Genomic DNA, 115,343 nt, shown 5'->3' with positions numbered 1-115,343 from the left:
TTTTCTTTACCATCTTTAATACCTGTGATGTACGTGCCAATACACGTCATACCGCTGTAGCCTTCTGCCAACGAGCCTGGATTAGGTAACACAGCTTTTAAGAACTCAAGCGGTACAATTTGCTGACCTTGGAATTCTACTGGCTCAATGCTAGTCATGCCAATGCCTTCAAGTACACGAAGGTGGTTAAGGTATGCATCGCCAAATGTCATCCAGAAACGTGCGCGTTTTAGCGTAGGGAAATGTTTAACCAGCGACTCAAGCTCTTCGTGGAACATGAGGTATGACGCACGGACACCGATGTTCTGGTAGTCCAAATCTTCACGTACGCTTAATGGATCCGTTTCTTTCCACTCACCGTTTTCCCAGAAGCGACCACGCTGCGTGATCTCGCGAATATTGATTTCTGGGTTGAAGTTAGTTGCAAATGCTTGACCGTGGTCACCACCGTTACAATCAACGATATCCAAGTAATGAATTTCATCGAAATAATGCTTTGCTGCATAGGCGGTATAAACGTTAGTTACGCCTGGATCGAAGCCACTACCAAGTAGTGCCATGATTCCTGCATCTTTAAACTTGTTTTGGTAAGCCCATTGCCACGAATACTCGAATTTAGCTTCGTCTTTTGGCTCGTAGTTTGCGGTATCTAGGTAATCAGTATTTGTTGCCAAGCACGCGTCCATGATCGGAAGATCTTGATACGGTAGCGCAAGATTAATGACAAGATCAGGTTTCACTTCATTGATAAGTGCTTCAACTTCTTTTGCGTTGTCTGCATCAAGGGCAAATACACCCTTAACACGATCTTCGCCCACTTCTTTTTGAAGCGCTTCGCATTTTGATACCGTGCGGCTTGCAAGATAGATTTCGTCGAAGTGCTGTGGCAAACGTGCACACTTTTTAACAGTTACTGACGCAACACCGCCAGCACCAATAATTAAAACGCGAGACATATAAACTGATCCCTAATTTTGCTAATGAAATTTGGGCTGAATGCTAGCAGACCAATCTAATTTGGCAAGCAAAGTCAGCACGCGAGAGTACAAAAAATTTTAATCGTTACAAGCGACAAAAGGTTACTCCTTCACCCTACTATCTGGTGACAGCATCAATAGGAGGTGAAATAACCACCTTACCATCAACCTTATAGTAAGGGTACAGCAACAATCGCTCTTCTTGATTTGGCGTGGCCGTAGCCACCGCAATGGCATCAAGGGTTTTGCTATCTTGGGTGTTAACCGTTGCGGCATACACTAGCACGCTGTAGCTGTTACTATCAGTAGTGGCATCAATGATCCGCCACTGCAATTGTTCAATTAACTGTGACTCGCGCTTTCTTGTGTTGGATTCATCACTGAACACACAGCCTATTCGGCCATTGTCGTAAATTGCTGCGAAGGGATAGAAAACATCACACACGGGTAACATGTGTTCACATAACGCTAGCGCTCTAGCAACTAATTCGCTTATGGGTTTGGGCAATGTAACTGGTCGGTCGATCATAATGTCATTCCTGTAAGTTAGCCTTGCTGTACAACATTTATGATTTTGTTACGCGAATACAGCGCAGATTGATCTTTACGGTACGCTTTTTGTTCATTTACAAAAAGGCCAGCCCGTTCTACTCACAGTAGTTTATTAATTGCGTTCACGACAGTTAAATGCCCGATTAATTGAGATAGCGCATAAAAATTTAAAAAAAAAGCTCAGTGATTTAGCATTGAGATAGTGGCTTAACCTACGATCTTGCGCCTTGCAAACCACCAGTGTGCAGCACAATTATGTTGGACCCCTTTGGGAAGTAGCCCTCTTTCAGCAGTTGTTTCAAAGCCCAAAACAACTTTCCTGAGTAAACAGGCTCTATAGTGAAGGGCATAGTGGTATTGAACTCATCGCAGAAAATACGCAATTCGCTGGGAACTTTGGCATACCCGCCCAAATGAAAACGATGATCTATCGACCAAGCTGAACATTTATCGCTGATAAATTGAGATACCAATGACTCCAAATAATTATCACCCTTTAGTACACCAATGCCTAACGCCTGTTGGGTATTCGATAGTTTGTTTATGATGCCGGCTAAGGTGGCGCCGCTGGCAACGGGGGCCATTATTACGTCAAAAGGTATGGCTATTTCATCAACCATCTCACCAATACCATGTAGTGCCGACTGCTGGCTTCCACCCTCTGGAATAATCAAGGCATTGTTATACCTCTGTTGTAATTGCGATATGTAGTCAGGGTCATTACGTTTTTGATAGGTAATACGGTCGACATACTCAATATCAACATTCCAATTCATCAAATCATTAATCATAGGGGAGGGCGATGCGCTGTAATTACCTCGGACGATTGCGGTTAGCGGTATACCAAGCTGGTAGCTCGCATAGCCTAAGGCATGTAAGTGGTTGGAGAATCCACCGCCAAAGCTCACCATAGCGTTCGGTTTTGTGCTTTTAAGGGTATAGGCCAATTTGCGCCATTTATTTCCTGACATAATTGGGTGAATCATGTCATCTCGCTTTACCCATATCGTCACTTCGTTCGCCCCTGTCCAAGAAGGTGAAAACGGCATTAACGAGGAGGGGAGCGCAAGGCTCGCTTCAAGTTCAGAAAGCTTATTCAATAGTCCAAAACCGTAGTTTGATCAAAGTCGAGTGCACCGAAGTATAACCATTATGTGATGTAAACAAAATCGAACTACTAAAGGTTTCCTATGCGGTACATCGGCGCGCTTTTACCTTATCAATTAAACTCAAAAGCTGGCTTAAACATCAATAGCACATTACTTCGTGTGCTTGCTGTTATGGGTGTTTTGAGTTGCATGGCAGTGACAGACAAATCAATGGCACAAGATACCCTACCTGAAGAAATTCAAGATAATGTCCCCAATGCTGCGCTTGTGGGAGAGGATATGTTCACTTACTACTTTTGGGATGTGTATTTAGCCTCTTTGTACGCACCAAACGGACGCTATAACACTGAAGATGCCTTTGCCCTTCGGCTAAAGTATCAGCGAGATCTTGAAGGCAAAAAAATAGCACAACGGTCTATTGATGAGATGAAAAAGCAAAGCTCACTTTCACAAGAACAAGTTAAAGCATGGCTAAGTAAAATGGAATCCATATTTCCTGATGTCAGCGACGGCGATGTATTAACGGGAGTGGCAACGAAAAATGGGACTAGCGTCTTTTATTTTAATGGGGAAAAAGTAGACAGCGTCGAAGATGCAGATTTTACCACCCGGTTTTTTAATATTTGGTTAGGTGAAAGCACATCAGAACCCAAATTTAGAAAAGCGCTGTTAGGGGAAAGCTAAATGAAACTTTTCAAAAAAATTGCAGTGAGTGCACTTGGTGCGGGATTGTTTTTGGGGGCGTTAACAGGTTGTTCTGTCTCAGTAGATGGGAACGACTACAAAGCCGTGAGCCCAGTGTTTGATATAGAACAATTTTTCGACGGTGATGTTAAGGCATGGGGTATTGTACAAAATCGCTCTGGTGAAGTGGTACAGCGTTTCATTGTTGATATTAATGGTCGCATTGACGGTGACACATTAACCCTCGATGAGACGTTTACTTATGGTGTTGGAGAAGGCCCCACATCGCGAACTTGGACCATAGTGAAGCAAGCAGACAACAGTTATATTGGGCGCGCAAGCGATATTGAGGGACCAGCTAAAGGAACGGCGTTTGGCAATGCATTTAATTTCCATTACGAAATGGATTTACCTGTAGACGACACTACGTATTCGGTTACCTTTGATGACTGGTTTTGGGCATTCGACGACAGCACAATGATGAATCGTTCATACATTCGTAAGTTTGGTATCGTCATGGCTGAAGTCACTATTTTTATGCAAAAACAGCCTTAATGCTTGAAGCTAAATACCACGCCTAGTCCGCGGCCTTGCATTAGCGGGTCGTGGACAAACCAAAGTTTACCGTCGTGTAGTTTCACAATAGCGGAAACCAGTGACAAACCGAGTCCGTTACCTTTGCTGGTTCGACTCGATTCCGCACGATAAAAGCGGCGCTCCAAGCTTTCTATTTCTTGTTCTTTTACACCTATGCCGCAGTCATTGACTGACAACACAATGCGCCCGTTAGTGTCGCTCAACGACACCTCAACACGTCCCCCGCTAGGTGAATATTTAATGGCGTTATCAAGTACATTAGCGACAGCCTGAAACATCAAGTTTGGATCTGCATTCATCAACACAGGCTGTAGCGATGAATGCAGACTTATTTCTCGTTCTTCCGCTAGCGGGTGATAAAGGTCGACAACATCGTCGATAATGTCGCGAAGCCCAGTAGGGCAAAATCCCTCTTTTTTACTGGTTGTTTCTAGACCGCTAATTCGCAATAAACTGTTAAACATGTTTAGCAGATTGTCTGCCTCTTGTGTCGTTTCTTCGCGAAGGTTATCGTCCTCTATCTTTTCAAGAGTGTTGCGCAGTCGGGCAAGAGGGGTGCGTAAGTCATGTGCAATACTGTCAGTCACCGATTTGATGTTATTCACTGAGTTTTCGATGGTGTCTAACATTTGGTTAAAAACAAAAGAAAGACTGCTTAAGTCATCCCAGCTGCTATCAATTTCAAGCCGCTCTTCAAGGCTCCCTGTCTTAATTATCTTGTCAGCGGTTTGTGACATGCGATTTATTCGATTGACGACGTAAACGGCAATGGCGAAGCTTAAAACGCTCAACAAGCACAAGAGAATAACAATAATCCAACTAAAGGTTTTGCCAAACCATTGGGCGCTATAAAGGTCATCGATACCGCGCCCCACGTGCAATACATAATCGCCAAGTTCAACTTGTTTTAACAATGCCTGATGAAGCGTTTTGGGCTCTTGCTCACCCTTGTAGGTAACAATCAATTCAGCCGTGTTGTAGTTATCAAAAAGGTGTCTTGTAGTAATAACGGGAATGCTTGTTAGGTTACCGGCGACCACTTGACCATTTCGACTGATAACAAGAAATGTGCGAGCAGCTTCGTATTGTGATAAACCGGACTGATAGGGCGAAGAAACGGTAAAGCTGCCACTGTTTACTACCTCGATTACGGCATCAATACCCAGCTTTTTATAAAGCGTTGTTATCGCGTCGGCCTTGGCGTTTATCGCAGCATTAGACTCTGTAATAAAAACATCGCTGCTGGTCAAACGCCAGAAATAAATAATAAGAACAATGGCAATACTTGCCAGTGTAGTAAGCAGCGCGCCTACACGAAAACTAGAGCTTCGCGTAAAGTCGCGAATCGCTATCATGCAAGGTTATCCGCTATACGATACCCTGTGCCTCGTACTGTTTCGATAAGTGGAACATTAAATGCCTTATCAACTTTTTGGCGTAATCGGCTTATATGCACGTCAATTACATTAGTTTGAGGGTCGAAGTGATAGTTCCATACTTGCTCAAGTAGCATACTACGCGTGACCACTTTACCCTTGTGACGCAACAAGCATTCAAGTAACTGAAACTCTTTTGACTGCAAGTCAATTTCAGTTTCACCCCGTAGTACTTTACGATTAACCAGATCGAGTGTGAGATCACCCACTTTAATTTGGGTTTTATCGTCGCTCTCGCGGTTCCGGCCTGCTAGCCCTTCAACACGCGCTAACAATTCTTCAAATGCAAAGGGCTTGGTAAGGTAGTCGTTGGCTCCGGTGCGAAGGCCTTTTACCTTATCTTCTACTTGGCTTTTCGCGCTAAGCAATAGCACTGGTGTTGTATTCCCAAGTTCCCTTAACTTTTCAAGCACGGTAAAACCATCTAATTCGGGAAGCATTACGTCAAGAATAACGGCGTCCAGCTCATTTGAAACCGCCTCGCTTAAGCCAGCAGCACCGTCTGCCACAGTTATACACTCATGCCCCTCGCCAGATAGGCCACTTGAGATGTGTGAGGCAACTTTTGGATCATCTTCTACCAGTAGGACTCTCATTTTTACGCTTCTTTTAATTAATTAAACGCAACATGACTTCACCTAAGAGAAGTCGTATGACGATACACGGCGGTACCCTATTCAGTAGCTTCTACGTTAAAAAAGGCAAAATGCGATCACTTTTCACATCCCGTTATTCGCCGCGTTCAAAACGCATTTCCGCGTTGTATGGAGTAAAGTGTTGAACGTCTCCTCGCTCACACTTTTCTTGTACTTCGTGCCAGTACTCTGGCGTCATTAGATCGCCATGTAACGATTTTAGAATATCTTTAAATTTTCGCTTACCAACAATGAAATGCTCGAATTGTTCTGGAAATACATCATTAGGTGCAACCGATAGTGTGTCAATAGCGTAAGGGTCGTCAGACTTTGGTAACGCTCTGAAATTACGTTCATTCATCAAACAAATTTCGTCATAGTCGTAAAAAATGACGCGTCCGTGGCGAGTAATGCCGAAGTTCTTATGCAACATGTCGCCAGGGAATATATTTGCCATGGCAATCTGCTTGATGCATAGGCCTAACTCGTCAAGCGCACTAGTTATTTTGTCTTCGTCGGTTTCTTGCTGAAGATACAAATTAAGCGGTGTCATTTTCCGCTCGATGTATAAATGCTTAATAATAAGTTCACTTTCAGTAAACTCGAGGCTTGATGCACAAGTTTCCTGTAACTCTTTGATAAGTTCAGGCTCAATTCTCTCAAGCGGGAACCTAAAATTTACGTATTCGTGAGTATCGGCCATGCGGCCAACACGGTCAGACATTTTTACCAGCTTGTAGCATTCTTTAACGTGCTCTCGTGTAATCTTTTTACTCTCAGCAAATTCATCCTTAATAATTTTAAACACCACCCCATAAGAAGGCAGATGGAAAACCATCATTACTAATCCGCGAATACCCGGGGCCGCCTCGAACTTGTCATCTGAACTATCCATATGTTGCAAGAAGTTGCGATAAAAAACGGTTTTTCCATGCTTGTAATGGCCCAAGGCCATGTAAAGCTCAAAATGCTTCTTGTTCGGCAATAGCTCTTGTAGGAACGCGGCAACTTCTGCGGGGTTTTGGGTATCAGCCATAAAATAGCTACGAGCAAAACCAAATATAACACTTAAATCTTTTCGGTCTGTTAATAACGCATCAACGAACATGTGTGGCTCGTTGTATCGGCGCATGGCAATAACAAAAGGCAGGGTTTCATCGGGCATACAAATACGACCAATCAGATAGGCTGCTTTTCCTCTGAAGAAGGTTGGTTTTAGTATTTCAACTGCCTGAACGCTGGCAAGTTGTTCTTTATTTAGTCGTGCACGCAAGGCTTTTTCTAAGCTTTGAAGGTCGCGTTCGTAATTTTCAAAAGGAATGTTGTAGCGGTATATTTTGAAGATAGACTCATACATTTCGCGAACAGTCGTCGTAGTATCGAAACTGTTGATCACTTTGTGCCTATCTTGCCCCGGTAAAAAACATCGACTTGGCAAAACAAACATCATGTCGTTGTCTATCTTTCTATGCTTGAAAAAGCGTCCAATCACAGAATTATAAAAGGTTTCCGCTAATTCAAATTGTGGGTGCCCTTCTAACTGTGTCGCAAACACTTTCTTTAACTCTTGCCAAAAAATGTCATCTTTTTGATGTACTTCTGTTAACTGATAAATTTCGGCAACCGCATCGGAAAGGCTTTGTTCGTATATAGTAATGCGCTCTTTAGACGCGGCCTGCGTTTCTCGCCAGTTTCCGTTTTCAAAGCGTTCTTGCGCACCACGGGTAATGCGCGTAAACCACCGATAGCTTTTGTCGAAATGTGCCAGTATTAAGTAAGCCACTTTTTTCACTAATGGCTTTTCTATGTGAGTAGACGCAGTATCCATAGGGTCAGTTCCTCTCTTTCTATGGCGATAGATTTACCATAAAAAGTCTGCAAAGTGAGAGAAGTTTGAAGCAGATCGCCAATAAGTCGTTAAAAAAGGCCTTTATTTTTTGTTTTACTAAACTTTTGATTAATGTATTCTGAAGTTTGATTAGTGAACAGAACTAAAGTTTTTCAGATGGGTTTTAATATTCTTATTTGTGATGATTCAGCGCTTGCGCGTAAGATGGCAAGAAGAAATCTGCCAGAAGGTTTCGCTGAAACAATCTATGAAGTGTCGAATGGAATGGACGCCTTAGAAGTATTGGCACATCATACCATCGATTTAGTTTTACTCGATCTTACTATGCCTGTTTTAGGTGGCATAGATGTGTTGCGCGAAATCAAACGTCGACAGTTGGAAACCTTTGTCATTGTTGTCTCGGGTGATATTCAACCTATGATGCAAGACAAAGTAATGGCGTTAGGTGCACTCGGCTTTATTGAAAAGCCGATAAAAACCACACTGTTGAAATCGCTCCTACAACGTTTTGGTTTTCTACTACCGGAAACACAAAAAAGTGCGATGGCGGTGTAAAAGGTTTACCCCGCCAAAGGTCTTCACGCTCTAGTTAAACCAATGTCTTGTTTTATTGGCAAACCAAACCAGCGATAGCATCACTGGTACCTCTACTAATACTCCCACTACTGTTGCAAGTGCAGCGCCACTATTAAGACCAAATAGTGAAATCGCAACGGCAACAGCTAATTCGAAAAAGTTCGATGTTCCTATCATACAAGCAGGTGCAGCAACATTATGTGGTAACTTCATTCGCTTTGCTGCAAAGTAGGCAATCGCAAAAATACCGTATGTTTGTATTAAAAGCGGTATTGCGATTAGCACGATATCCTGAGGTTGAGCCAATATGGTATTCGCTTGTAAACCAAACAGAATCACGATAGTGAGTAGCAACCCGCATACCGAAAAAGGTTTAAATCTTTCTACCAATTTTGTTACCGCTTGTGGCCCTTTTTTCTCAATTTGCTTGCGTGTTATAAACCCAGCGAGTAACGGTAAAACGACATACAGAACAACCGACAGTAGCAGTGTGTCCCACGGAACAGTGATATCGGTAACACCAAGCAGCAGTGCAGTAATAGGGGCAAAAGCAACAACCATAATTAGGTCATTGATTGACACCTGCACTAACGTGTAATTGGCATCGCCTTTCGTAAGGTGGCTCCATACAAACACCATTGCAGTGCATGGGGCGACGCCCAACAAAATCATGCCGGCTATGTACTCTGTTGCTGTTTGAGGGTCAACCCAATCGGCAAACAGCCCTTTAAAGAAAAGCCAGCCAAGTAATGCCATAGTAAACGGTTTAATCAGCCAATTTACTACCAAAGTAAGAATAAGCCCTTTGGGCTTTTTACCTACATCTTTTAGCGATCCAAAATCAATTTGGACCATCATGGGATAAATCATTAGCCAAATAAGTACCGCTACAACCAAATTAACGTGAGCGTACTCAAGCGCTGCAACATATTCGAAAAGAGTGGGAAAGGCATAGCCCAAAGCAACGCCCGCTATAATACATAGACCGACCCACACTGATAAATAGCGTTCAAAGAAACCCATGTGCAACTCCGTTAAATTGACTTTTGATTGACGCGCTTGCTCACTTCTTCTGCGCTTTCAACACGCTCTGAATAGCGATCAACAAGAAAGGTTTTGTTGTCGCGAGTAAGTAGCGTAAATTTAACCAGCTCTTCAACAACATCAACAATGCGGTTGTAATAGGGAGAGGGTTTCATGCGACCATCTTCTTCAAATTCCAAAAATGCTTTGGCTACTGATGATTGGTTGGGAATGGTGAGCATCCGCATCCATCTTCCCAATATGCGCATTTGATTTACGGCGTTAAATGACTGAGAGCCGCCGCAAACTTGCATAAGGGCAAGTGTTTTTCCTTGAGTGGGACGGATACCGCCTATGCTAAGTGGAACCCAGTCAATCATACTTTTCATTATGCCTGTGATGCTGCCGTGACGCTCTGGGGAACACCATATTTGTCCTTCAGACCACATCATTAACTCACGGAGCTCTTTTACCTTGGGATGATTTTCGTCCTCGGTGTCAGGCTGAGGTAATCCCTTGGGATCAAAAGCCTTAGCTTCTGCACCAAAATACGTTAGTAAACGCACCGACTCTTCAACAACAAGGCGACTGTAGGAGCGCTCCCTAAGCGAACCATACAACAAGAGAATACGAGGTTTATGCTGAGAAAAAGTGCTCGCGAAATCACTCATTTGTGGTGTGCGCATTTCCTCCATCGATAAATTGGCTGACGGCGCAGTGGTATCTGTTGCCATTTATTGTGCTCCTAAGGTAGTTAGTGCTTCTTTTAGTGCATCGGTAGACAGTGACTGCTCTGCTAATTCGGTTAAGCTTTTTACGCGTTGTTCAATGATGTTCATCGTTTGATGAAATGCTGCAGCTTTGTCTTCTTCGCTTCCTTCCAGTTTTGACGGGTCTTCTAATCCCCAATGCACTTTTAATGACTTTCCAAAATAAACAGGGCAAGACTCACCTGCTGCAGAATCGCACACAGTAACAACAAGATCCGGTGCATAATCCTCAAACTCATCCCATGACTGACTTTTCAGACCATCTGTTCGATAGCCGCGTTCAGCCAAGTATTTTAATGAAAGCGGATGAACCTCTCCCACAGGTTGACTGCCCGCACTACGCGCTTCAAGTGCACTTGGGGCTGCATTAGTGATAGCTTCACATAAGATGCTTCTACAACGGTTGTGAGTACAAACATATAAGATCTTCATATTTTCTCTCAAATTAGTAAGTTAAGTGCTTAGCAGTTGTCACAACACAGGTTGTTAATAGCTTCTTCAATATAACTAAGGTTGTGCGTAGCGGTTTGTTCAATAATCTCGCGTGCCCAAGCGGGGAGTTTGGGGTGAAGTCGGTAGTAAACCCATTTACCTCTACGTGTATCTTGCACGAGTTCACACTTTCTTAAGTCTGCAAGATGACGAGATATTTTGGGTTGGCTAATGTTCAGCGCATCGGTAAAGTCGCAAACGCAAAGTTCTTCTTTTTGACTCAGCATAAGCAGTGTTTTTAGTCGGGTCTCTTCTGACAAACACTTGAAAAAAGACAGCGGAGACAAGGTACAATTCGACATAAATTTCTCACATGTGAATTTTCGTATATGTTATATCATATGTGAAATTTCATATATGTCAAATCATATCTGCATTTTCATATATGTTCAAATGCTCATGGCCACAACGCCTCAAGCGCTTTTTATGACGTAGCAACGTGTCGGAACCTCGAGCGTGTTGATCCATTGCCGTAATGTGTTGATCCATTGCCGTAATAATGTACCGCAATACTCAACATGTTCTGGCATTGCTGATACCGTAAAAATCGTTAATACTGGTCATTAACCTCATTTAAAAAAATAACAAGAAGTGACGTGTCTATGAATATTCGCAGCAAACTCATCACCGCTTTTCTGGTTGCCGTTACCGTACCCATTATCGCATTGGTTATTACAACAACGGTGCAAACATTTACCCAGTCGCGTGACTATTTTATCAATAGTGCTACGCAAGAAATTCATCAGATAGACAATGCTTTTGAGCTGTTCTTTGAGGGAATGAAAGAGCATGTGCGTTATATGGCCAGCGATGAGCGATTACTTGCTGCGGCAGAGACTTCTATTACCAACTACATTGGTAGACGAGCTGATATGACGCCCCTGCAAAACGGTGTAATTGAGAGCAGTATTTTTAAATTTCACGGTCAATTTAGAGACAAGCATCCTAACTTACTTAATGTCTACATGGGAACTGAGACCGGCGGGTTTATTCAATACCCGCCTGAAACGATGGAAAACTATGACCCGCGTAAAAGGCCGTGGTATCAACAAGCAAAAGCAGCCCCAGGGGAAGCGGTAATAACATCGCCATATCAGGGGATTTCGGGTGGGCCAATGATTTCCATTGCCACTACAATAAAAGGAACAAGCGGTAACATCATAGGGGTTCAATCTATTGATGTCACCCTAGATACGCTAACGAAGCTCGTCAATGGCGTTAAATTAGGAGAAACTGGCTATGTCATACTTGTCGACCAAAATGGCGTAGTGCTCGCAGACCCGCGTAACAAAGCGAACAACTTCAAAAATATCAAAGAGCTTGGCGGCAGCCCACTTTACAAAGCACTAATGACTGAACGAGACAGCCATTTTACGGTAGATGGCGAAGATGGTGATCTTACCGTTACTACCTACCGCTCACCGGCGTTGAACTGGCAGTTTGTGGGCGTTATTGAAAGCGCAGATATTGAAGCGCCCGCATGGAGTATTGTTTCCACGATGATGGCGGTGCTGGTGGTTATGATCATTATTTGTAGTGTTCTAGGTGTGGTAATGGCTAATCGCATCGTTGCGCCAATTCACCGTATAAGCCGAAGCTTGCGTGCGATATCTGAGGGGAGAGGTGATCTGACGCAACGCCTGGAAGTACGTGGTAAAGATGAAATTAGTGACCTTGCAAATTACTTTAATGCATTCTTAGATTCTATTCGCGATTTGATAACCGAAATAAAGCAACAGTCTGAACATTTGTACTCAGCGTCTAACAATTTCACGACGATGGCATCGTCACTACAGCAGGCTAGTGATAAGCAAGAGCGCTCAATAGAACAAGCCGCCACAGCCTCCAATGAGATGGCCGCTGCGGCACAAGAAGTGGCACAAAGCTGTATTTCTACGCAAGAAGCTACAGAGCAAACAGATAAAGCGAGCCATAGTGGTTTATCTATAATTCGCGAGACAGTTGCCCAAGTCGAAATCTTGAAAACGCTGACACAGGACTCCTCTGAAGCGACCAAAGAGCTCGCCAGTGAAAGCGATAACATTAATCAAATTCTAAATGTGATTAGAAGTATCGCTGAACAAACTAACTTGTTAGCGCTAAACGCGGCGATAGAATCAGCCCGAGCGGGTGAACAGGGGCGTGGGTTTGCCGTGGTCGCTGATGAAGTGCGCTCATTAGCTCAACGGTCTTATGGTGCTACCGAAGAAATTGATGGCATGTTAACTAAGCTCATTGAGAGAACACAGTTTGTGTCAGGGAAAATGGCTACTGGTTTAGAACAGTCGGAACAAGCGACTGACCAATCCAGCCAGGCTCGGGCTACGTTCGAGCAAATAGGTCGGTTAGTGCAGCAAATAATGGATCAAATCACACAGATTGCCAGTGCTGCTGAAGAGCAATATCAGGTATCAGAAGAAATTAGCCGAACAATATCAGGTATGCAAAGCTCAACCACCGATGTCAGTCATGCATCAAAAGGGCTATCGAGTAATGCTGACAACTTATTGTCTCTTTCAAAAAGCCTTAATGAGTTGGTCGGACAATTTAAAGTGTAGGACACTGAAGATGCTTCGATATGGTGCCCCTTGTACTACCGAGGGCACCATCGTTTTTAGGTCAGGTCAGCCTTCGATTGGGGCTGGGTCAAATGACATCGCAACGCGTGTGTTGTTTACGCTATTGTAGTAATTTACCACATCTGACATAAATGCGTGCCACGTCGGATTTGGGTGCCACACTTTCATCAGGTCAGCTTTGGCTTGCGCTTCATTTTCGCCTAACACGGCAACACGATAAAGGTAAGTAAAAGACGCTCCCCGCCAATTGAGCTTACAATGCGTGAGCACTTTGCCATCAGATTTTTTTACTCGGTCCATATAAGCAGCGTAATTTAAAAAGTTAGCTACGCTTGGCGCTTCCCAGTCTACAGGCACATTAAAATAATCAAGATCTAATGAGGTGGTATAGTGAATCTCATCAGCTCTGTCTCCCGGAATAAGGTCGATGACGTGGCTGACGCCTTCTTGTTTAAGCAACGCTAAGTGGGTTTTGGAAGGTAGCCCTGACGAGAGCATGAAGCTATTATTGTGCTGAAGGTTAGTGAGTGAGCCAAGACTTTGTGCGTCTTCATTTTCCGTAGTTTGAGCGTGATCGTGATTATGTGAATGGCTTAACGCTAGCGCAGAAGCGTGACAGTGAAATAGTGCACTTGCAAAGCAAAGAGTAATGGCAAACGCAGGCAGTGCAGACACGCTTTTATTCTTTTTTAATTTCATTGTATATGGCCTTCAGGTGAACTGCTTTGCACCAGTATAGCGTTACTTTTTGTTATTTCGCCACAGGTTGACGAAAATTACGTACGCTTTTCACGAGTGGTTTGCAGTTCACATCAGTGCCGTCAATTTATACGCCGTCGTTCACTATGCGTTTTTTTAATGTGCGTTGGCGAGGCTTGTACTTACAGCTTAGCCAAAGCGAAAATGGTACACCTATAAGACTTGGCAGCACCCAACTTGCTATTTGCAAACTCGGAATCCCTTCAAACAAGGTTCTGCCGCCAAAGGCAAAGAAGGCGGTATAAGCACCAATACCTGAACCAATAATGTGTCCAATATGTTCAACTACCCATTTACCTGCAGGCACTTCTTTTTGTAGTGTATAGCGAACAATGCCAATGGCATTGAGTAACGCTATAGGCGCAAAAATGCAGCTAAGGGTAATGTTGTATTTAATGCCTTGATAAAGCGCGATAGAGGCTACTGCAAATAGAAGAATGGGTAGCCACAAGTACGCTGGCGTTCGCATTTCAGCAATATTGCTTTTTACCTCAAGCACTCGCTGGGCATGACGAACATTGTTCCAAACCAGCAAACTCAACATCAGCAGGAAAATATACTGCCCTTTTAGGTAGGCGACAAAATAGGCCACTGATTCAAAGTGCGCAGGCATTGAAGGGTAGATGGCCAATGGCATGAGCAAAACAATAGTAGAACTCACTACTCCACTGATTGAAGTAAACAGCATGGCTTGCACGTAGTAGTGCCCAAATTTTCGATGTTGTGGACCTCCTTTACGCGTCAAGCAGGGGATCCAAAACAAAAACAGTGAAAGTGCACCTGAAAAAATGTGAAAGTAAACCAGTGTACTGTGTATGGTTTGCATAATGGTGGCTCCAATAACCAAAATTGATGTGACACAGTGTGTTTAATTTGCTGTTTTCAAGTAAGTGCCAAAAGTCATTAGATAAAAAGTGACTTTTGGCCTATGTGTTTAAATGCTATTTCTGCAACAATGTGCGCAATTACCTCGAAGTAGCGGTACCTAAATGGAATTATCGTCAACCTTAAAATCATGGCTGGTTAACAACGTAGAGCGGCTGTCGGCATGTTTAACCTGGTTATTTGTAAGTGTGTCGGCGCTTTACTTTCTGACCATGCAACTTACATTTTGGCATTGGCGACCTATCGCCGCACTTGCCTTATTTATTTCGATTGCCATCTGTTTTGTGTTGGTTACTCGCCATGACGAGTCTTTACCTCGTTGGCGATATTTTCTGCTGTGGGCCATGTATGCACTGTCGGTAGCGAGCCAACTGTTATTACCTTACGCTTATATCGCCATTTTTGTGGTGATTTGGTCTGCGGTGCTTCCCTACTATTTATCATGGGGCAAGTGCCTAGTGCTTTGTATTCCATTGGCATTGCCTACGGTTTTTATTCAAGAAGTCGTTTGGGAGGAAAATCAAGCATTGCTCACTGGTGCTTTGTTCTGGACGTTTAATTTGTTCGCAATGATGATGTCGAATACCGCCATTAAGGAAACTGCCGCGCGAGAAGAAGCCGATGCGCTCAATAGACAGTTGATCAGTACACAGCACTTAATGAAACAGGCGATTACACAAGATGAACGCTTGCGCATTGCGCGTAATATTCATGATGTGGTGGGACATCACCTTACTGCTTTGACCATCAATTTACAGGTAGCGTCTCGCAAAAGTAAATTAGCTGGAAATGACGAGGTAAAGGCGCAAATTGACCAGTGCCATGCTATTGCAAAGCTATTGTTGTCAGATGTGCGAGAGGCGGTATCGGACATTAGAGAGAATGCAGCCATCGATTTCAACGGCGCTCTACAATCACTTATTAGTGACTTGCCACGGCCACAAGTGCAGTTAGACATTCAGCCTGATTTTATACTTAGCAATGTGAAGATAGCAGATGCCTTGCTGCGCATTATTCAGGAAGGATTAACAAATGTGATACGGCATACTCAATCCCATAGATTCAACATATCGCTTAGTAAACACGACAACGTATACACACTTATCATGCAAGATGTGCAGCTGAATGTAGAGAAACCTATTACAGAAGGCAATGGTTTAATTGGAATGAGAGAGCGCGTGAGTGCATTAGGTGGTGAGTTACAGACAGGTTTCAATGCACAAGGGTTTTGTATTCGCGCTACATTGGTGGAGGCAGAATGAGCACAAGGGTTTTACTGGTCGAAGATCAGATGCTAGTTCGACAGGGTATAAAGTCACTTCTTGCTCTTGATGACAGCGTCAATGTAGTGGGTGAATGTGAAGATGGCAGTCAGTTAATTGATACGTTGAACCGCATCGACTGTGATGTGATTTTAATGGATATTCGCATGCCAAAAATGTCGGGCATTGAAGCGCTAAACGCACTTAGCGCGAATGCTATTACTATCCCTGTGTTAATGTTGACGACATTTGATGATCATACTTTGGTGAGCGGTGCGATAAGCGCAGGCGCAAAAGGTTACTTACTGAAAGATGTGTCTCTTGAAACATTGGTTGACGGTATAAAGGCCGTAGAGCGAGGCGAGACTCTAATTCAGCCGGCAGTCACTGAAAAAGTACTAAAAGGCTTGCAAGGGCTTGATGTTACTTTCGAGTCGTTTGAGACGCCTGAAACATTAACCACCAAAGAGCTTGAAATATTGCGCTTAGTCGCGGCGGGATACAGCAATAAAGAAATCGCGGATACTATCTTCAAATCTACTGGCACAGTGAAAAACCAAGTATCTGCCATTATGGCTAAATTAGGCGTTCGTGATCGAACGCGGGCGGTGTTAAAAGCGCTTGAGTTGGGATGGATTTAGCATAGTGAAGCAAAAAGGCTCGTTTGATACGAGCCTTTTTAGTGTTGCGTATTTCTTTATCGGGCTGAGGGCTATTTATCCATGTGTACTATTTATCCATGTGTACTACGGAGCGAATGCTTTCACCTTTATGCATTAAATCAAACGCATCGTTGATATCGTCAAGACCCATGGTGTGAGTGATAAATTCTTGCAACCCAAAATCGCCGTTTAAGTATTGCTCTACAATACCCGGTAGTTGAGAGCGGCCTTTCACTCCGCCAAATGCGCTGCCGCGCCATACTCGACCTGTAACTAACTGAAAGGGACGAGTTGAGATTTCTTGACCAGCGCCTGCCACACCAATAATGACAGATTCTCCCCATCCCTTGTGACAGCATTCAAGGGCTGAGCGCATAACATTGACATTGCCGATACATTCAAATGAAAAATCCACACCACCGTCAGTCATTTCAACGATAACGTCTTGAATAGGTTTATCGTAATTTTTCGGATTAACGACATCAGTGGCACCAAGCTGCTTAGCGAGATCAAATTTACTTTCATTGATATCAATACCAATAATGCGACCTGCCCCCGCCATACGCGCGCCGATAATAGCGGATAGACCAATACCCCCTAAGCCGAAGATGGCCACGGTATCGCCTTCTTGTACTTTCGCCGTGTTCAACACTGCACCCATGCCCGTCGTAACACCGCAGCCCAGTAAACATACCTCTTCAAGAGGAGCGGCTTTATTGACCTTAGCTAATGAAATTTCTGGTAGTACCGTGTACTCAGAAAATGTAGAGCACCCCATGTAATGATAGATTGGCTCACCATCCTTAGAGAAGCGGCTAGTACCATCTGGCATTAAACCTTTGCCTTGCGTTGCGCGCACTGCCTGACAGAGGTTGGTTTTACCTGATTTACAAAACTTACATTCGCCACACTCTGCGGTGTAAAGTGGAATAACGTGATCGCCAACCTCAACACTGGTAACACCTTCACCCACCATTTCGACAATACCACCACCTTCATGCCCCAAAATAGAGGGGAAAACGCCTTCGGGATCATCACCAGATAGAGTGAACGCGTCAGTGTGACAAACACCGGTAGCAACGATGCGAACCAACACTTCGCCCTTTTTAGGTAGTTCCACATCCACTTCTTCCATTTTAAGTGGCTCCCCAGGCCCCCACGCGACAGCGGCTTTCGCTTTAATATGAGTTTGGCCTGGCTGCAATGAATCTTTAAACGTCGTCATGAAATGACTCCTTGATTACAAATATAAGTGTTTTGATATGAAGCCAAGTATAGGAGAGCGTTTGTGATAGATAAATACAGATTTAGTAAATCACTATTGCATATTTGTAATAGTTGGGAGGGGATTCTATTATAAGCCCTACGCGCTGTATGTACCGTTTCACTGTGAGGTAGTAAGCCTATGAAAATATTAGAGGGGGTATCAGAGTTTTGCGCCGTGGCAAATGTGGGCAACTTCACTGGTGCGGCGACGAAATTAGATACTTCAGTGGCACAAGTTAGCCGAAAAGTAGCGACGTTAGAAAGGCAGTTAGGCGTAAAGCTGTTACAGCGTACTACCCGAAGCGTATCGCTAACAGAGGCCGGGACGTTGTACTTTGAGCAAGCTTATCCTGCATTGCAGTCGCTAGAAAATGCTCAGCTTGCGGTAAGTGCAATGCAGCAATCGCCGCAGGGGTTGATAAAGATGACAGCGCCAGTAGCCTTTGGTGAGGCCTATATTGCACCACTGCTCAATACCTTTATGAAACAATATTCAGGCATTAGCGTGCACTGCACATTTACGAATGAAAAATTGGATATTGTTGAGCAAGGGTTGGACCTTGCTATTCGAATTGGCAAGCTGGGAGACTCTACTTTAGTGGCCAAAAAGTTAGCTACCCGTCACCTTTATGTGTGTGCGAGTCCATCTTATTTTGAGCAAAATGCTAGGCCTCAGACGCTCGATGAATTAAAACAGCACGATTTGCTAGTAGGGTCTCAGGCTTACTGGCGATTTGTTATTAATGGCAATGCAACCTCTTTACCTGTGCAGGGAAGAGTGCGCTATAACAGTGGTAATGCACTTCGCAGCGCAGCGCTTGACGGCTTGGGAATTGCTCAACTACCCGGCTTCTATGTACGCCACGATTTAGAATGTGGAAATTTAGAAGAGGTATTACCAGCGCACAAAGATAAGCAGGAAGCGATTTGGGCAGTGTTTCCTTCAAACCGCAATGTCGCGCCAAAAATACGATTACTTATTGATTTTCTTGCACAAAACATTGTTGATGATAATTGACAGAATACTGCTGAAACATGCTTTGTACCCTAATTCGAAATGTTGGCTGGTTAATATTTCACTTTATGCAATACAGTGTGGTGAAAACTGCGGTTGACAGATAGACGTCTATACGGCAAATTGCTTGTATGAAAAAGATTCTACGCACCACCACCACAATGATGTTGATTACCACCTTAAATAGGGCGGTCGGTGACTAGTGCAAGTAAGCAAAAGACAACGAAAGCCCGCCTAACACAGAGCGGGCTTTTTTTTACACATGTTTTAGCATGCGAAACCTTAAGGAGCAGCATATGAAAGTCTTAAAGTTTGGGGGTTCTTCTCTAGCCGATGCACCGCGATACATGCGCGTGATGGAAATTAGCACGGCAACCCACCAAACCGACGGTGCTGCGGTTGTACTCTCTGCCCCAAAAGGGGTGACGAATGCGCTTTCATTACTTTGTGAACAAGCAGCCGCTGGTGAAGATTTTAAACCGCTATTCAACAAACTCAACGACACCGTAACCAGCATTGCCAACAATCTAGACAACGCACTAGACGGGTTCGCTCATGCACAGGTTATTGATTTTATCGATAGTCACTTGTCGGTATTGCATCAGCACCTAGAAGGCATTTCTTTGCTTGGTGTGGCGCCTGACAATGTGGCAGCGGGCATTCTAAGTATCGGTGAATATATTTCTGTAACCCTGTTTAGCGCGATGCTGTCAGCAAAGGGTATTGCCAATCGCATCATAGACCCTGTTAAGTACGTACTGGCTGACGGCGAGTATCTAGACAGTATTGCTGATGTAGCGCTGAGTAAAGCACGTTTTTCAGATGTGCCTGCCGATGGTAGCGAGCTATTGGTGATGCCAGGGTTTGTTGCTGCAAATGAAAAAGGTGAAAAGGTAACACTTGGGCGAAATGGCTCCGATTATTCTGCTGCTATCCTTGCGGCGTGTATTGATGCAAGTTGCTGTGAGATTTGGACAGACGTAGACGGTGTTTATAACGCCGATCCGAACCAAGTTGAAGGCGCTGTGTTACTTGATAAGCTGACGTATCAAGAAGCCATGGAATTGTCTTATTTCGGTGCAAAAGTACTTCACCCTAAAACGATTGGTCCCATTGCGCAGCACCATATCCCGTGCCTTATTCGCAATACATTAAATCCTGCAGCGCCCGGTACTCTGATCAGCAACGAGAAGAGTGAGAAGTGGACATCGGTTAAAGGTATTTCACAGCTTGATAATGTGACCATGTTTAACGTCGCAGGCCCCGGCCTCAAGGGCATGGTCGGTATGGCGAGCCGTGTATTTGAAGTCATGTCAAACGCTAATATTTCGATTAGCCTTATCACGCAGTCGTCTTCAGAGTATTCAATCAGCTTTTGTATTCAGAGCAAAGACGCCAATCGCGCTTTAACATTGCTCGAAGATGCCTTTGCCCTTGAGTTACAAAATCAATTGCTTGACCCTATTGAAGTTCGTCACGACCTAGCAATTGTAACCCTTGTGGGTGACGGTATGCGCCAAACAAAAGGTTTGGCCGCGCGCTTCTTTAACTCACTCGCACAAGCTCGAGTGAATAACGTAGCGATAGCGCAGGGCTCTTCTGAGCGCTCTATCTCGACAGTAATTGAAAGTAAACGAGCAAAGAAAGCCGTTAAGGTTATCCACCAGAATTTTTTCTCTGACCGCCATACCATTGACGTATTCCTAGTAGGGTGTGGCAATGTAGGGACAGAACTACTAGGTCAAATTGCTAAGCAGCAGCCTGAATTGCTAAAACGCAATGTGCAATTGCGTGTTTATGGCATTGCCAATAGCCGTAAATTACTGCTTAACAGTCAAGGTATAGATTTAAGCGGCGATTGGAAAGCTGCCCTTGAATCAGCCAGCGAAGGGCTAAGTGTTGAGCGGTTACACCAGTTTGTAAACGACAATAGTTTGGTTAATCCTGTTATTGTTGATTGTACCAGCCACGATGTTATCGCTCAGCAATATGTCGACATGATGGAAAGCGGCTTTCACGTTGTTACGCCGAACAAAAAGGCCAATACAAGTGAGATGGCGTACTACCGCAAACTTCGTAAAACGGCGCAATCTACAAACCGCCAGTATTTGTATGAAACTACTGTAGGTGCTGGGTTGCCGGTAATCGATAACTTACAGAAACTATTTAGTGCAGGTGATGTACTGCATCGTTTTGAGGGTATCTTGTCAGGTAGTTTGTCGTATGTCTTCGGTAAGCTTGAAGAAGGAATGAGCTTATCTCAAGCCACGCAAACGGCTAAGGATAATGGCTTTACTGAGCCCGATCCGCGCGATGACTTAAGCGGCATGGATGTAGCCAGAAAACTACTTATTATGGCGCGTGAAGCTGACTTAGGATTAGAGTTATCGGACATTGAGATTGAGTCTGTGTTACCCGACGGTTTCGCTGAAGATTGTTCAATTGATGAATTCATGCAGCAGTTGCCACAGCTCGATGCAGATTTTGCGGAAAAAGTAGCACAAGCGAAAGCCGAAGGGAAAGTGCTGCGTTACATTGGCAGCATTGAAGATGGTAAATGCAAAGTAAGTATTCAAGCCGTTCCTGCATCTAATCCGTTGTCTCAAGTGAAAGACGGTGAAAATGCACTGGCGATTAACAGTGATTATTACAATCCGATCCCATATGTTATTCGCGGGTATGGTGCAGGTGGCACGGTAACAGCTGCGGGTGTCTTTGCTGACATTCTTCGCACAATGCCATGGAAGCAAATGGCGCATTAAGCGCATGAAAAGTAGTAAGGTAGTAGGTAGAACGTAATGAAAGCACTTAAGGCCTATGCGCCAGCCTCAATAGGAAATGTCAGTTTAGGGTTTGACGTACTTGGCGCAGCCCTTGCGCCAGTAGACGGCACTAAACTGGGTGATGAAGTGGAGATTAAAGCGGCTGAGGTATTCTCACTTAACGTGACGGGGCCATTTGCGCACAAACTCCCCGGTGATGCTGACAACAATATTGTGACTAAGTGCTACCACTACTTTTGCGAGCAGATGGAAAAGGCGGGTAATCCTACAAAGTCTGTGGCGTTAACGCTTTACAAAAATTTACCGATAGGCAGTGGGCTTGGTTCAAGTGCAAGTTCAATTGTGGCTGCCTTTGTTGCGTTAAATGCCTACTTCGATTATCCATTTGATAAAGACACGTTACTTACCATGATGGGGGAGCTTGAGGGCCAAATCAGTGGTAGCGTGCACTATGACAACGTAGCACCTTGTTATTTGGGCGGTATGACGTTAATGACAGGCGCACAAAGCCCTGTCACCTTGTCGCTGCCGTTAAATGACCAGTGGTATTACGCTATTTGTTATTCAGGGATTAGTGTATCGACGGCGGCTGCCCGCGATATACTGCCAAAACACGTTGATATGGCGACTGCATTAACGTTTGGGCGACAGCTTGGTGTATTTGTACACGCGCTACATGCCGGTGATTTCGCCCTTGCGGCCTCGGTGATGAAAGATGTTATTGCCGAACCGTATCGCAAGTCATTGTTACCCGGTTTTGACGATGCTCGCGCATTCAGCGAAAGTGTCGGTGCACTGGCATTTGGTATTTCGGGATCTGGCCCAACTGTCTTCGCAGTATGCCCAAGCAAAGCGCAGGCAGAAAAGGTTGCGGCGTATTTAACCGAAAATTATATTCAAAACGAAGATGGTTTTAGCCATGTGTGCCAAATTCCTCAACAGGGCACAACAGTGTCACAGCAGTAGATGCGCATAAAAACAAAAGTTTGAAGGCGCTCTGCTAAGGCGCGTCAAACGAATTATTAAAGATTTAAAAGGCCGAGTGATTGTTGTTAAGGCCAAAACAAGAAAGGTACAGCAAGTGGAATTGGTTAATTTAAAAGATTCATCGGACACAGCGAGTTTTGCGCAAGCCGTTAAGCGTGGTTTAGGAAAGCACCAAGGTCTGTATTTTCCAAAGCATATCCCCACACTTGAAAACATTGACGCCTTATTAGAGAAGCCGTTTGTAGAGCGCAGTATTGAAGTACTGAGAGCGTTAATTGGCGACGAGCTAGACAATGGTGAGTTGGAAGCGATTGTTGAAACCGCGTTTGCATTTGGTGCGCCAGTCGAGCAAGTGAACGACAATATATATTCGTTAGAGCTATTCCACGGCCCTACGCTTGCATTTAAAGATTTTGGTGGTCGTTTTATGGCGCAGACCCTTTCACGCATCAGTGAAGGCAAACCGATTACTATTTTAACGGCAACCTCTGGTGATACTGGCGCAGCCGTTGCTCATGCTTTCCACGGTATCGATAATATCAACGTGGTCATCTTGTTCCCAAAAGGCAAGATTAGCGCGTTACAAGAAAAGTTATTTACGACATTGGGTGGCAACATCCATACCGTCGCCATAGAATCAGACTTTGATGCCTGTCAGGCACTGGTAAAAACCGCATTTGATGATCCGGACGTAAGGGAAGGGCTGCACTTAAACTCGGCAAACTCAATCAACATTAGCCGACTACTTGCCCAAGTATGCTATTACTTTGAAGCCTTTAGTCAGTTGCCTAAAGACAAGCGCGATCAGCTAGTTGTTTCTGTACCAAGCGGTAACTTTGGGAACTTAACCGCAGGTATGATTGCGAAAGCGCTTGGTCTTCCAATTAAGCGTTTTATTGCAGCTACTAACCTTAACGATACTGTGCCGCGCTATTTGAAAACGGGTGAGTGGGCACCGAAAACTACCGTAGCCACTATGTCAAACGCTATGGACGTGAGTCAGCCAAACAACTGGCCACGTATTGAAGCGCTAATTGAGCGCGGCTATATCGACAAAGCATGCCTGAAAGGTGAAATGGTTGATGAAGAGTATACGCAGCTTGCTATGCGCCAGCTTGCGCAGCAAGGCTATACCAGTGAGCCCCATGCGGCTATTGCTTATCGTGCAGTTAGTCACGACTTAGAAGATGGCGAAATTGGTTTATTCCTAGGGACAGCGCACCCAGCCAAGTTCAGAGAGACAGTTGAGAATGTCCTTGGCAATCCTATTAGTTTGCCGAAAGCGCTGGCTGATGTTGCTGGTGAAGACAGCTTGGCGGTGGACCTTCCTGCGTCTTACGATGCACTAAAACAGCATATGATGGATTTGCTCAAGGCATGAGTACATGGGACAACGCGCTTGCTGATGAAAAACAGCAAGCGTATTTCACTGAACTTCTTTCTCGTATTCGCAGTGAAAGAGACGCGGGAAAAACCATTTACCCGCCTGAAAGCGATGTGTTTAACGCCCTTACATTAACGCCGCTTGATAACGTGAAAGTGGTTATTTTAGGGCAAGACCCATACCACGGCCCAAATCAAGCTCACGGTTTAGCATTTTCAGTATTGCCTGGTGTCAAAACGCCGCCGTCTCTGGTGAATATGTATAAAGAGTTGGCTACGGACATTGAAGGCTTTGCTATCCCAGAACATGGCACGCTGACTTCATGGGCGCAGCAAGGTGTGCTGTTACTCAATAGCGTACTTACTGTGGAACAGGGACAGGCTAACAGTCACGCCAAATGGGGCTGGGAGCGTTTTACCGATAAAGTGATCAGCACCGTTAATGAGCATTGTGAAAACGTGGTGTTTTTGTTGTGGGGCAGTCATGCACAGAAAAAAGGAAAGCATATTAATCGTGACAAGCATCACGTCTTAAGTGGCCCACACCCGTCTCCGCTATCAGCATACCGCGGCTTTTTTGGTTGTGCGCACTTCAGCCAAGCAAATGCTTATCTCGCGTCTAAAGGCAAGACGCCTATCGATTGGCAAGTGTAACTGTTGGCTAGCAGAACTGGTGGCTAGTATATCTGGAACGTTACTACATAGGTAACGTACGAGGGGAACAAAACGCTAGTTTCACAACAAAGCATATAAAGCGCAATCGCGCATAAATAATCATACGCGGTTGCGAATTACCCTCAAGAAAGTAAAAAGGCCGCCTGAATGTTCAGGCGGCCTTTTTGTTATCTTTCCAGTGTTTCCAACTCGTATTCGAAACCACAATCTAGTTCGGCGAGTTCTTTTTCTAATTTGTAGCGATCTTGTAGCGCTTCGATTTCTCTCCACTTACGTTTTTTACTTTTGGTTTTTGCTGGGCTTGCTTCGATGTCTAACATGGCAAATAGATCTGATTTATCCACTGGGATCTCCTTTTTATACCACTACAACTAATACAGAGCGTTATTATTTATTTCCCTCTGTACAATTTTGTATCACAGCCGCCACTAAAATAAAATAGTTTAATTTACCTTTTATTAACAAAATGTGACGTTATGATGACACAGGCAAGGATTCGTTAGATATGTTTAAAGCGTGAACAAAATGGCTATCCAATTGATACTATTTGTATTTTTAGTAGCCAATTGAGCGCAGCAATGTCGTGTATTTTTATTTGTCGTTACGTGCTTAATTTACATTGCTATAAAAAAACGGCCATCTTTTGTTTGTATAAAAGATGACCGCTCAGTTTGTTTTTTGCACCAAATGGGCAAGCTTAGCTTACCTCGGTTTCCTTATTTTGGTGCATTCGCTGCTCTGAATTTAGCAATCAGTTGTTGGGTTGATGCATCGAAATTGTCTTTGTCTGCTTCACCCTGAATGCCTGCAAGTACTTGGTTTCCTAGTACTTTACCTAATTCTACGCCCCATTGGTCAAAAGAGTTTAGGTTCCAGATAACACCCTGAACGAATACCTTATGCTCATACATTGCAACCAACGCGCCAAGAATTTTAGGGGTTAAGCTTTCAAACAAAATCGTGTTGCTAGGTTTATTGCCCGGCATCGTCTTGTGCGCCGCTAAGCGCTTACGCTCAGCATCATCTAAGCCCTTACCGTCTAAATCGGCGTAGCATTCTTCAAAGGTCTTACCTTGCATCAATGCTTGTGTTTGACCAAAACAATTTGACGCTAGCATGGCGTGGTGCGTGTCGTCTTGATTGGGTACGTTAAGCGGAAGCATGAAGTCAGCCGGAATAACCCCAGAGCCTTGGTGAATAAGCTGGTGGAAGCTGTGCTGGCCATTTGTGCCCTCACTGCCCCAAATGATTGGGCCGGTGGGGTAATCAACGCTTTCACCTTCTTGCGTCACTTCTTTACCGTTACTTTCCATATCCAACTGTTGCACATAGGCAGGAAGACCGCGCAAATAGTGATAGTAAGGTAAAAGTACGTGAGATTGCGCATCAAAGAAGTTGCGATACCATACGCCTAGTAACGCCAGTAGTACTGGCATGTTTTGCTCAAGTGGCGCTGTGGTAAAGTGCGTATCCATGTCAAACGCACCTTCTAGCAAACCTTTAAAGTTCTCAAAACCCAACGCCAGTGAAATAGGGAGGCCAATAGCCGACCAAAGAGAGTAGCGACCACCAACCCAATCCCACATAGGGAAAATGTTATCAGCGCTAATGCCGAACTCAGTCGCCGCTTTCACATTTGACGATACCGCAACAAAATGCTTTGCAATATCCGCTTGAGTACCACCCGATTTCAAGAACCAGTCTTTTGCCGTTAGCGTGTTTTGAAGTGTCTCTTGAGTAGAAAAAGACTTTGAAGACATAACCACAAGGGTTTCTTCAAAATCGACGCTTGAGAGTACATCGTGGATATGACAGCCATCGACATTGGCAACAAAATGCACCTTCACTGCGTCTACAGTATGTGGCTTGAGTGCTTCGGTCATAATTTTGGGGCCCAAGAATGAACCGCCAATACCAATAGCAACAATATGCTTTATCGGCTTACCCGAATAGCCTTTGTGCTCACCACTGTGAACTGACGTAGTAAACGCTTCTATTTTCTCAAGTGTAGCGTGTACTTCAGGCATAACATCTTTGCCATCCACCATAACCTTGCGATCAGAGAAGTTACGCAAGGCGGTATGCAGCACAGCACGACCTTCGGTCGAGTTGATTTGCTCACCCGCAAACATTGCATCGCGAAGCCCTTCAACGTTACATGCACGTGCTAGATCGAAAAGACCATTTAATGCTTCTGAAGAAACGCGGTTTTTGGAATAGTCCAAAAAGATGCCGCAGGCTTCAAGTTGCATGCTAGATGCGCGGTTTGGGTCGCTTTCAAACCAGTCACGCATATGCGCTTGCTTTACCGATTCTGCAAGCTCGCTTAGTTTTTTAAATTCTGGAAGTGACGTTAAAACACTCATTGTTTTACCTTTTCCTTAAGCGCTAAGTTTCTCACGAAGCATAGTTTCAAGCTTATCTTGGTCTGCTGCGAAGTTGCGAATACCTTCAGATAACTTCTCAGTTGCCATGGCATCTTGGTTCATATCCCAACGGAACTGGCTCTCTGTTAAGCGCGCTCCTGGCGTTTTGGTTGCACCGTTGTCTTTAAGTTTCACTTCAAGCTCACCAGACTCGTTGGCTAGTTCTTCAAGCAGGGCAGGGCTAATCGTAAGGCGATCGCAACCTGCTAATGCCTGAATTTCACCGATGTTTCTGAAACTTGCGCCCATTACGACAGTCTTGTAACCGTGCTCTTTGTAGTAGTTGTAAATTTTCGTTACTGATACTACGCCAGGATCTTCCTCAGGTGCATATGACTCAGTGCCTGTGGCCTTTTTATACCAGTCAAGAATACGACCCACGAAAGGAGAGATAAGGTAAACGCCAGCTTCAGCACAGGCTTGTGCTTGAGCGAAGCTAAACAGTAGCGTTAGGTTGCACTGAATGCCTTTCTTTTCTAACTCTTCAGCAGCTTGAATACCTTCCCACGTAGACGCAATTTTGATAAGAATGCGTGACTTGTCGATACCAGCGTCTTCGTAAAGCTGAACAAGGCGCTCGGCTTTTTCAATGGTTGCAGCTTTGTCGAATGAAAGGCGGGCGTCTACTTCTGTCGAAATGCGACCAGGGATAGTACCAGAGATTTCTTTACCAATAGCAACCGCAAGCTTGTCTGCCGCGTCGGTAAGCTGCTGGTCAGCGTCATTTGATTGAAGCTTTGCCCATGCAACCGCATCATCAATCAGGCTAGCATACTGCGGTAGGCTAGCTGCTTTTAACAGCAACGATGGGTTAGTAGTGGCATCTACTGGCTGGTATTTTTTAATCGCGTCGATATCGCCCGTGTCGGCAACTACAGTAGTAATATCACGTAATGAAGCTAGCTGATTGCTCATAGTTCTCTCTGTTCTTTATTTCAGTATTCTACATTTTGCTATTTAGAGCAGTGCACTCTAACAGCGTTGGATAGCTCGCTTTTGTAGCAAGCATTAATTGTTGGTTTCGCTAATGCGTTGTAGGGTCTAGCGGTTTGATTGGATCAAACATTCAAGGAATACACTATTTATACCAAACCCACTAAATATATGGAATGGGATTTGGGGAAGATTTGGATAAAATAGCCGCTAATCGGATTTCTCTGTTAAGCCAATTTGAGTCTTTCTTATGCCATTTTACGGTTTCTTGCGTATCAAGTGGTACAATGGCGTTGTAGTTGATTGAAGGAGTTGAAATGTTAGTTGTAGTGTCCCCAGCAAAAAATCTCGATTTTGAAAGCGAAATTCCGGTAAGTACATTTACGCAACCTAGTATGCTTGAAGACACCGAGCGTCTAATGAAAGTATGTAGAACCTTGTCGCCGGCCGATTTATCATCGCTGATGAAAATAAGTGACAAGCTTGCCACGCTTAACGCTAATCGATTTGCTGAGTTTTCAACGCCGTTTACCAAAGACAATGCGCGTCAGGCTATGTATGCGTTTAACGGTGATGTTTACACCGGACTTGATGCCTACACCTTAGATAGCGAGACAGTGGAATATGCGCAAGATCATTTGCGCATATTATCGGGACTTTACGGACTTTTACGCCCGCTGGATTTAATGCAAGCCTATCGACTTGAAATGGGAACTAAGCTGGCGAATTCAGAAGGAAAAGACCTATATGCGTTTTGGGGCGAGCGCATTACTGAGGTGCTTAATGATGCCCTTAGTGCACAGGGTGATAATGTCTTAATTAATCTCGCTTCAAATGAATACTTTAAAGCTGTTAAGAAAAAACAGCTAGATGGCATGGTTATTACACCGCATTTCAAAGATTACAAAAACGGTCAGTACAAAATCATTAGCTTTTTCGCTAAAAAAGCACGCGGCTTAATGGCGCGATACATTATGGAAAATCGTGTTGCTGATGTTGAAGGGCTAAAAGCTTTTGATGTCGACGGCTATCAATACAGCGAAGAACAAAGCTCATCGACTGAGTTGGTATTCTTGCGCAATCAGGAAGCATAGGCGCAACGGCAATTCACAGTACAGGAAAATGTGGCGAACTCACTAGGTTCGCCACCTACGCTCGCTATATTTTAAACCCTCTGTCCCCATAACGCTTGGCAAATCGCTCGAGACTCAATCCGTTGCAGGCCACGTTTTCGATTTTTCCGTCAAATAGTTCTTTTTTCACTTTCTCATATGCTTCACTGGTCGTTTTCAATCAGTGCTAAGTAATCTGTTAATGTCTTTCCTTTCTCATCGCGAAAACGCTCTGCGGTGACGCTAAATTGAGAAATCCGATCTAAACGAAAGTTTCTAAAGTCTTGGCGAACCTCACACCATCCAGCAAGCAACCAAATAGGGCTAAAAGAGATCAACGCCAGTGGTCTAATTGTGCGCTCAGTTTTCTGCTCTTTAAGATCTAAATAGCAAAACGTGACAAACTGCTTTCGGCGAATGCATTCTCTGACTTCAGTGAAGTCAACTTCCCATGGGATCTTATAGCGACTAGGCGCTGAAAACGTACTTATTTGAGTAAGCTCGTGGATCATCCCTTCAGTGAGCGTTGCTTGTATTTTTTGATAGGCACTTTTGGCTTTTTGCGCAAAGGCATCGTCTGTCCAGTTACTTACCATCCCAATGCCTAGTGCAATTGCCTCAATTTCGTCGGCATCGAACATAATGGGGGGCAAGTGATATTTTTTGTCAATGAGGTACCCCACACCCGCCTCACCTGAAATGGGAATGCCTGAGTCCACCAAGTCTTGAATATCACGGTAAATCGTGCGTTCACTTACTTCAAATAGGTCCGCGAGTGTTTGGGCGGTAGTCGCGTGATGCATTCGCCTTAGGTGATGCACAATTTCATTGAGTCGCTCTGCCTTTCGCATAACTCATATCCGCTTTGTCGTTAAACCTGATAATAAGAAAACACTACTGACACTTACTGTCAGTAGTCAATGAATATGATGAATTCGTGTTTAAAACAGCAAGGAGATAAAAATGATTGGCTATGTATTAGTAGGCACAAACAACTTGGCGCAGGCTGGCAGCTTTTACGATGCGCTATTAGGCACTATTGGCGCAGAGCGCTTTATGGAGGAAGAGAACTATTTTATCGCTTGGGCGCGTCAGCCGGGTGAAGTTTCTTTTGGGGTTACCATTCCTTTTAACAAGGAAACGGCAACCGTCGGCAATGGTAATATGGTTGCTATTGCCCTTGAAAACCCAGAACAGGTTAATGCGTTTTATGAAAAGGCGCTGGCCCTTGGTGGAACATGTGAGGGGGCACCGGGATTTCGACCAGAAAGCGCCGATAAAGGGTTTTATGCCGGATATTTTCGTGATCTTGACGGCAACAAGCTTAATGCATTTTGTATGGTTTAGCGTAAATCGTCACCTCAACAACTGGCAGAATTGATGAATAATCTGCCATACTAATATAGCAAAGGGTACACGCTCATCGAGTGAAGTACCCTTTTATCGTTATAGCTATATCACGCCTGATTTTGCTCTTAAGAATTAAAAATTCTGTTGACTTTAAGGTGTTCTATATATAGAACGTTCTTTATATGGAACGGTTTGTGTCAGAGCATTTTAGGACTTCCTACATTGAATCAATCGACGTTAAACACCCTAGGCAGGCATTTACAAAAGCTTAGACAAGAAAAAGGCATGTCTTTATCTCAACTTGCTGCAGGGGCAGGCATTGCTAAGTCAAATTTATCAAGACTAGAGCAAGGAAACGGTAACCCAACACTGGACACAATTTGGCGTTTAGCCAAACAACTAGACGTACCCTTTGGCGAATTGGTGCAACCGTTGAGTACAAGTGTGGGTGAGAAAGGCGTAGAAGTGCGCTTGATAGAACAGGGGAAAGGGACGCCCGACGTTGACGCTTATTGGATGTCTATTGCACCTAACACTGAGAGAGAGGCCGAAGCTCACGCCACAGGCACGCAAGAAACAATCGTACTGGTGAGTGGGGCATTAGAAGCAGGAAATACAGGGCGTACGCAGCACTTAAAGCCGGGTGACAGTGTAGTTTTCAATGCCGACTTACCCCATGTCTACAAAACACAAGATACATGGGCGACGTGCCTAATAACGATTGTGTATCACAAGGAGGAAAAAGCATGAATGCGCTGACACAGAAAGGAGGATGGAAGCAAGGCGTTTTAGATGGTCTTCCTCTGCTAGGAGGTTATATACCTGTCGCTATTTCTTTTGGTGTTATTGCGGTTCAAGCAGGCTTCTCAACCCTAGAAGCCACCCTGATCTCAGTGTTCATTTACGCTGGGGCTTCACAATTTTTACTCGTCGCTATGGTGGCATCGGGCTCGCCATTGTGGCTAGCTGTTTGTATGACATTGTTGGTCAATGTGCGTCACGTGGTTTATGCGCCTAATTTAGTGCCTTACTTACCACCAAGTCGAGCATGGCCTTACTTAATGCACGGTTTAACCGACCAGATATTCGCACTTGCCCACACACGCTTACCTACAATGAAAGACACAGAAAAAGTGGGATGGTTTAAAGGCGTTTCATTAGTAGCGTGGTTAAGTTGGATAGTGGGCACGACGGTTGGAGCAATCGCTGGCGATACACTAACACAAAAATGGCCCGTGCTAGATAGCGTGATGCCGTTTGCGCTACCGGCTTTATTTCTTGTGTTACTGGCCCCTAAATTTTCAAATAAACGATGGGGAACAGCGCTGCTTGTGACTATTACCGTGGCGCTAGTTATCGCGCAAAGTGCCTTTAAAAATGCTGCAATACCACTAGCTGCAATGGCTGGCGCACTCGCGTTCTATATTCTTTCAACGTATGCCCAAAGGAACCACACTCATGCAAACTGATATCTGGGTGGCTATTGTTGTGGCGGCGATAGGCACATATGGGTTGCGTGTAGCACCACTTATCTGGACGCAGCGGCATTTCAATAAACACAAGGCAAACAATACACAAGCGCATTTGCCAATATGGTTAAGTGTTTTGGGGCCGTTGATGATAGCTGCCATGCTAGGCGCATCGTTAATACCGAAAGTGCCCTCTGAAGCTAGTTGGGGCGCAACGGTCGTTGGTACGCTAGTAACCACATTAGTCTGGCGAAAGTTTAAAACGCTAGGTCTCCCTGTTTTTTGTGGTGTACTGGTATTTGGTTTAACCCTTGTATTGCTTACATGACACTTGTGGCAAGTCATGCCATGGAAAAACTCAGTAACATTTCGCGACTAGCACTTTTTACCTATTCAACTTACAGTTAACACTTATCTGTTCATACAAGGGCTGGGCATGTACACACTTTACGGTTATCCCAAGACACGTTCCGTGCGCGTCGCGTGGGCGTTGGAAGAACTCGGGCTTCCTTACGATTATCATCTGATAAACCTGCGACAAGGTGAACATTTCAGTGATAAATTCAAAGCCATTAATGCGGCATCGAAAATTCCGGTACTTGTTACCGATGAGGGCGCAATATCTGAATCTGCTGCAATCGTCACATTCTTGGCCGAGCGCCACGGTTTGCAAGAATTCATTCCTGAAAGTGGTAGCTTTGCTCGAGCAAAGTACGAAGAAATGTTGATGTTTCTAACCAATGAACTAGAGCAACCAATTTGGAATATCGCCAAACATACCTTTGCATTGCCTGCAGAAAAACGAATTGCCGACATGCGAGAAGTGGGGGAATGGGAATTTCAACGCGCATTATCGGTGTTTTCTAGCATGCTAGGCGACAATGAGTTCGTATGTGGCAATATGTTTACCATGGCAGATATTATTGCGGGTCATATTTTATCTTGGGCTAAAGGCAGCAAACTAGCAATACCTCAGGATAATGTAGCCGAGTATACCAAGCGTATTTTGGCCCGTCCCGCCTACGAAAAAGCATGGAAAAATGAAAACTCTCATTTGCCAACATAGCGCGAATTAACGACACCACACAACGATTATAAAAGACGACAAAGAGCCTTTTAAAGCTCACAAAAAAGGAAATACTATGAAAGCATTCAAAACCCTGCTGGTAAGTGGCGCCGTAGCGCTTGCTTTAGGGACAGTTTCAGTAACAGCCCATGAGCATAATGCGCCCAAGGCGCAAGCGACTGCCAAACAAGAACTAAAAACTGAACACGATAAATTGTTTGCGCTATTTGCAGCTGCTGATGAGCGTGACATTGAGCTAAACCCAATTATGGCGATTTTTCGTGGTGATATGCGCTACGCTGACAAGATAGGTGACTTCTTTACTGACTCGCATGCCTTGGCTGGTAGAACCGCTACACTATTGAATCTTTCTGAACTAAAGCACATTGACAGAAGTAAGCTAAGCGATGTCGATAAGCTAGCTTATGACGTTTTTAAGTATAACGAAGAACGTTCACTTCAAATGTCGAGTGACGAAATAGAAGCTTTAACTGAAGTGCGCCCGGTTAATCATTTCAGTGGTTTTCATACTTTCTACCCGACTTTTGCAAGTGGCAAAGGCGCAGCGCCATTTAAAACTATTGAAGATTACGAGAACAACCTCGCTAGACACGAAGAGTATATCGCAATTTCAGACCGCTCAATCGATAAGTTCCGCGAGGGGATGGAAAGTGGTGTTGTTGAAACCAAGCTAACGATAGACCGCGTAATAAAACAGCTTGATACGCAACTTGCGATACCACTTAAAGAGTCGCAATTCTGGGGACCAATTAATATGTTCCCCGAAAACTTCTCTAGTGACGAAAAAGCACGCTTAACTGCTGAGTACGAAAAAGCGACGCAAGCTATCTATGATGCAACTGCACGTATGCGTGATTTCCTTCGAGATGAGTACCTGTCTGTCGCCCGTGAAACCATTGGGTTAAGTGACATGAAAGGTGGTGCTAAGTTGTACCAGCTGATGGTGGAAGACTCTACTACATTACCTATGACACCAGATGAGCTTCACAACTTGGGGCTTAAAGAAGTTAAGCGTATTAAAAACGATATGCTTGAAATAAAAGACGAAGTAGGTTTTGAAGGTACGTTAAATGAATTCTTTGACTACGTGCGCACTGATCCTAAGTTCAAGCCTGAAAGTCGAGAAGCATTAACACAGAGCTACTATGATATTGGCAAAGAAGTTGACAAAAAAATCGACCAGTACTTTTCTTTACTGCCTAAATCAGAGTTAGAGATTAAACCCTACGACCCTGCTATTGAGCAATTTAGTGCAGGTGGTTCTTATCAGCCTGGTACACCTGATGGTTCGCGACCGGGGACCTTTTACTTCAATGCATACGATCTACCGAGTCGATTAACAACAGGTAACGTTACGCTGTATCTTCACGAGGGCGCACCGGGTCACCATTTCCAAGTTAGTCTTGCACAAGAAAACGAAGCGTTGCCTTCATTTATGCGTTTTAGCTTCTTACCCGCTTTTGGTGAGGGGTGGGCATTGTATTCGGAGACCTTAGGCTACGAAATGGGCTTCTTTGACGATCCATGGAACCGTTACGGTACGCTTCAGGATGAGCAGCTTCGCGCAATGCGTCTTGTGGTTGACACCGGTATTCATGCCAAGGGGTGGACACGTGAGCAAGCCATTGACTTTATGCTTGAAAACTCAGGTATGACGCGCACCGAAGTGGTTGCTGAAGTAGAGCGTTATATTGCCATACCTTCACAGGCTCTGTCGTATAAAGTTGGGGCTCTCAAAATTCAAGAGCTCCGTGCTCGTGCTGAAAAGGCACTTGGAAGCAGATTTGATATTCGTGAATTCCATGCTCAAGTGTTAAATACAGGTGGTATTCCACTGGCTATTTTAGAGCAAAAAATTGACCGCTGGATTGCCAGCCAGAAAGGGTAAGGCAATTCACTGATACGCAAAAGGCCAGTCGATATGTTTATCACTGGCTTTTTTTATATTTGCGACCAGCCGCAGTGTTTTTGCACGAGGGCTCTATTACATTGAATCTAGAGCATGTGAGTATCTTTTTTTAAATTTCTAATAAGGAGAAAGGTTGTGGAATTGGGTATGTTTTCATTGAGCTTATCGGTAAGCAATATTGAAGAATCTAAAACATTCTATGAAGCTTTGGGATTTGCCGCTATGCCATCGTGTGGTTCGGTGGAAGAGAAATGGCTTATCATGAAAAATGGTCAAACAATGATTGGTCTTTTTGAAGGGATGTTTGAAGACAATATTCTAACGTTCAACCCCAGTGATGTGCGTGCTGTGCAAGACCACTTACTCGATAAGGGTATTTCTATTGATGTACCCGTAAAGGGTAACAGTGGTCCTGGTCATCTTGTGGTGAAAGACCCTGACGGCAACGCAATTATGTTTGACCAGTTTTAATGTTATGAACAGCCTGTGCTTGTGCAGACCTACTGATTCTATTGATTGTTAATATGTCATTCTGGTAACGTTGAGTGAGCGTGTTTTTCAAAAACACATTCGTTAAGTGGTAGGTTGCATGCGTATGGTTGTATGTGAGCCTTAGCAGGCTATTGCCATGAAGGAAGCTGCAATATGAGGGAACGATATTGAAAATAAGTCAGTCGATGAAAAGGTCGGTAATAGGTGTCGCTGCCATTGCGTTGTTGTCAGCGTGCCAGAGTGCGCCAATGACCGCAAAAGTTGAACAACCGGAAATAGCAGGACCTCAATGGGAAAGTGCAACGTTTAGATATACACCTGTAACACAACCCAGCTCACTATTTTCGCTAAGCCAAGCGCAGCAACAGGAGTTTTTGTCGTACTACTATGCGCCTGAAAACCAAGACACTTCCCCTAATTTCAGACTGGCAGACTACCTTAATAAACTCGTTCAGCATTTTAATTATGTTGGTGAAACATTTACTGCTTCTGAGGCATTAAGTAAGCAATCGGGCAATTGTTTGTCGTTGGCAGTGCTTACAACAGCGTTAGCTAGACTTGTGGGTCTTGACGTATTTTATCAACAAGTTCATACCCCCCCGCTTTATCGCAGAATCAATGGTGTACTAACAACCTCTACCCATGTTCGCAGCATAGTGCTTGAGCCCCAACACGAAAAACAAGATGGGGTGATTTTCTTTAGAAGTCGAGCGGTAATTGATTACTTCCCGTCAGCATCGAACGACCTTGGTGAATACATCACGGAAAACGCTTTTATTTCTATGTATTACCAAAATATGGCGGCTGAAGAAGTGGGAAACAAAAACGGTAGCTTGGCCTATAGCTATCTATCTGAGGCAATGAAACTTGACAATACAAACCCAGAAACGATAAATACACTTGCAGTGTTATATCGAAAACATGGGCTATTTGAAAAAGCCCGAAGCCTCTATGAGTTTGTTATTGAAAACGATAATAAATCCATTCATACACTGACCAATTACGCGGTGTTGTTGGATAGTGTAGGCGACAAACAATCACTCAATAATTTAGGTGAGTTGTATTTACGCGCTGATGATAGCAATCCTTACCGATGGTACGACTTAGGTAATGATGCATTAAAAAAGGGTAACTACGAGCGCGCAGAAGTATTTTTCAAACGTGCGATAAAAGAGGGGCCGTACTTAGCTGAGGGCTATCTAGGGTTGTCAAAGGCGCACTATTTTAACGGTAATATTGAACAAGCGCTGACAATGATGGAAAAAGCAGTGAGCTTTTCTTATCCATCCGACAATCGCGGGCTCTACGCTGCAAAGCTAGAAGCGTTGCAGCGTAGCCACGAGTAATACTATATTGCTGCGGCGAGTTCGGCGCCTTGTCGAATAGCGCGCTTGGCATCAAGTTCTGCAGCAACATCTGCACCACCAATGATATGCACCGTAAAGCCGGCGTCTTCAAGTGGTTTTTGCAGCGGTTTGAAGGGTTCTTGCCCTGCACATACAATAACATGATCAACGCCAAGCACTTTTGGTTGGTCGTTGATCAGAACATGCAATCCTTCATCATCCACTTTCTCATAGCTTACACCATTGATCATTTGAACATTGTGGTGCTTCAATGACTGACGGTGGATCCAGCCGGTTGTTTTTCCGAGTCCTTTACCCACTTTGGACGTTTTACGTTGTAACAGGTAAACCTCGCGTTCTGAAGGCTCAATGGCTTTTTCCTTAAGTGCACCAGGCGCGCTGTAGCTTTGGTCGATACCCCAGTGAGCAAGCCATTTTTCTTTATCCTTGGCAAGGTGCTCATGCTCTACCAAATATTCAGCAACATCGAAGCCTATACCGCCTGCGCCAATAATAGCGACTTTCTTACCGACGGTTTTATGGTCGCGAAGCACGTCTAAATAGCCCATTACTTTAGGATGATCATGCCCTTCAATCGTCAATTTTCGAGGGTTAATTCCTGTTGCGAGTACAACTTCATCAAAGTTTTCTTGTTTCAGAGTTTCTACACTTACTTCAGTGTTCAAATGGATGTTCACGCCAGTACGCGCAAGTTGATTTTGGAAGTATCGTAAAGTTTCATAGAACTCTTCTTTGCCTGGCACTTGTTTGGCGTAGTTAAACTGGCCACCAATTTCCGCTGCTTTGTCGAACAAATGAACGTCGTGCCCTCTGTCTGCGGCGTACATTGAAAAGGCAAGACCAGCAGGGCCAGCCCCTACAACAGCTAACTTCTTCTTGTTAGTCGCTTGTGCAAAGGTTAGCTCAGTTTCATAACATGCTTGTGGGTTCACCAAGCAGCTCGCACGCTTTTGCTCAAACGCATGGTCTAAACACGCTTGGTTGCATGCTATGCATGTGTTGATAAGCGCCGATTCATCACGCATGGCTTTGGCCACAAAATGTGCATCCGCCAAGAAAGGTCGCGCCATTGATACCATATCGGCGTGACCTTGCGCTAACACCGACTCAGCTACTTCTGGCGTATTTATGCGGTTGGTCGTAACAAGCGGTAATGAAACCTCTTTTTTCATACGCTCAGTAATCCAGGTAAATGCAGCGCGTGGTACCGAGGTAGAAATTGTCGGGACTCTTGCTTCATGCCAACCAATGCCTGTATTGATGAGTGTTGCGCCTGCTTTTTCTATTTCTTTTGCAAGATAAACCACTTCATCCCATTCGGCACCACCTTCGACTAGGTCTAACATTGATAGACGATAAATAATGATGAAGTTAGTACCTACTTTTTCTCTAACACCTTTTACAATCTCTATAGCAAGACGGGCTCTGTTCTCAAGACTGCCACCCCACTCATCATTTCTATGGTTAGTTCTTTTGCAGAAAAACTGGTTAATCAGATAACCTTCTGAGCCCATAATTTCCACACCGTCGTAACCCGCTTCAAATGCTAAGCTCGCACACTTAATATAATCTTTTATCGTACTTCTTACGCCACGTGACGACAGCTCTCTAGGCTTAAACGGCGTGATGGGAGACTTCATTGGAGAGGCAGACACCGCAAGAGGATGATAACCATAACGACCGGAATGCAGAATTTGCATACAAATCTTACCGCCTTCGGCGTGCACAGCGTCGGTAATAACGCGGTGCTTTTTCGCATGCCCTTTACGGGTCATTCTGCCAGCGAAAGGCGCCACCCAGCCCGATATATTTGGGCTGATACCGCCAGTCACGATAAGACCGACACCACCTTTTGCACGCTCGGCATAAAACGCAGCTAGTTTGTCAAATCCGCCTTTTTCTTCTTCAAGGCCAAGGTGCATAGAACCCATTAGCGTTCTGTTGCGAAGCGTAGTAAAGCCTAAATCCAGTGGTTCAAGTAGGTGAGGGTAAGGGGTAGCCATAGGTATTCTCTTTGCTTTATTTATTATTGAAGGATGCCAACATAGTTGGCCCGACCAGTTAATTTGATTATTTACTACCTTGCTGGAATGGTAAAGCGGCTGATATGAAAAAGTATTAAAAAAGCGAGATAGCCCAAAACTATCTCGCTTCACAATGTGTTGATTAGACTCACTTTGAGTCCCTATCTACTCGTCAACATACATCTTTTGCTGAAACTTAAGCGTCTGTTTTGTCGTCCCTTTTTTCACATCAATGTTGAAACGAAATGTCTCTTGATCGCGAAATGGCAATACGGCTAAGTAATAAATCGCATCGCCTTCCTCTACCTTTTTAAAGGTTAATTGGCGAGTATTACCGAGTAAATTTTTAGCATTACCTGACACGTCGACACGTTGTGCCTCGCCAGTTGCCTTGTCTAGCACTGAAATGTTTACCAGTGCATTAAACTTACTTCTTACGATACCGTAGCTAGAGGCTACTTCAGGTGTTAAAAAGGGCGTGCCCACGACAATATAATGTACATCCCATTCACCAAGGGTTTCTTTTTGTTCAGCAAACGTATGTGGGCTTAGCAGCGCCAGCATTGCTGCAAAAACGGTGAGTATTGTCGATTTCAGGTTATTCATTGGTCTTTACCTATACAACGAAGTTTCAGAAACCTTAATAAAAAGGAAACGTTTCTTGTAGAAGTAACTGCAAAAATTGCAGCGCAATAATGGCAATGAGCACCGATAAATCAAGGCCACCTAGGGGCGGAATGATGCGACGAATAGGGGCCAAAAACGGTTCGGTAAGTTGATGCAACACGTAGTCTACAGGAGAGCGCCCTTGCGAAACCCAACTTAGAATTGCGCGCAATAACAGTACCCAGAACATTAATGACAGCGTTTCTTTAATTACCCCAATGACTGAGAGAATAGCCACGCCCAGTGGATTTAAATTACCGCCAAACATCAGTCCAAGGGTGACGATTTTAAGCGCGCACACAACAACAGCTAACACGAAGGTAGCAGTATCGAACCGACCAATAGAAGGGATAACACGGCGCAACGGCCCGACGATAGGGTGTGTTGCCTTTACGACAAACTGGCTTAGTGGGTTATAAAAGTCTGCCTGCACCATTTGTAACCATAGGCGCAAGATCACTACCATCAAATAAAGACTAAATAAGGTATCAATCAAAAATACCGTTGCGTTCATGTTTTTCTTTTCCTACAAACGTTATAGCTGTTTGGCCATTTCTTCAGCACGTGCTACAGCAGCACGCATCGACTTACTTACAATGTCTTTTAGGCCTTCATTAATGAAGGTGTTTACGGCTTCAGCTGTAGTGCCGCCCTTAGACGTAACTTGGGCGCGAAGTTCGCTTAATTCAAGGTCTGGGTTGTTACAAACCATTTCGGCTGCACCTAACATAGCTTGTTGAACCATTAAACGTGACTGTGCTTTATCGAAGCCCATATTCATCGCTTCTTCTTGCATGTTTTGCAGGAACAAGAAGAAATAAGCAGGGCTACTTCCGGCAGCGGCGATAACGCCATTTATGCCATCTTCTTTTTCTACCCATACAGTTTCACCGACACTATTCATCACATCGTCAACGTATTGTTTGTCCGACTCAGACACAGTGTCATTAGCGTACATACCCGACATCCCTTTACCTAATAGGCTAGGAGTGTTTGGCATTATGCGAACTACCGGGTGTTGGCCACCTAACATCTCTTGCAAGCGGGCGACGGGCAATCCTGCCGCTATGCTTAAGAATAATTTACCTGAAAGGTCATTATTTTCCTGTAACGCGGCACACATATCGCCCATTATTTGCGGCTTAACTGCAAGCACAATAGCATCAGCAAATTGGCATGCTTCATCATTGGACTGGGTGGTGTGAATGCCAAATTCGGCTTTTAAACCCTCTAATTTAGGTGTTGACGGGTTTGCTGCAAGAATATTCTCCTTTGCATAACCTGACTTAATTAGACCACTGATAATGCTGCGGCTCATGTTACCCGCGCCAATAAATGCTAATTTCTTCTGTTGCATGTAAATCCTCTGTGTTGATTTGCGTTCGCTAATGAGTGGTGTTTGCTCACTGGCGTGAGCGAGACTTATCCTTGAGGGTAATCTCGCTTGCCAAAAATAGCAGTACCAATACGTACCATTGTAGACCCGTGTTGTATTGCTTGAGTCATATCACTACTCATTCCTACGGACAGGGTATCAAAATTGCTCAGTGATGTATGGTAATGGTCGAAAATTTCCTTCAACTTAGCGAGAGTTTGCTGTTGTTGTATTTCACTTGGGTTAGCTTTGGGTATAGCCATCAAGCCACGAAGTTGAAGGTGTTCTTGGCTAGTAACAAAGCGAATTAATCCGTCGAGCTCATCAAGTGAAACACCGGACTTGCTCTGCTCATCGTCAATATTGACCTGAATACATACGTTAAGTGGTGGCAAGTGACTTGGACGCTGTTCATTTAAACGACGGGCAATTTTCTCTCTATCAACTGATTGCACCCAGTGAAAATGCTCAGCGACGATTTTGGTTTTGTTCGACTGGATAGGGCCAATCATATGCCACTCAATATCAGGTAAGTGAGCAAGTTCCTGTGCTTTTTCAACACCTTCTTGAACGTAGTTTTCACCAAACATACGTTGTCCCGCTTCATACGCTTCCATAATATCTGATACGGGTTTAGTTTTGCTAACCGCTAGTAATTTAATGGAATTTGGTGGACGATGTGCACTGGTAGCGGCTTTGTCTATTCCTTTTCGTGCGGAATTTAGTCTTTCTGCTATTGTTTGCATTATTCACCTTGTTTTGGAGAAGTGGTTGTGGATATTACCGAACTTTTGGCTTTCAGTGTTAAGAATAACGCCTCAGATTTACACTTATCAGCAGGCTTACCCCCAATCATACGTGTCGATGGAGAGATGCGTAAACTGAATGTACCCGCCCTAGATCACAAACAGGTGCATGCGCTCGTTTATGAAATTATGAATGACATGCAGCGTAAAGAATACGAAGAAAACTTAGAAACCGATTTCTCGTTTGAAGTAAACGGCTTGTCGCGTTTTCGTGTTAACGCTTTTGTGCAAAACCGTGGCGCCGCTGCGGTGTTGCGTACCATCCCAAGTAAAGTACTGACATTAGATGATTTAGGCGCGCCAGAAATTTTCAAAGAAATCATCAACCAGCCTACGGGAATTGTGCTGGTAACCGGCGCTACAGGTTCGGGTAAAAGTACCACGCTTGCTGCCATGGTAGACCATATCAATACGCATAAACGCGAACATATTTTAACCATCGAAGACCCAATCGAATTTGTGCACGACAACAAGCTGAGCTTGATTAATCAGCGTGAAGTACATCGCGACACTCATTCATTTAATAACGCACTTCGTTCAGCATTGCGTGAAGACCCTGATGTCATTCTCGTTGGTGAGCTACGTGATCTTGAAACTATTCGATTGGCTATTTCTGCCGCTGAAACGGGCCACTTGGTATTTGGTACACTTCACACCAACTCTGCACCCAAAACCATAGACCGTATTATCGATGTATTCCCCGCAGAGGAAAAAGCCATGGTTCGCTCAATGCTGTCTGAGTCATTGCGCGCGGTTATCTCGCAAACACTGCTGAAAAAAGTGGGTGGGGGACGCGTGGCGGCACACGAAATTATGGTGGGTATACCGGCTATACGTAACCTTATTCGTGAAGATAAAGTGCCTCAGATGTATTCTGTTATTCAAACTGGGCAAGCCCACGGTATGCAAACCATGGATCAGTGCTTACAGCGTTTGGTCGCAATGGGTGTCATTACTAAGCAAGATGCAGCCGAAAAATCTATCGATAAAAAATCGATGAGTGGTCTATAAGGAGCGCCAATGCTAGATACCTTATTACAAAAAATGGTCGACTCGAACGCGTCCGATTTATTTATCACCGCAGGTTTTCCTGTCAGTGCAAAAATTAACGGCAAGCTAACGCCAATTACGGAAGGTGTGTCGTCTGAAGAGGCCTCATTAGCATTGGTTCATGAAGCCATGAGTGAAAAACAGCGCGACGAATTTCACACGTCGAAAGAGTGTAACTTCGCTATTGTTCGAGAAGGTATTGGCCGTTTCCGCTGCTCTGCTTTTTGGCAGCGTGATCAGGCGGGCATGGTGGTCCGTCGCATTGTGACTCAGATCCCAAAAGCAGACGATTTAGGTCTGCCAACTGTCCTAAAAGACATCATTATGGCCAAGCGGGGCTTGGTGCTTTTCGTGGGGGGCACGGGTACAGGTAAATCAACGTCACTCGCGGCGCTCATTGGCCATAGAAATGAAAACTCTCACGGTCATATATTAACGATTGAAGACCCGATTGAATTTGTACACGAGCACAAAAATTGTGTTATCACTCAGCGAGAAGTAGGCATAGATACGCAGTCATTTGATGACGCGCTTAAAAGCTCATTACGTCAAGCTCCAGATGTCATCCTCATTGGTGAGATTCGCTCAATGGAGACTATGGAGTACGCCATGTCTTTTGCTGATACTGGACACTTGTGTGTGGCAACACTTCACGCGAATAATGCCAATCAGGCTATCGAGCGCATTATGCACCTTGCGCCAAAAGATCAGCACGACAAACTTCGTTTTGACTTAAGTCTGAATATTCGAGCAATTGTAGCGCAGCAGTTAGTGCCGACACCTGATGGAAAAGGTCGTGTGGCGGCCATTGAGATTTTACTTAACTCGCCATTGGTACGCGACTTAATTCAGCGCAATGAAATCGGTGCGCTAAAAGAAGCCATGAAAAAAGGCAAAGAGCAGGGCATGCAGAGTTTTGATATGGCGCTATACGATTTGTATAAAGCGGGCAAAATTGACATGGACCAGGCGCTTCATCATGCCGACTCGCCGAACGATTTACGCCTAATGATTAAGCTTGATACGAAAGACGGTTCAAGCTTGGGCACATTGTCTAATGTCTCAATTGACATGGATGACTAAACTTCATCAATGAATAGGTTGTCGCGTCGTTGAAAAAACTATTTTCTTCACAAAATGCGTTCGAGATTCAGGCAGTGCGAAGTGAACTAGATGCGCTGTCTATCCCTTATTTAGTAAAGAATGAGTTTGCGGGTGGCGCACTAGGTGAACTGCCGTGGCAAGAGGCACAACCTGAATTGTGGTTGGTTGATGACAGTTGGTATGCCAGGGCCAGTAAAGTGATTGATGCCTTGTTTAACGAAACTTCATCAACGATTCCTCAATCTCATCAAGACTGGGTGTGCACAATTTGTAACGAGGAAAATGGCGGCGCGTTTGAGGTCTGCTGGCAATGCAATGAAGGGAGAAAGCCAGAGTAAGACATGCTACTCGTACTGGCTTTCGTTCCAACTTGCGAAAATCACGCAGGCTGACACGCTGTCTACCTTGTCTTTGGTTAGCTTCTTATAGCCACCTAGTTCAAACAACATGGCTTTAGCATCTGTAGTGGTGAGCCTTTCGTCGCATTTTTCTACTGCAACTCGAAAGCGCCCGTGCAAGCGGTTAGCGAATTTACGCGCACGCTGCGTCATCTCTTGCTCTGTACCATCCATATTTAGTGGTAAACCAACGACTACAACATGTGGTTGCCATTCGTCGTAAAGTTTTTGAATTAGATCCCAATCGGGAATGCCGTCGCGAGCTTTAAGGGCCGGGAGGGGGGCGGCAGTACCTGTAATTTCTTGTCCTACGGCAACCCCAATACTTTTGGTACCAAAGTCAAAGGCAAGAACGGTGCGACTACCCACCTCAGGCATGTCCTGCTCCCGGTGCCAGTTGCCATACATCTACACCAAGCTTATTAACGGTTGCTTGCCACTTTTTATGCATGGGCGTGTGAAATAAGATTTCTTCGTCAGCTTCTATGGTTAACCACGCGTTTTCTTGCATTTCTTTTTCTAATTGCCCGGCAGTCCAGCCAGCGTAACCTAGGGCAATTAACACATCGTCAGGACCTTGGTCGTTTCCGATGGCGGTAAGAATATCTTTCGATGTTGTTACCATGATGCCAGGGGCTAGTTTTAAGCTAGAGGCCCACTCTTGTTGAGCTGAATGCAGTACAAAGCCTCTTTCTTGACTTACCGGCCCGCCAGCAAGGACAATTTGCTCTGCTTTTTCATCAGATACTGACAATTCTTTATTCGTTTGCTCAAGCAATTGCTTAACATTCATTGTTGAGGGCTGATTGACCACAATACCCATTGCGCCATCGGCGTTATGCTCACACACATAGATGAGCGAACGAGAAAAATACGGATCATCTAAGCTTGGCATGGCGACCAAGAAATGGTTTTGTAAGCTTTTTAATTCCGTCATGCTACTTCTCTCGCTCAATGACTTCGACAATATCCAGTTAAAGTGTAGATTATTTGTTCGCCAAGCGCTTTTCGATAGCATCAAATAGCGCGCCCATGATGTCGACATCAAACGCAGCTTCTATCTCTCTTACACAAGTCGGACTGGTAATATTGATTTCTGTAATCTTATTGCCTATAACATCTAGTCCAACGAACATTATGTTGTTTTCTTTAAGTTTCGGTGCAATGGCTTGAGCAAGTGCGCGGTCTGATTCAGAAATAGGCTGTGGGCGACCTGTGCCGCCAGCGGCTAAGTTGCCGCGTGTTTCACCTTTGGTAGGCAAGCGAGCAAGACAGTAGGGCATAACTTCACCATCAACGATCAGAACACGTTTGTCACCCTCTTTAATTTCAGGAAGGTATTCCTGAACCATCATGTAACGTGTGCCCAACTTTGTTAGTGTTTCAATGATGACACCTAAGTTATTGCCATCTGGCTTAACGCGGAATATAGATGCGCCACCCATACCATCAAGTGGTTTACAAATTATATCCTGATGCTTGGCATGAAATTCACGCACAAGCGCTTGGTTATTGGTTACCAGTGTATTAGGGATATGTTCAGGGAAATACGAGGTGAATAGCTTTTCGTTATAATCGCGTAGCGCCTGAGGGTTGTTTACCACTAAGGCACCAGCATCTTGGGCTAATGAAAGTACTTCTGTTGCGTAAAGAAACTCACTGTCAAACGGTGGGTCTTTGCGCATCAATAGCACATCAATATCACCAAGGTGAACAGTTGCTTCATCTTCTATAGTGTAGAAGTCGGTCGCTTGGTCGGTAACGCTTACCGTTTTGGCAATACCCATGGGCTTACCATTGTCTAAGTACAAGTCTTTAAGTTCAAAGTAAACGACTTTTGCACCGCGGCGCTGTGCTTCAAGCATCATTGCAAAGCTAGTGTCTTTATGCGGTTTAATGCTCGCAATGGGGTCCATGATCACGCCGACGGTATAGTGCATAGTATTCTCACTTTGGATTAAATTGAACGGGCTTAGCTAATGGCAAAAATATTTAATTACCACATTATCCTATAAATTGGGCCATGGATGATTTCTTCAAGCCTTCATATATAAGAGAAAATGGTAATTACTTATGTCAACTTGGGTACTAAAAGTCACCATGTTGAGCTTGTAAGATACTAAGGCTCGTTATGGCTGCGGTTTCAGTGCGTAAAATACGCGGACCTAAACTGACTGATTGGTACCCACTTTCGTTTGCCATGTGTATTTCTGATTCCGACAATCCACCCTCTGGACCGATAAGAAGTCGATAACCTTGAGCATTATAAGGTTGTCTGGCTAAACTTTGCTGAGCACCCGGTGCTAACACGAGTCGAGTGGTGGCTGTCGAGCTGGCCAACCATTGATTAAGCGAAACAGGAGAGTGTAATGTGGGCAGCACATTACGGCCGCTTTGCTCACATGCGCCAACAATGATTTTTTGCCATTGTTGCAGCTTTTTTTCCCAGCGAGCTTCATCAAGTTTTACAGTGCATCGTTCTGTAATAATTGGTGTAATCTCTGTTACACCTAACTCTACGCTTTTTTGTAACACCGTATCCATTCTATCCCCTTTTGACACTCCCTGACCTAGGTGTAGATGTAACGGGGATTCCTTGGCAATGGAAAGACACGCGTCGGCTTCAACAATGACTTTCTTTCGCTGAATACTAATGACAGTGGCGCTGTATTCGTTACCGTCGCCATTGAAAAGCACAATAGGTCTATTGGGTTTGATGCGCAACACGGTTGCAATGTGATGGCCCGCATCATCAGTTAACGTGAATTCTTGTTCTAAAGGAATAGGAGAAGGGTAATAAACTCTTGGAATACGCATATCATTTCAGCACGATTTATATTGCGCTCTATGATACGTGTCAGACTGTATAGGTTGCAATGCTACTGACGATTTCGTGAAAAAAAATCGCGGAATCGTCAGCAACATGTTTTCTTACAGTGTCTTGATAATGTCTTTCTTTACCTAAGTGGTGAATTACGCCACTGTGGGTGTCGACCGGTTTGCAGACGTCTTCAGCTTTTCGCTTGTGCGAGAAGAGGGCGCTACTGCACGGTCTTGAGCTCTTGCGTATTTGGTATGTTTACCTTTATCGGTGCGCAATGAATAAAGAAACAAGCACAAAACGACCGAAAATAATATTGTGAGAAGCAACATGCGTTAATCCTTTATTTTACATAGTTTGCTAAAGCTTGAATGGTGACATAAATGTCATTGATGCGAATATTTACGAATCAATTCCCTTTCGTCACATCGCGCTCTAGTGTAAAACGTTGTGGTTAAAAAATCATCAAAAAAATACTTTTAAATCTCTGCTACTTCCGAAAAAGAGCGAGTTTTAGTTTTTGAGAAAATCGCATTCCTCTTTAAACTTGTGCTTTAAATATACAGGTTTTGATTTCTAGTAACGTATGTCAGCTTATACGCTGTGATGTACTTTACGAAATCTGAGTGACAACTTGATGACACGCTACATTAAAAAGCGAAGTAACGCTTTTTAATGGGTTGTATTGAACCTTAGATTAATTTTTTGATAGTGCCTGGCAGAATTTTAGTAGACTTTAGAACGAATTTTCATCACAAGATTACATACTGTATTGGTATGAAGAGAAATAGCTGATACCGTTATCACGATAAACAATAAATCACCACAAGGAATATACTATGGAAGACAAGCTCACGCTTTTTTCTGCAAGTGATGTTGAACGTTACATAAATGATTACGCTATACCGTGGGGTATTAACATCGCCATGGCAATTGCCATTTATGTGATCGGTAGAATTGTCGTTGGGTTTTTGTTGTCTGTATTTAGACGCCTAATGGCTAAGTCAAAATATGACAACATGCTGGTAGACTTTTTAGAGTCTATTTTAAGCGCTATCTTGATGTTGTTTGTGATAGTCGCTTCGCTTGACCAGCTTGGTGTAGATACGACATCACTAGTGGCAATATTAGGTGCGGCAGGTCTAGCAATAGGTTTGTCTCTTCAAGATTCACTGAAAAACTTTGCCGCGGGCGTAATGTTACTTGTCTTTAAACCGTTCAAAGCGGGAGATTTTGTTGAAGCAGCGGGAACCGCTGGCTCTATTGTAAAAATTGGTATTTTTACAACCACCATGAACACACCAGACAACAAAGAGATTATCGTACCTAACGGTAATATCTATAGCGGCAATATTACGAATTACTCAGCCAGAGAAACACGTCGCGTTGATATGGTTGTGGGTATTGGTTACGACGCCGACTTGCTTAAAGCGAAGCAAATACTTCAGGAGTTAGTTTCGGAAGATGAGCGCATTTTGGCTGAACCAGAGCCAAAAATTGCGGTTTCAGAACTTGCCGATAGCAGCGTTAACTTTGTAGTTCGACCGTGGGTAAACTCAGCTGACTTCTGGGGCGTAAAGTTTGATTTCACTGAGAAAGTAAAACTGCGTTTTGATGAAGAAGGTATTTCTATTCCATTCCCTCAAATGGATGTACATCTTCACAAAGCAGACAGCGAATAATCATCGCAATAGTGAAAAAAACGCCGCAATTGCGGCGTTTTTTGTTTTTTTAATTACTTACAGCTTGGTCTACTGCGAGTAGCTTGGTAATTCGCATAGGCATTTGGCATGTTTGCCTGCAAGTTTTCAATACGGGTCTGTGGTGCCGGGTGAGTCGACATAATTTCCATTGGTCTATTACCACCACTTGCGGCATCCATATTTTGCCACAGGTTGACCGATTGTCTCGGGTCGAAGCCTGACTTGGCCATAAGGTCTAAACCGATAACATCAGCCTCTGATTCATGTGTACGACTGTAAGGTAGTTGAACCCCCACTTGAACACCTAATCCAATGGCTGCCATAATGGGTCCAGACTGAGATACTTCATTTGCTTCAAGCACTTGGCCAACTGCCTGTGTGCCTACATTAATAAGCGTAGATTGACTCATACGCTCATTACCGTGTTGTGCAATAACATGCCCAACTTCATGACCGATAACGGCAGCCAGTTGGTGTTGATTTTCAGCCACGTTCAACAAGCCAGTGTAAACACCAATTTTTCCACCCGGCAGGGCAAAAGCATTAACCTGCTCGTCATCAAATACAACGACTTCCCATTGACCATCAAAAACAGAGGCCGGTACTTGTGCGGTAATTGCATTGGCGACACATTCAACGTATGAGTTTTGCACGCGCTTGCTAGAGACTTTAAGCTCTTCTTTCATGCTGGTGAACGCTTGATCACCCATCTGAGCTAGCTGACTTTCTGAATAAAGCAGAACTTGATTACGTCCTGTAGGTGAAGTTGCACAACCTGAAAGTGCCATTGTTGCTGCAACGATTGCCGTAGCGGCGAGTTTCATTTTCATAACTAATCCTTTTCAACCTACCTTTATAACGTTTTGGGAGCGCAAAATGTTCAAAATTAGTAGGGCAAATCAACATGTTCACTGTCGCTATAGTACACGTAAAATGAATGTGGTGAATAGATTGCTGTAGTGATTGACATAAAGATGACAATAAAATGCAATTTGAGCAGGTTGAAAAGGCTTTTAAAAAACAGCTTTTCGATGCAGCGTCGTTAAGTTTTGGTTCATTTTACATGGCGTAATGTGATGGATGAAAACTATTTACCGGAACCGCTGCTATGTCGACTAACACTAGGCCACCCTTAAAAACTCGCTTACAGGCTACATCTTCGCTGCTTTTGATTACCTTACTTGGTTGCTTATCAGGATGCACAGTAACGGGAGAAGTTCCAAATAGTGAGCGAAACCAATTTGTCACAATGTTTTACGCTACAGTCGCCGACGTTACGCCAATTCGCTTCGAGTCTTATGCTGAGGAGGCTGCTGCTGTAGGTGCTGTAGAGGGAGCACTCTACAATTTTGGTGATGACGATATGCTATTTTCAGCGCTATTTGGTGCTGTGTTCAGTGGAATGGCAGTTTCCATCATGGAGGGTGACTTGAACGGTCTAGAAGTTGGCTTACAAGCTATTGATGGAGACTACGTTGTGGTTACTACCGAGCAGGATGACATCGAAGTGGGGGACTGCGTTAGTGTGAGAGTTGGGGGAGAAGTACAGCTTTACCACGTTCATCCCGATTACTGTAACCAGGCGTTTTAGATTTTAAATAGTTACATTGTGCGCTAAATGACAATTGTGTGACAGACTTTGCGTTGGCTTAACTTCGTCATTGAATGAGCCGAGGATGAATTGATTTCTACACTTTGCACTACGGGGCTCGCCGTAGCTTTTTATACGTTTTGCCAAATTAATATTTGTGTCATAAACTGGTCCTAATTTATACATAGAAGTTAAATGATTTTTCTGGTGTACTGGTGTTTTAGACAATGATACTCGTTAGTGCTGGTAATGTTGCTGGTATTGACAAGGCTATTGTTCAAATACAGTAGACGTGCGACACAAATATAAAAAGGAAAGCAAATGGCAGTGCGTAATAAGTTTAAAGTAGGGTTACTCGCATTTTTAGTTTCAGCAGCACTTACAGGTTGTGGCCTAGACGGTGACGACGGTGCACAAGGCGAAACTGGCGCTCAAGGCCCGCAGGGTGAGCAAGGTGAAGCAGGTGCTGATGGTTCGGATGGTACAGACGCCTCTATCGGCATTTCAATGGATATCGTGGGCCGCGCATTTCTTGGTGCCCAAGGTGCAGCTGAAATTGTTCAATACCACGCAGCGACTAATACCATCTACGCTACAAACGGCGCCACCAACACAATCGCGGTGATTCCAGCAGCTAGCGTGTCGACGGCTGTAATGCAGGACCCTATCAATACTACAACACTCACACCGACGACCATTAGCTTACCTGCTGATATTAATGGTGTTGCGCTTGGTGGCCTAACGAGCATTGCAATTAGTGGCGACCTTATGGCGGTTGCAGTGCCTGCAAGCGTTAAGACAGACAACGGTTATGTTTTATTCTACGAAGGGCTTGATAGCTCAGCGCCTGTTTTCCTAGATTCAGTTGAAGTAGGTGCGCTACCTGATATGGTGACATTTACACCTGACGGTGGCAGAGCCTTAGTGGCTAACGAAGGTGAACCTTCAGATGATTATACCGTTGACCCTGTAGGCTCAGTAACTGTTATTAACATTCTAGCAAGTGGCGAGCCTGAAGAGTCAGGGACTACGGTTGGGTTTACTGCATTTAATGGCATGGAAGCAGACCTAATGGCACAGGGAATGATGTTCCCGAACCCTGCTGGCCAAACGATAAATGGCACAACTATTACTGCATCTGTCGCACAAGATTTAGAGCCTGAATACATTACTGCGACCAACGATGTAGCTTATGTTAGCTTGCAAGAAAATAATGGCTTAGCAGTAATTGACCTTGAAGATTTGACGGTTCAGGTTGTTGGCTTGGGCACGAAATCATGGGCTGGATTGAACATTGATATTCAAGAAGATGATTCGGTAAGCTTTGGACAATACTCGGGTTTGTACGGCGTGTATCAGCCTGACACTATTGCCAACTTCACATGGAAAGATGCAACGTTCATCGTTACGGCTAACGAAGGTGACGCTCGCGAATATTTCTTTGCTGCAGCTGATGCAGCGGCATGTACTGCTGCTGGTGGCGTAGATTTCGACGAAGACGATGGCTGTTTAGCATATACCGATGAAGTAAAAGTGGAAGACTTAACCGCTGAAGCCAATTCTGAGTTAGCTATGCTGCAAGCAACGGGTGAAGCGGACGGCCTGCGTGTAACTACTGCCATGGGTGATGCTGATGGTAACGGCGAATACGACGCTGCTTATGCTTACGGCGCACGTTCATTCACTATATGGGATCAGAACGGCTTAGTGGTTTATGATTCTGGCGACGACTTCGAGCGAATTACCGCATCAGTTCACGGTGCACAGTTCAACAACGGTGACGACGAAAACGCGGGCGATTCTCGCTCTGAGAACAAAGGGCCAGAGCCTGAAGCGCTAACAGTAGGCCAAGTTGGCGATCGCACCTATGCCTTTATTGGTACTGAGCGTATGGGTGGCATTTTCGTTTATGACGTGACAAATCCGTATGATGTACAGTTTGCAGAATATGTGATTAACCGCGACCTAACAGATGGGCTAACTGCCGACAATGTTATCGGTGACTTAGCGCCAGAAAGCTTAGTGTTTGTAAGTGCTGACAATAGCCCAAGTGGTGTTCCGCTACTTGTTGTTGGTAACGAAGTAAGCGGTACAGTCACGGTTTGGCAAATTAATCAACTGTAGTTGCTAGTCACGTTGGTTTGAGTATGTACCAACGTTGATTTACAAAATACAAACGTAAAAAACGCCTCCAGCGGTCATTGTTCTGACTTCTGGGGGCGTTTTTGTTTGGATCTAATTGGTGCATCTGGTGCGTTGTAATGGTTACAGCGTGCAGTGTTTGAGGTAAGCTATCTAACAAGAGTCTCGAACACACAAGTTCGAAATAGTAAAGGCAACACTGCACAATGGCGTAGACCGTTTTTCCTTAGTGCTTTTGTGAAGGCGTGGTTGCCTCGGTAAATGATTAATAGAGAATGCTTATGTCTCAACAAGTAGTTATTAGTGGTGTGGGTGTTTGGCATCCTGAAGAAAGTATAACTAACGAAGAGTTAGTCGCGAGTTACAATGCTTACGTCGATGCTTTCAACGAAAAGAACAAACAGCAAATTGAAGCTGGCGAAGTCAATGCCATGCCTTATTCTAGTGCAGAATTTATTGAAAAAGCCTCTGGCATAAAAAGTCGATACATTTATCAAAAAGAGGGTGCACTAGATATTGAAAGAATGAAGCCAAAAATCGCACCTCGTGAAGATGGTGAACTGTCTCACCAAGCAGAAATTGCGGTTGAAGCAGCAAAGCTAGCATTGGCCTCTGCAAACGTTCAAGCGCAGGATGTGGATGCCGTCATTGTGTCATGTGCCTATACACAGCGCGCGTACCCCGCTATTGCGATAGAAGTACAAGAAGCGCTAAATATTGAAGGGTTTGGTTTTGATATGTTAGTGGCGTGTTCTGCCGCTACTTTTGGTATGCATCGTGCGTATGAAATGCTTAGTGCGGGTAACGCTAAACGTGTTCTAGTGATTAATCCTGAGTTAGTCTCGCCACAAATTAACTATGCGGACCGCGATAGTCACTTCATTTTCGGTGATGTTGCCACAGCAACTGTTCTAGAATTAGCCGATACAGCGCAAAGCGAGCACGTGTATGATGTGTTAAGCACCAAAGCGCTGACTAAGTTTTCAAACAATATCCGTTCAAACTTTGGCTATATGACACGTGCTGAAGATGTAGATCCTTATGGCCCGGATAAGCTTTTTCATCAAGCTGGACGTAAGGTTTTCAAAGAAGTGTGTCCACTTGCAGCAGCGCATATTGAAGCACATTTAGCGAGTCACGACATTACGCCTGAAGGTGTGAAGCGTTGGTGGTTACACCAAGCTAATATCAATATGAATACCCTCATTTGTAAGCGACTACTAGGCCGTGATGCAACGCGGGAAGAAGCGCCTATCGTACTTGATGAGTTTGCCAATACTGCATCGGCAGGCTCAGTGATCGCATTTGGTCTACATCACGAAGATTTAACGTCAGGCGATATTGGTGTTCTATGTTCTTTCGGTGCAGGCTACTCAATAGGCTCTCTTGTCATCAAAAAACGATAGTACCTAGGTTGGCGAGGCTACGCCTCATGGAACATGCTACTTGGATGACACTGAGTAGCCCCCTTTACAATAATGACAACAAGGGTGGAGTTAACGGATGATTTCTGATGTAGGCTATGCGCTTAATAGCCTCGCTTATTTAGCATTATTGTTGCTGCTGTTAACGGTTAAAAAGCCGGGTGTAGCGAAGCATCTTCTGGTTTTGGCTTCAGCCGCAACATTTGTGTGGTCAACGAGTCTGATCACACTTTTGTTTGGGCCTATCTCACTCAGTGCGTTACTGAGTACCGATGTATTTAAACAGATTGCTTGGCTTCTCTTTCTTGCTGGCTGTATTCAGACAGACTTCAAAAGTTTTCTCGACGTTATAAAGCGGCCTGTCACGCTTATTATCATTGCACCTGCAATAGTAGCGCTTTTTGCACCGTATTTATTACCCATTAACCCGTCATGGAGCTTTCTAGCGTTAATAGTACTGTCTTTAGAAGTACTGCTATTGTTGGAAGTGGTTTATCGACAGGCGGGAAAAGAGCAGTGGGCGTTTAAACCACTGATCATTTATTTGGGGGCAACCAACCTTTTTGAGTTTGTCACCTACGCCAATGCCACCATGGTCAACCAGGTTGAAGTGGGCTATATCGCAGCTCGCGGATACATTTACTTCTTACTAATGCCATTGTTGGTTATTTCTATTCGTCGAATACACCATTGGGGAATAGACATATTTATCTCTCGAGATGTAGTACTTCACAGTTCATTGTTGCTAGTTGCGGGTGGTTACCTGTTTGTTATGGCCATTGTGGGGTACGCGGTTAACTATTGGGGAGGAAGTTGGGGCGCAACAGTTCAGATCATTCTTGTCGTTATGTCTTTCGCTTTGCTCGCAACCGTATTCTTGTCAAACGGCTTTCGTACCAAAATTAAGGTGTTTATCACTAAACACTTTTTTGCAAATCAGTTCGACTATCGCGTTGAGTGGGTAAAGCTAACAAAATGGCTTACCCATGCTGGAGAGCATTCTTCAGATGTGTATTACGCAGGTCTGACAGGGATGCTTAACGCTATCCAGTATGAGTCCGGGCTGCTTTACAAAATGACGAATAGCGGCATTGAATGTATTGCAAAAGCCACAACAGACAACAAAGACGTTTCTAAGGACGTCGAAGTCATACTTAGCACATTGGCTGACTACACCAAACAAAACGGATGGGTTGTAGACACTGAAGCCTACTTGGTAAAGCCTTTTGATTATAACGGACTTAAACTCGACCGCGATGTTTTAAAAAACTGGGATTACCAGTTATTTGTGCCTTTTATGAAAGATGGCGGGCTTTGGGGCTTTGCGGTATTAGCGGCAGGCGATAAAGAAAAGGTTAGCCTTAATTGGGAAGTGAAAGACTATCTCAATGCAGTATCTGAGCAAGTGGGGACTTACATGCAGCACCATGAAGCAGCTCAAGTCGTCGCTGAAAACGCACAGTTTGCTGCCTTCAATCGTATGTCAGCGTTTGTATTACATGATTTAAAAAATGTGCTTGCTCAGGTTGACTTGATTCTCGCCAATGCTCAGCAACATAAACACAATCCAGAATTTATCGAAGATACGTTTGAAACCCTTGAGCATACGAAAGCTAGAATGGAAAAAATGCTCAAACAGTTAACCGACAAAAAAGCCATGGATGAAGGTGTTAATTCTGAGTTTCTACTTTCTGAAATAGCTAACGAGGTTGTCACAAATCGCTGTTCTGGCCTAAGTCCTATTCCATCAGTGCATATTGCCGCTGAGCAATCCGTCATTGTAGATAGGGAAAAAGTAGCCAATGTGCTTTATCATTTAATAAGCAATGCGCAACAGGCCACACCTGATGATGGGGTTGTGGATGTTATTGTTAGCCTAGACAACGATAACAATGCTCAACTTGTTATGATAGAAGACAGTGGCACTGGCATGGACAAACAGTTTATTGAAGAGCGCTTATTTAAGCCTTTTGATACCACAAAAGGCAACGCGGGAATGGGCATTGGTGCGTATGATGCAAAAACATATATTGAGTCTATTGGCGGTAAGCTTACGGTGTTAAGCGAGCCGGGGCGCGGAAGTTGTTTTACCCTCTACTTTCCGCTGAGTTAAATAGTATGAGCTCGCGTTTAGCATTAGCGCTATACAATGGATGAAGTTAATTAATAGGACAATAAGAAGATGACTGATACCGTTTTGGTAGTTGACGATGATTTAGGTATTCAGAAGCAACTAAAGTGGAGCCTGACCGATTACAACGTAGTTTTTGCTGATGATCATACTTCTGCTATAGCGCAGTTGCGTCGATTTGAACCTAAGGTTGTTACCCTGGACTTAGGTTTACCTCCTGACCCTGCTAATGCGTCTGAGGGATTGCGAATACTGCAAGATATTATATCGCTAGCACCTCGTACAAAAGTCATTGTGGTGACCGGAAATAACGATAAACAAAACGCGTTAAAAGCAATTGATTTTGGTGCCTACGATTTCTATCAAAAACCTATCGATTCTGACACCATAAAGCTGCTCGTAAATCGCGCATTGAATCTTGCGAAGCTTGAACATGAAAATAATATTCTTGCTCGTACCCGTACGGGTATGTCGCGCATTGTGGGAAATAGCGAGGCAATACAAAAAGTTGTACGTCGCGCTGAGAAAATTGCTAACACCGATATCAGTACGTTATTACAAGGTGAAAGTGGTACAGGTAAAGAAGTGTTTGCACGCAGTATTCACGAGCATAGCCCGAGAAAAGACAAACCTTTTGTGGCGATTAACTGTGCCTCGATACCTGAAAACTTGCTAGAGAGTGAGCTTTTTGGTTACGAGAAGGGCGCGTTTACCGGCGCAAACAAAACAACATTGGGTAAAATTGAAACTGCGCAGGGCGGTACTCTTTTTCTTGATGAAATTGGTGATATGCCCATTGGGCTTCAAGCGAAAATGTTGCGATTCCTTCAAGAGCGCGTTATCGAACGCGTTGGTGGAAGAAACGAAATTCCTGTAGATATTCGTGTAATATGTGCGACCCACCGCGATTTACAAGCTATGGTCGCAGAAGAAACATTCAGGGAAGATTTGTATTACCGCGTGGGTGAAATGCCGATTATGATCCCACCGTTACGTGAGCGAGACCAAGATATCATCTTACTTGCACGCACGTTCCTAAATATCTATCGCGAAGAGTTTAAGGCAAAAGCTAAAAGCTTTTCTGAGTCAGCGGTGAACGCAATGCTCGCGCACAAGTGGCCAGGTAACATTCGCGAAATGCAAAATAAGCTTAAGTCTGCGGTAATTATGGCTGAGGGCAGTGTGATCCAACCTGATGACTTGGGTCTTATGCCCGTCGATGCACAAGATGACCCTGAGACGCTCAATTTGCGCGAAGTGCGTGAAATTGCAGAAAGTCGAGCGATTCGCAGAGCATATCAAAAGGCCGAGCAAAACATGTCTAAAACTGCAGAGTTACTGGGTGTAACAAGACCTACTTTGTATTCACTGATTGACAAATATCACATGGAAGATATTAAAAGCAGTGATTAAAGCAACACCTTTTGTTATTTAGCGTCACCCGTTGGCGCTAAATAACAAACTGACGGTGGGGCGCTTGCAACACATCGTGTCCGTTAAAGGCGACTTCCACACTGATATTCGCCTTTTTATCTTCAACAAACATCAGTTGCCCGCACACATTGCATACGTGATGAGTTTCACCACTAGCGACATGCAGCTTGGCTAGTGCTGAGGGAGCACAGTCTACCACAAGCTTATCTTTACTTACTTCGAGCTGCAACGCTTGGCAATCGGAGTTCGCGATGCTTTCTTTATCTGCATCGTGTTCGTCAAGATGGTCAATTTCAAACTGAACTGCTTGGCAATGACAACTACCTTTATACATTTTTACTACTCCTCAATGTGTTCTGGCCAAGTGATGCTAGCGACGTTGTTAAACGATGTGGCAATTCTTGAGCTCGAAAAATTGAATTTATGATCAAGTGGTGTCGGGTTTTCTCGCGGTTCTTCATACGTTTCTATAACGCCAACCCAACCATCTCTACCTGACAGTTTGGTGGCATAGAGTGCGTAATCAATAACCGCAAAAGTGCGTTCCCAGGCGGCATCGAAACTATCCATTTTCTCTGGAGGAAGAATAGAGAAGCCAATGCTGCATGTAATATTAATAGGCGAGGGCCCATCAATATCAAACGGGGTATTCGCTACCATTTCACGGCAGCGCTCGGCGAGAATGGGCAATTCTTCGCGATTAGAATGGCGACAGACCACAAGGAACTCTTCACCGCCCCAACGAATTATTAGGTCTGTTTGGCGAAATACTTCTTTCAGTGTACGAGCAAACGCTGCCAGTACCTTATCGCCGGCAATATGACCATAGTCATCGTTGATCCGCTTGAAGTGATCAATGTCGATCAGTAAGCACAATAGATCTTGCTTTTTAGACTCTGATTCAGTGAGTTGGTTTGCTGAGAATTGGCTGCGCCTTATTTCTCCTGGTAACTGAGACTCTAAATAGTGACGATTATAAAGCCCCGTTAATGGGTCTCGAAGGCTCACCTCTTCAAGTGTTTTGTAGGCTCGTTCTAGCTCGTCATTTTTTTCTTGTAGTGTTAATGTTTGCTGACGGACTTCACGTCTTAAGAAAATGGTTTGTTGGCGCTGCTTGAAGCGACTCCATACTAGAAACATCATCAACAACCCTGCTAACGAAATGCTCCATATCAGCGTTGTTCTCAAATTTTCTCGTTCAGCTTGAGCCAGTGCTAACTGTTTAGACTCGGTAAGTTTCTCAAGCGTTCTTGATTGCCTTACGAGTTCTATCTCAGCTTGTAGGCCTTCTATGGCTGTTTTGTTCTGTGAGTCTAAAAGGGCTTCGCGCAACTGCTGAATAACTGACTGAATATCAAGGGCTTTCTTGAACTCACCCATTGATACATAGGCACTTAGTTGCAAGGACAAAAAGCTGAGTTGCCCCCTAAGATCTTTGCTCTTTCTAGCGGTCACCGTGCCTGTTCGGGCATGAATAAGGGCGTTTTCGAAATTTTGTTCTTTTAAATAAGCTTGAGCTAAGGCTAGTCGGCCTTCTTTGACTAATTTTGCTTGTCCTGAAGAGTCAGCGAAACTCATGGCCTCTTGAAGTAGTCCTCGACCTTTGGCGATATTACCGACTTCAACAAGCGCTTGCCCCATAACAATTTTCGCTTCCGCTATAGCGCCAACATCATTAACGGCTAAAAGTAAGTCTAAACCACTCGCAATCGAGTTAACGGCGTCGTTGCTAAGGCCGCTTTTTAGTTGAAGAGCGCCAATTCTTGTCTTGGTAATGCCAAGAATACGTTTATCTTGCAACCCTTGGTTGGCAGTATCATATGCATCTTGATAGTAGGTTTGCGCCATGGAAGCTTGGTTTAGCAAGCTGTAAATATCACCTATCCGCAACAAACACACACTCGTTTGCGTTGTGTCATTGGCTTCACGAAAATATTGAAGCGCTTCTTTTAATGGCTCAAGTGCGGCTTCTACTTCGCCTTGTTCTTGTTGGATTATGCCGAGCTCTAAGTTGAGCTGTGCTTTAAGCGCGCTATTACGCTCTATTTGTGCGATAGACATAGCGCGGCGAATATAAGATGTTGCAGATGTATAGTTTGAAAGCTGTCTTTCAGCAGTGGCAAGGTATAAGAGGCTTATTGCCATATTGGCCAATTCACCTTGTAGGGTGTATTGCGCTAACGCTGCGTTGAATATGGCCTTTGAAACTTCAAAGCGAGAAGCCTTTTGCATAACCTTACCGAGGTCGAGAATATTTTGCGTTGGAAGGCTATTTTGTTGCAGAGCTTGCTCGAGTATAAGTAACGCTTTGCTATCCGCGTCATCATATCGCTTAGCAGCAATAAGGTTTTCAATCACTGCAGTTTGAGGAGGCGCGCCCTCAAGCGCTAGCGCTTGGGAAGGAATTAGCGATAACGAAGCAACTAAGAGCCCTATAAGTGCAAAACCAGCACTTATTCCTTTACTGCCCATCAGTTCCCATCTCCTTAATGGCGTCTTATGTCACTAAGACCGCACTGTCGCAATGTTATCAAAGGTTACTCGCATGATAACGATTATCGTTTAATTGTGAAGAGAATTAGGAGGATTGCAGGTATATTATTTTATACTTTAGTCTAGCGGTTTAGACGCTCTTGAATGATAGGTGAGGGCGCTAGCCCTCACCATAGCGCTATAAAGGAGGACAATGAAACCTCAACGGCGTTTATAGCTTTCTTGGATCCACTGTCTGATAAGTGCAGAGCGAGAGGAGCCTGTCTCATCAGATAGAACGGTTAGTTTATCGATGCACTCCGGCGTTAAAGTAAACGTAGCATGGCGCATGCCTTTGGCCTGCTTTGGCTTACGAAGCGGTACCACACGGTTATCTAGCTCGCTTATTTGACTATTAGCGTTATTAGGAACTGTACTGATACTGTCGTGCTTACCCTGCGCATAAAGGATGGCGTCGTCTATAAAGGCATCTACGCTACGAAGCGCTGGTTTAACTAAAGGCTTCGACTTTTTGAGGTTGAGCAAACTCATACGCGTCCTCCTCTTTACCCGCCAGCAGCTCTTCAAATAACGTTCTTATTTCAGCAGCCGCTTTACCTTCCGGTTCACTTTCAATCACAGATTTACCCGACTCTTCAGAGTCATCGTACATATTTCGGCTGAATGTCACAGCGTTAAGTACAGGAATACCAAACGAGCGACACACTTCTTTTGCTTCTAAAATGCGATTGGCTAAACTGGGTAGCGAAGGGCATTGGGTAATAACAAATGCGGCGTTCATTTTGGGGTTAACCATCTTACAAGTAGATAGGATATCTTCCATGTGAGGCACTGTTTTGAGATCACGACGCTTAGGACGTAGTGGAATAAGTATGTGGTCGGCAACCGCCATTGAAGATCGCAATGCAAGGTTGTCTTGCCCACCGCAATCAATTACCACGTAATCATAATATTGGCGAAGGCTGAGCAGCTCATTTCGGATTTTACCGTAAAGCTGCACGCAATTTATTTCTGCTAGACGCGGGTCTGCTTTACGCTCTTGGATCCAATCAGATGTCGTTCGCTGAGGATCACAATCAACCATTAGCACCTTCGCACCTTTTTCTGTGCGTAAATACACGGCAATATTTTGTGCAAGGCAGCTTTTACCACTTCCACCTTTCTCACCACCAACCAAAATAATCATGGCGTAAACCCTCAACGTTACTATCTATACTGATACTACCGACACGATCAAGCGAAACAGATCGAGGCGTAGTCTTATTAATTAAAAATCATAGACAGTGGCGCTTGAGAGTACAGCATCAAAATCAATATTAACGAATGTAAGCCAATACCTATTGATTTGTGTATAGGGACAATCTAGTCTTTGAAATTATCACCCTAACCGAACAAGAGGTTGTTATGTCAGAAGCGCGTTTTACTTCTAAAGAAGGTCAGAAAGTCCCAAGTGTTTCGTTTCCATGCCGTGACGGCGAAAGCTGGGTTACCAAAACGACAGATGAAATATTCTCAGGCAGAAATGTAGTTGTTTTCTCGCTGCCAGGTGCATTTACACCCACGTGCTCATCTACTCATTTACCTCGTTATAACGCCTTAGCGAAAAAATTCGCGAAGCACGGTATCGACGAAATTGTGTGTGTATCGGTAAACGATACCTTTGTAATGAATGCATGGGCTGCTGATCAGGAAGCCAACAACATCACTGTTATACCTGATGGTAACGGTGAATTTACTGACGGTATGGGTATGTTGGTTGATAAGGCTGAACTTGGTTTTGGCAAGCGCAGCTGGCGTTATTCTATGCTTGTTAGAGATGGCGTGGTTGAAAAAATGTTTATCGAGCCAGATGTGCCAGGTGACCCTTTTGAGGTGTCTGATGCAGACACCATGCTTGCCTATATTGCGCCTGAAGAAGAGTCTAAAGCACCTGTTTCTATTATCACCAAACCTGGATGCCCTTTCTGTGCTAAAGCGAAAACGCTTTTAGATGAAAAAGGGTATGAGTATGAAGAAATCGTGCTGGGTAAAGATGCCACACTAACAAGCTTAACAGCAATTAGTGGTCGTGAAACGGTGCCGCAAGTCTTTATTGGTGGTAAGCATGTTGGTGGCTCTGACGACTTAGAAGCCTATTTTGCCTAGGCTGTTGCCTATCTTCTTAGCAACACCTTAGCTCGAAAATTTGCGGGAGCATGCTATTATGCTCCCGTTTTTTATTTCCGTTCGGAGAATAGTTAGTGACACGTAATTTTGCTGCACAATGGTTATTGGGTTTGGCCTCTGTTTTTATTGCTAGTTCAGTGTTTGCGCAAACGTCAGCAAGTTCGCAAACCAATGCGAGTTTTAAGGCGCTTTATGAAACCGAGTGGGGCAGCACCCAGCCATGCCGAGAAACTGCACTGAATAGATTTAGTGTATGTAGCAACGTGTTACGCAATGAAGGCAACGCACCGTTTATTTTAAATAACCCTACAAGCAACAAAGTTGCTGTACTTGTGCACGGCTTAAGTGATTCTCCGTTTTTTATGCGCGAGATAGCTGAGATTTTATTTAGCGAAGGTTTTAGTGTTGTTGTGCCATTGTTGCCGGGGCATGGAAAACGCGATGCCAATGATGATATGTCAGATTGGGATTTAGCCGAGCGTTGGCAGTCCCATGTCGACGACGTGATAAGTTTAGCTGACAGCATGGGAGATACCTTGCTGGTAGGTGGATTTTCTACGGGAGGCGCGTTGGCGGTAGAGCACTACTTAGATAATGGTCAAAATATTGATGGCTTAATGCTATTTTCAGGCGCGTTGGCATTGTCTGACAACGCTGAAGGTATGTCGCGCATTTGGGGCATTAAATTATTAGCCAAAATTATTGATGGCGATTACGAAACACATGGCCCAAACCCGTATAAGTATCCTAATGTAGCGGGCTTTGCAGGTCTTGAGTTAATGGACCTTATCAATACAATTAGAGACAAATTAGACGACGGGCAGCAAGTAGAAGTACCGCTATTTGCAGCGCATTCACAAGCAGATGCGACCACGCCAATTCGTGGGGTTGAAAGTTTGATGGAGCTGAGCAAAGGGCCGAATTCATTCTTTGTCATTGATGAGTCCTATGCGCTGTGTCATGCAGATGTTGTGGTAAATGACAAGTTATTGCGTCAAATGCAATTCAATAAAACGATGGTCAACCAGCAAGAAGCGTGTGCAGTACCTCAAGCAAACCCGCTGTTTTCCACCATGGAATTGATGTTGCGACAGTATATAAAGCAGTTCACGAAGTAGAGATGTATTTACTGTGTGCTTGCTTAGCGCTATGCTATTAGCATGAGTATGAATATGAGTCATGGCCGAAGTGGTGACAACGCAAGTCACGGTAACCTGCTAAGAAGACGCGGGTCGCATAAACTCGCGTTGATATTAGCTATGCTTTTGGCGCTGGTGTTGCAAGGTATGTCGCAAGTAAATGCCATGTCTTTTGTTCACAGTCATTCTCAAATGCAATCAGGCAGCGGACAAGCACCAGTTGTTAACATCGCTAAAAATACGTTATCAGAGATGACCAAAATAAAGTGTGCTCATCATCAATCTGACCAAAACCAAGTAGGTATGCAAGAGGCTATACACGAGCCTGTGCAAGAATCTACACAAGAGCTTGTACAAGAGCCTATTCAAGAGCCTTCACTCACGATGGAATGCTGTGGTGATGACTGCAAATGCAGCACTGAACAGTGTTTCAACACCACAGGACTAGCCCTAGTCCATCCGCTTGTTCAACCGAGTGTTACTATTGCGCGTACCACCGCACAAGACCAGCTAAAAGGTCTTTGTTCTCGCATATCTTTTAAGCAATACCGCCCACCAAAATCACGTCTAACAGTCTAGATCTGCCTTGTTTTTGTTGTAAGGGGCTGCCCTTGAATGAAAGCAATGTTTATTGGGTTGTTAGAATATAAAGCGCAATTCTTAGAGTGCTAACGAAGCATTTGAGAAGCCGAATGCTCTTTCCACTTACCTTCTGACAATCACATTTAAAAAACGCAAGTCGTTTTAACCACTACGGCTTTTTTGAACAATAGTGATGACATTATGATGTATACCAATTCAATGCATTTGAGCAAAGTGTTGCGCTTGAAGGGCGTGCTTGTCGCTGTGCTGACCGCGACTTTCGTTTCGCAGTCTCAAGGCGTGTTGGCAGCGGCTTTGTCGCTAGAGCAAGCACAGCAGCTTGCTATTTCTGAAGATCCTAACCTTAAAGGCAATAGTTACAGGCAACAAGCCCTTAAAAGTGAACAACACGCATCGGCGTATTGGGCTAATCCGCAGCTTTCAACCTCTATACAAAACCTGCCTACAGACGGTTTTTCGCTTGACCAAGAGCCCATGACACAATTCAAAGTGGGTATAAAACAGCAGTTGCCTCGAGGCGATGTTAATGCACTCAACTACCAAAAACTTGCGGTAATGACTCGGCAAGTAGACACGCAGAGTGTCGCACGACTGGCATCACTGAAAAAAGCGGTTTCACTGATATGGTTGGATTGGTACTACGCTAATGAACGGCTCGCGTTACTTAAGCAAGAAGAGCAGTTACTCAAGCAACTAATGGACGTTACCGAGTCTCGCTATAGTCAAGGGTTAGGTAAATCGCAGCAAAGCGATATTTTGCAGGTTCGACTGGCACAGTTAACGCTAGAAGACAAATATACTAAGGCGCATCAGGCACTGCTAGAGGCGCGTGCTGCGTTATCGGAGTTCTACGGCGCACCTTTATCCTCGGACATGACGCCGGATAATCTGGCTTTAGGTGCATTGTTGTATGGCTATACGCTTGACTTGAGCGACTTGTATCGTGTTGTCAGTGACAGTGAACCCTTTTCATTACTGCAACACCACCCCGAAGCAAGAGGGTTGCAGTTGCAAAGTGATGTGCAAGCCAAGCAAGTTGACATTGCGCGGGAACAAACAAAACCACAATGGAGTGTTGATGCGAGTTATGGCTATCGTCAAGATGCCCAAAACGGCGCAAGTCGCGCGGATTTCGTTTCTCTTGGGGTGCAGGTAGATTTGCCTTTCTTTACTAGACCAAAACAAGACGCAGATGTTGCCGCAGCTGTCTCTAGAGTCAATGCCCTAAAGACTGACTTTCGTTTGAAAGTGAATCAATTAGCGTCACAAGCGCAAATGCTTAAAGTGCGCTTGGCTTCGTTGTCAAAGCGCAAAGCACTTTATGAAAATGGGCTAACGAATGAAGTCGAAGGGCTTGCGCAGACTTTGCTCTCTGCTTATACCGCAGATACCGCCAACTTCAGCGAAGTGGTCCAAGCTCACCTTCGCCAAATTCAAGTTCAAGATTCATTACTTGCCATTCATGTTGAAGAGGCCAAAACGTTGGCGTCTTTGATTTATTTATACGCGCCGTCTTTGGAAGCCTCAAACCACAACGCTATGGAGTTAAATCATGAATACTAAATCAACCGTTCGCGCGTTGTTTTTAGGCATATTAATAGGTGCAGTTCTAAGCGGTAGCATCTGGTTTACCTTTCTAAAACCTATGGATGAACATAGTAGTGAAGGCGAAGCGGCTAACGATAGTGATGCGCCTTTGTATTGGGTTGCGCCAATGGATGACAGTTACCGCAGAGATAAGCCCGGCAAATCACCGATGGGAATGGATCTGGTCCCTGTATACGCAGACGCTAACACTGACAGCGCTACTGAGCGTTCGCCAGGTGTTGTTATGATATCGCCTCAAGTACAGCAAAATATGGGGGTGAAAACTGCGCCAGTACAGGTTGGGCAACTCGATTCAAGTGTGACTTCAGTGGGGACTGTGGTATACGATGAAGATGAGATAACACACATTCACCCACGAGTTGAAGGCTGGATAGACACCCTACACATAAAGTCACAGGGCGATGTCGTAAAAGCAGGTCAGCCGTTATATACCTTGTATTCTCCTGAACTTGTGAACGCACAAGAGGAGTATGTTCTTGCGCTTAAACGCAACGATCGAAGGTTAATTGAAGGCGCGGAACAACGCCTTAGCGCGTTGGCCTTGAATCGCTCGTTCATTGAAAAGCTTAAAAAGACGCAAAAAATATCGCAATCGGTTACTTTTAACGCACCCCAAAGCGGTGTGGTAGAGGCATTGGCTATTCGGGAAGGTTTCTTTGTTCAGCCAGGCACCACCATGATGAGTATCGCAAAGCTGGAAAGTGTGTGGGTGCTGGCGGATATACCTGAAATGTATGCAAACCTAGTGGGTATAGGCGATAGCGCGGAGGTCAATTTAGATTATTTGCCGGGGCAAACCTATTACGGAGAAGTAGACTATATTTACCCGTCGCTGTCAGCAGTAACCCGCACATTGAAGGTGCGCATCGCACTATCAAACCCAGATTCTAGGTTGAAGCCAAATATGTTCGCGACCGTGTCGGTGAAACCTCAGGATGAACACGTAGGACTATTGGTGCCTAAAAGTGCAGTAATTCGAACCGCAGCCAATACAAGAGTTGTTGTTGCTGATGATAACGGCCAATTCAAATCTATCGCCGTTAAGCTAGGGCAGCACGATTCGCAATTTTACACCGTGACGGAAGGGTTATTGCCTGGAGATAATGTAGTGATTTCTGCACAGTTTTTGATTGATGCAGAATCATCAAAAGACAGTGACTTTATGCGTATGCAAGCGCCAGAGCATCAAGCGACGACAACAGGAGAAATAAAAGAAATTGTCGTAAATGATGAGTCAGTATCGTTTATGACGATAGCACGAGGACCCATTGAAAAATGGGGTAGAGGGCCTGCCACTATGTCCTTTGCGCTATCACCGCACATTGACCCAACCTCATTTAGTGAGGGGATGAAAGTCACCTTTACCTTTGTAACGGGTGAGGAATTTGTTGTCATTGATATGCGTCCTTTAGAAGACGCCAATACATCTACTCATCAGCACCATGCGGAAATGAACCATGATTGAATCAGTCATTAGATGGTCAGTCACCAACCGAGTTATGGTGTTGTTATGCGCAGTAATGTTGAGTATTGCAGGCGTATGGGCGGTCAAGCAAACGCCAGTTGATGCAATACCTGATCTTTCTGACGTTCAGGTCATCGTCAAAGTCAGTTATCCAGGGCAATCTCCTCAGGTGGTAGAAGATCAGGTAACGTTCCCTTTAACATCAGCATTAATGTCTGTACCGGGGGCAACTACTGTACGTGGTTATTCGTTCTTCGGTGATGCTTATATTTACGTCATCTTTGATGATGACACCGACATGTACTGGGCGAGAAGTCGCGTGCTCGAATACCTTAGTCAGGCCGCCCCGACTTTGCCTGAAGGCGTTACTCCACAACTTGGTCCTGACGCTACTGGGGTGGGTTGGGTCTATATCTACGCCCTTCAAAATGAAGCCAATGCCAAAACTCCACTTGATTTAGGGGAGCTTCGCTCGCTGCAAGATTGGTTTTTGAAGTATGAGTTGCAGTCGGTAGAAGGGGTCTCTGAAGTGGCAACGGTTGGCGGTATGGTGAAGCAGTATCAGGTTATTGTGAGTCCTGAAAAACTACGCGCTTTTAATATTATGCCTTCAGCAATTGAGCAAGCTCTTAAACGGGGAAACCGTGCAACGGGAGCATCGGTTATAGAAATGGCCGAGGCTGAGTACATGGTCACCGCGCAAAACTATATCGGACAAATAAGTGATATAGAAGCCATTCCAACAGGGGTGTTTGAAAATGGAGTGAGTATTAATATTGGCGACGTGGCTAATGTGGTTGAAGCGCCTTTGATGCGTCGTGGCATTGCAGAACTCAATGGTGAAGGAGAGACCGTCGGCGGCATCATTGTGATGCGCTATTCAGAGAATGCAAAAGCCACAATCGACGCAGTTAAAGCGAAACTGGCAAGTTTATCGGCGAGTTTGCCTGAAGGCGTAACGCTTGTGCCGGTTTACGACCGCTCAACGCTTATTGATAATGCGGTAGACACACTCTTTGACAAACTAATAGAAGAGTTAATTGTTGTAGGGTTAGTGTGCCTAGTCTTTTTGTTTCATGTTCGCTCATCGTTGGTGGCGATGATAAGTCTCCCTATTGGGATACTTAGTGCGTTCATTATCATGAAATTACAAGGGCTCAACGCTAATATTATGTCCCTTGGCGGTATTGCTATTGCCATCGGTGCCATGGTTGATGGGGCGATAGTTGTTGTCGAGAATTTACATAAGCACTTGCATCAATATGCGTCTTATGAAGAAGACACAAAATCGGGTCCGCTTTCTGCACAACAGCGCTGGAAAATCGTCATACAATCAACGTCAGAAGTGGGGCCTGCGTTATTCTTTTCACTGCTGATTATCACGGTCTCCTTCGTACCCGTTTTTGCACTAGAGGCGCAGGAGGGGAGGCTCTTTTCACCGTTGGCATATACTAAAACCTATGCCATGGCAGCAGCGGCTGCACTTGCAATCACACTCGTGCCAGTATTAGCTGGATATTTTGTGCGAGGCACTATTAAGTCAGAGCAACAAAACCCTATTAATCGATTGTTGGTGGGGATGTATAAGCCTGCGCTTAACCTAGTTTTGCGCTTCCCGCGCAGTGCACTCGTGGGGGCGGTGCTGGTTTTACTTTCATCCCTGTGGCCATTAAGTCATCTGGGCAGCGAATTTATGCCCGAACTCGACGAAGGTGACTTAATGTATATGCCCACGACTTATCCTGGTGTATCCATCGGCAAAGCACGTGAGCTGCTTCAACAAACGGATAAGCTGATTGCTACCTTGCCAGAGGTTAAAAGTGTATTTGGTAAAGTAGGGCGAGCGGATACGGCCACAGACCCAGCACCACTTACTATGATTGAAACGTTCATTCAGCTTCAGCCAAAATCACAATGGCGGGACGGTATGACCACACAAAAGCTGAAGGATGAACTCAATGCACTTGTACAGTTTCCGGGCCTAACAAATGCATGGGTTATGCCAATTAAAACCCGAATTGATATGTTGGCAACAGGGATCAAAACCCCAGTTGGCATAAAGGTGGCCGGTCCTAAACTGGATGTAATCGAAGAAATAGGGCAACAAATAGAGCAACTATTACCTAATGTTGAGCACACCGCTTCGGTTTACGCAGAACGCGTCGTGGGCGGGCGCTATATTGATGTGCAAGTGCATCGCGATAAGGCCGCAATGTATGGGATGAGTATCGACGATGTGCACAATATTATTGGTAACACTATTGGCGGACGTGCTATTACACAGTCGGTTGAAGGACGCGAACGCTATCCAGTGAGCATGCGTTTTCCTCAACACTATCGCGATACCCCTGAAGCGTTGGCGGCATTACCTTTTGTCACACCAAGCGGTGTTCATACTACTTTAGGAAGCGTGGCAACGATTGAAGTCACCAAAGGACCTGCGGGAATAAAGAGTGAAAATGCGCGATTAAATGGTTGGATATTTATCGACATAGACGACAGTGATTTAGGTGGCTATGTTGAGCGTGCAAAAGCCTATTTGAACGACAACCTCGTTCTACCTGCAGGTTATTCGCTGTCGTGGGCGGGTCAGTTTGAATACTTAGCGCGAGCTAAAGCCAAGCTTTCTGTCGTAATCCCAATAACACTAGCGATTATTTGTTTATTACTTTACATGGCGTTTAATCGCCTAAAAGACGTATTGTTGATTTTAGCGACGCTACCGTTAGCGTTGGTAGGCAGTATTTGGCTACTTTATGGCTTAAATTTCAATTTGTCTGTGGCGGTGGGAGTTGGTTTTATCGCGTTGGCAGGGGTTGCTGTTGAAATAGGCGTGATCATGTTGGTTTATCTTAATCAGCACGTAACAGAAGTCTCTCGTGCTGATGAAGATGATGCGGGTGTTTCAGTTAATTCGCGAATACAAGCGGCTATTGTTCACGCTGCCACCATGCGTTTGCGCCCTGTATTAATGACATCGTTTTCCATCATTATTGGTTTGTTACCCGTGCTATACGCAACGGGTACGGGAAGTGAGGTCATGCAACGCATTGCAGCGCCCATGGTAGGCGGGATGCTCAGTGCGTTAGTATTAACGTTGTTGGTTTTGCCCGCGGCGTACTATTTACTAGTACGCCAGCGAGATTAGTACGCCAACGAGCGTAACGTCATATCAGCATTTTAATTAGTGAGCAGCAGCGTAGTCTTCTACCTGCTGCCACACGCGCAATAGATTACCGCTGAGTATTTTTTCAATATCTTGGCGCTCGTAACCCCTATCAAGCAATCCTTGAACAAGGTTTGGAAAACTTGCTACATCCTTAAGACCGATAGGCAGTGAGTCGCCCACACCATCGTAGTCAGAGCCTATACCTACATGGTCAACGCCTACGAGTTTCACCACATGATCAATGTGGTCGAGTACTTCATCTAGCGTTGAATACGGGTAGGGCACTTTCTTGCGGTAGTCTTCATCAAAAGTCGCGAGTTTAGGGCTGTCTTCACCCTCTTTTTCAATCAACGCTTTGCGCGCATTCGTTAGCCCAGTGCGCCATTGTCCGGCAGCTTTTGTCACAAAACTCGAGCCAAAGTTGATCATGATTACACCACCGTTTTTGCCAAGCGCTTTAATCATCTCATCATCCATGTTGCGCTCAAAGCCTGGTGTAAAGCGTCGCAATGATGAGTGAGAGGCAATAACGGGCGTCTTCGTTATCTCAATCACTTGATAAAAAGCATCGTCAGAAACGTGAGAGATATCCAACATGATTCCAATGTTATTCATCTCTGTGACGAGGGTTTTACCAAAGGGACTTAAACCTTTCCACTTGCGGCGCAGATCATACGACGAGTCGGAGATATGGTTAGCTTGGCTATGGGCAAGGGTAATATAACGAATACCACGCTCATAAAAGTCGTTTAGGTTTGCCAGGTCGCCTTGAATAGGAGATCCATTTTCCATACCCATAGGCAAAGAAATCAGCCCATTTTCAAATTGCATTTTCACCTGTGATGGGCTTTTCGCTATCGCGAATTTATCAGGTGCGCGGGCAACAATGGCTTCAACAGAGTCGATGAGTTCATGGGCAAGTTGTGTTGATTCAGGTGAATTATCTAAGCTCGCCGGTACGTATATGCTCATAAAGGGGGCATTTAGTCCGCCTTCAACTGCACGAGGGTAATCAAAGTCACCACCCTCAGTGGCTTTGGTTACATCAACCCATTTCTCTTTGACGCGATAGGGAACATCGATATGTCCATCAACAATTATCGTTTCCTTAGCAATGTTTTTTGCTTGTTGTGAGGCTGAATACGTTTTGGTTTCTTCAGAAAGCGTGACTGTGCTGAACAATACCGTGATGGCTAAAGCACATGTAGAAAGTGGGAAGCGCCCCTTCATAATTAAATTCCTTGTTTTATCGATTGCTTTGCAGATTTTCATCGCATGTGTCATGTGAAGGACAGTCGAAAGAGTAAATCATAATCACAAACGCCACAATGGGGAGGCGCGGGTTATGACACTGTAGCGAGTAAGCGCACTGTGCAGTGTCCCTCGCGAGTAAGTTTGGTCCCTTTTAAGTTAATTTGGTCTCCTTTAGGTAAGTTTGTCTATTTTTGCAGCACTTGTGCTCATTCACCTAAATTTTACATTGCAATAAAAATTTAAAACTTGTTATGGTGAAGACTGCGTGACTTCATTGCGTTAATGCGTAATACTCCTGAGCGCTCCGCCCAATATCGATATGAATGAATCGATGACAGACTCGACTCTGTGGGGCCAACGTAATTTTAAGTGGTACCCGCCCTCTTTTCATTATTAGCCGGGACCACAGCAAACAAGTATGAGAAATAAATATGGCTATGAATTTTGTACCGCTAGATAAAGAAAAGCATAAAGACCTAAAAATTGCGGTAACGTCTTCTTTCAGCTTCGCTAAGGGTACTCACCTTGCGGCAGCATCAATTCGTGAATTCGCTCAATTGGCATCTACAATGCCATTGGTGTTTATTGAAGACACCAAAGCGAAGCGTCACCACGTTGTGACCATGCTTGGTTTAGAGCAAGGTCAAAACTTGTTCCTAACAGGTGACAACTGGAAAGGTCCACACGTACCAATGAACATCCTTCGCTATCCGTTTGATGTTCGCCCTGACGGCGACAAGCTTGGTGTATTCATCGATGAAAACACAGAGCTAGCGTCTGATGAAGGTCAGCCACTATTTACCGCCGAAGGTGAAGCGTCTGAATTCTTGGCAAATCGTCAGAAATTCTTGTCAGACCTTGCAAACAGTGAAATGCTGACTCAGCGTTTTGTTGACAAAGTGGTTGAGCTGGACCTACTTGATCCAATTCAAATTCGTCTAACTTACCAAGACGGCAAGCAGCGCAATGTAACAGGCATGATGAGCATCAACGAGAAGAAGTTGCTTGAACTGCCTGACGACCAAGTACTAGAGCTACATAAAGCCGGTTTCCTTGGTGCACTTTATGCGGTAATGATGTCAATTGGCCAACTGAACCGTTTGGTTGAGTTGTCAAATGACACAGAAAACCCAATTCGCAGCATGCAGCTTTCTGCAGTGAATGCACAAGCTCAACAAGCTACTGGCGAAGAAGCGCCAAGCGCGTAAATTGCTCGCAAAATTGAATAGAAAAACCCGCGTAAAAGCGGGTTTTTTGTATCTGCTACTTCTGTTCAGATTTCGTCATTTTCCATTCAGAATTCGTTAAGTTTTAATTGTTTATCTTTGTTCCTGTTTCCAACACACTACTTTTTAGGACAAGACATGGATATCAAAACAAACTCATTTAAGACGGCGCTTACTGCACTTTCTATTGCTGCTGCCTCCATTTTCAGTGCTTCAACGTCTTTCGCTGCTACGCAAAATGAAGTACAAATTTTCGCAGCCGATTTTGAAGGTGTGGACGACAACCTATATGGCGCGTCGTACACGCGATACTTAGATTCTCTTCAAGGAAATTCGGGAGCGCATTTGATAAACCCTTACTTACAGAGAGTTTCAAGTGTATCTGGCAGTTACGCTAACATCGATGGAATTGATAGTTTCTTTCTTGGTTCTACCTATTATTTCAACAAAGAATGGATGCTTGATATCGGTGGTTCGCACTCAAGATCCGATAACGACTTTATAGACAGCGACAATACCAACATCAATGTGCAGGTGGGGTATAACGTAACAAGAGAGTGGCAAATTGGCGCAGGTCTGAACTATGCGCGCTACAATGCTGATGGACAAATTGACGATGTCATCATTGATGAAAGTTATAGCAACACAGTTGCCGCTGTCTTCACACGTTACACTACAGTTGGTAAATCAGGTACGGGATGGGATTTACTTGCTACTTACGCTGCAGATGATGTAGATGCGATAACGGCCAATGCGCGCTATTTCTTTAGTCCCAGACTAAGCGTTGGTGGCGAATTCAGCTACTCTGACGCACCTAGTGGTTTCGACGATAGCAAGAGAGCAAGCGTAGACGTTGATTATTGGTTCAATGAACAGCTTTCAGTTCATGCTAGCTACTCAAAAAATTTAGACAGTGATATTGACGCAGATGTCGCTAACCTACGAGCAACGTACCGGTTTTAATTCTTCCAGGTTCTTTTAAGCGCGCCGTGCGCGCGCTTTCTTGTTATTTCCATCGGCTTTCTTCGCTTTTCCAATCCTACCGCCGCTCTGGAATATGTTTTTTACCGCCGTTCGTCGATTAATGTCAGCGTCACGTTAAATTTTTTACACGCCTAATCATAGACTTCCTAAAACTACTGTTTATCCAAACAGTATGAAGCCAGTAAATACGCGGCTTACACGGCACTTTTCTACTTGACAGTGGGGATCATTGATACCTAAACTGTATCTCAGTGGGTAAATGTGGCGAATTGTGGATCAAATCATCATCACTTTGCAGATTAGTACTCAAATAATAAGAAAACCAAGAGCAAATAATAAAAGGCTAGGGGAATGTTCCGCGGCGCTAACGCAATCAATCTGGATACAAAAGGCAGACTGGCTATACCGACGAAGTATCGTCAGTCGCTGCTGGATGATTGTCAGGGACAACTAGTCTGCACAGTCGATACACAACAAAGTTGTTTGCTACTTTACCCACTTCCCGAATGGGAAGAGATTGAGCTTAAGCTCATTAAACTTTCAAGCATGATCCCAGCGGAGCGCAGAATGCAGCGCTTGCTACTTGGTCATGCATCAGAAGGTGAAATGGATAAAAGCGGACGTATTCTTATTCCTACTCCACTGCGCGCACACGCGAAACTATCAAAAGAAGTCATGTTGGTTGGTCAGTTAAACAAATTTGAGATTTGGGATGCCGAGGTCTGGGCACAACAAATCGAGGTTGATATCGACACCGAACGCAAGGGCGAATTTGAACTTACCGAACGATTACAGGACTTCTCTCTATGACACAGCCAAGCGAATTTAAACATATTTCAGTACTGCTTGACGAATGTATTGACGCTTTGGCGATTAAACCTGATGGCATTTACGTAGACGCGACATTTGGACGCGGTGGTCATTCAGCGCACATTCTTGCTTCACTTGGTGAAAATGGTCAACTGATTGCGTTCGACCGCGATCCTCAGGCAATAAAAGCCGCTGAGCGTTTTGCTGACGACGCACGCTTTCGCATTATCCATTCGCCTTTTGGTGATATGGCAGAAGAGATTGAAGCCTTGGGCCTGACAGGCAAAATCGATGGCGTGTTGATGGATTTAGGCGTGTCGTCACCACAATTAGATGATGCAGAGCGAGGCTTTAGTTTTCTTCGAGATGGGCCTTTGGACATGCGCATGGATACCTCTAAAGGACAGAGCGCTGCGCAGTGGTTGGCAAGTGCCGAAGAACAAGACATCGCGCAAGTGATCAAAGAGTTCGGGGAAGAGAAATTTGGTAAGCGTATCGCTCATGCTATTGTCAATACACGAGAAGAAACGCCCATCACACGTACCGCACAGCTAGCGAAAATTATTGATGAAGCTGTACCCGTAAAAGATAAATTTAAGCACCCTGCTACGCGTGCATTTCAAGGCATCCGTATATACATTAATGCAGAGCTTGAGCAGTTGCGTGTGGGTCTAAAGGCGGCAACTCAGGTTCTAGCGAAGGAAGGCCGTTTGGCCGTGATCTCGTTTCATTCCCTTGAAGATCGTTTAGTAAAACGTTTCATTAAAGAGCAAAGCAAAGGCAAAGCTGTACCGCATAATTTACCAATCACACAGGCCGAAATTGACGCCGATAAAGTGTTAAAAGCGCTGGGTAAAGCAATCAAACCATCAGAGCAGGAGATTGCGAACAACGTTCGCTCTCGCAGTTCCGTATTGCGGGTGGCAGAAAAACTATGACCAAGCAGCGCGCTGATAAATCCAGCACGAACTTTAGCTTACTGCTGATTATTGTTTCAGATTTGACCCGCAACAAGTTGCGGGTTTTGTTGTATTTAATGGTTATTGTAAGTGGCATGGCAGTGATCTTAAGTAGTCATCACAATCGACAGCAAGTGATCGCACTAGAAGACTTGATGCAAGAGAAAGACGAGCTAGATGTAGAATGGCGTAATCTTGTGTTAGAGCAGCGTGCGCTCACCGAACATAATCGCATTGAAACCTTGGTTGAAAAGCAGCTAGAAATGTATCGCCCGACGGCTGACGATGAAGTTGTAGTGAGGTTGAAATGAGTTTAGCTGAATCGGCACAGTCGCTTAACAAGCCTCGCGCATCAAACCGCAACGGTAATCGCACTAAGCAATCTGGCGCTAAACAAAATGTCACACCTAGCTTAGTGCACTGGCGTTTTATTGTGGTATTGGTGGTTATTATTGCGGTGTTCGGTGTGCTTGCCTCACGCGCTGCTTACATCCAAGTTATCGAACCCGATGAGCTTATTCAGCAAGGCGACAGTCGCACGTTGCGTACCCGAAACATGCCCACTTACCGCGGACTTATTACCGACAGAAACGGTGTAGAGTTAGCGGTAAGCGTACCGGTACGCGCTATTTATGCCGACCCGAAAGTTATTCACGACAACAACGGGTTTAGTGAACAACGCCGCTGGGAAGCGCTTGCAGATGTGCTGCGTCAAGACGTTAACGAATTAAAAGAAAAAGTGGCAAATCCAAAGCGCCGCTTTGTGTACTTGCAACGACAAGTGTCACCCGCAATGGCCGAGTATGTTGATAAGCTCGATATTCCTGGTATTTATCTTCGCAGAGAGAGCCGCCGTTATTACCCCACGGGGGAAGTGTCAGCGCAGCTAATCGGAGTGACCGATGTTGATGATACGGGCGTTGAGGGTCTTGAGCGCATGTATAACGAGTGGCTAACGGGCACACCAGGCTCTCGTAAAATTCGTCGTGATGCTAAGGGACGCCAAGTAGAAATTCTGGAAATGAAATCTGGCGAAAAAGCAGGTGACCTTCAGCTATCTATCGATCAGCGTATTCAGGCGCTTGCGTATAAAGAAATTAAAGAAGCGATGATTTACTATCAATCAAGCTCGGCGTCAGCCATTGTGATTGATGTTAAAACTGGCGATGTATTGGCTATGGTGAATGCACCATCGTTTAATCCTAATGACAGAAGTGATATTTCGCCCCATCGCATGCGCAATCGCGTGATAACCGATGCCTTTGAGCCGGGGTCGTCGCTCAAACCTCTTGCAGTATTAACCGCACTGGAGTTCGGTGAAGTTGAGCCTGAAGACACTGTCGATACCTATCCTGGTTGGATGCGTCTAGGCGGTAGCCTAGTAAAAGATACCCGCAACTATGGTGAGTTGACGCTAGAAGAAATTATTCAGCATTCATCCAACATGGGAACATCAAAATTGGCACTATCTGTGCCAAAGCAATTTCTACTTGATACCTATTACAACATGGGACTGATGAGCGACACCGGACTTAACATGGCAGGCGAGAGTAGTGGTATTTTCCACGAGCGCAGTCGCTGGTCCGAATTTGAGCTTGCAACCTTGTCATTTGGCTATGGCATATCTGTGACCACCGCACAGCTGGGTAGGCTTTATGCCACGTTAGCTAACGGTGGTATTAAAACACCGCTCAATATCATTAAATCACCTAAGCAACCGTCATGGCAGGCACAAGCTGAGCGCGTTATAAGCGAAGAAAACGCCAAAGCCATTGTGCAAATGATGGAAAGTGTTACGCAACGAGGCGGTACCGCAACCAAAGCGGCGGTTCCAGGCTACCGAGTGGCAGGTAAAACAGGTACGAGTAGGAAAGCGGTTGCAGGTGGCTATGGTGAAGAGTACGTCAATATCTTTGCGGGTATTGCCCCCGTTTCTGATCCACGCCTAGTAACCATCGTTCTGATTAATGAACCTGGTGGAGATTTGTATCATGCAGGAGATACCGCTGCACCTGTGTTCTCATCCATTATGGGGGGCGCACTGCATATGCTTAATATTGCGCCCGATGACAAGCAAGTCACCTCAAGCAGCCTATTGAAAGGAGGTCAAAGTGGTAGTTAGTGCCTTTATTCAAAGTACACGTGCATTGCTCGCAAAATTTGGTATCGACGCACCTGATATTCGCATTGAAGGGCTAACGCTCGATAGCCGAGAGGTGAATACGCGCTTAGCGTTTATCGCCATAAAAGGGCACGAACTAGACGGCCGTGATTTCATTCCGCAAGCAATAAGTTTAGGGGCCCGTGTAATATTGGCGCAAACTGAAGACAGTAGTGCCCACGGACAAATGGAAATGCGTGACCATAGCGTCATTATCTATTTGCACGAACTACCTCAAATGCTCTCTGCCCTCGCTGCGGCCTTTTATGATTATCCTGCACAAAAAATGACGACCGTAGCGGTAACCGGGACAAACGGAAAAACCTCTACAGTTCAGTTGCTTACGCAGTTGAAGGATGCGCTCGGAACACGCAGTGCCAGTATTGGAACGCTTGGCAGTAGTGTGTTTGAAGGCAGTGAAACGCAATGGAAATCGACGCCGGCGGCGAATACAACGCCAGATGCCATACGTATGCAGTACTTGTTGGCAGAGTTTGTGCAAAGTGAAGTCCGTCACACGGCCTTTGAAGCAAGCTCCCATGCACTGGTTCAGGGCCGTTTAGGTACGGTAAAAACAGATATAGCGGTGTTTACAAACCTCACGCGTGATCACCTTGATTATCACGGCACCATGGACGAGTACGGTAGAGCTAAGCGTTTGCTGCTGAAACAACCCGGGTTGTGCGCGGTAATACTCAATGCCAATGATGCCGAAAGTGGCAAATGGCATGCGCATGCCGACGACGCAATAACACGGGTATGGACGGGGATTGATGAGGGAAATAGTGAAATCAACGATACTCATAAACAACCTCAGCATCGCCATTGTTTCGCCACAAATGCCACCTATCATTCGTCAGGTTGCGATTTTGATTTGGTAACGTCATGGGGCAACGCAGCGATAACCTTGCCTTTGTTCGGTAAATTCAACATCAGTAATGTATTGAGCGCAATAGGTACATTACTCGCTGAAGGTGAGCGATTTGACGATGTGGTTAACGCGGTCAATGCCATTACGCCTGTACCAGGACGCATGGAAGTATTTGCCGTCAATAACGCCGCCAATATGGTTGTTGACTATGCGCACACCCCAGATGCATTAGAAAAAGTGCTACTGAGCGCCAAATTTCACACGCAAGGCAAAGTGTGGTGTGTATTTGGATGTGGCGGAGACAGAGATAAAGGTAAGCGACCGCTAATGGGACAGGCTGCCGAGGCTGGCGCAGATGCAATAGTGATAACCACTGACAATAGTAGAAGTGAGGATCCGCAAGCTATTGCCGCTGACATTATCGCCGGGCTTAACAATCGTGAATTGGCTGTGTCTATACCGGATAGGGAGCAAGCCATTCGCCACTGCCTGTCACATGCTGATGTTAACGACATCATCATAGTGGCTGGTAAAGGCCACGAAGACTACCAAATTATCGGTGACAAGAAGACTAATTATAATGAACGTGCAGTTGTGGCGCGACTGCAGCAGGAGTACAGCAAATGATAACAACTACGCTGTCATGGATAGCCGAGAAAGTGAATGGAACTCTTTTAGGTGCGTCTGAGGATATTGAAGTATCTGCAATTAGCACCGATACGCGAACGATAGAAAGCGGCGCAGTATATTTAGCGTTAAAAGGCCCTAACTTTAATGGCCATGATTTTATATTGCACGCACAAAACGCCGGCGCGAGTGCCGTGATTGCCAGCGAAGAGGTAAATACCACATTACCTGTTATTCGCGTTGAAGACACCAAGCAGGCATTAGGCATGCTAGGAGCAGCGGTGAAGGCACTGGTTGCACCAAAAACTATAGCGGTTACGGGTAGTAGCGGTAAAACAACAGTAAAAGAAATGTGCGCCTCAATTCTAGAGCGCCGCGGCAATGTGCTGGCGACAAAAGGCAATTTCAATAACGATATTGGGGTTCCACTGACGTTGTTGCGTTTAGAGCCTCACCACGAATTTGCGGTTATGGAGCTTGGCGCCAATCATTTAGGTGAAATCGCCTATACCACCAATTTAGTTAAGCCTGATGTCGCAACCATTGTAAATGCGGCAGCTTCGCACCTAGAAGGTTTTGGCAGCTTGTTGGGCGTGGCACGAGCGAAAAGCGAAATATTTAAAGGCCTTGGCGATGATGGCGTAGCCATTGTCAATATAGACAGTCAGTTCGCAGACTTTTGGTTGGGTAAATTAAAGCACACCAAGACGCTTACATTCGCCCCAGATCAAAAGAATCCGGCAGATTTTCATGCTGAAGATATCACTATTGGTCTAGATGGCTGTGCGTCATTTCACCTTGTATGCCCACAAGGTGAAATTGCTATTCAACTTACTATTCCTGGCATTCACAATGTGGGTAATGCGTTGTTATCTGCAGCGCTTACGCTTCAAGTGGGCGCTACGCTGGAAAACGTGCGCGATGGCCTTCTAACAATGAAGCAAGTCAGCGGGCGTCTAAACGTAAAACAGCTCACTGAGCAAGTTCGACTTCTCGATGATACTTACAATGCAAATGTAGCCTCGGTAAACGCGGCAATTGACACACTAAGTAGCTTTTCAGGCATTACAGTGTTGGTGCTTGGCGATATGAAAGAGCTAGGCGAAAAGGCGCGTTATTATCACGAACAAGTGGGAGAGTACGCCAAACAGAAAGGTATCGACTACCTCTACACTATGGGAGTACTAAGTCAGTCAGCAAGTGCTGTGTTTGATGAAAATGGTGGGCATTTTAGCGACGTAGAGAGTTTGTTAGCCGCAATGGAGAGTGATTTGTTAGTGCACCAGCGCGATATTTCAATTTTAGTTAAAGGTTCACGCAGCTCTAAAATGGAGCGCGTGGTAGAGGCGATTGAGGCCTCTACGCTGGGAAAGCTTGATAGCCGTCGGGAGCGTATTGCATGTTAATTTGGCTCGCCGATTGGCTGACTCAATTTGAATCTGGGTTTAACGTATTTTCGTACCTTACTCTACGCGCGATTTTAAGCACGTTGACCGCGCTGCTGATTGCTATTTTGATAGGCCCAAAAATGATCCGCTATCTGCAAACCATGCAGATAGGTCAAACCGTGCGAGATGATGGTCCTCAAAGCCATTTATCCAAATCGGGAACGCCTACCATGGGAGGGCTACTAATACTCGCGGCTATCGTGGTAAGCGGGCTGTTGTGGGCTGACTTAACTAATCGCTATGTACTTGTTACGTTATTTGTTGTGGTGGCTTATGGGATTATCGGATTCGTAGACGATTACAGAAAAGTCATCCGCAAAGACTCGAAAGGCCTTATTGCTCGCTGGAAGTATTTTTGGCAGTCAGTTGTCGCACTTGGTGTCGCTTTTTTCCTATACAGTAGCGCGACCTTAAGCGCAGAGACTTCATTGTTAGTCCCGTTTTTTAAGGAAGTTTTCCCGCAGCTTGGGGCGTTCTTTATCATCATTACCTACTTTGCCATTGTAGGAACAAGCAATGCGGTAAATCTGACAGATGGATTAGACGGGTTGGCCATCGTGCCTACCATTTTAGTGGCGGGCGCATTTGCTATTTTCGCTTATGTTACAGGGAATGCGAATTTCGCCGCTTACCTTAACATTCCGCACATTCCACTTACCAGTGAGCTTGTTATTGTATGTACTGCAATGGTGGGGGCTGGCCTAGGGTTTCTATGGTTTAACACATACCCTGCTCAGGTATTTATGGGCGATGTAGGTTCACTTGCGCTTGGGGGAACCTTGGGTGTGCTAGCTGTGTTGGTGCGCCAAGAACTGGTACTTATCATTATGGGTGGTGTTTTTGTAATGGAAACACTGTCGGTTATCTTGCAGGTGGGCTCATATAAGTTACGTGGTCAGCGTATTTTCAGAATGGCGCCTATTCATCATCACTATGAGTTAAAAGGATGGCCAGAACCGCGGGTAATCGTGCGTTTTTGGATAATATCCATCATTTTGGTGCTAGTTGGACTAGCAACGTTGAAACTGAGATAAGGTTTTATGTCATATAACGTACGCGAGCATAGTTATGTTGTCGGTGGCCTAGGCGTTACAGGTCAGGCTTGCGTGCGCTTTTTACTGCAACATCAAGCTTCGGTAAAAGCGTTCGATACACGAGAGCAATTGTCATTGCCTAATGATTTAGCCCAGACACTGAAAGATAGCGTAACTACCGCTGAACTGACAAAAAGCTACTTTGACGGTGTCGATACCTTAGTGCTGAGCCCTGGATTAGCCGCCGATATAGCGCAAGTACGCCTAGCGAAATCCTGTGGTGTAGAGGTAATAGGCGATGTGGAACTCTTTGCTCGCTTAAATCGCAACCTCGCATCGCCGAAAAAAGTGGTTGGCATTACTGGATCTAACGGTAAAACCACAGTGACACTACTGACCAATCATTTGCTAAATGCCTGTGGCATTCGCAGTATTGAGGCGGGTAACGTGGGTCGTCCTGTACTCGAGGCGCTAGAAAGTGACGCCGACGTTATTGTGATGGAGTTATCAAGCTTTCAACTTGAAACAACCTCATCACTGTTGCTTGAAACAGCGACCGTGTTAAATATTTCTGATGATCATCTCGATAGGCATGGCACGTTAGAGAATTACATTAATGCCAAGCACCGAATATTTGACAATGCAGCGTCAGCCGTAGTGTGGCGCGATGGCGAATTTGTTGCGCCGGATGAAGACGCCGAGCAATCTATGTCACATATTGTTGAGTATGGTTTAGGTGAGTCCGAAACAGGCTTTGCTGTTGCCAGCATCCAGAGCGTTGATACCTTAGTTTACAATTCAACGCCTCTGATTAGACTTGACGCCATACCCCTAGCGGGCACACACAATGTGCTTAATGTAATGGCTTCGCTCGCTATTTGCTGTGAGCTTGGCGTGCAGCCCCAAAAGGCAATCGAGCATTTGGCAAGTTTCAAAAGTGCTCCCCATCGCTGTGTAGAAATAGCGAATGAAAACGAAGTCCGCTTTATCGATGATTCTAAAGCAACAAATATAGGTGCAACCGTTGCGGCACTTGAAGGATTAGGGGCATCGACACAAGGTCGTTTGATATTAATTGCCGGTGGCGATGCTAAAGGCGCAGACATGCAAAGTTTGGCGCCCTATCTTGAGAAGTATGTGGCTCACGTTTTTGCTATTGGTAAAGATGCGCCGCAAATAGCTGCAGTCTTCACGCGTACAAGTCAATGCCACTCGATGCAGGACGCAGTTCAAGGTGCCATTGCACTTGCTGAAAAAGGTGATGTGGTATTGTTATCGCCTGCTTGCGCCAGTATAGATATGTTCAAAAACTACATGCATCGCGGTGAAGTGTTCAAGCATGAAGTAGAATCAGCGCTGGCTGTTGATAATGAAGCGCAAAAGGTGGTGTCATGATGACGGCAACCACAAAACTTAGTGAATTATTCTCTGCGCGTCATGACGGAGCGGCACAGCCCAGTGCACCTTATGATGTAACGCTCATACTGATTGCATTAGCGCTAATGAGCATCGGCGTTATTATTGTAACGTCCGCATCCATGCCAGTTGCTGACAGGCTGCATGACAACCCATTCTATTTTGCTATACGTCACGGTATTTACATTGTTGCTGCTGTGGTTGCTGCCATGGTGGTGTTACAGCTTCCCATGCAATTTTGGCGCATGACTAACCCGTACTTATTGCTAGCAGCCATAGGGCTTCTGGTCGCGGTTCTTCTTATTGGTAGAACCGTAAATGGTAGTACGCGCTGGTTAGCAATTGGTCCTATTACTGTGCAGGCTGCAGAGCCCGCCAAGCTTTTCTTTTTTGCTTATTTGGCGGGTTACCTTGTACGTCGATATGAAGAGGTGACCGAGAACCTAAAAGGGTTTATTAAGCCTCTTGTTGTGTTCTTTGTACTTGCAATGTTACTTCTGTTACAGCCGGACTTAGGGACTGTTGTTGTGATGTTCGCCACCACAATAGGTCTTTTGTTTTTGGCGGGCGCAAGACTGTGGCAGTTCTTTGCTTTAGTGTTTGTGGGCGTGCTTGCAGTTGTAGCACTCATTGTTTTTGAGGAATATCGTCTTAAGCGTGTTACGTCGTTCTTAGACCCATGGGCCGACCCGTTTGGTGCGGGCTACCAGCTTACTCAATCTCTAATGGCTTACGGTCGAGGCAATTGGTTTGGCCAGGGACTTGGTAATAGTTTACAAAAGCTAGAGTTTTTACCTGAAGCCCATACTGACTTTGTAATGGCAATCCTTGCCGAAGAGCTTGGCTTTGTAGGCGTTCTGGCTGTCCTAGGTTTAATACTTTGGATGGTGCTGCGAGCGTTGAACATTGGCAACAAAGCATTGGAAAAAGGCCGAGCTTTTGATGGATATCTGGCGTACAGCATCGGCATTTGGTTTAGCTTTCAGACAGCGGTAAACATTGGTGCGAGTGCAGGTATTCTTCCTACTAAAGGGCTGACCTTGCCACTAGTAAGCTACGGTGGCTCATCGCTGATTGTTATGTCCGTCGCGGTGGCCATTTTATTGCGCATTGACTTCGAGCTGCGTGTTGATGGTGTACAAGCACTGGGACGCGGTGACAGTAAGGGTGAGCATAAAAAGGCCAGCGTTAAAAAACGCAGCAAAAAAGCAAATTCAGCGACACCTGTTACTGACAACGAACATAGCTTCGATAATGCAACGGTTGCCGAAAAGCCAGCCACAAAAGCGCCATCTCCTGAAGACGAGGGCAAAGCGGGCATTAAAGCGATATTGGCGCGTGTTGCCGAGGAGGCTGACAATGGCTAAGCGTTGTTTGATCATGGCGGGTGGCACTGGTGGACATGTTTTCCCCGGACTTGCGGTGGCAAACGCATTGCGTGATGAAGGCTGGGAAATTCATTGGCTTGGCACCGCAGAGCGAATGGAAGCTGATGTCGTACCTAAGCACGGTATTCCTATCCATTTTATTCCTGTTAAGGGACTGCGTGGAAAAGGCCTGTCTGCACGCATAAAAGGGGCCATCGCGCTGTTTAAAAGTCTATTTTCTGCAAGACGTATTATCTCGCGTATAGCGCCTGACATCGTGGTAGGTTTTGGAGGTTATGCGAGTGGTCCAGGCGGTGTTGCCGCTAAAACACTGGGTATACCCGTTATCATTCATGAGCAAAACGCTGCAGCGGGCATGACCAATAAATTGCTTAGTAAAATAGCCACTCGTGTACTACTTGGGTTTGATGATGCGAAAACACAGTTTTCTGGCGCTATTAAAAAAGTGCACACAGTCGGTAATCCAGTTCGAGATGCTATTTTTTCGGTAAAAGCAAAAGTGGCTGAGAATAGTGTGAGTGAAGGAAACGGTTCGCTGAATATGCTTGTTGTTGGCGGTAGCTTAGGGGCTCAGATCTTAAACGACACTGTGCCAGCAACGTGCGGCGCTTTATCCGGTTTATCCATTATGCACCAATGCGGCAAAGGAAATAGCGAAAACGTTAAACAGGCCTATGAAAGCGCAGGCGCAGACATGACAACCATCAAAGTGAGCGATTTTATTGATGATATGGCTGCGGCATACGAATGGGCTGATTTCGTAGTGTGCAGGGCGGGTGCGCTAACCGTTAGTGAAGTTGCCGCAGCAGGCAGAGCAGCCATTTTCGTTCCTCTACCGCATGCGGTAGACGATCATCAAACAAAGAATGCGCAATCATTAGTCAAGCAAGATGCTGCTGTTTTTATTGCACAAAATGTATTAAAAGACAATTTAGGGCAAGCGGTGCGTCAGTGGCTTAAACATCCCGACGACTGCTTGAAAATGGGGGCATTGGCGCGTAAGTGTGCGAGTACCCATGCCACAGAACATGTAGTAAGCCACGTTAAAAGCGTGGTAGGAGTAGGGGACTAATGGTTTTTAAAACCCCATTTGAAAGCCCGCAAATGCGCAGGGTCAAAAATATATTTTTTATTGGTATCGGCGGTGCCGGTATGGGCGGTATCGCAGAGGTATTGCTGAATGAAGGTTATGCGATTGCAGGCTCTGATATTCAAGAAGGGCCTATGACGCAACGCTTAAGTGAACTGGGCGCTGACGTGAAAATTGGCCATCGTTCAGAAAACGTGGAAGGTATGGATGTTATTGTTGTGTCCAGTGCCATAAACGAGCAGAACCCAGAAATCATTGTTGCTCGTGAAAAGCGTATTCCAATTATACGCCGCGCTGAAATGCTCGCTGAGCTCATGCGTTTTCGTCATGGCATTGCTGTGGCAGGAACCCATGGTAAAACAACCACTACAAGCTTGATTTCTACTATTTTTGCAGAAGCAGAATACGATCCTACGTTTGTGATTGGTGGGCTGCTTAACAGTGCTGGTACTAATGCAAGACTAGGTAAAAGCCGCTATCTCATAGCAGAAGCTGACGAGAGTGATGCGTCATTTCTCCATCTGCAGCCTATGGTGTCAGTAGTCACCAATATCGAGGCAGATCATATGGATACGTATGGCGGTGACTTTTCAAAGGTCAAAGACACGTTTGTCGACTTCCTATCAAACTTACCATTTTACGGTCAGGCAATTGTGTGTGGGGACGATGCAAATATTCAAGAGATTCGCCCGCGTATTGGTCGCAGTATTCTTACCTATGGTTTTGAAGCACATAACGATTACCGTGCAGAAAACATTCGTCTGTCTTTTGGTAAAGCAAATTTCACTGTTATTCGTCCAGAATTACCCGCGCTTGAAATCACATTAAACCTAACCGGTAATCACAATGTGTTAAACGCACTTGCCGCCATTGCAGTTGCAACTGATGAAGGTATCGAAGATGACGCCATTATTCGTGCACTCGCCAGTTTTGGTGGGATAGGTCGTCGTTTTGAGCAACTAGGTACGTTTACAACGAGCAAGGGTGAGGTGTGCTTAGTAGATGACTATGGGCACCATCCAACAGAAGTTAGAGCGACGATCGCTGCGGCAAGAGCGAATTGGCCAGACAAGCGCCTTGTTATGGTTTATCAACCTCACCGTTACACGCGAACCCGTGATTTGTACGAAGATTTTGTTGAAGTCCTGTCTAGTGTAGATGCGCTATTGCTGTTAGATGTTTACGCAGCAAGTGAGCAACCCATTGAAGGCGCTGACAGTAAATCTCTGTGCCGCTCTATACGTCAAAGAGGGCAAATAGAACCTGTTTATGTGGGCGGCAAAGACGCATTACCAGCGATATTGGCCAATATTATGCTTGATGGAGACATAGTGATGACCCAAGGGGCGGGGAATATTGGACAAATTGCCAAGCTACTTGCAAAGCACCAATTAGAGCCACAACAACTTGCTAAGGAGGGAGAATAAGATGTTTAAACCCTCAGTTAGTACTCACTCTCCATCGGAATATGGCAAAGTTGCTGTTCTGTTAGGTGGCGATTCAGCAGAACGCGAGGTCTCGCTTAATTCAGGTACGGCAGTACTAAACGCGCTGTTACGTCAAGGTGTGGACGCATTTGCATTCGACCCTGCTGAGCGTCCTTTAACTGATTTACTTACACTCGATGTCGACCGAGCGCTTATTATGTTGCATGGTCGCGGCGGTGAAGATGGTTCCATGCAAGGGGCATTACAGCTACTTAAAATTCCTTATACAGGCAGTCGAGTGTTAGGTTCAGCATTGGCGATGGACAAAATTCACACGAAGCAAGTTTGGCAAAGTTTGGGCTTACCGACAGCAAAATATGAAATTGCTGATAAAAGGCACTTTGAAGCTGGTAAGTGCAGCGCTATAATGGATAAATTGGGGAATGAAGTCATGGTAAAACCGGCCCGAGAAGGGTCGAGTATTGGCATGGCACGAGTGACTAGCGCTAAACAACTCGAAACTGCTATTCAAGACGCCTTTAAATATGATAATCAAGTCTTGTTAGAGCAGTATATTGACGGCCCAGAGTTCACTGTTTCTGTATTACAGGGGCAGGCTTTGCCGTCTATTCGCATGTCTACTCCACATACATTCTACGATTATGCTGCTAAGTATCAGGATAATACTACGGAATATTACTGTCCCAGCGGTTTGTCCGAAGAACAAGAGGTGCAACTAGCAAAGCTTGCTGCACGTGCGTTTGATGCAGTGTCTGGCAGTGGTTGGGGGCGTGTTGATGTCATGCAAGACAACCAAAGGCAGTTTTATTTGCTCGAGGCAAATACAGTGCCTGGTATGACAGAGAAAAGTTTAGTCCCCAAAGCAGCTAAAGTAGCGGGGTTATCGTTTGATGAACTGGTTTTAAGTATTTTATCGACCAGCTTTGATGATAACCCAAAGACGGCGGTTTAACCGCCAGCTTAAAATGTATAAAGACGAATGACTGAACCAAATACTAAGCAAGGTGCCGCTAACTTAGCAGCACCTAAAAAGAGCAAAAGAGCCATGTGGGGCGGCGTCGCCTTCTTGGGCTTGGTGCTGGCTGGTTTAGTCTTTGGTGGCATGAAAGCTAACCAGTATTTGTACGATGAGCAACAAATGCCGGTGCAAGTGATCGATTTTTCTGGTGATTATCAGCATATCGACATTGCAAAGCTCGAGCGATTAATTCGTAAAGCGCAACCCGGAAGTTTTTTTGCGCTTGACGTTAACGAAGTATTTGAACTCGTTGAATCACAGTCTTGGGTTTACCGTGCTTCGGTTCGAAAAAAGTGGCCGAACACACTGAAAATTTATTTGGTTGAACAACAACCTGTTGCCAAGTGGAACGAAGATTTGTTGCTTAACCCCTACGGCGATACGTTTAACGATGAAGGGGTTGAGTTGCAATTACCTAGGTTATATGGCCCGGGCGGCAGCGAAAAAACGGCACTTGAAGGTTACAATGCCATGCATGCGTTGATAACAACAACGGATATGGCCATTGATGAGTTAAGCCTAAGCGAGCGATTTGCTTGGCAAGTGCAGTTAAAGAACGGTATAAAATTGAATTTGGGGCGCCAAGAGTTTATCGATAGATTACAACGCTTTATCGATGTTTATCCGCTGTTGGCGCAGCAAGAGAAGGCGGTGAAATACGTCGACCTTCGCTATGACACGGGTGTTGCCGTTGGTTGGAACGATGACAACACCACAGATGAAGAGAGTTAAGGAAACCATGTCAAAACCTGCTGAACGCAATTTGATTGTAGGACTAGATATCGGCACCAGCCAAGTGAAGGCTGTTGTGGGCGAACTGCTAGAAGATGATCAAATCAGTATCGTTGGCGTGGGCACCCATGCGTCAAAAGGCATGGACAAGGGCGGCGTTAACGATTTGAACTTGGTGGTTAAGTCGGTACAACGTGCAGTGAACGAGATGGAGTTAATGGCAGATTGCCGTGTGTCTTCAGTTTTCATGTCTATCTCGGGACGTCACGTAAAATGCCAAAATGAAAATGGCATGGTGCCAATTAATAACCAAGAAGTAACACAAGAAGATGTAGATAATGTGATTCATGCAGCGCGTAGTGTACCTATAGCTGCTGAGCGACGTTTACTACATGTTTTACCACAGGAATTTACTATTGACGTACAAGAGGGAATTAAAAACCCGATTGGCATGTCAGGCGTAAGAATGGAAGCGGATGCACACATTATTACGTGCGCAGATGATATGGCAAAAAATATGGTTAAGTGCGTTGAGCGTTGTGAGCTTAATGCCGATCAGCTTATTTTCTCAGCCCTAGCATCTAGCTATGCCGTGTTGACTGATGACGAGCGCGAGCTTGGTGTCTGCGTAGTCGACATTGGTGGCGGTACGATGGATATGGTGATTTACACAGATGGTGCAATTCGTCATACGGCCGTAATTCCTGTTGCAGGTAATCAAATTACCAGCGATATTGCTAAGATCTTTAGAACGCCTATCAGCAATGCTGAAGAAATTAAGGTGAATTACGCCTGTGCATTGAAAGATATGGTAAGTATGGAAGACAGCATTGAAGTGCCGAGTGTGGGCGGACGCCCTGCTCGAGTGATGTCTCGTCATACATTGGCTGAGGTCATTGAACCTCGTTACCAAGAGCTTTTTGAACTGGTACACGATGAAATTCGTGCCAGTGGTCTGGAAGAGCAAATTGCTGCGGGCCTCGTGCTCACAGGCGGCACTGCAAAAATGGAAGGTGCTGTAGAATTTGCTGAGGAACTTTTCCAGATGCCCGTGCGCGTGGGCAAACCCATCAACGTAAAAGGCTTGTCTGAATACGTTGATGATGCCGGCTTTGCAACAGTTGTAGGACTGCTGCAATATGGCAAAGTACAATCTGATAATAAGAAATCCAGTACGCAGAAACCCGGTGAAAGCTTATTTCAACGAGTGCAAAGCTGGTTTAAAGGTGAATTTTAATTTTATTTTGGGGGCGCTATAGCTACGGCATTAAGGCTGGCAGGACGCAATTAGCCTAAGGGAATGACCTGGCGTAGTGTTGAAAAGACGTACAACCGGAGAGTAAGTATGTTCGAATTAATGGATAGTCACGGCGAAGAAGCCGTAATCAAAGTCATCGGTGTCGGTGGCGGCGGCGGCAATGCAGTTGAGCACATGGTGTCTCAAAGCATTGAAGGCGTAGAATTTATCGCAGTTAACACCGATGCACAGGTGCTTCGCAGCTCAAGTGCAGACGTAACACTTCAAATTGGTTCAAGTGTTACAAAAGGGTTAGGTGCAGGTGCTGATCCGAATATTGGTCGTGAAGCAGCACAAGAAGACAGAGAAACCATTCGCCAAGCATTAGACGGCGCTGATATGGTTTTCATCACTGCCGGTATGGGCGGTGGTACGGGTACGGGCGCTGCGCCAGAAGTGGCAAAAATTGCACGCGAAATGGGTATTCTTACTGTAGCAGTAGTGACCAAACCGTTCCCATTTGAAGGTAAAAAGCGTACCTCTTTTGCAGAGCAGGGCATTGTTGAACTTGCGAATAACGTAGACTCGCTCATCACCATCCCGAATGAAAAGCTGCTTAAAGTGATGGGCCCAGGCACACCACTACTTCAAGCTTTCAGTGCAGCGAACGATGTGCTACGCGGCGCTGTTCAGGGGATTGCAGAGCTTATTACACGTCCTGGTCTTATCAACGTTGACTTTGCTGACGTACGTACTGTCATGTCTGAAATGGGTAAAGCAATGATGGGTAGTGGCGCGGCAAGCGGTCCAGACCGTGCTGAAGAAGCAGCAGAATCAGCCATTGCAAGTCCATTACTTGAAGATATCGATTTGTCAGGTGCGCGCGGTATTCTCGTGAATATCACAGCAGGCCCAGACTTCGCTATTGACGAGTTTGAAACAGTGGGTAACGCGGTTAAAGCTTTTGCTTCTGAAAACGCAACGGTTGTAGTCGGTACGGTTATTGATATGGAAATGACCGACGAACTACGCGTAACAGTTGTGGCAACAGGTATTGGTGCAGAGCGTAAGCCTGATATCTCACTGGTGAGTTCTGAAGGTTCTCGTTTGACTCAAAGCGCCAAAGAGTACGGCAGCACGCAAACAAGCGAGCCGCGTTCTGCAGTGGGTGGCACTGAGGGCAACCAAGCGCTAAAAGCTGATGACAGTGCGCAACCTGACAACGACCTAGAGTATCTTGATATTCCAGCGTTCTTGCGTAAACAGGCAGACTAATTTAGCTGCCTGAAAAGGAAGGGAATTATTTTGCAGAAGTGTTGTCTTACACTATTGAGTGTAAATCAACACAATGTAATGTAACTGCGTGGAAGGTTGAAATAAGCCAAATTGATACCATTTTGGTGGCATATTGGGCAAATTTTGACATGTGAGTAATAACTCACTATAATTCGCGCCCGCTTTTTTAATAGGTAAAAGCTTAAGCAGATGATTAGACAACGTACAATCAAGCATCCAGTACAAGAGACTGGAATTGGGCTTCATAAAGGGGAAAAGGTCACAATGACTCTCCGACCTGCGCCTGCAAACACGGGAATCGTGTTTAGGCGTGTTGACCTTGAACCTCATGTTGATATCCCTTCGCGTGCGAACGCGGTGGGTAATACCATGCTGTGTACGTGTCTAAACAATGAAGACGGTGTAACAATCCAAACCGTTGAACACTTAGCGTCTGCGTTAGCAGGGCTGGGTATCGACAATATCATTGTTGAAGTAGACAGTAACGAGCTGCCAATTATGGACGGAAGTGCAAGCCCGTTCGTATTCTTACTTCAGTCTGCGGGTATTGAAGAGCTTAATGCACCGAAGCAATTTATCCGTATTAAAAAGCCAGTTCGTGTAGAAGATGGCGACAAGTGGGCTGAATTAGTGCCGTATGATGGCTTCCGCGTAGATTTCCAGATAGATTTTGATCATCCGGTGATCAGTCAAACGCGTCAGCATATGACAATGGATTTTGACTCTTGTTCATATGTTAACGAAGTAAGCCGTGCGCGTACGTTTGGGTTCATGAGCGACTTAGAATATATGAATGCGAACAACCTAGCATTAGGCGGTAGCATGGAAAACGCTGTTGCGCTTGATGAGTTTAGAGTGCTAAATCCTGAAGGCTTGCGTTACGACGATGAGTTTTTAAAGCATAAGATCTTAGACGCTATTGGTGATTTGTACCTAGGCGGACATAGTCTGATCGGCGAGCTTCGCGCTTATAAAACAGGTCACGGTCTCAATAATAAGTTGTTGAATGCCGTGCTAGAACAAAAAGACTGTTGGGAATATGTGACGTACGATTCGCAAGAAACTGCGCCAATTCGTTACGCTCAGCCAGCACTCGCATAAAAAAATTGTGAAAAGCCGCCTACGGGCGGCTTTTTTTCGTATGGCAATTACTGAAATAAATGATACAGTAGCCGGATAATTATATAAATTTCACCCACGTGACACAAAAACAAACTCTAAATAGAAAGAGTTGAGAATAAAACACGGGCGTGAAACAGCATTTTTCTTCGTGGTATGAAATTAACGATTACATTAGCAGGCAAAAATAAACGCTACCGACACAGTATTAGTGTCCGTACGCTCGTGAGCGCAACCGTGCTCTCGTCTATTTTTATGTTAGTGTCGAGTCGTTCTACCGAATCGGTATCTGAAGATATCGCTCGCGTGCGTTTAGCGCAAACCGAAGTCAACGAAACACAAAAAGACGTTGAAGCGTTAAAACAACAAACCACAATCAAACTTCAAGCGTTGCTTTCTCACATCGCAGAGCTCTCTGCACAAACCCGTTTGTTAGACGAAAAGGGAAAGCAAATTGCAACAGAATTAGGTATGTCAGCGGCTGACCTGGACGCTTTCGTACCGGTATCGATACCGGATAACCTCCAAGATGATCCTTTACTTCACGAGATAGCCAAGCTCGAACAATCGCTCGATTTAAAGTCTCAGCAATTGTCTATGCTTGAAAGTCTGGTTAGGGGTCACCATATATACGAACAGAGCCAATTATCTGGTCGTCCGATAGAGTCGGGGTGGTTGTCTTCTTATTATGGTATGCGTGCCGATCCTTTTACCGGAAAGCCTGCAATGCACAAAGGCTTGGATTTCGCTGGTAAAGCAGGGGAGAACGTTGTAGCGACTGCCGCAGGCATTGTGACTTGGGCGGGTGATCGTTACGGCTACGGCCAATTAGTAGAGATTGATCACGGTGATGGTTTTGTGACCCGATACGGACACAACGATACCCTTACTGTTTCAATAGGTGATGTGGTTACCAAAGGGCAGCCTGTCGCAAAAATGGGCAATACTGGGCGCTCTACGGGTGTGCATGTCCACTACGAAGTAATAAGAAACGGAAAACAAGTCGATCCTCTACCGTACGTTTACAAGAAGTAAGCAGGTAGCAGCCAGGTAACAGTGTGCGGTTTTTAAATAAAGACTGCATGCGCAAACAAATAATTTTGAATATCGCAAAACATGATCAGTCGTGGTTGTGTTTTATTGGTTTAATTTAGCTGTGCACCGTGTGCGGCGTCTCGACAAGTAGTGGAATAATAAAGCTAATGTTTTCAAGCATCCTTCGAAAAGTATTCGGTAGTAGAAACGACCGATTATTAAAAAAATTACGCAAGAACGTAGATGCCATCAATGCACTGGAAGCAGAGTATGAAAAGCTTTCTGATGAGGCGCTAAAAGCGAAGACCGACGAGTTTAAAGCACGCCTAGAGAAAGGTGAGACGTTAGACGATATTTTGAACGACGCCTTTGCAACGGTGCGCGAAGCGAGTAAGCGTGTATATGGTATGCGCCACTTTGACGTGCAAATGCTAGGTGGTCAGGTACTTCACGAAGGTAAAATTTCGGAAATGCGCACCGGTGAGGGTAAAACGTTAACGGCAACGCTCCCCACTTACTTAAACGCGCTATCGGGCAAAGGTGTTCACGTAGTTACTGTGAACGATTATCTTGCGCGCCGAGATGCCGAGTGGAGTAACCAGTTATTCACTTTCCTGGGGATGCGTGTTGGCTGTAACGTACCTGGTATGTCACCTGAACAAAAACGTGATGCGTACCAAGCTGATGTAACGTACGGTACCAACAACGAATTTGGTTTTGACTATCTGCGCGATAACATGGCATTTAGTCCACAAGATCGCGTTCAGCGACCACTTAACTTTGCTGTAGTGGATGAAGTTGACTCTATCTTAATCGACGAAGCGCGTACGCCGCTAATTATCTCTGGTCAAGCCGAGGATAGTTCGGAGCTATACCGTCGAATTAATTTAGTTATTCCTAAACTTGTTCAGCAAGAAAAAGAAGACGAAGAAGGTCAAGAAGGTGATGGCGATTACACAATCGACCTAAAAGCCAAGCAAATTCACTTAACAGAACGTGGCCAAATTCACGTTGAAGAAATTCTTCACCAAGAAGGTATTTTACCTGAAGGCGAGTCTTTGTTTGCCGCCGGCAACATCTCATTGCTTCACCACATTAATGCGGCACTGCGCGCACATAAACTGTTCTCTAAAGATGTGGATTACATCGTTAAAGACGAGCAAATTGTTATTGTCGACGAGCACACTGGTCGTACGATGGAAGGCCGCCGTTGGTCTGAAGGTTTGCACCAAGCGGTAGAAGCGAAAGAAGGCGTTCGCATTCAAAATGAGAACCAGACCCTGGCGTCAATTACGTTCCAAAACTACTTCCGCTTGTACAACAAGCTAGCGGGTATGACAGGTACGGCAGATACAGAAGCGTTTGAGTTTAACCACATTTACGGTCTAGAAACTGTGGTTATTCCAACGAATAAGCCAATGCAGCGTAAAGATATGGCTGACCTTATCTACCTGACGGCAGAAGAAAAGTACGAAGCTATCGTTGAAGACATTAAAGCGTGTGTGAAGCGTGGGCAACCAACGCTTGTAGGTACTGTGTCGATTGAAAACTCAGAGCTTATTTCTCGCATTCTTAAGAAAGAAAAAATTCCGCACAAAGTACTTAATGCTAAGTTCCACGAACAGGAAGCGGACATTGTTGCGCAAGCTGGTAAGCCGGGTGCGGTAACTATTGCTACCAATATGGCCGGTCGTGGTACTGACATTGTACTTGGTGGTAATTGGCAGGCAGAGCTTGAAAAAATTGAAAACCCAACTGAAGCGCAAATTGAAAAAGTAAAAGCAGCATGGAAAGAAAGCCATGATGCAGTACTTGCTTCAGGTGGCTTACACATTATTGGTACTGAACGTCACGAATCTCGTCGTATCGATAACCAGTTACGTGGTCGTTCTGGCCGTCAAGGTGACCCTGGTTCAAGCCGCTTCTATTTATCGCTTGACGATGCACTAATGCGTATCTTTGCCTCTGAAAAGATGGGCAATATGATGAAGCGTTTGGGCATGGAGCGTGGTGAGGCGATTGAGCACCCATGGGTGACTCGTGCTATTGAAAATGCCCAGCGTAAAGTTGAAGGTCGTAACTTTGATATTCGTAAACAACTACTTGAGTACGATGATGTTGCAAACGACCAGCGTAAAGTTATTTACGAACAGCGTAATGAGCTACTCGATGAAGGCGATATCAGCGAAACCATCGCCGCTATTCGCGAAGATGTAATCTCAGGCGTTGTAGATGAATATATTCCGCCTCAGTCACTAGAAGAAATGTGGGATGTTAAAGGGTTAGAAGAGCGCCTTAAGGCCGATTTTGCCACGGATCTCCCGCTACAATCATGGCTAGAAAACGACGACAAGCTATATGAAGAAAAGCTACGCGAACGTATTCTTGATGAGGTTGTTAATGCATACAAAGCCAAAGAGGCGGTAGTGGGTGCAGACGTGCTTCGTCAGTTTGAAAAAGCGGTTATGCTTCAAAACCTAGACAGCCACTGGAAAGAGCATTTGGCTGCGATGGACCACTTGCGTCAAGGTATTCACTTGCGTGGCTATGCACAGAAAAACCCTAAGCAAGAATACAAGCGCGAGTCGTTTGAGTTATTCTCTCAAATGCTTGAAGCTCTGAAGGTTGAAGTTATTACTATTTTGGCCCGAGTAAAAGTACAAGCGGAAGAAGATGTTCAAAAAGTGGAAGAGCAGCGTCGTCAAGCAGACGATGTGCCTAAGAACTTTGAGCATGAAGAAGCTACGGCAACGCCAGAGCAGGCCAGCGATAAAGTTCGTACACAAGTTCGTGAAGGCGCTAAAGTGGGCCGTAACGACCCATGTCCGTGTGGTTCTGGCAAAAAGTACAAGCAGTGTCACGGTAAGCTGAAATAATGAAAGTGGTACATGTTGCCGTGGGTGTTATTGCTCGCGGCGATAATATTTTTATCACACTTCGTCACGACCATCTTCATCAAGGTGGTAAATGGGAGTTCCCTGGTGGCAAAGTAGAGCAGGGCGAAAGTGTGCAAGATGCACTCGCGCGCGAGCTACTTGAAGAAATAGGCATTCAAGTACTGAAAAGTGAGCCTGTTATTGTGATTAACCATGACTACGGCGATAAAGTCGTTAAGTTAGATGTACATCGGGTAACTGACTTCTCAGGTGAGCCGCATGGGAAAGAAGGCCAGTCTGCTCGATGGGTTGCTTTGGATGCGCTACAAGCACAAGACTTTCCAGCGGCCAACGTACCCATAATAAAAGCGCTACAAGCGTAATATATCTTGAAAAAAAAACGGCCACTTATAGTGGCCGTTTTTTATTGGTAATAGTAATACTGCCTACAATCTATAAGGTAATACGCTGTGCAGTTGCAAAGGCAACGTCTAACTTGAAGTACGCCGCTTCATTAATAAAGTGGGGGTAGGTTTCACTTTCGCCTTCCCACACAATGTCATGTCCATCAAACGTTCTAAACATCGGCATACCCGGCAGTAATGGCTCGAAATCAGTATCCTGAAGCGCATGATGGATCATGGCCGTGCGTTGACCACTCTCATCTAACGGAAATGATATGTTTTCACCCAAGCGAAATACTTCACAGGCCGGTAATGTGTCACTAGAAATAGTACCTTGGTTGAAGGCAACACAGAACGCAAGAATCACTTCGGCCATAGTTTGAGTGAGTAAGTATACGTCTTCACGTAGCACACCCTGAGGCTGGCCGCCTACTTCTATCATTACCCCGCGTTTACCAGTAGTACATAGGTAGCCGTGCTCAAGGTAAGGCTTTTCATCTTCAAGCAAGATATTTGCTTCAGGCATATGTTGCTTCACATAGCGAGCTAGCTGTATATGAAAGTCATCGGCCTGCAGAATGATGAGCGTAGCGCCCATTTGACTTGTCGTGTTGTGAATGTCTACAACCAAGTCGGTTTTCGACTTACCCTTAGGACCAAATTTTTCATTCAGCACTTGCGCTAATTTTGCTTCTTTAGTCGACTTGTTCTCGCTCAGTGCCGCAAAGGTAAATTGTCTGTTTAAGTCTTCTTCAATAAAACGGACATTAGCCTCTAGTGCCGCTTGATTAGCAATGTGAAGTGACACATTTAAGGCATCAAAGCGTGAGGGAAGTCCATGTTTTTGCCAGTTTTTAACTAACTGAATACCGCTGGTTTCGTTACCGTGGGTACCACCAACAAACGCGATTGATTGAATCATGGACTTTCCTTTGTGCTGCAGAAAACGACGAGCTAATCGCCATAAGAGAGATTAGCTTGATAGTACAACAGTCTACAACTGCCGAGAATACATTTATTGTACTTCATCGCCGTACTGTTTGCGGTATCGCTTGGTAAGTTTGGCACTGCGCAACTGATCGAGTATCAGCGAAATTATTGGGTTTGTATTTTGAGAAGGCCGTTTTCCGTTTCCAACACGACGTAGTTGGCGCTTTACTTGTGCCATAGTCGCAAGGCCAGAAAGTGTTTTGTCTTTCCAATCTACAACCGGAATAACACCCAATGTATCTGGCGAAGCTCGCCATTGGTTAGGTAGATCAGGGGTTAATGCCAGTGCAGACGCAATACCAACCATATCTACACCACTTTGAATCACTTGCTGTGCTACTGCGAGTTTACGAATGCCTCCTGTAGTCATAATGGGAATGGTCGTGGTACTTGCTATTTGCTCAGCAAAAGTTAAAAAATACGCTTCTCGCGCGAGTGTTCTATCATCAGCTGTTCTTCCTTGCATCGCTGGCGCCTCATAGCTTCCACCGGAAAGCTCAACAAGATCTACATTGTGCTGTGCCAGCATGCCAACAACGTCACGGGCATCATCTACGTCAAACCCGCCACGTTGAAAATCTGCTGAGTTTAACTTTACAGCCACATCAAAGCCTTTGCCGCATTGCTCGCGCACTTGCTGAACAATGGTGAGTAACAGACGAGCACGGTTTTCAAGACTGCCACCCCATTCATCTTTACGTTTGTTTGTCAGAGGAGACAAAAATTGCGCGAGTAAGTATCCGTGTGCTGCATGTATTTGAACGCCGTCATAACCCGCTTGTTTGGCCAGTGACGCCGTAGTAACAAATCGACTCACCACATCATTAATTTCGGTTTCTGTCATAGCTTTTGGTTGACCGAATAGGTGAGAGTGCTTACCCATATTGAGTGGAATGTCAGAAGGAGAAAGTACCTTACCTCCCATTTTGGCAAAGACCTGTCGACCCGGATGGTTTATCTGCATCCACAAACGCGTATTATTGCGCTTGGCCTCCTTCGCTAACTGCTGAAATGGTGCTAGCGGTGTGTGAGCTTCAAGTGCAAGTCCTCCTGGGCCGGTCATCGCTAAATGATCGACCATTACGTTGCCGGTAATGATAAGGCCGACACCACCTTCAGCCCAGGCGCGATATAACCGAAAAAGTGCGTCGCCTGGCAATTGATTAGCCTGGGCCATGTTTTCTTCCATAGCGGCCTTTGCGAGCCGATTTTTAATGGTTTGCCCATTGGGTAAAGTAAAAGGGGTAAAAACATTTGATGACATGGTTTGCTCTCTCGTTTCTGTGCATTGACGTCACTATAAGCTTTAAGTTAACTTTAAGGTCAAGGTTATTTTTTTTAAGCGAATACCATGCGCATTGGACAACTAGCACAAGCCATTGATTTACCGACAAGTACTATTCGATTTTACGAACAAAAGGGGTTATTGCCTCCTGCAGCGCGCACCGCAAAGGGTTATCGACAATACGATGCTCACGCAATTGAGCGATTAAAGATGATCAAGTTTGCCACCAGCCTAGGGTTCTCCCTAGACGATCTACCGGGACTATTTGCCAGTGGTGAAGGCTTGGACCACCAGCAAGTTATGGGGCACTTGCGCGAGCGAAAACAAGATATTGATGACCTTATGGCAAAGCTGGAACGTCAAAAGTCACAGATGATGTATCTAATGCATCGCCTCGAGGAGTTGTGGAAAGCGGGCCATTGTATGACTGCCTGTGAACTTGATGGCTTACTTGAGGGACTTAATATGGACAATGTCCGAGAGGTCTAAAGCACGGCTGACTCTTGATGCGTTAATTGCAACCTCACCAGAATAAAGACTCAGTACTATTGAACACAGTGGATCAATGCTTGAAAAAGTCTTCTTGTTGCTGTGCAAGCATCGCTTCAATTTCTTCTATATCGATGTGTTTTGGTGTGGCATCTTCGGCAGGCTTCCCAGCAATTTTTCTGTCTTCTGCTGCCCACTCACCTAAATCAATAAGCTGACATTTCTTGCTGCAAAAAGGACGGAACTCACTTTCTGGACCCCAAACAACAGCTTTAGTACAAATAGGGCATTTAACTTCCATTAGAAACTCCGTTGATAACAGTGGACGAGGGCTTACGTGGTATATGGGTATTTTAGCAGGCTGCTAATTGAAACTGAACATGGTTCTCGACAGCACTTCCGCCATTTTGATTGGGAGTGAAAAGCATGAAACGCAGTGCATAGCGGTATTTATTACCGCTGAGCGTCGGATAATAGCCTTCATCCACACTACATCTAACACGAATGAGTTCATTCTTATCTTCAGCTGCGCCTTGATAGAAACCATTTTCGGCGGTGACAGCGACAAACTGCCCACGTTCCCGAATAAATGACAAGCTGACAGCAATAGCGTCGTCAAGGAGTGCTAATGTCTCCAGCCAATTGTTTATTTCCGACTGTCTTTGTTCAAGGGGTTGCTGTAGCCAAAAATGTAGATTAGGCAAATCAAAGCTACACGCGCCACCGGGTATCGCAAAGCGTTGTCGAATAGCACTAAGTAACTTATCTTCTTTTAGCGCACTGCCAAAACGGCGATCGCTTTTTAGCTTTTCACGTAACGTTAATACCGTTTTAAGTGCTTGTTCTAATGCAGTACTGTCGATTTTAGGGTGCTTCGACCAATACACGAGGTTTTTCTCGTGTGCTTCAAGGTCTTTGGTCAGATCTGAACGTAAGTCCAAACGCTCAACAAGGTCGAGCAATTCGAAGAGTTGTTGAAAAAAAACAAGCTGCAAATGTGTATGCTCAGACTTAGCTGAGATTTTAAGTTGCCCAAGCAGCTGCTCAACACGTAAATAGTTACGTACCTTTTCCTTTAGTGGAAATTCGAAAACAGCGTTGCCCATGGATACCCTTAAAACACATATACTTAGAGCTAAAGCCTAATGCATGATTGCGTTTAAGCCAAGTTTACTTGGCCACCAAACTGTTGTTTTGACGTTATTTGGTCAAAAAAGTTTCAAAAAGCGAGTGGGGAGTCGAATTTTGCTGGCCGAAAGGCTAGAAGAGACAATGCCATATGCGAAATTTGACGCTGTTACCAAATTTGAAAAGTGGGTGGTAAAACAACAATTCTAGCGTTCGTGAGAGAGGGAAACCTCTTGTTGAATGCCATGGCTGGCAAGAATACGTCGAATGGTTCCATCGCTTTTTAGTGTGCTTATGGCACGATTGAGTTCAGGTAATAAATGAGCCTTTTCTTGTCTTAATCTCATTCTCACAGGACCTTTGGTATGCTGAACTGCAAGTACAATGTCAACATCGTGCTCGTTGGCCCAGTATTTTGCTGCATGCTCTTCCATTATAATTAGTTTGAATCTTCCCATCGCAAGGCCTTCAATTAAGGCTTCTTCAGAAAGAAAATCTACCCGCGTAAATTTATCTGCATCATAATAAAAATAGCCTGCAATCGTGCCAATAGCGTGTCCGTAGTAATCAGATTTTTGTTTAAACAGGGCAGTATGTTCGTTAGTGGTGACCACATACTCAGTAACCTTGTATAAAGGCTCACTTAAAACAAAACCTGCTCCAGGCGTACCATCTTCCATCCACTCTAGAACATTAAAATCAAAATCCACTAGGCCTGTTTGTAATGCTTTTTCTGCTCGCTTAGGTGGAAGGTGAACTGGGCGAATAGTAATGTTACTGCGCTCTGAAATACTCTGCATGAGTTCGGCATAAACGCCTGGCTTTCCTGGCTCTGCAGAGCGCTGGTAGGGCACCCATCCAGATGCTAAACCCAAATCGAAATACAGTGTGTTCTCAGCAGCTTGCTTGTGATAGTTAATATTAGATTCTTTTTCTACTTGTTTTTGGCCATTAGCGCTGGCTGCCTTCACGACACAAGTGAGCAATAATGCCAAAACAACAATAGCAAAATAGCTAACAAAGCCTTGCCCCAAGAAGGTGATGCGTTGCCGATATTGATGGCGAGGGTAGTTTATCAGTAGCATACAATCACAGTGCAAAAACAATGGTTTAATTCAAAATTAGCCCAAATGAATAGCACCACTTTTATGTGTTATTTCATGGGCATTTCTTCTAATAATATAGCGCAAATGCTACTTATGAAAATGGAATAAAACAATTAATGTAGGTAGTGCGGTTTCTAGAGCGGTTGTGGCTAATGTGCTCAACGCTTTCGAAAAAGGGTTATACTTATATTTCAATAATAATTCTAACAATGTTTTAGTAGAGATAAGACCGTGAGACTGCACACCTTAGCCAGAGTGTTTACACTAAGTACGCTACTTTCAGCGTTACTGGGTTGTAACAGCGACTCAAATAATGACGATGTAACCTCGATAGATTCACAAAGTTTATCTGAACAGCTCGTTGCCCAAATTGACGTCACTGTAGAGGGCGGAGTAACAGCATTGATGCTTCCAGAACCGACGGATTATGAAAATATTCCTGCCGATATCAATAACCCAATTACTGCTGAAAAAGTCGCTCTTGGAATGATGCTATTTCACGAAACTCAACTGGCAACAGCAGGAGTTAATAGCACAACAATCAATACATGGTCATGCGCAAGTTGTCACCATGTCGCTGCTGGTTTTAAATCAGGCGTTCTTCAAGGCATTGGTGAGGGCGGTAGTGGATTTGGTATTGCAGGTGAAGCACGTACCCTTTTGCCAAATTTTGATGGTCAAAGCACCGATCCGACCTTCGTACCTGATGTACAACCTTTTACATCACCCAGTATATTAAATTCAGCGTATCAAGACGTTATGCTGTGGAATGGACAGTTTGGTAATGCTGAAGGTGGTACCGTCAATGCTTCGTTAGAGGAGCATGTTCTCGCTCCAGAAGGAACACCAAAATTTGAGAATATAAGAGGTTTTTCGGGCCTTGAAACTCAGGCTATTGCAGGTACAAAAGTGCATAGAATGAATACGTTTGACGACTCTGTATTGCAAAATAATATGGAATATCGATTGATGTTCGAAGCGGCATTTCCTGAAGGCAGTAACGATTATTTGGAAGAGGCTGGTTTGGCTATGGCAGCGTATGAGCGCACGGTTCTAGCGAATGAGGCTCCTTTCCAACGATGGTTAGCTGGCGAAGATTCAGCAATGACTGAGCAAGAAAAACGCGGTGCGCTATTGTTCTTTGGAAAAGCTAATTGCGTAAGCTGTCATACAGGGCCCGCATTAAGCTCACCTGTTGGGGCTAGCGCGCAAGAAATGTTTATGGCGCTGGGGTTTGCTGATTTAGACGTATCAAGCCCTAGTGTGACTGGCACTGTGTCGGTTAACGACGCTAAAGGTCGCGGGGGCTTTACAGGAAATGTAGAAGACGATTTTAAGTTCAAAGTACCTCAACTGTATAACTTGAAAGATACCAATGTGTTTGGTCATGGGGGAAGTTTCAGTAGTGTACGTCAAGTAGTTATGTACAAAAATACGGCTGTTGCACAAAAGCGTCTGTCTACTGAACAACTAGATGCGCGTTTTATTCCTTTAGGCTTAACAGATGAAGAGATTGACGATTTGGTTACCTTCATTGAAGAGGGGTTGTACGACCCTGATTTGTATCGGTATGTCCCTGCAGCTACACCTACCGGCGCATGCTTTCCTGTGGCAGACGAGCAATCTAAGCTCGATTTAAATTGTGCTAATTAACTAGAAAAAGCGGCGTCGTTAGACGCCTCATATAGAGATGGACGAGTGACGCTGCGCCAGATATCTGGTCGTAGGCCTTTTGTTAAATACTCGCTGAACATTGCTCTAGTAGCGCGGTATGCAGCGTCTCAACTTGTGCAGCAAGGTGCGCTAGGCTAGCGCTATTATCAAGAACATAATCTGCTGCGGCTAGTCGGGTTTCGCGCGTGGCTTGTGAAGCCATAATGTTCTTTATTGTTTGCTCTGTGCTTTCATCCCGCTGTACAGCGCGTGCAAGTTGCATTTCTTCAGGGCAATCTACCACGACTACCTTGTTACACATTACGGTTAGATTATTTTCAACCAATAGTGGAACCGATAAAATGCAGTAGGGACTTTTGGATTCTGCGATGAGTGTCATCATTTGATTGCGGATGAGGGGATGAAGTAAACCGTTTAGCCAATGCTTTTCATCGTCATTGTGAAAAACGCGTTCGCGCAGTGCAGCGCGATTAAGGCTACCGTTTTCTAGCAGTACATCGTTGCCGAAATGTTCAGCAATTTTAGCAAGACCCTCTGAGCCTATCGCAACCACATCCCGAGCAACTTCATCCGCATCAATAATATCGATATTGTGCTTTTGAAATAATGCAGTTGCAGCTGATTTTCCACTACCAATACCACCTGTAAGGCCCACTACAAATTTATCACTCATTCGCTTCACTCTTTCTCGCTAAAAGGGCAACGGCCTAATGGCCTACAACACCATATTTAAGTAAGCGGTAATGATATCGGTTTTATACAATAAGGTTAACCATCCAGCCACCGCGAGGTAAGGGCCAAATGGAATGGCCAGAGACTTTCCTTGTTTCTGTACAATCATGATTACAATGCCAACCACCGCACCCACAAAAGACGAAAGCAAGATAATAACGGGCAAGCCTTGCCAGCCTGTAAAAGCCCCTAAAGCGGCTAATAATTTAAAGTCGCCATAGCCCATACCTTCTTTGCCGGTAACAAGTTTAAACAACCAATATACAGACCATAAACTAAGGTAGCCTGCAGCTGCACCAATGATTGCCTCTGTTGGAGTGACAAAAACGTTGTGCGTACTGAGTATTAAACCCAACCAAAGCAGTGGAAGCGTGAGTTGATCGGGCAACAGCATTTTGTCTAAATCAATAAACAGTAACGATATAAGTGCATAGGTGAATAGGACCGCCCATAAGGCTTGTGGTGTGGGGCCAAAATGGTAAGCAGCAAACGTGCACACCAAAGCCGTGAATAACTCAACTGCCGGATAACGTGGTGAAATTCCGGTTTTGCATTTCGCACACTTCCCTTTCAGGAAAAGGTAACTTATGACAGGAATGTTTTCCCAAGCGCGAATTTTATGTCCACACGACGGACATGTGCTGTCTGGTTTTACAAGGTTAAAGGGAGCTTCTTGGCTATCTTTTTGGGCCGTTGTGACTTGCTCGTCACCTTGTTCGGCAAAATAGTCATTGTATTCACGCTGCCAACTGCGCTCCAACATGATTGGTAACCGGTAGATTACAACATTTAAAAAGCTGCCAACCATCAAGCTAACAATAAAGATAAGTGAATAGAAAAATAGTGGCGCTACCTGGTGTAATGTAACCAAGTGCTGAGCGAATGAAACATCCATGAGCAACGTGTTCTTTTTTTTGTATTTAAAATGAGGAAGACGTAGTTATACCACGTCGCCCATTTGGAAAATAGGGAGATACATAGCAACGATCAAACCGCCGATAACCACACCTAATACCGCCATGATCATAGGCTCTAGTAAGCTGGTTAAGCCGTCTACCATGTCATCGACTTCCGCTTCGTAAATAGTCGCGATTTTACTGAGCATTTCGTCGACTGCGCCTGACTCTTCACCAATAGCTATCATTTGTGTGACCATATCAGGAAATACTTGTGTTGCGCGCATAGCGACATGCATTGGCATACCACCAGCCACTTCCTTTCGCATGTATAAAATAGCCTCTCGATATACGGCATTACCTGAAGCGCCTGCAGCAGATTCTAACGCCCCAATAAGTGGAACACCTGCAGCAAAGGTTGTGGCTAATGTACGAGTGAAGCGAGCAATACTGGCTTTTTTAAGTATTTCGCCCACTACCGGAATTTTAAGAATGTTTCTATCAACGCTGTCGCGCAACTTTTGGCTGCGCTTATAGGTTCGCATGAACATAAAACCGGCAGCACCTATGCCGATTGCTATAAAGATGCCGTAGTCTTGGACAAATCGCGAAATGCCTAGAACGAATTGTGTAAAAGCAGGTAACTCTGCACCAAAGCTACTAAAGATCTCTTCAAACTGAGGAACAACAAAAATCAGTAGTATGGTGGTAACGATGAAAGCCACGACCAATACCGCGATAGGGTAAAACATGGCTTTCTTGATTTTAGACTTTAACGCTTCTGCTTTTTCTTTATAAGTAGCTATTCTATCGTAGATAGTTTCAAGTGCACCAGACTGCTCACCGGTATACACCAAATCACAATACAAGTCGTCGAAGTAAAGCGGGTGTTTTCTAAGGGCTGAAGATAACGGGTTACCTGACTTTACTTCTTCCGTTATTTCGCCCAGTAACTTTCGCATGCTTTGCTTGGCATGACCTTGCGCTATCATCTCAAGTGATTGAATAAGGGTAACACCGGCGGCCAACATAGTGGCAATTTGCCTAGAAATTACAGATATGTCTGCGGGTGTTATTTTTTGACCACCAGCACCAAACAAAGGCGTGGCGAGTTTTTTAACTTTATTGGCAGAGATACCCTGGCGGCGAAGCAGGTTCTTTGCTTCAGAAATCGAAACAGCGGATATTTCACCTTTGCGAGATTGACCGTGACGATCTTTACCTTGCCAAGTAAATGTAGTTGCTGCTTTTGCCATTGCGAATTCCGTCTATAAAGTGTCTCTTGAGAGCGAAAAAGCCCAGTATGATACTGGGCTTTTTACATTTATTTCTATATCAGACTATGCGATTAGCATAGCTCTGCAGGGTCACATGTAACCGTCCAAAGTAAGCGGCCACCGTTTTCAGCTGCCGTTAGGGTATATGTACCTGCACCACCCTGAATGCTCATGCTTGGGTACGCAGTAGCTGTTATTGTACCCGCTGTATCTGTGTCTACACCAACGATAGCGGGAACGCCACCTGCAGCGTCTGCTGCTGCAACAGTTGCTGGAACGCCATTATTACCACCAACACAAAGCGCTAGGTTTGCCGTAGAGGCATAACAAACTTCTACTGCAGTCTTTGCTGCCGCTGTTGCGTTAGAAACTTCTGTAAACTTCGCTTTTTGCGTGTAGTTTTGGTAAGCAGGAAGTGCGATTGCTGCAAGAATACCGATGATTGCAACAACAATCATTAGTTCGATTAGGGTGAAACCTTTTTGGTTTTTAGCGTTCATGGTCATCATGGTCTTATCTCCGGGACGTGTATAACACGTTAAGTTTAAATCTAATTCAAATTGACGTTTATACCCGAGTCGTTTTTGTACGCCCCTGGTACTTGATTCTCAGTATAGAATTTTTATTGCAACTGACAAGTATTAGGGAATATACCTATGTGTTACTTTCTCAGTATGACACGTTCAATATGCCTTGTGCAGAGCGTATTCATTGAACTTTGGTATATAACTTAATAGCTTAGCAGCGTATGACTAACTATACAGTGGCAACAGATGAAGCGCAAAGTGCGCGCGTACCCAAGGTAGAATTACGGCTCGAATGTGTGGGTGCAAAAAACAAAAAAAGGCCCACAAAAAGGCCTTTTAATATAATTGATGGTTGCCTTTAAGCTTCGTGCGCGGTTAGGCCAAATTAATTCGCAACGACAAGTCGATAGCTTGAACGTGCTTGGTTAACGCGCCCGAAGAAATGTAATCTACCCCTAGCTGCGATAGTGACTTAAGTCGCTCATCGGTAATATTGCCAGAGACTTCTAGTTTACATTGGCCTTTGTTAAGCGCTACTGCCTGTTGGATCTGTTCGTTGGTAAAATTATCAAGCATGACAATATCAGCGCCAGCCTTCATGGCTTGTTCAAGCTCGCCAATATTTTCGACTTCAACTTCAACAGGTTTTCCTGGCATCATTGATTTTGCTCGTTCAACCGCTTTATCTATGCCGCCGCATGAGAAAATATGATTTTCTTTTATCAGAAATGCATCAAACAAACCTACACGGTGGTTTTGCCCACCACCACAACGCACTGCGTATTTTTGCGCGTAACGAAGCCCAGGTAACGTTTTGCGTGTGTCGAGAATTTTGGTGTTGCTATCAGCCAGTAAGTTCGCGTAAAACGCGGTAACAGTGGCAGTACCTGATAGGGTTTGTAAGAAATTAAGCGCAGTGCGCTCTGCGGTGAGAATAGCTTTTGCAGACCCTTCTAGAGTAAGCAGTACCGTGTCTGGTGCTACGCTGTCACCGTCTTCAACATGCCATTGCAATGCCACTGTTTCGTCAATAAGTGCGAACGCTTGATTTACCCAAGCTACTCCACATACCACACACGACTCTCTGGTGATAACCGTCGCTTTCGATTGAACGTTATCGTCAATAAGGTTCGCTGTTATATCGTTGGAGGCATTTAATTCACCGCCTAGGTCTTCGATAAGTGCCGATGATACTTGCTCTCGTATCGCTTGCATGTCTGGTGATGTCATCTTCATCGCTATCGTCTGTATTAAAGGGTACGCAATATTAACCAATCTCCGCGCTGAGTAAACTCTAATTGGCGAAGAACGCTCATTCCAAGCAAAATATGGTCATCCTGCATGCCGGGATTCAAGTTTGCATCAACATTGTGAAGTACAATATCGCCAATACGCAGGGTATCAATATTCGATTCTGCCACTTTTACCGTGCCGTTTGCTGTGGTGGCAAAACCTTCTCGTCCCGCGCGAAGTTGCAGTTTGTTCGCCAGATGAGCAGGAACCGCAACATCAGTGGCACCAGTATCAACCAAAAAAATGACCTCTTCATTATTGATATAGCCCGTAGTGACGTAATGTCCTTGACGGTTTTGTTTAAGTCTTACCTCGGTTTGTGAACCAATACGCTCAGATTGAGGCTCGCTATTTGGGTTTACTTGTTTTTCCAACAAATCTGAAAATACAAACACCAGCAGACCAAAACCGCAGATCCAAGCCAATGCGACCATCCATTTACCTGCGCTTTGGACAGTGTCATTTTCATTACTCATGCTTTTTCCTTCTCAGTAACGCGCTTTCCTGTTTTTTTAAGTGATAGCATCCAATCCGAATGGCTTGCAATCAAACGCATCGCGATGTCACACTTTAACCTATGTAGATGATTACTCAATAAATCAATTATTATGGTGCTTTACAATCAAGCCACATTTACCCAATCGCCTCATTTCGACGAGCGGCCCTTTGATGCTATTTTGCAGCCTAACAATATCGATTTATTGGTTATCCACAATATATCGCTGCCTCCTTCTCAGTTTGGCACGAGTGGTATCAGAGATTTATTTACAGGTAACCTCGACCCTCAAGCGCACCCGTTTTACAAGGAAATTGCAGGTCTTCGGGTATCTGCCCATTGCGTAATTTACCGCACAGGAGAGATAGAGCAGTTTGTGCCTTTTGAGAAAAGAGCCTGGCATGCGGGTTTATCTTCTTTCCAAGGCCGCCGACGTTGTAACGATTTTTCAATTGGAATTGAACTTGAAGGAACTGACACGTTACCTTTTACCGACGCGCAATACGAATCACTTAAATCATTGAGCGAATTTATAATTAAGCGCTATCCTCGGATCACTTTAGGGCGTATTGTAGGTCATAATGATATTGCACCGGGTAGAAAAACTGATCCCGGCGAGGCTTTTGACTGGCCAAGATATCGAACCAGTTTACGACGCGTGCTTAAACAAGGACATGCCTAATTTATGATGTTAATGAGTTTATTGTTGGTGTTAAGCCTAGAGAGACTTATCACTAAAGACAGTCACTGGCATATTGAGACTTATGCCACTAAGTATCGCCAGTTGTTAGTCAACAATAAATGGCTCACTGAAGACAGTTCGTCAGCGTACTTATATGTGAGCATGTTGCTCCCGCCCATTATTCTTGCGTTGATTGAATACTGGCTATTAGGCGCGTTTCTAACCTTCATAGAGCAAAGCCTTATCTTATTTATTTGTGTAGGTTGCCCGGCACTGCGTGCAACGTATAAATGTTTTTTAAATGCGGCTGATAGAGGCGACCTGCAAGCGTGCAGTATGTACACTGATCAGCTAGGGCATTGTGGCACGTCAAACGAAAGTGACGGTACCGCCACAACCGAAGGTAAAAGCTTTGGGCAGCACCTGACATGGCTTAACTATCAGCACTATGCCGCGGTTATGTTGTGGTTTATTGCATTTGGCGCACCTGGTGCACTGTTTTATAGCTTAAGTCGCAGTACCACCGAAGCAATGTGCGGTGAAAATCACCCATTGAAGGAAAGCGCTGGGCGTTTGATGTTTGCGCTCGATTACATTCCTGTGCGAATTACGGCGTTCGGAATGTTAATGATGGGACATTTTTCACGGGCATTGCCCGAGTGGCTCAAACATGCGTTGCAATTTGATATTTCGGCCTATGACGTACTGACTAAAATTTCCTCTAAAGCCGAAATGCTAACACCTGAAGAGCGCGAAGCGCAGGCCAAAAATGCAGCAGTTGAACCCAAAGTATTAGTAAAATTGGCTAAACGTAATGTTATTTTTCTTCTGGTAATTACTTCAGCGCTTACGCTAATTGGCAGTCTCGCATAACCACTATTATTAACATTTAATCACCTTATCTACTAGAGCTACGTTTGGTCTATAAACTATTTGTTTATAGATCAGACGCTTTCGTCTCAATATATACTGCGTAGGCCTCATCAGACCAGTTGGTGGGCGCTGATTTTTGTTAACAAATTCAATAATAAACCTTAACAGCAAGCAAAGTGCGCAAGCTTTGCTATGCTCTAGAGTATTTACCTCGAAATCGATCTGCCTTAAACTGTATAGGTAAAATGGTATTACCAATTTGATGAGTGTTTAAATTTTCTCCGATTATTTTTTACATTCATAACGTTGATATCACCCAGTGTTTAAGAAGAAGGATAGATACTGCGCATGCGTCAGCAGCGAAAAAAACTCTCAGATGTAATTACCGAACAATTAGAGTCAATGATACTCGACGGTACGTTATTGGCTGGTCAAAAGCTGCCACCAGAGAGAGAGCTTGCGCTTGAATTTGATGTGTCTCGTCCTTCTTTACGTGAAGCTATTGGTAATTTACAGGCGCGGGGTTTAGTTGAACGAAAACAAGGCGGCGGTACGTTTGTTAATCGAAACCTAAATGCTGCAATGAAAGATCCGTTGATGGATTTGGTGAGTCAGCGTCCAGAAACACAGTTCGACTTGCTTGAGTTCCGTCACGCGCTTGAAGGCATGTCAGCGTATTACGCGGCATTGCGTGGCCAGCCTGAAGATTACGATGCGTTGAAACAAGCATTAAATGATTTGCCAACGCCCAAAGCCGATGAGAGTAAACGTGCTCAAGCAGAAGCGCTGGGACAGTTTTATATCATCATGGCACGCGCTTCTCACAACATGGTATTGCTGCATGTAATGAGCACTATGCAAAGTATGTTGGTTGACAATATTGAACGAAATTTAGACATGCTGGCCGCACACCCAGAAGCGGTGGAAGACATTGCCAAGCAGCGTCGCGAAATTGTAGATGCGATAGCCTCGCGTGACCCTGAAGCGGCACGACAAGCGTGTAATACGCATCTGGCGTTTATTGAAAAAACGCTATTGACAATAAATCAGCGCGATACACGTGTTCAACGTGCACTGCGCCGACTGGAAATTTAGTTAAATAACATTGTTGTTTAACTATTCATTCGCAGAGGCCGGTCGGGTTTTTACCTGTGCCACTGCAAAAGCAGGTGAGCCAGATAGGGTCACTGTGAGTACAACGTAATTTAGTTTTCCTTCTTTTAGCGTTCTTTTTAACAAGAACAAGGCTTAAGGAGGATTTTCTATATAAGCAAAAAATAGGATGGCACCATGACTGAAATGATGCACCAAGATGTGGATCCACAAGAAACGAAAGAGTGGATTGACGCGCTTGAGTCGGTTTTAGAAGAGGAAGGCGTAGAACGCGCACATTACTTACTCGAAAAGCTTATTGATAAAGCTCGTCGCAGCGGCGCGCATTTGCCTTATGACGCTACCACTGCCTACATCAATACCATTCCTGCGGCGCAAGAGCCAAAAATGCCGGGCGATTTGACCATTGAAGCGCGTATCCGTGCGGCAATTCGCTGGAACGCATTGATGATTGTATTGCGTGCATCGAAAAAAGAACTAGAGCTTGGTGGCCATATTGGTAGCTTCGCGTCATCTGCAATGCTTTACGATGTGGGCTTTAACCATTTCTTCAAAGCGCCAAACGAAAATCAAGGCGGTGACTTTATTTTTGCTCAAGGTCACATTGCACCCGGTATCTACGCGCGCTCGTACATGGAAGGTAACTTAACTGAAGAACAGTTAAACAACTTCCGTCAGGAATGTGCAGGCGACGGTCTATCTTCTTACCCGCACCCGCATTTGATGAAAGACTACTGGCAGTTCCCAACCGTATCGATGGGTCTTGGTCCACTTCAAGCTATCTACACAGCTCGCTTCCTTAAATACCTAACTAACCGCGGTATTAAAGACTGTTCAGATCAGCGCGTTTACTGCTACATGGGTGACGGTGAGTGTGATGAGCCAGAAAGCTTGGGTGCAATTGGTCTTGCGTCTCGCGAAGGCCTAGACAATCTAACGTTTGTTATCAACTGTAACCTTCAGCGCCTAGACGGCCCGGTACGTGGTAACGGCAAAATAATCCAAGAACTTGAAGGTACATTCCGCGGCGCAGGCTGGGAAGTAGTGAAAGTGATTTGGGGTAGCTACTGGGATGAGCTTCTTGCGCGCGACAAATCTGGCAAGCTTATCCAGCTTATGGGTGAAACCGTAGACGGTGAATACCAAAACTGTAAAGCCAAAGGCGGCAAGTACACCCGTGAAAACTTCTTCAACAAGTACCCTGAAACGGCGGCACTTGTAGCGAATATGTCAGACGATGACATCTGGCGCTTGAACCGTGGTGGCCACGACCCTGTTAAAGTTTTTGCAGCTTATCAAAAAGCCATTGATACAAAGGGTCGCCCAACGGTAATTCTTGCTAAAACCGTAAAAGGCTTTGGTCTTGGCCGTTCAGGTGAAGCACAAAACGTTGCGCACAACGTGAAGAAAATGGATGTGGATTCAATCAAACAGTTCCGCGACCGTTTCAACATTCCAGTAGCAGACGAAAAAATTGCCGACTTGCCTTACTTCAAGTTCGACGAAGACAGCGAAGAAATGAAGTATCTTCGTGCACGTCGTGAAGCACTAGGTGGTTATTTACCTGCGCGTCGTGAGCAAGCCGAAGAGCAGCTTGAAATTCCAGAACTGAGCGCATTTGACGCTATCTTAAAAGGTTCTGGCGACCGTCAAGTTTCATCAACCATGACATTTGTACGTGTACTTAACGCGTTGTTGAAAGATAAGAAAATTGGCAAGCGCATTGTACCAATTATCCCTGATGAAGCGCGTACCTTCGGTATGGAAGGCTTGTTCCGTCAGGTAGGTATTTACGCTAACGAAGGCCAAAAATACGTACCTCAAGATGCCGACCAAGTCGCTTACTATCGCGAAGATAAGAAAGGTCAGGTACTGCAAGAAGGTATCAATGAACTAGGTGCAATGGCATCGTGGGTAGCGTCTGGTACGTCATACTCAACGTGTAACGCAACAACTATTCCGTTCTATATTTACTACTCTATGTTTGGTTTCCAACGTGTTGGCGACTTAGCGTGGGCAGCAGGTGATAGCCAAGCACGTGGTTTCCTATTAGGCGCGACAGCGGGTAGAACTACACTAAACGGTGAAGGTCTACAGCACCAAGATGGTCACTCACATGTTCAGGCTAACCTTATTCCTAACTGTGTTACTTACGACCCAACATACGGTTATGAAGTAGCCGTTATTATTCAAGACGGCTTGCGTCGTATGTACGGTAATAACGAAAACATCTTCTACTACCTAACGTTGATGAACGAAAACTATCATCACCCAGAAATGCCAGAAGGTGATGATGTTGCTGAGCAGATCATTAAAGGTATTTACAAGCTAGAGCGTGTTGAAAACGACAAGTCTAAGCTTAACGTACAACTAATGGGCTCTGGTACTATCTTGAACGAAGTACGTAAAGCAGCACAAATCCTTTGTGACGATTACAACGTATCTTCTGACGTGTACTCAGTGACCTCGTTCAACGAGCTAGCTCGTGAAGGTCAAGACGTAGCGCGCTGGAACATGCTTAACCCAGAAGCTGAGCAAAAAATACCTTACATTGGTCAGGTTATTACCAAAGACGCAGGTCCTGCGATTTCAGCCACTGACTATGTTAAGAACTACTCTGACCAAGTACGCGCGTTCATTGACACTGAATATCGCTGTCTAGGTACAGACGGTTTCGGTCGCAGCGACAGCCGTGAAAACTTGCGTACTCACTTTGAAGTTAATGCGTCATACATCGTGGTTGCATCACTTTACGAATTGGCTCAACGCGGTGACGTTGAGAAGAAAGTGGTAGCAGAAGCCATTAAGCGTTTTGATATTAACGCTGAAAAACTTAACCCACTTTACGCGTAAGCCAGATAAGGTATTTAACATATGTCAGATATTCAAAAGATTATCGTACCCGATGTAGGTGGCGACGAAGTTGAAGTTATCGAGCTATGTGTTGCCGTAGGCGACAACATTGAGGCAGATGAAGGCGTTGTTACTGTTGAAAGTGACAAGGCGTCGATGGACATCCCTGCACCGTTTGAAGGTGAGATTGTAAGCTTGTCTGTATCCGTAGGCGATAAAATCAAAGAAGGCGATGTAATTGGTGAAATGAAAGTTGCCAATGGCGATAGCACTGCTGAAGAATCTTCAGACGACGCGTCACAAGATGCGCCTAAGCAAGAAGAAGCACCAAAAGAAGAAAGCAAGTCAGAAGCAGCGCCAGCTGCATCTGGCAGCAGCGAAGTTATTGAAGTTGCCGTACCTGATATCGGTTCTGACGATGAAGTTGACGTTATCGACGTATTGGTTTCAGTAGGCGATACCATCGAAAAAGAAGATGGTCTTATTACCCTTGAAACTGATAAAGCAACAATGGATGTACCTTCAACACACGCAGGTACAGTGAAAGAAGTGTTCATCAGCACTGGCGATAAAGTGAAAGAAGGCACGGTTGTGATCAAGCTTGAAGTTGCAGGCTCTGGTTCATCGTCAGCTGAGTCTTCAGAAGCAAGCGCTCCAGCACAACAAGAAAGTACTGAGCAAGCGTCAGCACCTGCAGCAGCGTCAGCGAGCGAAACCATTGAAGTTGCGGTACCTGATATTGGCGAAGATGGCGAAGTAGACGTTATCGATGTATTGGTATCGGTAGGCGATACTGTTGAGAAAGAAGACGGTCTAATTACGCTTGAAACTGATAAAGCGACAATGGATGTACCTTCAACGCATGCGGGTACTATCAAAGAAGTCTTTATCAAAACAGGCGATAAAGTTAAGCAAGGCACTTTGGTTGTTAAGCTTGAGACCAGCGTTGGCTCGTCTTCAAGTGCAGCTGAAAAGCCTGCTGAAGCGCCTAAGCAAGAAGCACCTAAGAAAGAAGAGACTAAACAAGAGTCACAGCAAGACGCCTCTCAAGGCCGTTCTCCTGTGCCTCCAGCGCCAGCAGCG

The 115,343-nt window shown here is 44.9% G+C and carries 106 protein-coding genes (2 of these 106 cut by a window edge); 63 read left to right on the top strand and 43 right to left on the bottom strand.

Going from position 1 to position 115,343, the window contains the following annotated elements:
- From OZ660_RS15190 to OZ660_RS15180, 3 genes are all read right to left on the bottom strand, one after another.
- Positions 1-956 carry the 5' portion of a saccharopine dehydrogenase family protein gene (locus OZ660_RS15190; RefSeq protein WP_159626669.1) on the bottom strand. The gene continues 247 nt to the left of window position 1, outside the view, so 956 of the gene's 1,203 nt are visible here — the first part of the coding sequence; the start codon lies at positions 954-956; its stop codon lies off the left edge, out of view.
- Positions 957-1,095: 139 nt separating this feature from the next.
- Positions 1,096-1,506, bottom strand: coding sequence for a hypothetical protein (locus tag OZ660_RS15185; protein ID WP_274741486.1), 411 nt, complete (start codon positions 1,504-1,506; stop codon positions 1,096-1,098).
- A 235-nt stretch (positions 1,507-1,741) separates the two neighbouring features.
- Positions 1,742-2,629 (bottom strand): 1-aminocyclopropane-1-carboxylate deaminase/D-cysteine desulfhydrase, encoded by an 888-nt coding sequence (locus OZ660_RS15180; RefSeq protein WP_274741485.1) that lies wholly within the window; start codon positions 2,627-2,629, stop codon positions 1,742-1,744.
- Between the two features lie 90 nt (positions 2,630-2,719).
- On the opposite strand from OZ660_RS15180, the gene OZ660_RS15175 reads away from it, so the two are divergent.
- Together OZ660_RS15175 and OZ660_RS15170 are read left to right on the top strand one after the other, a co-directional pair.
- The gene (locus OZ660_RS15175) at positions 2,720-3,322 is read left to right on the top strand and encodes a chalcone isomerase family protein (protein ID WP_274741484.1); all 603 of its coding nucleotides are present in this window, start codon (positions 2,720-2,722) and stop codon (positions 3,320-3,322) included.
- Entirely contained in the window at positions 3,323-3,877 is a 555-nt protein-coding gene (locus OZ660_RS15170) for a DUF3833 domain-containing protein (RefSeq protein WP_274741483.1), read from the top strand. It begins immediately after the preceding gene.
- On the opposite strand, the gene OZ660_RS15165 is transcribed toward OZ660_RS15170, so the two are convergent.
- From OZ660_RS15165 to aceK, 3 genes are all read right to left on the bottom strand, one after another.
- Positions 3,874-5,274: a HAMP domain-containing sensor histidine kinase gene (locus tag OZ660_RS15165; protein WP_274741481.1), complete on the bottom strand. Its 1,401-nt coding sequence runs from the start codon at positions 5,272-5,274 to the stop codon at positions 3,874-3,876. The genes OZ660_RS15170 and OZ660_RS15165 overlap by 4 nt on opposite strands.
- On the bottom strand, positions 5,271-5,951 hold the full coding sequence (locus OZ660_RS15160) for a response regulator transcription factor (RefSeq protein ID WP_202262304.1): 681 nt from the start codon (positions 5,949-5,951) through the stop codon (positions 5,271-5,273). The genes OZ660_RS15165 and OZ660_RS15160 overlap by 4 nt, the downstream gene beginning before the upstream one ends.
- 133 nt (positions 5,952-6,084) lie before the next feature.
- On the bottom strand, positions 6,085-7,818 hold the full coding sequence (gene aceK, locus OZ660_RS15155) for a bifunctional isocitrate dehydrogenase kinase/phosphatase (RefSeq protein ID WP_274741480.1): 1,734 nt from the start codon (positions 7,816-7,818) through the stop codon (positions 6,085-6,087).
- Between the two features lie 177 nt (positions 7,819-7,995).
- Here aceK and OZ660_RS15150 point away from each other — a divergent pair, with 177 nt between their 5' ends.
- Positions 7,996-8,394, top strand: coding sequence for a response regulator (locus OZ660_RS15150; RefSeq protein ID WP_159626683.1), 399 nt, complete (start codon positions 7,996-7,998; stop codon positions 8,392-8,394).
- A gap of 30 nt (positions 8,395-8,424) precedes the next feature.
- On the opposite strand, the gene arsB is transcribed toward OZ660_RS15150, so the two are convergent.
- Genes arsB through OZ660_RS15130 form a run of 4 tightly spaced genes read right to left on the bottom strand, consistent with a single transcriptional unit; the run spans position 8,425 to position 11,002 of the window.
- Entirely contained in the window at positions 8,425-9,438 is a 1,014-nt protein-coding gene (gene arsB / locus OZ660_RS15145) for an ACR3 family arsenite efflux transporter (RefSeq protein ID WP_274741479.1), read from the bottom strand.
- An 11-nt stretch (positions 9,439-9,449) separates the two neighbouring features.
- A complete protein-coding gene (gene arsH / locus OZ660_RS15140; RefSeq protein WP_274743466.1) occupies positions 9,450-10,133 on the bottom strand; it encodes an arsenical resistance protein ArsH in 684 nt (227 codons plus the stop codon).
- A gap of 39 nt (positions 10,134-10,172) precedes the next feature.
- A complete protein-coding gene (locus OZ660_RS15135) occupies positions 10,173-10,640 on the bottom strand; it encodes an arsenate reductase ArsC (RefSeq protein WP_274741478.1) in 468 nt (155 codons plus the stop codon).
- 29 nt (positions 10,641-10,669) lie between these two features.
- The gene (locus tag OZ660_RS15130; protein ID WP_274741477.1) at positions 10,670-11,002 is read right to left on the bottom strand and encodes a metalloregulator ArsR/SmtB family transcription factor; all 333 of its coding nucleotides are present in this window, start codon (positions 11,000-11,002) and stop codon (positions 10,670-10,672) included.
- Between the two features lie 300 nt (positions 11,003-11,302).
- Here OZ660_RS15130 and OZ660_RS15125 point away from each other — a divergent pair, with 300 nt between their 5' ends.
- The gene (locus OZ660_RS15125) at positions 11,303-13,258 is read left to right on the top strand and encodes a methyl-accepting chemotaxis protein (RefSeq protein ID WP_274741476.1); all 1,956 of its coding nucleotides are present in this window, start codon (positions 11,303-11,305) and stop codon (positions 13,256-13,258) included.
- Positions 13,259-13,324: 66 nt separating this feature from the next.
- Here the strand turns inward: OZ660_RS15125 and OZ660_RS15120 are convergent, their stop codons facing one another.
- Both OZ660_RS15120 and OZ660_RS15115 read right to left on the bottom strand, forming a co-directional pair.
- Positions 13,325-13,978 (bottom strand): protein tyrosine phosphatase family protein, encoded by a 654-nt coding sequence (locus OZ660_RS15120; protein WP_274741475.1) that lies wholly within the window; start codon positions 13,976-13,978, stop codon positions 13,325-13,327.
- Between the two features lie 127 nt (positions 13,979-14,105).
- Positions 14,106-14,864 (bottom strand): hypothetical protein, encoded by a 759-nt coding sequence (locus tag OZ660_RS15115; RefSeq protein WP_274741474.1) that lies wholly within the window; start codon positions 14,862-14,864, stop codon positions 14,106-14,108.
- Positions 14,865-15,027: 163 nt separating this feature from the next.
- Here OZ660_RS15115 and OZ660_RS15110 point away from each other — a divergent pair, with 163 nt between their 5' ends.
- Entirely contained in the window at positions 15,028-16,185 is a 1,158-nt protein-coding gene (locus tag OZ660_RS15110) for an ATP-binding protein (protein WP_274741473.1), read from the top strand.
- Positions 16,182-16,826, top strand: a complete 645-nt coding sequence (locus OZ660_RS15105) for a response regulator transcription factor (RefSeq protein WP_159626698.1) — start codon at positions 16,182-16,184, stop codon at positions 16,824-16,826. Before OZ660_RS15110 ends, OZ660_RS15105 begins: the two co-directional genes overlap by 4 nt.
- Positions 16,827-16,914: 88 nt before the next feature.
- Here OZ660_RS15105 and OZ660_RS15100 read toward each other — a convergent pair whose 3' ends face one another.
- A complete protein-coding gene (locus OZ660_RS15100) occupies positions 16,915-18,072 on the bottom strand; it encodes an S-(hydroxymethyl)glutathione dehydrogenase/class III alcohol dehydrogenase (RefSeq protein WP_202262295.1) in 1,158 nt (385 codons plus the stop codon).
- 180 nt (positions 18,073-18,252) lie between these two features.
- On the opposite strand from OZ660_RS15100, the gene OZ660_RS15095 reads away from it, so the two are divergent.
- The 5 genes from OZ660_RS15095 to ung all read left to right on the top strand — a co-directional run bounded on the left by OZ660_RS15095 (position 18,253) and on the right by ung (position 24,935).
- Entirely contained in the window at positions 18,253-19,131 is an 879-nt protein-coding gene (locus OZ660_RS15095) for a LysR substrate-binding domain-containing protein (protein ID WP_274741472.1), read from the top strand.
- 293 nt (positions 19,132-19,424) lie between these two features.
- Entirely contained in the window at positions 19,425-21,890 is a 2,466-nt protein-coding gene (gene thrA / locus OZ660_RS15090; protein WP_274741471.1) for a bifunctional aspartate kinase/homoserine dehydrogenase I, read from the top strand.
- Positions 21,891-21,926: 36 nt separating this feature from the next.
- Positions 21,927-22,877: a homoserine kinase gene (gene thrB, locus OZ660_RS15085; RefSeq protein ID WP_274741470.1), complete on the top strand. Its 951-nt coding sequence runs from the start codon at positions 21,927-21,929 to the stop codon at positions 22,875-22,877.
- Positions 22,878-22,992: 115 nt separating this feature from the next.
- Positions 22,993-24,279 carry a threonine synthase gene (gene thrC, locus OZ660_RS15080; protein ID WP_274741469.1) on the top strand — a complete coding sequence of 429 codons (1,287 nt, stop codon included), beginning with the start codon at positions 22,993-22,995 and terminating at the stop codon, positions 24,277-24,279.
- A complete protein-coding gene (ung, locus tag OZ660_RS15075) occupies positions 24,276-24,935 on the top strand; it encodes a uracil-DNA glycosylase (protein ID WP_274741468.1) in 660 nt (219 codons plus the stop codon). The genes thrC and ung overlap by 4 nt, the downstream gene beginning before the upstream one ends.
- A gap of 188 nt (positions 24,936-25,123) precedes the next feature.
- Here ung and OZ660_RS15070 read toward each other — a convergent pair whose 3' ends face one another.
- The 3 genes from OZ660_RS15070 to tal form a co-directional block, all read right to left on the bottom strand.
- The gene (locus OZ660_RS15070) at positions 25,124-25,300 is read right to left on the bottom strand and encodes a DUF3545 family protein (RefSeq protein ID WP_012519516.1); all 177 of its coding nucleotides are present in this window, start codon (positions 25,298-25,300) and stop codon (positions 25,124-25,126) included.
- Positions 25,301-25,672: 372 nt separating this feature from the next.
- Positions 25,673-27,322, bottom strand: a complete 1,650-nt coding sequence (gene pgi, locus OZ660_RS15065; protein ID WP_274741467.1) for a glucose-6-phosphate isomerase — start codon at positions 27,320-27,322, stop codon at positions 25,673-25,675.
- A gap of 15 nt (positions 27,323-27,337) precedes the next feature.
- Positions 27,338-28,297, bottom strand: a complete 960-nt coding sequence (gene tal, locus OZ660_RS15060) for a transaldolase (RefSeq protein ID WP_159626714.1) — start codon at positions 28,295-28,297, stop codon at positions 27,338-27,340.
- A 335-nt stretch (positions 28,298-28,632) separates the two neighbouring features.
- Here tal and yaaA point away from each other — a divergent pair, with 335 nt between their 5' ends.
- Entirely contained in the window at positions 28,633-29,409 is a 777-nt protein-coding gene (gene yaaA / locus OZ660_RS15055) for a peroxide stress protein YaaA (protein ID WP_274741466.1), read from the top strand.
- Positions 29,410-29,591: 182 nt separating this feature from the next.
- Here yaaA and OZ660_RS15050 read toward each other — a convergent pair whose 3' ends face one another.
- The gene (locus OZ660_RS15050) at positions 29,592-30,278 is read right to left on the bottom strand and encodes a helix-turn-helix transcriptional regulator (protein ID WP_274741465.1); all 687 of its coding nucleotides are present in this window, start codon (positions 30,276-30,278) and stop codon (positions 29,592-29,594) included.
- A 112-nt stretch (positions 30,279-30,390) separates the two neighbouring features.
- On the opposite strand from OZ660_RS15050, the gene OZ660_RS15045 reads away from it, so the two are divergent.
- The 8 genes from OZ660_RS15045 (at position 30,391) to OZ660_RS15010 (ending at position 37,080) form a co-directional block, all read left to right on the top strand.
- A complete protein-coding gene (locus OZ660_RS15045; RefSeq protein ID WP_159626722.1) occupies positions 30,391-30,774 on the top strand; it encodes a VOC family protein in 384 nt (127 codons plus the stop codon).
- 195 nt (positions 30,775-30,969) lie between these two features.
- A complete protein-coding gene (locus tag OZ660_RS15040) occupies positions 30,970-31,527 on the top strand; it encodes a helix-turn-helix domain-containing protein (protein WP_342455325.1) in 558 nt (185 codons plus the stop codon).
- Positions 31,524-32,246, top strand: a complete 723-nt coding sequence (locus tag OZ660_RS15035; protein ID WP_274741463.1) for an AzlC family ABC transporter permease — start codon at positions 31,524-31,526, stop codon at positions 32,244-32,246. Before OZ660_RS15040 ends, OZ660_RS15035 begins: the two co-directional genes overlap by 4 nt.
- The gene (locus OZ660_RS15030) at positions 32,236-32,574 is read left to right on the top strand and encodes an AzlD domain-containing protein (protein WP_274741462.1); all 339 of its coding nucleotides are present in this window, start codon (positions 32,236-32,238) and stop codon (positions 32,572-32,574) included. The genes OZ660_RS15035 and OZ660_RS15030 overlap by 11 nt, the downstream gene beginning before the upstream one ends.
- A 108-nt stretch (positions 32,575-32,682) precedes the next feature.
- Positions 32,683-33,312: a glutathione S-transferase family protein gene (locus OZ660_RS15025; RefSeq protein WP_274741461.1), complete on the top strand. Its 630-nt coding sequence runs from the start codon at positions 32,683-32,685 to the stop codon at positions 33,310-33,312.
- 76 nt (positions 33,313-33,388) lie between these two features.
- The gene (locus tag OZ660_RS15020; RefSeq protein ID WP_274741460.1) at positions 33,389-35,221 is read left to right on the top strand and encodes a DUF885 domain-containing protein; all 1,833 of its coding nucleotides are present in this window, start codon (positions 33,389-33,391) and stop codon (positions 35,219-35,221) included.
- Between the two features lie 156 nt (positions 35,222-35,377).
- Positions 35,378-35,713 carry a VOC family protein gene (locus tag OZ660_RS15015; protein WP_159577851.1) on the top strand — a complete coding sequence of 112 codons (336 nt, stop codon included), beginning with the start codon at positions 35,378-35,380 and terminating at the stop codon, positions 35,711-35,713.
- 188 nt (positions 35,714-35,901) lie between these two features.
- Positions 35,902-37,080: a tetratricopeptide repeat protein gene (locus OZ660_RS15010; protein ID WP_274741459.1), complete on the top strand. Its 1,179-nt coding sequence runs from the start codon at positions 35,902-35,904 to the stop codon at positions 37,078-37,080.
- A gap of 2 nt (positions 37,081-37,082) precedes the next feature.
- On the opposite strand, the gene OZ660_RS15005 is transcribed toward OZ660_RS15010, so the two are convergent.
- The 5 genes from OZ660_RS15005 to OZ660_RS14985 form a co-directional block, all read right to left on the bottom strand.
- Complete coding sequence (locus OZ660_RS15005; protein ID WP_274741458.1) at positions 37,083-39,104, bottom strand: NADPH-dependent 2,4-dienoyl-CoA reductase; 2,022 nt, start codon at positions 39,102-39,104, stop codon at positions 37,083-37,085.
- A gap of 186 nt (positions 39,105-39,290) precedes the next feature.
- Positions 39,291-39,731 carry a DUF4426 domain-containing protein gene (locus tag OZ660_RS15000; RefSeq protein ID WP_446698938.1) on the bottom strand — a complete coding sequence of 147 codons (441 nt, stop codon included), beginning with the start codon at positions 39,729-39,731 and terminating at the stop codon, positions 39,291-39,293.
- Between the two features lie 34 nt (positions 39,732-39,765).
- Complete coding sequence (locus tag OZ660_RS14995) at positions 39,766-40,305, bottom strand: YggT family protein (RefSeq protein WP_274741457.1); 540 nt, start codon at positions 40,303-40,305, stop codon at positions 39,766-39,768.
- 21 nt (positions 40,306-40,326) lie between these two features.
- Positions 40,327-41,148 (bottom strand): pyrroline-5-carboxylate reductase, encoded by an 822-nt coding sequence (proC, locus tag OZ660_RS14990; protein ID WP_274741456.1) that lies wholly within the window; start codon positions 41,146-41,148, stop codon positions 40,327-40,329.
- Positions 41,149-41,213: 65 nt separating this feature from the next.
- Positions 41,214-41,912, bottom strand: a complete 699-nt coding sequence (locus OZ660_RS14985; RefSeq protein ID WP_274741455.1) for a YggS family pyridoxal phosphate-dependent enzyme — start codon at positions 41,910-41,912, stop codon at positions 41,214-41,216.
- A gap of 27 nt (positions 41,913-41,939) precedes the next feature.
- Between OZ660_RS14985 and OZ660_RS14980 the strand changes: the two genes are divergently transcribed.
- The 3 genes from OZ660_RS14980 to OZ660_RS14970 are packed head-to-tail and all read left to right on the top strand — an operon-like array spanning position 41,940 to position 44,464.
- Entirely contained in the window at positions 41,940-42,983 is a 1,044-nt protein-coding gene (locus tag OZ660_RS14980) for a type IV pilus twitching motility protein PilT (protein ID WP_159626757.1), read from the top strand.
- A gap of 9 nt (positions 42,984-42,992) precedes the next feature.
- Complete coding sequence (locus OZ660_RS14975; protein WP_202262273.1) at positions 42,993-44,105, top strand: PilT/PilU family type 4a pilus ATPase; 1,113 nt, start codon at positions 42,993-42,995, stop codon at positions 44,103-44,105.
- 29 nt (positions 44,106-44,134) lie between these two features.
- A complete protein-coding gene (locus OZ660_RS14970; RefSeq protein ID WP_274741454.1) occupies positions 44,135-44,464 on the top strand; it encodes a putative signal transducing protein in 330 nt (109 codons plus the stop codon).
- Positions 44,465-44,470: 6 nt separating this feature from the next.
- Here the strand turns inward: OZ660_RS14970 and ruvX are convergent, their stop codons facing one another.
- The 4 genes from ruvX to OZ660_RS14950 all read right to left on the bottom strand — a co-directional run bounded on the left by ruvX (position 44,471) and on the right by OZ660_RS14950 (position 47,341).
- Entirely contained in the window at positions 44,471-44,902 is a 432-nt protein-coding gene (gene ruvX, locus OZ660_RS14965) for a Holliday junction resolvase RuvX (RefSeq protein ID WP_274741453.1), read from the bottom strand.
- Entirely contained in the window at positions 44,895-45,461 is a 567-nt protein-coding gene (locus OZ660_RS14960; RefSeq protein ID WP_159626764.1) for a YqgE/AlgH family protein, read from the bottom strand. The genes ruvX and OZ660_RS14960 overlap by 8 nt, the downstream gene beginning before the upstream one ends.
- A 49-nt stretch (positions 45,462-45,510) precedes the next feature.
- Complete coding sequence (gshB, locus tag OZ660_RS14955) at positions 45,511-46,464, bottom strand: glutathione synthase (RefSeq protein ID WP_274741452.1); 954 nt, start codon at positions 46,462-46,464, stop codon at positions 45,511-45,513.
- Positions 46,465-46,612: 148 nt separating this feature from the next.
- Positions 46,613-47,341 (bottom strand): 16S rRNA (uracil(1498)-N(3))-methyltransferase, encoded by a 729-nt coding sequence (locus OZ660_RS14950; protein ID WP_274741451.1) that lies wholly within the window; start codon positions 47,339-47,341, stop codon positions 46,613-46,615.
- A gap of 843 nt (positions 47,342-48,184) precedes the next feature.
- Between OZ660_RS14950 and OZ660_RS14945 the strand changes: the two genes are divergently transcribed.
- Entirely contained in the window at positions 48,185-49,027 is an 843-nt protein-coding gene (locus tag OZ660_RS14945) for a mechanosensitive ion channel family protein (RefSeq protein ID WP_202262268.1), read from the top strand.
- Positions 49,028-49,080: 53 nt separating this feature from the next.
- On the opposite strand, the gene OZ660_RS14940 is transcribed toward OZ660_RS14945, so the two are convergent.
- Positions 49,081-49,878, bottom strand: coding sequence for a M48 family metallopeptidase (locus tag OZ660_RS14940; RefSeq protein ID WP_226432140.1), 798 nt, complete (start codon positions 49,876-49,878; stop codon positions 49,081-49,083).
- A 278-nt stretch (positions 49,879-50,156) separates the two neighbouring features.
- On the opposite strand from OZ660_RS14940, the gene OZ660_RS14935 reads away from it, so the two are divergent.
- The 5 genes from OZ660_RS14935 to prsR all read left to right on the top strand — a co-directional run bounded on the left by OZ660_RS14935 (position 50,157) and on the right by prsR (position 57,749).
- Positions 50,157-50,639, top strand: coding sequence for a hypothetical protein (locus tag OZ660_RS14935; protein WP_159626776.1), 483 nt, complete (start codon positions 50,157-50,159; stop codon positions 50,637-50,639).
- A 321-nt stretch (positions 50,640-50,960) separates the two neighbouring features.
- On the top strand, positions 50,961-52,763 hold the full coding sequence (locus tag OZ660_RS14930) for a choice-of-anchor I family protein (RefSeq protein WP_274741450.1): 1,803 nt from the start codon (positions 50,961-50,963) through the stop codon (positions 52,761-52,763).
- Positions 52,764-53,062: 299 nt separating this feature from the next.
- On the top strand, positions 53,063-54,187 hold the full coding sequence (locus OZ660_RS14925; protein ID WP_274741449.1) for a beta-ketoacyl-ACP synthase III: 1,125 nt from the start codon (positions 53,063-53,065) through the stop codon (positions 54,185-54,187).
- A gap of 97 nt (positions 54,188-54,284) precedes the next feature.
- Positions 54,285-56,318 (top strand): XrtA/PEP-CTERM system histidine kinase PrsK, encoded by a 2,034-nt coding sequence (prsK, locus tag OZ660_RS14920; protein WP_274741448.1) that lies wholly within the window; start codon positions 54,285-54,287, stop codon positions 56,316-56,318.
- Between the two features lie 69 nt (positions 56,319-56,387).
- A complete protein-coding gene (gene prsR, locus OZ660_RS14915; protein WP_159626784.1) occupies positions 56,388-57,749 on the top strand; it encodes a PEP-CTERM-box response regulator transcription factor in 1,362 nt (453 codons plus the stop codon).
- Between the two features lie 37 nt (positions 57,750-57,786).
- Here prsR and OZ660_RS14910 read toward each other — a convergent pair whose 3' ends face one another.
- The 4 genes from OZ660_RS14910 to OZ660_RS14895 all read right to left on the bottom strand — a co-directional run bounded on the left by OZ660_RS14910 (position 57,787) and on the right by OZ660_RS14895 (position 61,449).
- Positions 57,787-58,104, bottom strand: coding sequence for a GFA family protein (locus OZ660_RS14910; protein WP_159626786.1), 318 nt, complete (start codon positions 58,102-58,104; stop codon positions 57,787-57,789).
- Positions 58,105-58,109: 5 nt separating this feature from the next.
- On the bottom strand, positions 58,110-60,242 hold the full coding sequence (locus tag OZ660_RS14905; RefSeq protein WP_274741446.1) for a tetratricopeptide repeat-containing diguanylate cyclase: 2,133 nt from the start codon (positions 60,240-60,242) through the stop codon (positions 58,110-58,112).
- 222 nt (positions 60,243-60,464) lie between these two features.
- Positions 60,465-60,794, bottom strand: a complete 330-nt coding sequence (locus OZ660_RS14900; protein ID WP_274741445.1) for a ribbon-helix-helix protein, CopG family — start codon at positions 60,792-60,794, stop codon at positions 60,465-60,467.
- The gene (locus OZ660_RS14895) at positions 60,754-61,449 is read right to left on the bottom strand and encodes an AAA family ATPase (protein ID WP_159626792.1); all 696 of its coding nucleotides are present in this window, start codon (positions 61,447-61,449) and stop codon (positions 60,754-60,756) included. The genes OZ660_RS14900 and OZ660_RS14895 overlap by 41 nt, the downstream gene beginning before the upstream one ends.
- A 218-nt stretch (positions 61,450-61,667) precedes the next feature.
- On the opposite strand from OZ660_RS14895, the gene OZ660_RS14890 reads away from it, so the two are divergent.
- The 6 genes from OZ660_RS14890 to OZ660_RS14865 all read left to right on the top strand — a co-directional run bounded on the left by OZ660_RS14890 (position 61,668) and on the right by OZ660_RS14865 (position 70,392).
- Positions 61,668-62,408: a glutathione peroxidase gene (locus tag OZ660_RS14890; protein ID WP_274741444.1), complete on the top strand. Its 741-nt coding sequence runs from the start codon at positions 61,668-61,670 to the stop codon at positions 62,406-62,408.
- Positions 62,409-62,554: 146 nt separating this feature from the next.
- Positions 62,555-63,547 carry an alpha/beta hydrolase gene (locus OZ660_RS14885; RefSeq protein ID WP_446698987.1) on the top strand — a complete coding sequence of 331 codons (993 nt, stop codon included), beginning with the start codon at positions 62,555-62,557 and terminating at the stop codon, positions 63,545-63,547.
- A gap of 42 nt (positions 63,548-63,589) precedes the next feature.
- The gene (locus tag OZ660_RS14880; RefSeq protein WP_274741443.1) at positions 63,590-64,147 is read left to right on the top strand and encodes a hypothetical protein; all 558 of its coding nucleotides are present in this window, start codon (positions 63,590-63,592) and stop codon (positions 64,145-64,147) included.
- Positions 64,148-64,351: 204 nt separating this feature from the next.
- Positions 64,352-65,734, top strand: a complete 1,383-nt coding sequence (locus OZ660_RS14875) for a TolC family protein (RefSeq protein WP_274741442.1) — start codon at positions 64,352-64,354, stop codon at positions 65,732-65,734.
- Complete coding sequence (locus tag OZ660_RS14870) at positions 65,724-67,244, top strand: efflux RND transporter periplasmic adaptor subunit (RefSeq protein WP_274741441.1); 1,521 nt, start codon at positions 65,724-65,726, stop codon at positions 67,242-67,244. Before OZ660_RS14875 ends, OZ660_RS14870 begins: the two co-directional genes overlap by 11 nt.
- A complete protein-coding gene (locus OZ660_RS14865; protein WP_274741440.1) occupies positions 67,237-70,392 on the top strand; it encodes an efflux RND transporter permease subunit in 3,156 nt (1,051 codons plus the stop codon). The genes OZ660_RS14870 and OZ660_RS14865 overlap by 8 nt, the downstream gene beginning before the upstream one ends.
- A 36-nt stretch (positions 70,393-70,428) precedes the next feature.
- Here OZ660_RS14865 and OZ660_RS14860 read toward each other — a convergent pair whose 3' ends face one another.
- The gene (locus tag OZ660_RS14860) at positions 70,429-71,643 is read right to left on the bottom strand and encodes a dipeptidase (RefSeq protein WP_202262254.1); all 1,215 of its coding nucleotides are present in this window, start codon (positions 71,641-71,643) and stop codon (positions 70,429-70,431) included.
- 455 nt (positions 71,644-72,098) lie between these two features.
- On the opposite strand from OZ660_RS14860, the gene OZ660_RS14855 reads away from it, so the two are divergent.
- From OZ660_RS14855 to mutT, 21 genes are all read left to right on the top strand, one after another.
- Positions 72,099-72,875 carry a SapC family protein gene (locus OZ660_RS14855; RefSeq protein ID WP_159626807.1) on the top strand — a complete coding sequence of 259 codons (777 nt, stop codon included), beginning with the start codon at positions 72,099-72,101 and terminating at the stop codon, positions 72,873-72,875.
- A 156-nt stretch (positions 72,876-73,031) separates the two neighbouring features.
- Complete coding sequence (locus tag OZ660_RS14850; protein ID WP_274741439.1) at positions 73,032-73,856, top strand: putative porin; 825 nt, start codon at positions 73,032-73,034, stop codon at positions 73,854-73,856.
- A 372-nt stretch (positions 73,857-74,228) separates the two neighbouring features.
- The gene (gene mraZ / locus OZ660_RS14845) at positions 74,229-74,687 is read left to right on the top strand and encodes a division/cell wall cluster transcriptional repressor MraZ (protein WP_159626811.1); all 459 of its coding nucleotides are present in this window, start codon (positions 74,229-74,231) and stop codon (positions 74,685-74,687) included.
- On the top strand, positions 74,684-75,625 hold the full coding sequence (gene rsmH / locus OZ660_RS14840) for a 16S rRNA (cytosine(1402)-N(4))-methyltransferase RsmH (RefSeq protein WP_226432126.1): 942 nt from the start codon (positions 74,684-74,686) through the stop codon (positions 75,623-75,625). The genes mraZ and rsmH overlap by 4 nt, the downstream gene beginning before the upstream one ends.
- Positions 75,622-75,957, top strand: a complete 336-nt coding sequence (gene ftsL / locus OZ660_RS14835) for a cell division protein FtsL (protein WP_159626815.1) — start codon at positions 75,622-75,624, stop codon at positions 75,955-75,957. The genes rsmH and ftsL overlap by 4 nt, the downstream gene beginning before the upstream one ends.
- A complete protein-coding gene (locus OZ660_RS14830) occupies positions 75,954-77,768 on the top strand; it encodes a penicillin-binding transpeptidase domain-containing protein (protein WP_274741438.1) in 1,815 nt (604 codons plus the stop codon). Before ftsL ends, OZ660_RS14830 begins: the two co-directional genes overlap by 4 nt.
- Positions 77,758-79,305, top strand: coding sequence for a UDP-N-acetylmuramoyl-L-alanyl-D-glutamate--2,6-diaminopimelate ligase (locus OZ660_RS14825; protein ID WP_274741437.1), 1,548 nt, complete (start codon positions 77,758-77,760; stop codon positions 79,303-79,305). Before OZ660_RS14830 ends, OZ660_RS14825 begins: the two co-directional genes overlap by 11 nt.
- Positions 79,302-80,711 carry a UDP-N-acetylmuramoyl-tripeptide--D-alanyl-D-alanine ligase gene (locus OZ660_RS14820; RefSeq protein WP_274741436.1) on the top strand — a complete coding sequence of 470 codons (1,410 nt, stop codon included), beginning with the start codon at positions 79,302-79,304 and terminating at the stop codon, positions 80,709-80,711. Before OZ660_RS14825 ends, OZ660_RS14820 begins: the two co-directional genes overlap by 4 nt.
- Positions 80,705-81,787: a phospho-N-acetylmuramoyl-pentapeptide-transferase gene (gene mraY / locus OZ660_RS14815; RefSeq protein WP_202262249.1), complete on the top strand. Its 1,083-nt coding sequence runs from the start codon at positions 80,705-80,707 to the stop codon at positions 81,785-81,787. The genes OZ660_RS14820 and mraY overlap by 7 nt, the downstream gene beginning before the upstream one ends.
- Positions 81,788-81,793: 6 nt before the next feature.
- On the top strand, positions 81,794-83,182 hold the full coding sequence (gene murD / locus OZ660_RS14810; protein WP_274741435.1) for a UDP-N-acetylmuramoyl-L-alanine--D-glutamate ligase: 1,389 nt from the start codon (positions 81,794-81,796) through the stop codon (positions 83,180-83,182).
- Complete coding sequence (ftsW, locus tag OZ660_RS14805) at positions 83,179-84,570, top strand: cell division protein FtsW (RefSeq protein ID WP_274741434.1); 1,392 nt, start codon at positions 83,179-83,181, stop codon at positions 84,568-84,570. Before murD ends, ftsW begins: the two co-directional genes overlap by 4 nt.
- Complete coding sequence (murG, locus tag OZ660_RS14800) at positions 84,563-85,663, top strand: undecaprenyldiphospho-muramoylpentapeptide beta-N-acetylglucosaminyltransferase (protein ID WP_274741433.1); 1,101 nt, start codon at positions 84,563-84,565, stop codon at positions 85,661-85,663. Before ftsW ends, murG begins: the two co-directional genes overlap by 8 nt.
- Positions 85,663-87,108, top strand: coding sequence for a UDP-N-acetylmuramate--L-alanine ligase (gene murC, locus OZ660_RS14795; protein ID WP_202262245.1), 1,446 nt, complete (start codon positions 85,663-85,665; stop codon positions 87,106-87,108). Before murG ends, murC begins: the two co-directional genes overlap by 1 nt.
- A gap of 1 nt (position 87,109) precedes the next feature.
- On the top strand, positions 87,110-88,081 hold the full coding sequence (locus OZ660_RS14790; protein ID WP_159626832.1) for a D-alanine--D-alanine ligase: 972 nt from the start codon (positions 87,110-87,112) through the stop codon (positions 88,079-88,081).
- 27 nt (positions 88,082-88,108) lie between these two features.
- The gene (locus OZ660_RS14785) at positions 88,109-88,879 is read left to right on the top strand and encodes a cell division protein FtsQ/DivIB (RefSeq protein WP_274741432.1); all 771 of its coding nucleotides are present in this window, start codon (positions 88,109-88,111) and stop codon (positions 88,877-88,879) included.
- 7 nt (positions 88,880-88,886) lie between these two features.
- A complete protein-coding gene (gene ftsA / locus OZ660_RS14780; RefSeq protein WP_159626834.1) occupies positions 88,887-90,116 on the top strand; it encodes a cell division protein FtsA in 1,230 nt (409 codons plus the stop codon).
- A 108-nt stretch (positions 90,117-90,224) separates the two neighbouring features.
- Positions 90,225-91,391, top strand: a complete 1,167-nt coding sequence (gene ftsZ / locus OZ660_RS14775; RefSeq protein WP_202262243.1) for a cell division protein FtsZ — start codon at positions 90,225-90,227, stop codon at positions 91,389-91,391.
- 210 nt (positions 91,392-91,601) lie between these two features.
- The gene (gene lpxC / locus OZ660_RS14770; RefSeq protein ID WP_159626836.1) at positions 91,602-92,513 is read left to right on the top strand and encodes a UDP-3-O-acyl-N-acetylglucosamine deacetylase; all 912 of its coding nucleotides are present in this window, start codon (positions 91,602-91,604) and stop codon (positions 92,511-92,513) included.
- 174 nt (positions 92,514-92,687) lie between these two features.
- Entirely contained in the window at positions 92,688-93,566 is an 879-nt protein-coding gene (locus tag OZ660_RS14765) for a M23 family metallopeptidase (RefSeq protein WP_159626837.1), read from the top strand.
- 167 nt (positions 93,567-93,733) lie between these two features.
- A complete protein-coding gene (gene secA / locus OZ660_RS14760; protein ID WP_202262241.1) occupies positions 93,734-96,442 on the top strand; it encodes a preprotein translocase subunit SecA in 2,709 nt (902 codons plus the stop codon).
- Positions 96,442-96,825, top strand: a complete 384-nt coding sequence (mutT, locus tag OZ660_RS14755) for an 8-oxo-dGTP diphosphatase MutT (protein WP_159626839.1) — start codon at positions 96,442-96,444, stop codon at positions 96,823-96,825. The genes secA and mutT overlap by 1 nt, the downstream gene beginning before the upstream one ends.
- Before the next feature lie 70 nt (positions 96,826-96,895).
- On the opposite strand, the gene OZ660_RS14750 is transcribed toward mutT, so the two are convergent.
- Together OZ660_RS14750 and OZ660_RS14745 are read right to left on the bottom strand one after the other, a co-directional pair.
- Positions 96,896-97,768, bottom strand: coding sequence for an aspartoacylase (locus OZ660_RS14750; protein WP_226432116.1), 873 nt, complete (start codon positions 97,766-97,768; stop codon positions 96,896-96,898).
- Positions 97,769-97,861: 93 nt separating this feature from the next.
- Entirely contained in the window at positions 97,862-99,100 is a 1,239-nt protein-coding gene (locus tag OZ660_RS14745; protein ID WP_274741431.1) for an NADH:flavin oxidoreductase/NADH oxidase family protein, read from the bottom strand.
- A gap of 87 nt (positions 99,101-99,187) precedes the next feature.
- On the opposite strand from OZ660_RS14745, the gene OZ660_RS14740 reads away from it, so the two are divergent.
- The gene (locus OZ660_RS14740) at positions 99,188-99,610 is read left to right on the top strand and encodes a MerR family transcriptional regulator (RefSeq protein WP_274741430.1); all 423 of its coding nucleotides are present in this window, start codon (positions 99,188-99,190) and stop codon (positions 99,608-99,610) included.
- Between the two features lie 73 nt (positions 99,611-99,683).
- Here OZ660_RS14740 and yacG read toward each other — a convergent pair whose 3' ends face one another.
- From yacG to OZ660_RS14725, 3 genes are all read right to left on the bottom strand, one after another.
- Positions 99,684-99,911, bottom strand: a complete 228-nt coding sequence (yacG, locus tag OZ660_RS14735; protein WP_159626843.1) for a DNA gyrase inhibitor YacG — start codon at positions 99,909-99,911, stop codon at positions 99,684-99,686.
- Positions 99,912-99,963: 52 nt separating this feature from the next.
- Positions 99,964-100,716 carry a cell division protein ZapD gene (gene zapD / locus OZ660_RS14730; RefSeq protein ID WP_274741429.1) on the bottom strand — a complete coding sequence of 251 codons (753 nt, stop codon included), beginning with the start codon at positions 100,714-100,716 and terminating at the stop codon, positions 99,964-99,966.
- Between the two features lie 228 nt (positions 100,717-100,944).
- Positions 100,945-101,823 (bottom strand): substrate-binding periplasmic protein, encoded by an 879-nt coding sequence (locus tag OZ660_RS14725; RefSeq protein WP_274741428.1) that lies wholly within the window; start codon positions 101,821-101,823, stop codon positions 100,945-100,947.
- Between the two features lie 252 nt (positions 101,824-102,075).
- Between OZ660_RS14725 and OZ660_RS14720 the strand changes: the two genes are divergently transcribed.
- Positions 102,076-103,497 (top strand): cytochrome-c peroxidase, encoded by a 1,422-nt coding sequence (locus OZ660_RS14720; protein ID WP_274741427.1) that lies wholly within the window; start codon positions 102,076-102,078, stop codon positions 103,495-103,497.
- Between the two features lie 82 nt (positions 103,498-103,579).
- On the opposite strand, the gene coaE is transcribed toward OZ660_RS14720, so the two are convergent.
- The 6 genes from coaE to OZ660_RS14690 form a co-directional block, all read right to left on the bottom strand.
- Complete coding sequence (gene coaE / locus OZ660_RS14715) at positions 103,580-104,191, bottom strand: dephospho-CoA kinase (protein ID WP_274741426.1); 612 nt, start codon at positions 104,189-104,191, stop codon at positions 103,580-103,582.
- Positions 104,192-104,233: 42 nt separating this feature from the next.
- On the bottom strand, positions 104,234-105,145 hold the full coding sequence (locus OZ660_RS14710) for a prepilin peptidase (protein ID WP_274741425.1): 912 nt from the start codon (positions 105,143-105,145) through the stop codon (positions 104,234-104,236).
- Positions 105,146-105,190: 45 nt separating this feature from the next.
- Positions 105,191-106,402 (bottom strand): type II secretion system F family protein, encoded by a 1,212-nt coding sequence (locus OZ660_RS14705; protein WP_159626848.1) that lies wholly within the window; start codon positions 106,400-106,402, stop codon positions 105,191-105,193.
- A 92-nt stretch (positions 106,403-106,494) separates the two neighbouring features.
- Positions 106,495-106,932 carry a pilin gene (locus OZ660_RS14700; protein WP_274741424.1) on the bottom strand — a complete coding sequence of 146 codons (438 nt, stop codon included), beginning with the start codon at positions 106,930-106,932 and terminating at the stop codon, positions 106,495-106,497.
- A gap of 393 nt (positions 106,933-107,325) precedes the next feature.
- On the bottom strand, positions 107,326-108,180 hold the full coding sequence (nadC, locus tag OZ660_RS14695; RefSeq protein WP_274743463.1) for a carboxylating nicotinate-nucleotide diphosphorylase: 855 nt from the start codon (positions 108,178-108,180) through the stop codon (positions 107,326-107,328).
- Between the two features lie 20 nt (positions 108,181-108,200).
- Entirely contained in the window at positions 108,201-108,719 is a 519-nt protein-coding gene (locus OZ660_RS14690) for a retropepsin-like aspartic protease family protein (RefSeq protein ID WP_274741423.1), read from the bottom strand.
- A gap of 132 nt (positions 108,720-108,851) precedes the next feature.
- Between OZ660_RS14690 and ampD the strand changes: the two genes are divergently transcribed.
- The 5 genes from ampD to aceF form a co-directional block, all read left to right on the top strand.
- A complete protein-coding gene (gene ampD / locus OZ660_RS14685) occupies positions 108,852-109,421 on the top strand; it encodes a 1,6-anhydro-N-acetylmuramyl-L-alanine amidase AmpD (protein ID WP_274741422.1) in 570 nt (189 codons plus the stop codon).
- Positions 109,422-109,424: 3 nt separating this feature from the next.
- Entirely contained in the window at positions 109,425-110,294 is an 870-nt protein-coding gene (gene ampE / locus OZ660_RS14680; RefSeq protein ID WP_274741420.1) for a beta-lactamase regulator AmpE, read from the top strand.
- Positions 110,295-110,642: 348 nt separating this feature from the next.
- Positions 110,643-111,389 (top strand): GntR family transcriptional regulator, encoded by a 747-nt coding sequence (locus OZ660_RS14675; protein ID WP_226432103.1) that lies wholly within the window; start codon positions 110,643-110,645, stop codon positions 111,387-111,389.
- A 195-nt stretch (positions 111,390-111,584) separates the two neighbouring features.
- A complete protein-coding gene (gene aceE / locus OZ660_RS14670; RefSeq protein ID WP_274741418.1) occupies positions 111,585-114,260 on the top strand; it encodes a pyruvate dehydrogenase (acetyl-transferring), homodimeric type in 2,676 nt (891 codons plus the stop codon).
- A 21-nt stretch (positions 114,261-114,281) separates the two neighbouring features.
- Positions 114,282-115,343 carry the 5' portion of a pyruvate dehydrogenase complex dihydrolipoyllysine-residue acetyltransferase gene (gene aceF / locus OZ660_RS14665; protein WP_274741417.1) on the top strand. 942 nt of this gene lie beyond the right edge of the window, so 1,062 of the gene's 2,004 nt are visible here — the first part of the coding sequence; the start codon lies at positions 114,282-114,284; the stop codon falls past the right edge of the window.

Source organism: Alteromonas sp. 009811495, assembly GCF_028865455.1.
GTDB lineage: Bacteria > Pseudomonadota > Gammaproteobacteria > Enterobacterales > Alteromonadaceae > Alteromonas.
The sequence above is the reverse complement of the archived record's forward strand: the minus strand, read 5'-3'. Positions and strand labels throughout refer to the sequence as shown.

Excerpts from the sequence above, each read along its gene's own strand:
- OZ660_RS15185 (WP_274741486.1), bottom strand. The coding sequence starts at position 1,506 with ATGATCGACCGACCAGTTACATTGCCCAAACCCATAAGCGAATTAGTT.
- OZ660_RS15175 (WP_274741484.1), top strand. The coding sequence starts at position 2,720 with ATGCGGTACATCGGCGCGCTTTTACCTTATCAATTAAACTCAAAAGCT.
- OZ660_RS15170 (WP_274741483.1), top strand. The coding sequence starts at position 3,323 with ATGAAACTTTTCAAAAAAATTGCAGTGAGTGCACTTGGTGCGGGATTG.
- OZ660_RS15165 (WP_274741481.1), bottom strand. The coding sequence starts at position 5,274 with ATGATAGCGATTCGCGACTTTACGCGAAGCTCTAGTTTTCGTGTAGGC.
- OZ660_RS15160 (WP_202262304.1), bottom strand. The coding sequence starts at position 5,951 with ATGAGAGTCCTACTGGTAGAAGATGATCCAAAAGTTGCCTCACACATC.
- aceK (WP_274741480.1), bottom strand. The coding sequence starts at position 7,818 with ATGGATACTGCGTCTACTCACATAGAAAAGCCATTAGTGAAAAAAGTG.
- OZ660_RS15150 (WP_159626683.1), top strand. The coding sequence starts at position 7,996 with ATGGGTTTTAATATTCTTATTTGTGATGATTCAGCGCTTGCGCGTAAG.
- arsB (WP_274741479.1), bottom strand. The coding sequence starts at position 9,438 with ATGGGTTTCTTTGAACGCTATTTATCAGTGTGGGTCGGTCTATGTATT.
- arsH (WP_274743466.1), bottom strand. The coding sequence starts at position 10,133 with ATGGAGGAAATGCGCACACCACAAATGAGTGATTTCGCGAGCACTTTT.
- OZ660_RS15135 (WP_274741478.1), bottom strand. The coding sequence starts at position 10,640 with ATGAAGATCTTATATGTTTGTACTCACAACCGTTGTAGAAGCATCTTA.
- OZ660_RS15130 (WP_274741477.1), bottom strand. The coding sequence starts at position 11,002 with ATGTCGAATTGTACCTTGTCTCCGCTGTCTTTTTTCAAGTGTTTGTCA.
- OZ660_RS15125 (WP_274741476.1), top strand. The coding sequence starts at position 11,303 with ATGAATATTCGCAGCAAACTCATCACCGCTTTTCTGGTTGCCGTTACC.
- OZ660_RS15120 (WP_274741475.1), bottom strand. The coding sequence starts at position 13,978 with ATGAAATTAAAAAAGAATAAAAGCGTGTCTGCACTGCCTGCGTTTGCC.
- OZ660_RS15115 (WP_274741474.1), bottom strand. The coding sequence starts at position 14,864 with ATGCAAACCATACACAGTACACTGGTTTACTTTCACATTTTTTCAGGT.
- OZ660_RS15110 (WP_274741473.1), top strand. The coding sequence starts at position 15,028 with ATGGAATTATCGTCAACCTTAAAATCATGGCTGGTTAACAACGTAGAG.
- OZ660_RS15105 (WP_159626698.1), top strand. The coding sequence starts at position 16,182 with ATGAGCACAAGGGTTTTACTGGTCGAAGATCAGATGCTAGTTCGACAG.
- OZ660_RS15100 (WP_202262295.1), bottom strand. The coding sequence starts at position 18,072 with ATGACGACGTTTAAAGATTCATTGCAGCCAGGCCAAACTCATATTAAA.
- OZ660_RS15095 (WP_274741472.1), top strand. The coding sequence starts at position 18,253 with ATGAAAATATTAGAGGGGGTATCAGAGTTTTGCGCCGTGGCAAATGTG.
- thrA (WP_274741471.1), top strand. The coding sequence starts at position 19,425 with ATGAAAGTCTTAAAGTTTGGGGGTTCTTCTCTAGCCGATGCACCGCGA.
- thrB (WP_274741470.1), top strand. The coding sequence starts at position 21,927 with ATGAAAGCACTTAAGGCCTATGCGCCAGCCTCAATAGGAAATGTCAGT.
- ung (WP_274741468.1), top strand. The coding sequence starts at position 24,276 with ATGAGTACATGGGACAACGCGCTTGCTGATGAAAAACAGCAAGCGTAT.
- pgi (WP_274741467.1), bottom strand. The coding sequence starts at position 27,322 with ATGAGTGTTTTAACGTCACTTCCAGAATTTAAAAAACTAAGCGAGCTT.
- tal (WP_159626714.1), bottom strand. The coding sequence starts at position 28,297 with ATGAGCAATCAGCTAGCTTCATTACGTGATATTACTACTGTAGTTGCC.
- yaaA (WP_274741466.1), top strand. The coding sequence starts at position 28,633 with ATGTTAGTTGTAGTGTCCCCAGCAAAAAATCTCGATTTTGAAAGCGAA.
- OZ660_RS15050 (WP_274741465.1), bottom strand. The coding sequence starts at position 30,278 with ATGCGAAAGGCAGAGCGACTCAATGAAATTGTGCATCACCTAAGGCGA.
- OZ660_RS15045 (WP_159626722.1), top strand. The coding sequence starts at position 30,391 with ATGATTGGCTATGTATTAGTAGGCACAAACAACTTGGCGCAGGCTGGC.
- OZ660_RS15035 (WP_274741463.1), top strand. The coding sequence starts at position 31,524 with ATGAATGCGCTGACACAGAAAGGAGGATGGAAGCAAGGCGTTTTAGAT.
- OZ660_RS15030 (WP_274741462.1), top strand. The coding sequence starts at position 32,236 with ATGCAAACTGATATCTGGGTGGCTATTGTTGTGGCGGCGATAGGCACA.
- OZ660_RS15025 (WP_274741461.1), top strand. The coding sequence starts at position 32,683 with ATGTACACACTTTACGGTTATCCCAAGACACGTTCCGTGCGCGTCGCG.
- OZ660_RS15020 (WP_274741460.1), top strand. The coding sequence starts at position 33,389 with ATGAAAGCATTCAAAACCCTGCTGGTAAGTGGCGCCGTAGCGCTTGCT.
- OZ660_RS15005 (WP_274741458.1), bottom strand. The coding sequence starts at position 39,104 with ATGGCTACCCCTTACCCTCACCTACTTGAACCACTGGATTTAGGCTTT.
- OZ660_RS15000 (WP_446698938.1), bottom strand. The coding sequence starts at position 39,731 with ATGAATAACCTGAAATCGACAATACTCACCGTTTTTGCAGCAATGCTG.
- OZ660_RS14995 (WP_274741457.1), bottom strand. The coding sequence starts at position 40,305 with ATGAACGCAACGGTATTTTTGATTGATACCTTATTTAGTCTTTATTTG.
- proC (WP_274741456.1), bottom strand. The coding sequence starts at position 41,148 with ATGCAACAGAAGAAATTAGCATTTATTGGCGCGGGTAACATGAGCCGC.
- OZ660_RS14985 (WP_274741455.1), bottom strand. The coding sequence starts at position 41,912 with ATGCAAACAATAGCAGAAAGACTAAATTCCGCACGAAAAGGAATAGAC.
- OZ660_RS14975 (WP_202262273.1), top strand. The coding sequence starts at position 42,993 with ATGCTAGATACCTTATTACAAAAAATGGTCGACTCGAACGCGTCCGAT.
- ruvX (WP_274741453.1), bottom strand. The coding sequence starts at position 44,902 with ATGCCTGAGGTGGGTAGTCGCACCGTTCTTGCCTTTGACTTTGGTACC.
- OZ660_RS14960 (WP_159626764.1), bottom strand. The coding sequence starts at position 45,461 with ATGACGGAATTAAAAAGCTTACAAAACCATTTCTTGGTCGCCATGCCA.
- gshB (WP_274741452.1), bottom strand. The coding sequence starts at position 46,464 with ATGCACTATACCGTCGGCGTGATCATGGACCCCATTGCGAGCATTAAA.
- OZ660_RS14950 (WP_274741451.1), bottom strand. The coding sequence starts at position 47,341 with ATGCGTATTCCAAGAGTTTATTACCCTTCTCCTATTCCTTTAGAACAA.
- OZ660_RS14945 (WP_202262268.1), top strand. The coding sequence starts at position 48,185 with ATGGAAGACAAGCTCACGCTTTTTTCTGCAAGTGATGTTGAACGTTAC.
- OZ660_RS14940 (WP_226432140.1), bottom strand. The coding sequence starts at position 49,878 with ATGAAAATGAAACTCGCCGCTACGGCAATCGTTGCAGCAACAATGGCA.
- OZ660_RS14935 (WP_159626776.1), top strand. The coding sequence starts at position 50,157 with ATGTCGACTAACACTAGGCCACCCTTAAAAACTCGCTTACAGGCTACA.
- OZ660_RS14930 (WP_274741450.1), top strand. The coding sequence starts at position 50,961 with ATGGCAGTGCGTAATAAGTTTAAAGTAGGGTTACTCGCATTTTTAGTT.
- OZ660_RS14925 (WP_274741449.1), top strand. The coding sequence starts at position 53,063 with ATGTCTCAACAAGTAGTTATTAGTGGTGTGGGTGTTTGGCATCCTGAA.
- prsK (WP_274741448.1), top strand. The coding sequence starts at position 54,285 with ATGATTTCTGATGTAGGCTATGCGCTTAATAGCCTCGCTTATTTAGCA.
- prsR (WP_159626784.1), top strand. The coding sequence starts at position 56,388 with ATGACTGATACCGTTTTGGTAGTTGACGATGATTTAGGTATTCAGAAG.
- OZ660_RS14910 (WP_159626786.1), bottom strand. The coding sequence starts at position 58,104 with ATGTATAAAGGTAGTTGTCATTGCCAAGCAGTTCAGTTTGAAATTGAC.
- OZ660_RS14905 (WP_274741446.1), bottom strand. The coding sequence starts at position 60,242 with ATGGGCAGTAAAGGAATAAGTGCTGGTTTTGCACTTATAGGGCTCTTA.
- OZ660_RS14900 (WP_274741445.1), bottom strand. The coding sequence starts at position 60,794 with ATGAGTTTGCTCAACCTCAAAAAGTCGAAGCCTTTAGTTAAACCAGCG.
- OZ660_RS14895 (WP_159626792.1), bottom strand. The coding sequence starts at position 61,449 with ATGATTATTTTGGTTGGTGGTGAGAAAGGTGGAAGTGGTAAAAGCTGC.
- OZ660_RS14890 (WP_274741444.1), top strand. The coding sequence starts at position 61,668 with ATGTCAGAAGCGCGTTTTACTTCTAAAGAAGGTCAGAAAGTCCCAAGT.
- OZ660_RS14880 (WP_274741443.1), top strand. The coding sequence starts at position 63,590 with ATGAGTATGAATATGAGTCATGGCCGAAGTGGTGACAACGCAAGTCAC.
- OZ660_RS14875 (WP_274741442.1), top strand. The coding sequence starts at position 64,352 with ATGATGTATACCAATTCAATGCATTTGAGCAAAGTGTTGCGCTTGAAG.
- OZ660_RS14870 (WP_274741441.1), top strand. The coding sequence starts at position 65,724 with ATGAATACTAAATCAACCGTTCGCGCGTTGTTTTTAGGCATATTAATA.
- OZ660_RS14865 (WP_274741440.1), top strand. The coding sequence starts at position 67,237 with ATGATTGAATCAGTCATTAGATGGTCAGTCACCAACCGAGTTATGGTG.
- OZ660_RS14860 (WP_202262254.1), bottom strand. The coding sequence starts at position 71,643 with ATGAAGGGGCGCTTCCCACTTTCTACATGTGCTTTAGCCATCACGGTA.
- OZ660_RS14855 (WP_159626807.1), top strand. The coding sequence starts at position 72,099 with ATGGCTATGAATTTTGTACCGCTAGATAAAGAAAAGCATAAAGACCTA.
- OZ660_RS14850 (WP_274741439.1), top strand. The coding sequence starts at position 73,032 with ATGGATATCAAAACAAACTCATTTAAGACGGCGCTTACTGCACTTTCT.
- mraZ (WP_159626811.1), top strand. The coding sequence starts at position 74,229 with ATGTTCCGCGGCGCTAACGCAATCAATCTGGATACAAAAGGCAGACTG.
- rsmH (WP_226432126.1), top strand. The coding sequence starts at position 74,684 with ATGACACAGCCAAGCGAATTTAAACATATTTCAGTACTGCTTGACGAA.
- ftsL (WP_159626815.1), top strand. The coding sequence starts at position 75,622 with ATGACCAAGCAGCGCGCTGATAAATCCAGCACGAACTTTAGCTTACTG.
- OZ660_RS14830 (WP_274741438.1), top strand. The coding sequence starts at position 75,954 with ATGAGTTTAGCTGAATCGGCACAGTCGCTTAACAAGCCTCGCGCATCA.
- OZ660_RS14820 (WP_274741436.1), top strand. The coding sequence starts at position 79,302 with ATGATAACAACTACGCTGTCATGGATAGCCGAGAAAGTGAATGGAACT.
- mraY (WP_202262249.1), top strand. The coding sequence starts at position 80,705 with ATGTTAATTTGGCTCGCCGATTGGCTGACTCAATTTGAATCTGGGTTT.
- murD (WP_274741435.1), top strand. The coding sequence starts at position 81,794 with ATGTCATATAACGTACGCGAGCATAGTTATGTTGTCGGTGGCCTAGGC.
- ftsW (WP_274741434.1), top strand. The coding sequence starts at position 83,179 with ATGATGACGGCAACCACAAAACTTAGTGAATTATTCTCTGCGCGTCAT.
- murG (WP_274741433.1), top strand. The coding sequence starts at position 84,563 with ATGGCTAAGCGTTGTTTGATCATGGCGGGTGGCACTGGTGGACATGTT.
- murC (WP_202262245.1), top strand. The coding sequence starts at position 85,663 with ATGGTTTTTAAAACCCCATTTGAAAGCCCGCAAATGCGCAGGGTCAAA.
- OZ660_RS14790 (WP_159626832.1), top strand. The coding sequence starts at position 87,110 with ATGTTTAAACCCTCAGTTAGTACTCACTCTCCATCGGAATATGGCAAA.
- OZ660_RS14785 (WP_274741432.1), top strand. The coding sequence starts at position 88,109 with ATGACTGAACCAAATACTAAGCAAGGTGCCGCTAACTTAGCAGCACCT.
- ftsA (WP_159626834.1), top strand. The coding sequence starts at position 88,887 with ATGTCAAAACCTGCTGAACGCAATTTGATTGTAGGACTAGATATCGGC.
- ftsZ (WP_202262243.1), top strand. The coding sequence starts at position 90,225 with ATGTTCGAATTAATGGATAGTCACGGCGAAGAAGCCGTAATCAAAGTC.
- lpxC (WP_159626836.1), top strand. The coding sequence starts at position 91,602 with ATGATTAGACAACGTACAATCAAGCATCCAGTACAAGAGACTGGAATT.
- OZ660_RS14765 (WP_159626837.1), top strand. The coding sequence starts at position 92,688 with ATGAAATTAACGATTACATTAGCAGGCAAAAATAAACGCTACCGACAC.
- secA (WP_202262241.1), top strand. The coding sequence starts at position 93,734 with ATGTTTTCAAGCATCCTTCGAAAAGTATTCGGTAGTAGAAACGACCGA.
- mutT (WP_159626839.1), top strand. The coding sequence starts at position 96,442 with ATGAAAGTGGTACATGTTGCCGTGGGTGTTATTGCTCGCGGCGATAAT.
- OZ660_RS14750 (WP_226432116.1), bottom strand. The coding sequence starts at position 97,768 with ATGATTCAATCAATCGCGTTTGTTGGTGGTACCCACGGTAACGAAACC.
- OZ660_RS14745 (WP_274741431.1), bottom strand. The coding sequence starts at position 99,100 with ATGTCATCAAATGTTTTTACCCCTTTTACTTTACCCAATGGGCAAACC.
- OZ660_RS14740 (WP_274741430.1), top strand. The coding sequence starts at position 99,188 with ATGCGCATTGGACAACTAGCACAAGCCATTGATTTACCGACAAGTACT.
- yacG (WP_159626843.1), bottom strand. The coding sequence starts at position 99,911 with ATGGAAGTTAAATGCCCTATTTGTACTAAAGCTGTTGTTTGGGGTCCA.
- zapD (WP_274741429.1), bottom strand. The coding sequence starts at position 100,716 with ATGGGCAACGCTGTTTTCGAATTTCCACTAAAGGAAAAGGTACGTAAC.
- OZ660_RS14725 (WP_274741428.1), bottom strand. The coding sequence starts at position 101,823 with ATGCTACTGATAAACTACCCTCGCCATCAATATCGGCAACGCATCACC.
- coaE (WP_274741426.1), bottom strand. The coding sequence starts at position 104,191 with ATGAGTGATAAATTTGTAGTGGGCCTTACAGGTGGTATTGGTAGTGGA.
- OZ660_RS14710 (WP_274741425.1), bottom strand. The coding sequence starts at position 105,145 with ATGGATGTTTCATTCGCTCAGCACTTGGTTACATTACACCAGGTAGCG.
- OZ660_RS14705 (WP_159626848.1), bottom strand. The coding sequence starts at position 106,402 with ATGGCAAAAGCAGCAACTACATTTACTTGGCAAGGTAAAGATCGTCAC.
- OZ660_RS14700 (WP_274741424.1), bottom strand. The coding sequence starts at position 106,932 with ATGATGACCATGAACGCTAAAAACCAAAAAGGTTTCACCCTAATCGAA.
- nadC (WP_274743463.1), bottom strand. The coding sequence starts at position 108,180 with ATGACATCACCAGACATGCAAGCGATACGAGAGCAAGTATCATCGGCA.
- OZ660_RS14690 (WP_274741423.1), bottom strand. The coding sequence starts at position 108,719 with ATGAGTAATGAAAATGACACTGTCCAAAGCGCAGGTAAATGGATGGTC.
- ampD (WP_274741422.1), top strand. The coding sequence starts at position 108,852 with ATGGTGCTTTACAATCAAGCCACATTTACCCAATCGCCTCATTTCGAC.
- ampE (WP_274741420.1), top strand. The coding sequence starts at position 109,425 with ATGATGTTAATGAGTTTATTGTTGGTGTTAAGCCTAGAGAGACTTATC.
- OZ660_RS14675 (WP_226432103.1), top strand. The coding sequence starts at position 110,643 with ATGCGTCAGCAGCGAAAAAAACTCTCAGATGTAATTACCGAACAATTA.
- aceE (WP_274741418.1), top strand. The coding sequence starts at position 111,585 with ATGACTGAAATGATGCACCAAGATGTGGATCCACAAGAAACGAAAGAG.